Here is a 109,333-nt window from a genome sequence, read left to right as displayed (position 1 = left end):
TCGCCCCCATAGATCCAACTTTCATCGCCCAAATCTGGCGCGCCGATCTCGTAGCCCCCGCGGCCGTCATCTCCGTGGCAGGCCGCGCAGTTTTCTTCAAAAACCAATTTACCGGCTTCGGCCGCCGTCGCATCATGCTGCTGTCCAGAGAGGAACAAGACAAATTCCGTGACTTCCTCAACCTGTTGATTTTCGATCATGCCATCCGCACCAAAGGCAAGCATCTGTGCGATCCGTGTATCGTCATGCTGCGCATTGATTCCATATCGAATGGTCGCCTCTATCTCTTCCGGCGTGCCTGACCATAGCCAATGACGGTCCACCAGGTTGGGAAAGCCAGCCTGCCCTTTCAGATCATTCCGGTGACAAGCCGCACAGTTGTCGGCGTAAAGCTTGGAAATCGACCCGCCATATCGCGCCTCAAGCGTCGGATCGGCGGCCAGTTTCTCGATATCCCCGGACGCGAAAGGCGCGAATGTCATTTCTCGACTCGCATCCGCCTGTTGAAGTGCCGTCGCAACTTCTGCACGCGAGGAATAGCCAAGCATCCCCTTCGCGTAGTAACGCACACTCGGGAAAGATGGGTAAAACACCCAATACAGCGCTGCTATGATGATACTGATCCAAAGCGCCCATCGGGCAGCCCAGGGAACAGGTGTATCCAACTCTTTGATACCGTCCCATTCGTGGCCAGTCAGATCGGTGCCGGAAACGGGATCCTTTTCCTTCATCGACATGGCTGATCCTCCCGGCTGTCGAGTGGGGATTGGGCGGCATCGTCGTAAACCTTCCGGCGCGAGGGCCAATAGGTCCAAACAGCTGCAGCTAAAAAGACGGCCAGCAGGTAGATTGCGCCCCAAGTCTTGGAGAATACGAGAACCGTATCATGTGTCATCGCTGAACCTCCTCAAGGTTTAACGAATCCAGATCGGCCAATGTGCCAAGAAGCTGAAGATAGGCTACAAGGGCATCCATTTCCGTCAGCCTGCCCGGTTGCCCGTCATAATCCCGAACCTGAACGTTTTCACCGTAACTTGCCTGCAACTCTCCTTCAAAGTACTGCTCAGCATCCGCCTGCCATGCGGCGTCCTTTTCGGCGTTTTCGATCTGGGTGTCCGTATAGGGCACACCAGCCCGGCTGAGGGCTTTCAGCGAGGCAGGTAAATGTCCAGTCGCAAGACGCGTCTCGGACAAATACGCATATCCCGGCATGATTGACCCCTCGACGAGGTCTCGCGGCGCCTCCAAATGCGCCACATGCCATGCGTCAGAGTATTTGCCACCAATGCGCGCCAAGTCCGGCCCTGTACGTTTCGAGCCCCATTGAAACGGATGGTCATACATGCTTTCGGCAGCCAGACTGTAATGTCCATAGCGTTCGATGTCCGACCGCAGGGTGCGGATCATCTGGCTGTGGCAGGCATAGCAGCCCTCGCGTACATAGATATCGCGCCCGGCAAGTTCCAGCGGCGTGTAGGGCCGCATGCCTTCGACCTTTTCCACTGTGTTTTCGATCGTGAACAACGGCGCGATTTCGACAATGCCACCGATCGATGCAACCATCAGGATTGCCATTGCAAACCCAAGTGAATGGCGTTCGAGTTTTTGGTGCTGAGTGCTCATTGGGACTTACTCCGCTGGCAGCTGGACCAATGGTCCGGCTTCCCGGGTTTGGGCCTTCTTCGGCCCACTTACAGTCATGTAAATATTGTATGCACCGATGCAGGCTCCGATCAGATACAACAGCCCCCCAATCGCGCGGGCGACATAGTAAGGATGCATCGCGATCACACTGTCGAGGAAGGAATAGAGGAAAGCGCCGTCCGCATCATAGGTCTGCCACATCAGCGATTGCGTGATGCCGCTGTTCCACATCGCGCCGACGTAAATCAGCGTTCCGCTCAGGGCGAGCCAGAAGTGCCAGGCCTCCAGCCGCAAGGAATATACGCCGTCCCGCTTCCATATCCAGGGCACCAGTTTGTACAAGGCACCAAAGGTGATGAAAGCGACCCAACCCAACGCGCCGGCATGAACGTGCCCAACCGTCCAGTCGGTATAGTGGCTTAGCGAGTTTACCGGGCGGATCGCCATGAACGAACCTTCAAATGTCGACAGCCCATAGAACAGAATTGCGACCATCATGAACCGGACCGCCGGGTCCGTCCGGACTTTATCCCAAGCCCCGTTGATCGTAAGGATGCCGTTGAACACTGAGGCCCAGCTGGGAACCAGCAAAATGATCGACATGGTCATACCAAGGTACTGAACCCAATCAGGCAGGGCAGTATAATGCAGGTGATGCGATCCGGCCCAGAGGTACAGAAATGTGATCCCCCAGAACCCCACAATCGACATGCGGTAGGAATAGATCGGTCGGTTCACAGCTTTGGGCAGGAAGTAATAGAGCATCCCCAGGAACCCTGCCGTAAGCAGGAATCCAACCGCGTTATGCCCGTACCACCACTGCGTCATGGCGTCCTGCGTCCCCGAAAAAAGCGAGTAGCTTTTGGGGTAAGCGATGGAGACGGGGACCGAGAGGTTGTTCACCGTATGCAGCATCGCGATGACGACGATGAAAGCCAGATAGTACCAGTTGGCCACATAGATATGCGGCTCTGCCCGACGCGAAAGGGTCTTTAGGTAAAGCGCGAGGTACCCTACCCATACAACCAGCAACAAAAGATCCGCGTACCATTCCGGTTCCGCATATTCCTTGGATTGGGTAATCCCCAAGGGGTAGCCGGTCGCCGCAAGGACCATGAAAAGGTTATAGCCCCAAAACACCATCCAAGGCAGCGATTCACTGGCCAGTCTTGCCCGCGAGGTGCGCTGCACCACGTAGAACGAAGTTGCGATAAGGGCATTGCCGCCAAATCCGAAGATTACCGCAGACGTGTGTACCGGACGCAACCGGCCAAAGTTCGACCAGAAAATATCCCCGTTCAATGCCGGAAAGGCCAGTTGCCAAGCTAGAATGTCTCCGACGGTAAAACCAACCAAGGCCCAAAATAGAGCAGCTATGACACCGAAACGCGTGACCTTGTCATTATACTCAAGCGGGATGTCCCGGATTTCTTCACTCATTCGGGTGATCATCCAGATCAACCCCCAACCGGCGAAGATGGCGATCATCCAGCCATGCAGCACATAGGCGATAGGTACACCCCAACCAAGAATGGCCACTCCGCCGATCAGAACAATGGCAAGAGCACACAGGACCAAAACGTTTTCGACAGTATTGTTATTCAGCATCTGGCCGCTCCTGCCGGTGGAAACGCACTTCCAATGCGACCTCTCCCATGGGGTTCACAGAGTGAGTTTCCTGGGGCGCAAAGACCGCCGTATCACCCGCAGCCAACACCAAGTCATCTTTGTTGTCCCGGCGCAGCAAAAGCTGGCCAGATTGCACCGCCAATTGGCCCCAGACACCGGCTTTCGTGCTGTGATCCTTGCGCAATTTTTCTGGCAGAGTGTCGTGCGTGAATTGCGAAGTCGCATAGTGCACCACGCCTTCTGGAAGGGCTTCTGTCATTGTGCGTCTCCATGGAAAAGCTCTGCATAGGCATGCCAGGTTGAATATCCCAGCAAAGGGAAAACTACGGCCAGCCCTAGCAGGCCCGTTAAAATCCCCAACAAAGTCAGCGCGGTAATCGCACTGCCCCAATACAGGCAAAGACGAAAATTGTGAGTGGTGGCATTAAAACTCAGCCCCATGGCTGAGAAGCCATCAATCTTGCGGTCTACAAGCATCGGAAGCGAAAAGGCTGAGACAGCGAACCCCAACGATGCAAACAATCCGCCGATCAAAGATCCAGAGACTAATAAAGCCCAGCCGGACGGTGTGCTGATCATCAGCAGTAGAGTGTCAGCGAAGCCTGAGAACGGGCGCAGACCATAAACAATGGCGAACATGACTGTCGCGGCACGTATCCAAGTCAGGGCAAACACCATGAGGATCGCGCCGACCAGAGCAATCTGCCCCTTAGCGACGGCGGGTCCAGTGTCACCGCTGGCGATCGAATACAAACCAACGGTGGCAATGGGTCCAACAAGCACGCCACCAGCCAAAAGTGGCAGCAGAACCCAACCTTGACCGCTAAACACAAGACCCGCGACACATGCCCATCCCAACAGAACAAGCGCAATGCCGTAACATATCGAATACTCAAGGTTCGCTCTAAAATCGCGCCATCCCGCTCGCAACCAACGTTTCACGACTTGGATTGGCGGCTCGGTAATGACCTGCGCTTTTGAATATACCGATATGGTCATGACAACTCCGGCGGGGCACCCACCTCGCGACGAAAGTTCTCGATCCCAAAGGTCAAACCTTTACCGATCCGGTTGGTCAAATGAGTAAAAGCTTGAGCGGTATCTGGCTGCAGAACCTGATGTGCCGTTTCGCCAAACAGATCGAGCCACAAGGGAAAATGCTCGGGAAGGATGTCTGAATTCGCCAGATGAGCCTGCATTGGATTTCCGGAATACCCGGGCTCCCTGAGGATCGCGCCGCGCCAGAACGAAGCGATCTTTTCTTCGTGCGCTTTCCAATCCTGAATGGCCTCATTGAACACGGGCCCCAATACAGGATGCACCCTTATCTGCGCGTAAAACCGGCAAACCAATATCTCAATTTCCTCAGCGGAAATTTCAAACATCTGTGGTTTGGCAACCATCGCAGCTGTCATCAGAATCTACTCCATTTCGGGCTCCCGTTTTCTGCCCCCTTTAATAGGTATTGTCAATACCTATTAAGTGGAGACACTGGTACCCACAGATATTCAACCCGCCTCTCAGACGGATCGTCTTGCCGCAGATTCCGCGTAAGCTCCACTTCGCAGGGAAAAAACATCATCCAGGGGTGCCCTAACTCCTTCAGGCATCCGGGTTGGGTCGAACACCTTTTTGGTGCTTTCAGAACGATCATCAGGTAGCTCAACCTGAATTGTCCCAAGATCAACCATGGTATGTGTCCCACTCCAAGGCACAGTCGGATCAGACACATTGTCAGCGGCGTTCGCGATCACCAACTTCAACGACCAACGGGCGGGACCATCGCAGAGCTTTTCCAGGAACCTGTCATGAAGGAAATCATCCGAGAGGGTTTCCACCTCTTCCTTGCTCAATGCCAAACGCCCACCCTCCGGCTCCAGCAGAATTCGGGCAGAGATTTCCCTTCCACTCCAATCAAACCGATAAGCATGACCAGAGTGGTATTGTTCAGACGAATAACAACGGCAGGGCGCAACAGACTTCAGATATTGTTGGTGTGGCACCGTGTTGGGGTTTGCCTCATTAAAGGCTTCTACCAACTTCGGATCCGGGGCACCGGTGTCCGGATCAGGAATACGAGCGGCAAGAAAAGCCCGGAATTGTGCAGCAGAGTTGGCAAAGAAAACCGGGTTCGAAATTAACGTCAGAACCCAAGAGTCTGATCCTTTTCCGATCTCCAGCCCAATCCCGCGCACCGTAGGGCTTTTGTCACTGATGCCCGGTTTTCCACCCCCAACGGAGAAGCGCGCCGTAGCCTTGCATTCATTGTTCAACATCGGGATTTGAACTCTCGGCTCCTCCGCAGCAGGACAGAAACGCCCCTGTGCTGCAAACCCCTTTGCGTGTGACGCGCGATAGCCATTGTGACGGCCAAACGTTCCATTCAATGCGTCGATCAGTTTTACTGCCTGTGACATGACGTCCTCCTTGATCAGTTATCGAACAGGCCGGGAAACCCTCTTTGAGATGGCTTTATTGCCCATGCATTTTGCTCATTGAGAATTCGTATTTCCGGCAGCGCAGAGCATCACAGGAAATCGATTGATCCGCTGATTCAGTGAATCCGAAGTTATTCTTTTTCAGACAGCCGTTTTCCCACACCATGTGCGTAGATCAACGATCGTGCTTTCAACATGGGATCATTGGATGGCGCAAAGCCTTCGCTCAAGATCAGCGGGTCAAAGTTGATCTCGTCACACTGCCCGTCAGCCTCAGTCATCGCAGCATTCGCTGTGAAACGCGCAGCAACGATTTCTGTGTGATCGCCGGTCCACTGAACAGAGGGATCTTCGACATTGTCATCAGCGTTAGCCAGAACGATAACCATGTCCCAGGACACGCCCCCGTTGGCGATATTGGCCTGCATGTTTTCAATGAAGAAGTCGGGGTGAGTGTCAACAACGATATCCTCCTGCCCCGATGGGCGGAAATAGAATCGCATCGCAGTTTCTTGACCCCCGTCATTTACAAGGAGGAAAGAATTCACGCTGTAGTAGGTTGTACCCTCATGGGGTCGAAGCGATTTATCCAACGCGCCATGATACTCGCTGTAAGTCTTCAATGAAGGATTAGCGGCAGCAAACGCCTTGGTTGCGTCCGCTCCAGCAGCCTTGGAACGCAAAAGTTCGATGAACGCTTTGCTCGTCGGCACCGGAAAGAAGTGTTCCGTGTTCATGGCAATCACGTGCAGGTCATCATCCGGCGTCGTGATCTCCATCGATAGCCCAAGTAGCCCGTATTTGTCGTCTGCTGGATTCGCCTTACCACCCTTGTGGGACACCCGAGCAATAACCGAAGATTCACTAGTGAACAAAGTGCTGTTGGAGTACGTTTCAATCGTCTCGTCTAAGGGTGTAAGCGTGCCCTCAACGCAAAATCCTTTGGTGTGATTGCGGCGTTTACCTTCAGTCACACCAAACAAGTCTTCGAAGGCAGCGAAACCCTTCTCAAAGTCAAAGTCACCTTCTGCGACGGCAGGTGTCGCCACCACAGAAATGCCAATAGCTATAATGCTGCGTCTGATCATTACATCCTCCATTTTCATTTATTTGCTAGCAAATATTTAGCTTCCTAATTATTTGCAAGTAAAAACTTCAGATGCTAAAAGGTGCCCGAAATCAAAAATGAAAGTCGCCATCGTGCCCAAGACGAAAAAGCCTGAGACCGACGAAGATGTTCGGCTAGACAATCAGTTGTGTTTTGCGGTCTACGCGGCCTCGCACAAGATAGAGCAGCTTTACCAGATACTTCTGAAAGCCCAGGGACTAACTTACACCCAGTATTTGGTCTTGATGGCATTGTCCGAAGAGGATGGTGTCTCCATTTCCACTTTGGCAAAACGGCTTGACGTATCCGGAGCGACAATGACGCCGTTGTTGCGGCGCCTTGAGGAAAAAGATCTGTTACGGCGTGAGACGCGGGACGGGAACGAGCGCCAGAAGATTGTCACTCTAACTGAAACAGGACGCAGCATCTGGATAAAAAGCTGCGGGATATCATCTGAAGTCTTTTCCCAAATTGGCCTTACTCAACATGAGGCAGACGACATCATCCGAATTTGCAAGAAGATCGCCAGCAAGTAATCCGTTATCGAAGTGCGAAAGACATCACAGATTTTCTCTAAAATTCTCCAGGTATTTATCCAGGACTTCCAAGCAAGCATTCGCTCTTTGCCATGTTCGCCACAAGACTGATCGCTAGATCTTTAAGCTCACAGAACGATTGCGGACCTGCGATGAGCCCTTACCAGACCTTGATCACACCTCGGTCTTTCGCTCATGCAGCAGGTCGCGAACGCGTACAAAGTTGCCGTTCATTTGTCTTGACGATGTCAACCGCAGCATAGCGTGTTAGTTGTCAGCAATGAACCAACTAACCTCAGCCAAGCGGAAGGCCATACCCTATGCCCTTGCGGTCGTTGGTGTGCTTTTTGCATCCATCTGTTTTGGCCTTGTACCCTATTTTAGCCGTGGGCTCACCGATCAGGGTCTCGCTCCCTATGCGGTTGCCTTTTATCGGTACATCTTGGCAGCGGTTGTCCTTTTGCCCGCACTTGTAATGCATCACTCAAAGTGGCGAGAAATCGTCTGGGGTATGGTTGCGGGCGCAGTGATGGGTCTTGGCTGGGTCGGCTATGTTACTGCTCTTGAGACTGTTCCTGCATCGACGGTTGGCGTACTCTACATGACCTATCCGGTGTTTACGATTGCCATCGCATGGGCGCTTTTTGGTGATCAACCAACGCGGCGCAGCTTTGTTGCGGCTGGATTGATCGTCGCTGCTGCGATATTCGCAGGTTCTCCGGCATCTGTGCCACCGGACCAAATTCCAATCCTTCTCGTCTCATTAGCGGCACCTTTCGGTTTTGGCTTCGGCATATGTGTTCTCGTGCACCGCCTGTCACGTATTGCGCCTTTAGCCAGAATGGCGTCAGTCTCGCTTGGGTCGGTCATTGGCCTTGCCCCTCTCATTCTTTCATCCGAGGTCGGCGAAATTCTACCAGAAGGTGGGGACGACTGGGTTCTAGTTGTCGGGTTGGGCCTTGTGACGGCGCTAATTCCGCAACTGATTTACACGATCTGTTCGCCTATTATTGGGGCAGCGCGCACTGCTGTAGTCGGAAGTATTGAACTACCCACGATGTTTGCTGTTGGCGTTCTTGCATTCGGTGAAGTAATCACGGGTACACAGGCGCTGGCCTGCGCGCTGGTTTTGGGCGCGATAGCTCTCACTCAAAGTCGCTCAACTCGAACTGTGACGACCGTGATCAGCAAGGAGCCTGAGAGGTAGCTTTGGTCTCGTTGCCGACTTTCTCTATGGAGAGTTTGGACAAGCAGATAGAGCCCTTAGCCGCCGTTCCCGACCATTTGATAGCCGTAGCCGCACTCGGCCGGTTTGGTCGGGAAGTTGCCGGTTCCAAGGAATTGTCAGTGCAATCTGCCACGCACCAGGTAGGCTTCAATTGTGTCACCACCGAGGGCGCGAATGGCCTCTAATCGGTGCAGACCTTCGATCAACACGAACCTCTTGCTGTCGGCGCGCAATTGGATCGGGGTCTTCTGACCGTTCTTCAATATATCTTCGGCAAGCGTCAGAACTTTATTCTGATCAAGTGTTTTTGCACGTTTTACAGGTACGTAGATCAATTCCAGCGGGTATGGTCTTTTCTCTAGCATAAACTACTTGTGCAACCTTTCGAGCTTTTGGTCAGATTCGGAATCCCGTTCGACAGCGGGCGCTGGTACGTACATCAAAGTTCCGAACGAACAGCGCCGCGCAGTTCCTCATGCATGATCCAAGTTGCTGGTTCATCGTCATTTTCAATATGAGAAAACGCCAGTATCTGAGCAGCGCCATCATTCTCTTCCGATCCGGTTTCGGGAAGATCGAGATCAAGGTATTCAGCGATTAACAGCCCCACTTTTTTGAAGGACTTAAGGGATGCCCCGCGCGATTTGTGGCCTGCTGCCTGAGAGAGCTGGCCAACAGTCAGACCTTCCTTTCCTGCGATTGACAGCGCTCTGAGCATCGTAACCTGCGCCGGTGTAAACCGGACTTGGCGCAATGCTTCTGTGTATTCTCTTTCGCTGGGAACATGAGTCCCGGAGTTTCCTTCCAGACGGCGTTGACCGCTGCGTTTCCGGTCACGTTCTTCAAGAATTTCCTTTAACGCCTCGATAGCCATTGCCGGTGTTTCGCCAACTGCGTCAGCAATCATGGTTTGTGTTTTAGCCGGTGGCTTGGGGAACGCCCGTGCAACGCTGTTGCCGCTTAGAAGGCCGGCTTTTATCAGGTATTTTCCGAACTCTTCTTCAATAACTCCGGATACGTCTGCATTTCGCGACTCTCGAACACTGCGGTCCTGAAATTCTCGCTGCTCCATACCAAGAACTGACGTCCTTGCGCTCTGAAGACTGACTTGAGGGGTTCGATTGCGCATCAGAAAAACACTACAAAGACAACCGCCGCTACAAAAACTACTGACGCGATAAAAAATTTGGTGCCGTAAGTTAAGCGGCGAACCCTTTCAGCATTGAGCCTTTTGCCCAGATTTTCGTCAATCGAGTCTAGAGTCACAGTTTGATCCGTCCTACTCTGTCAGGGCGACGGTGAATTTCAACGGCCCATTGTCACGGCAAGTTTTCAGCACATGTATCATTCTGACGTTTAAAGGGTTGATTGCATTCCCACCCATCACCTCTTCGATTCAAATGAGCATTTGATGGGACGATGATTGCAATGCACGTGTTTCGACTTGCGCGGAAACCACGCTCGCATTTCCACCCAGAATAGGTGTCAGACGCAAGGTATGCGTGATCCGGAATGGCTACAGGCTCGCAACGACTCTCTACTGATCTAAATCCTCTGAGGCACACCCAGCCATCCTTGCTGTTTTTGTCGGTTAGGTGGCCGTTTCGGGGGACATCTATTGTAACACAATCCAGGCCATCTTTGCGAAATCCCCAGTTGCAATGTGTTTCCTGCACGCCAAATCGGGTTTCAACGAATCCGTTTTCCGGCGCAATCACTTCTTCACATTCCTCTCCGACACGCCGGAACAACCGATTGCATTTCCAGCGGTCTCCCGTAGAAACGAGGTAGGCATTATCAGGAACTTCTATTTCCTCACAAATGCCCCCGACGCCCCGGAAACCATGGTTGCACTCCCAGCCTTGGCCATAGGAGTTGCCTGTCGAATATGCGTTTTCAGGTACGTTTTCTTTTAGGCACGATCCGCCCCTGTTTTCGTAACCTTCGTCACAAACCGATCCGCCAGAATTTCCTGCCAATTGAGAGGTTGCAGGCGCGACCTGAGCTGAAAGCTGCGTTCCCGAAATCAACACGAAAAATGTCAAGATCAAACACGAAACATCGCGCGTACGTTTGATTGAAGTCAGGTTAAAGCGGTGCCTGGGGTCGGGCCTATCGGGCATCAGACACGCAGTTTATGAGCCAAGTATTGTTCATGTTTTGCCTTCTTTCATGTGTCGTTCGTCGTCTGAAAAACATCAGGAAACAACTGCGAACGTTTGCGAGTAACGAGTTCGTTTCGAACACCCCAGCGGAACCCGTTCCTAAGCTGGGGTACATGCTACAGCTATTTTGAAGGCCATTGGATCGTCGAAGTCGGCAGCATTGCGACGACGAGTGATTTTCACCAATGCACTCTTGTGGTTCTTACCCAGCATAAAGTCAAGGAAGTTCCCTGCGCCACAAAGCCCGCTGATGCGCACAAAGCGGACGTAGATTGATGCCTAGGCTGCAAACGCGGCGAATGGCAGCTAAGTGGCCACAATTACTTTTTGAAGTTTGACAGAAGGGTTCGATCGCAAATAGCGGTAAGCCCTCTTTCCCATCACCTTCCTTTCGTGGGCCAGCGGGATTTGGACAAGCCAAACGCCCTTGGCCGTCAGGGTGAGGGCGCGGCCCTCCCCCTCGGGCAACGCTATTAGACAGGACCGTGTCCTCGGCTATGCCTGCGGGCCGCACCACCCCTATCGAATAGCATTGCCTCGCCCCCTCCCGCGTTCGCCACGTGGCAGATCGGCAGAAACAGGCAGCTTCGCTGTCTGATCTGCAAATCAGCCCAGATTTTCCAAAAGGGAAGCCAGATCAAACGAAACCCTCTGCGGGAGAATTAAAATGGGAATTTTGGGTCAGTTTAAGACGCAGAGGCCAAAATCAATTGATGTCCAACATCGGGGGTGCCTTCCGAAGTCGAACGTTCACCCCGTTTCTGGTCCAACTGTGACGGTTGGGTCAGGTTCGTGTGACGTTCAACAGGAAATGTCAGGCGACACATAGTTTTGCCATTCGGTGACATCTAAATCTTTGATTTTTAATTTCCCTTAAAAAGCACGACGCACGAGTCTTGCCATTTGCGACTCAAAGGTTTTCCATCAAGCTGAAGCCATCGCACAGCGGCAATTGCCCTTCTGTTTAACCGATACTGGCAAAAGCCGTATGCATAGGCGGATCGCACACTCTAAATTGCTTTAGGTTGCAACGTGCGAAACATCCCTGTCTGGCGAATAGATGTCGAGGATGTTCCAATGTCCGGTCGTTGGTGTCGGGTTGTTGATCATTGGCACATCGAGCACGGTTGGCTTGCCACTGGCGATTGCCGCTTCCAGTGCGGGCAACAGTTCGTCGGCAGCGCTGAGTCTGTGCCCTTCCACGCCGTAGGCTCGCGCTATGTCGGCATAGCCCGGTCCGTTTACGGGTGCGGCGGCTGATCCGGGGAAAGTTGTTCCATAGGTCAGACCGTAATGCGCTTTTTGAAGGCCGGCGATAGTTCCGAAGGCGTTGTTGTTCATAACCAGCCAGATGATGCCCAGATCAAGTTCGACGGCCGTTGCCAGCATCGAAGGATTCTGACCGAAACCACCATCGCCAACCAGGCTGATCACCACACGATCGGGTGCCGCCAGTTTCGCGCCGATCGCACCCGGAGGGCCAAAACCCATCGTGGCAAAACCACCCGGGGTCAGGATTGAGCCAGGGGTCAGGATATCGAACTGTTGTCCGACACCGTTCTTGTTCCATCCAACGTCCGTGGTGATGATGGCATCCTCGGGCAGTGCCTTGCGGGTATCTGCCAGAATACGCTCGGGCATCATCGGAAAGGCTGGTGAGGTCGCCATTTCCACGTTGCGCGCTTTGAAATCCGTCCGGAATTCAGCGATCTTCTGTTCCAGCGCGGGGCGGTTGAAACCGTCCGGATACATCTCGCGGGCAACCCGGTTGAGGACGCGCAAAACGGCCTTGGCGTCGGCAACGACGCCGATCTCGGTGGGATAGTTGCGGCCGATCTCTTGCGGTTCAATGTCGATGTGAATGACCTTGGAACCGGGAATGTTGAACGTATAACCAGGATACCAACTGGAGCAATCGGCCTCTTTGAACCGAGTGCCCACAGCAAAGATGTAGTCCGCCTTGAGGCAGGACTGATTGACCAATTCAGTACCCCAAAACCCAGTCATTCCCAGTACCAGCGGATGGTCGTCCCGAAGCGCGCCTTTACCCATCAGGGAATGTGCGACGGGCAACCCCATATGCTCCACGAACCTGCGCAACTCTTCGCTGGCCTGTGCCAGAAGGATACCACCGCCGACATAGGCGACCGGGTTTTCGGCCTGTACCAGTGTCTCAATGATTTCACGCGCCGTTTCATCGTCTATCGACGGTTTCCTGAGCGCCCGCGTGTTGTCGCGGATACGGTCGAAACTGTCCGACGGGATCACCTCGGAGAAGATATCCATGGGTACGTTGACCAACACGGGGCCAGGCTGACCGCTTTCAGCCAGATGGAACGCCTTTTCAAGAATCTCGGCCATTAAATCTGCGCGGTCGACCCGCCAGGCGCGTTTTACGAAGGGTCGATAGATCTCCCACTGAGCGGCATCTGCATGCAGGTTCACTTCCTGATGAGGATGTTTGCCGTAGTAATGCGTAGGAATATCGCCCGCGATCACCACCATAGGGATACAATCCAGTGCGGCGTTGGCGACCCCGGTGGCGCAATTGGTCAGCCCCGGGGAGAGATGGGACAACACCACCGAGGCCTTGCCCGTCACGCGGGCATATGCGTCCGCCGCGTGGCTGGCGATTTGTTCATGACGCACCGTTACAAAATCAATTGGGCTTTCCGCCAATGCAGCTAAAACCGCGATATTGGTATGGCCGCATAGGCCGAACACATGCTTCACCTCACGGCGTTCAAGGAAGTCGACAATGTGCTCAGCTACGGTTTTTCCGTCCAGTTTCGCTCCGTCCATCACGCGACCTCCTGCCCGAAGAACTCACCGAACAGGTCCGGCTCCGAGGGGCGATCCTCGGGGATCGGACGGCTGACCCAGGTGTAGTTCATCATGTGTTTCATGGTGACGTTTTCATTGGTGATGTTGCCGCCCCAGATGCCGCAACCCAGGCTGCTGGTCATGGGCATCCCATTGGTCCAGGCACCTGCGTTGGCCTTGGATTGTGGCTGTCGCACCATCATGCGGCTGACCGGAGCCAGACGCGCCAACCGGTCAATGTGATCGTCATTGTGGCTGTAAATGCCGCAGGAATGGCCCTTGCCCCCGGTGTTGTAAATCTGGCTGACCGTTTCCAGCGCGTCATCAAATGTGTCGAAGTGATATAGAGCCATCAGTGTGGTCAGTTTTTCCCTGGAGAACTTGTGCTGCGGCCCGATTTGCCCCTGATTTTCGACCATCAGGAATTTGCGATCTTCGGCGATCGAGAAACCGGCGACCTTGGCCGTTTGCTGAGGCGGACAGGCGATAGTCGGGAAGGTACGGTTGCCCTTCTCATCCCACATGGCCGCTTCGAGCATTGCCTTCTCTTCGTCCGAACACAGGTAACCGCCTTCGGCTTGAAGTGCCTTGACCATATCGTCGTAAACCGAGCGCTGGATGATGATGTTGCCGTCCGCCGAACAGCCTGACCCAAAGTCGGAGGTCTTTGAAATACGTGTGTTTTGAGCGGCGACATCCAGATCGGCTGTCTCATCGATGACGATGGAAGAATTGCCCGCGCCGACGCCATAAGCCGGACGTCCCGAGCTGTAGGCTGCTTTGACCATGGGCTTGCCACCCGTCGCCAGCGTCAGGTCACAAATCTCCATCAGATGTTGCGTTAATGGGATCGACGGTTTGCGAATGGATTGAAACAAGTCCTCGGGGGCACCGGCAGCACGACAAGCTGCGCGCATGACCTCGACCATTTCAAAGGTGGTATGGGCGGTTCGCGGATGTGGACTGAAGATGACCGAATTCCGGGCGTTGGCGGCGGATACGCCGGTCACCGGTGGTGTCATCGCTGGGTTAGTCATGGGGATCAGTGACGCGATCACACCGGCAGGTTTGGCATATTTCACCAGTCCTTTTTCCTCATCCACTTCGACGATACCGGTCGATGGAGTGCGCAGGACGTCACGCAGTACCATGTGAATCTTGAATCTCTTCGCTGGACGCCCTTCGCGATCTCCGATGCCGCTCTCGTCCACGCCTTGCTGGGCCAGACGCGTGAAAGTTTTCTCGTTCCCAGCATACCACGCAATGGCCTGAGACAGGCGGTCCAGCCTGTCCTGATCCCAATCCTCGATCTCGGCCATGGCAGCGCGGGCGCGTGCCAGCATATCGGCCGCCATGTTGCGGTCGTTTTCAGTGAGCTCTTTGCCCATGGTGATCCTCTTGGTGTTTTAGAAATGCAGCATCAGGCGTGCGGCGCTGTGACCGCGCTTCGCCGAATGTTCGCTTGGCGTGGCTGAGACAGCGACGCGCGTGTTCTTCATATCCCAACTCGGCAACGCGGCTTTGGTTGGGCAGTTCAATAGAATAGTCGACGGGCGGCATCCGTTCGATGATGCCGTTGAAATCGATCCAACCTTCGCCTGGGTACAACCTCGCATCGCGGGCCAGTTGGATCATGCCCTCGCGCGTATCGGCGATGCCGGGCAGGCAATCAGAGATATGCAAGAAGTGAAACAACTCCGAGGGGACGTGCAGAAGCTCTCCGAGATCCACGCGGCTGAGGTGCAGATAAAGCGTATCGACCAGAATACCGCCATTCGGCTGATCAGAGGCGCGGACAATATCCAGCGCCTCATCCAGAGTGCGCAAGCGAGAGAAGCTTGGGAACTCCAGATCCACCGTCAGCCCATAGGGCACGGCCAGTTTGCAGGTCTCTGAATAGACGTCGATCAGAAAATCACGATCATCACGGGTATTGGTCCACGCGCTCATGATCATGCGCTTGGCACCCAGTTCTCCGCCGATCTCCAGAGAAGGCTCAAAGCTGCGCGGATCGACATCTTCAGTGATGCGCGCAAGCTCGACATCAAGGACCTTCAAGCCGGTGGTAGAGAGAGCAGTTTTGGTGGCCTGGACCTGCGCCTTGTCGATTGGAGATTGAGTGAATTCACCGGGCACATGCATCGGAATGAACCGAGGACTGACAGCATCGTAACCGGCCCGCGCGGCGATATAGACCAACTCGGGCGGCGTGCAGCCGATCAGCGTCAGATGCGCCAAGGAATAGAGAGAGGGGCTTGCGCCAGCCTCTTCGGGTTTCACCATGAACGACAGCTCCAAGCGTCTGCGAATCTCATTTTCATCACACGTAATAAAAAATATCTGATATTTTTTAAAATATCAACTTTTAATACTAAGCAGAAAACGAAAACGCCCGGGCAATGGCCCGGGCGTGTTTAACCTTCGTTTTGGCAAAGCTTTAGATAGTGACCCAGTCGCCTCCGGACTGGTGAGAGCGTACAGAGGCATCAATGAATCGGACACCGTCTGCGCCTTGTTCGACACTGGGATAAGCAAGCCAATCGGCCGGAACTGTAACGCCATCCCGACGCGCAGCTACGGCCATGGCAAATTCCGTATAGAGGTTGGCCCAAGCTTCGATAATCCCTTCAGGGAAGCCACGCGCGGTACGGACCAGACGTTCCGCGCCGGGGCCAATGCCGTGCCCGTGACCTCGGCTGATGATACGATCCGGCTCACCGAACCGATTGAACTTCAGCTGTTCCGAATTCTCCAAGCCCCACTCAAGACCGCCTTCGCTCCCGAACATCCGCAACCGCAACCCACCCCGATTTCCGGGGGCAAGGCGTGTTGCCATCAAGGTTCCGGGGACTTCATTTTGGTAACGGGTGAACATGAAAACTGTGTCTTCCAAAGGCTTTGGCGCACCGCAGACATGAAACTCGGCCCTCACGTCGGTCATCGGCACGCCCGAGACAAAACTGGCAAGATGCGCGGCATGCGTGCCTATATCGCCGACACAACTGGTCGGGCCTGAAATCTTGGGGTCCAGCCGCCACTTTACATGAGGCGCATCAGCAACATCATCGGGCGTCATCCAGTCTTGCATGAACTCGACGTGGATTTGGTTGATTTTACCTATGCCGCCTTCCGCCACGATTTGTTTGGCCTGACGGATCACCGGAAAACACGACATCGCATAGCCGACGGCAAAGACCTGCCCCGTGCGCGCGGCGATCTCCTCAAGCCCCTCGGCCTCGGCAACTTCGTTGGTCAGGGGCTTGTCGCACAGTACATCAATGCCTGCCTCCAGAAACGCTTTGGCCGCGTCGAAATGGACGTGGTTCGGGGTAGTGATCATGACCGCATCCACGCCATCCGGGCGCGCCGCCTCAGCCCGCGCCATTTCGTCGAAGGACGCATAACACCTGTCTGACGACAGGAACCACTGAGCCCCACGCGCTTTGCTGCGCGCGGCGTCAGAACTGAGCGCTCCTGCGGTGACCTCCCACCGGTCGGTCATCCGCGCGGCCGTTGCCTGCGTGACAGAGATACGTCCACCGCCGACGACGCCCAGCCTCAAACGGCGAGAAAAGCGGGGGAAAGGGCCGTCAAAGTTCAGGTCTTCGGGTAAAAGTCTCTCAGCCATTCTGAACCTCCATTTCCGGGGCCCGTACGCCTTCTGGCAGCATTTCCACCGCCATGAAGATGCTGGGGGTAATCGTCTCGTATTGATGCCAGGGATAGTTGCCTTCAGCGTCATACATCGGCTTGTGCGTCGTGCCGGGGGCCATGAATTCTTCGAGGTAAAGGGTTTCAACGTCCCGTTCGCGGCATTGCTGCATTTTGCCAAAGCCTACGATTTGCGTATGCACTTCGCGAAACCCCGGTACCGGGCAGAACGGATGATCCTTGTGCAATCCAACATTCAGCGGCACCGAGCCCGAGTGATACATGGTCAGTCCGACGTTACCCACGAAGACCTTTGGTGACATGTAGTGGCTGACGCCACGCAGACGCTCCTCTTGGCGAACATCAAAAGCAGATGGCCATGTATTTTTCACCCATGCAAACAACTCGTTGTCATCGGCATGGGCGTCGAAACCGTGGACAATTATTGCGCGTTCCACGTTTTGGATGGTGCTGTTCTGTACGATCACAGACGAAAGTGGCGCAACGATCTGATCCTCGACCGAGAAGTCCCTCCCCCCAAGGCTCAGAACAATGGCGCGGCCCTCGACAGATAATCGGTCTTCATTGGTGATGTGCTGGACACGAAAGAACGGCTGGGCAAAGTCGAGTGTCTCAATCGGCATGGACCAGCTCCTTCCTCTCAGTGTTCAGGAAATCGACCGGTAGAGGCGCCGGGGCCACGCAACGGCTTTCTATTGTCTGATAGGCGCCAAATTTCGGCGCCCGTTCAATCGCGTCCATGACCTCGAAAACGTGGTAGGCAAGCGCTCCACTTGCACGGGATTGGCGTCCTTCTTGTGCCGCCAGGGCCAGATCCAAAAGGCCGAGCCCGCGGCTGTCTTCATTAAACCCATGTTTGTTCTCGACCACCTGCCAGTCTTCGCGACCGGCTGGACGGGGCTGATAAGACCAGCGCGAGGTGTCTCGCGTCTTCAACCAGACATCCCCCTGAAAGACATTGGCACCATGAACCGGGTCAGGGTCAGGGATGCTGATGGTTCCGTTTTCACCATAGATTTCGAACCGTGGGGTTTCGCTGTCCCAAATGTCGAAGCTCATGGTCATCGACCCTATAGCTCCGGATGAGAACTGCAGCAGGCTCAGGGAGTGCGTGTCGACCTCGACATCCATCCATTCGCCGTTGCGCGGGCCGTTTTCGATCATACGCTCCTCAAAGGTCCGCCGTGCCATTCCAGCGACCCGGTCAATTGGTCCAAGACAGCAGATCATCGCGGTCAGGTAGTATGGGCCAAGGTCCAGCAAGGGCCCGCCACCGGCCTGGTAGTAGAAATCCGGGTTGGGATGGTGGCGCTCCGTCCCGTGGGTCCCGACATGGGCAAAAACCCCTGTCGGTTTGCCAATAGCACCCTCGTCGATCAAGCGCCGAACGGTCTGCCAGCGACCGCCCAGAAACGTGTCGGGTGCGCAGCCGACCAGTAACCCCTTTTCAGAGGCCATGTGCAGGATCGCCTTACCATCCGTTCGATTCATAACCAGTGGCTTCTCGGAATAGACGTGTTTGCCCGCCTCCAACGCGCGTAAACTGATTTCCGCATGCGCCGCCGGAATTGTCAGATTCAGAACGCAGTCGATCGTCGGATCGTCAAACACTTCATCTGGCGTGCAGGCCTTGGCGACACCGTATTGATCCGCTTTGGCGCGGCTTTCCAAAGGATCAAGGCTTGCACAAGCCACGACTTCGACGCTGGAGAATTTAGATAGTGTTTTTAAATAGATATCGCTGATACGACCACAGCCGATAAGGCCGACCCGGAAGGATTTCGGTGTCTCACGTGTCATCATTCCTGTCTTCGTAGAGGGGCAAGTAATTTGGGGGCATGGGCCCTTTGTTCCGACCACCCTGGTTCATCTGTTCCCAAGCATGGGCGAGTATTCCAACCGAGCGGGACAAGCAGAATAGCCCCCGCGACAAGGGCGCAGGAAAGCCAAGCTCGCAGAAGATCACAGCTGTCGCGCCATCAATATTCATGGCAATCGGTCGACCTCCGCGTTGACGGGCAAGTTCGGCCTGAACCTCTTCGCCAATGTCGGCAAACCGGCCTGAAACTGTGCCTTCCTTTGCCGCATTTCGAACTAGTTGCATAAGCCGGGGTGCACGTGGGTCGGTGGGCTTGTGGAACCTGTGACCAAAGCCCGAAACGATCTTGCCGTAGGTCTCACGCCAGCTGTCCAAGCCATCCCGAACAGCGTCATTCAGTGAAGCTCCCGCATCCATGCGGGCCGCGATATCATAGTACAGCTCTGCGCACTGCTCTCCTGCCCCACCATGCACGTCGCCCAGCATGTTCACCGCAGTCGCCATCGCATTATTGAGACCCACCCCGCAGGTGGCGGCCATACGCGCAGCCGCGATCGAGGGAGCCTGTGGACCGTGATCCACGCCTGCGACCAAAGCGGCCTCGAACAGGCGCGCTTGCGCGTCGCTGGGCAAACCGCCCCGTACCATCAGCCAGATCATTTGCGGGAAAGATACGTTCCCGATCAGGTCCTCTATGGCATTGCCACGAAAAGCGATCTTTCCGGGTTTCATGTCGACGATGGATGTGCGCCACCATTGGCGAACGGCGCGCTCATCCATTGTCATGTTTTCATCCAGCACGGTCATTGAGTTTGCACCTCTTTCACGGTCTGGATTTTGCTTTGCGCGGCGAGGCGAATGGGTGCGTTACGCGCGCCATAACCGGCATAGCCCATGCGGCGTTCAACAATTTCGAAGAAGAAGCCGTTAAAGATGGGGCGGCTGTATATCTGAAAATACTCGGCACCTGCTGCCCGATCGTAGAGAATGTTGCCTCGGCGCAGTTGGGCGATCAAATCGTCATCCAATCCGAAAGTCGCTTGCAGATCAGCGTAGTAGTTTTCTGGGATGGACAGGCTGGGAAAGCCGGAGTTGAGCAATTGGTCTGAAGTTTCAAATATATCGTCAGACTGGAAGGCGATGTGCTGAACACCAGCCCCAAAGCCATCTTCAAGGAACGAAGCGGCCAGAGTTCGGCGACCAACTGCCCCGTTCAGGTTCAGGCGCACTTCGCCTTCGGGGCTTTCGATGGCCTGGCTTTGCACGACGCCGGACGGGTCGGCCACATTCACGATAGGCGACTTCTCCATCTCAAAAGTCGAGATGTAATACAGTAGCCAGCTTTGCATTTCATCGTGGCTCATCGTCTGTGCCAGATGGTCGATACGGCGCAAACCGGCGGGCTGGGTCGCTTTGGTTTTTGCTACCGGCTCAAATTCGATATCCCAAACCCGATGCAGATCGGATTTCTCATCAATGAAATGGACGACATTGCCGCCGACACCACGGATGGCCGGAATATCCAGCTCTCCTGTTCCCACGGGCTGCGAGAAATTCGGAGCGCCCAACGCGGTCGCACGCTGGACCGTCTGATCCGCATCTTTGACACGCAACCCCATGTCACAAACCGAGGGGCCGTGGCCCAGGAACGCCGACTGGGCAAAACCGTCCTTTTCGGTATTCACTACGATGTTGATAGCCCCCTGCCGCCACAGCTCGACGGACTTGCTGACGTGCTTTCGCTCCATTCGAAAACACATTGCTGACAGCATGTCTGCCAATTGGGTCCCACTCGTTTCGTCGGCTGTAAACTCAACGAATTCGAAGCCTGAGGCGTAAACGCGTTCAGGCAATTTCGGGATATCAAAGTTCGTTCCGGGCTCGGTCCGCGACACCTCGTCCAAGAGGTTCACCAGCGACCTATAGCTGTCTCGGGCAAGTGTGCGGCCACCGGGTTGAGGAGCTGCTTCGTTGACGCGCGCAATAGACCAAGGCCCCTTGTACCCGGCGCGGGACAACACCCGCACGAAACCTGCAAGGTTCAGCGATCCGAGCCCTGGCAGAAGCCCAAAGTGCCGTTTGAGCCGACGTATATCCATCTCAAGCCGGGGTGCATCGGACAGTTGCACATGGAACAGCCGCTCTCCGGGAATGTCCCGAAGGCGGGCGGGTTTGGACCCGTCGGCAAGCGAGAAGAATGAGTTCAAGGCCAACCCCAAATGAGGGCTGTCGATGGCTTCAACGACGCCTAACGCCTGCTCATCCGAGTGAACAAGATCCGACCATGGCAAGCCCATATAGGCCAGACGCAACCCCATCTCTTGCGCGATCTTGGCCGCCTCGCCAAGGTCCGCGATTACCTGTTCTTCGGTTGCAGCGGCATCGACCTCGTAAGCAGACCCGATTAGCAGTAATTCTGTTCCCAACTCGCTCATCAGGTCGAGTTTGCGCTTTAGCCGAGCAAAAGCGCGCTGCCGACCGCTGCCGGATTGACCTTCGAGGTTATGGAAGGGTTGCAGCAGGCAAATCTTCAGGCCGAGGTCTGATGCAATATTCCGGATTTGCGATGGCGGCCCATCAAAAGCGGTCAAATCCGGTTCGTGTAGTTCGACACCCCCGAATCCTGCGTCAGCGATAGCACTCAGCTTTTCAGCCAGATCACCGGGGATCGACGTTGTCGAAACCGAAAGGCACATTATCCCTGATATCCAAACATACGCGGCAACCACAGGACCAGATCAGGCATCAGCATCATGATCACCAAGGCGAAGATGAGAACCGCGAGGAAGGCCCAGATTTCCGAGATGATTTCGCGCAGCGGAATATCCGTCACGGCGTTGATCACAAAGAGTAGAATGCCATAGGGCGGCGTGATCAGACCGATCATCGAGTTCACGACGACCAGCACTCCGAAATGCACCAGATCAATCCCAAGCGCTTCGCAGGTTGGAATGAACAGAGGCACGATCACAAGAATGATCGTTGTCGCGTCCAACACGCAACCCAGCGCGAGGATCAGCAGGTTAACCAGGATCAGGAAAACAATCGGACTAACATCTGAACCCTCCAGCAGTGCCGAGATCGACTGTGGAATCTGTTCCTGAATGACGATGAAGTTCAGAATGAACGCGCCACCAATGACCACCCCGACGGCGGCGGAAGAGCGCGCGCTGTCGACGAACACTTGATAAAGACCACGGAAGGTTAGTGCGCGGTAGAACAGCGCTGCCAGTAGCAGGGCGTAGAATGCAGCAACTGCGGCGGCCTCTGTCGGAGTAGTGACGCCGCCATATATGCCGTACAGCAGAATTGCGGGCATCAGCAGTGCCGGGAACGCGTTGGCGGTTTTAGCCGGCAACTCGCGCAACGGAACAGGTTCTTCCAATGCAAAGTTCCGCTTTCCAGCCAGATAGTAGTTCATCGCCATTAGAACGACACCCATGATCAGGCCCGGCAGAATGCCAGCAAGGAACAGCGACCCGATAGAGGCCTTTGAGACCAGCGCATACAGAACCATCGGGATCGAAGGCGGAATAATCGGGCCGATCGTCGCCGAAGCCGCCGTGATTGCGGCTGCATAACCTCGGCTGTAGCGGCCATCCTTGGTCATCATTTCAATGATTATCTTGCCGATCCCTGCAGCATCCGCGACGGCTGAGCCGGACATGCCGGAGAAAATCAACGACGCCACAACATTGACGTGCCCAAGACCACCCTTGAAACGCCCGACCGCCGCGACGCAAAAGTTCAGCAACCGGTCTGTGATCGATCCCGCGTTCATGATATTGGCGGCAACGATGAACAAAGGCACGGCAAGCAGGATCGTGCTTTTGTAGAAACCCTGCAGGATTTTTTCACCCGCCAGTGCAACGTCCAGACCGGCGACACCCAGATACATAAGTGACGCCAGCAGGATGGAATACCCGATAGGAGTCCCGATGCCTGCCAGAACAAAGAGTGTGAGCAGGCAGGAAAGAAGTTCGAAACTCATTTGCTTGCGTCCTCGTCGTCTTCCACATCAACACGGGGATGTTCGTCGACCACGTTGTATCCCACGACCATTTCAAGTTCGGTTTTTGGTGGGCCGTTGCGCATGATGTCAAAAAACAGCCATGCATACCGCGCCGCTACGACCAGCATGAACACGGCATAGATCGAGAACACGGTGCGCAGCGGTATCTTCTCACCCGAAAAGGGATTACGTACCGTCGCGGTTTTGCGGATTTTCATCCAGTCGATGTAGTCCCAAGTCGGTAGGAAACTATAGAGCATCCCGACCACGATTGCCGCGGCCGCCAGCATCGCAAATACCTGGCGCACCCGCATCGGTACCGAAAGGTAGATGATGTCGAACTTTACGTGATCCCGCTCGCGCACGATGAAAGCGCAGCTGAAAAAGATCACCCAGACCCAAAGGATGCCGATCAGTTCTAGCGTCCATCCGGCAGGGGTGAAGAAATAGCGCAATAGAATTTGCAGAAGGAAGATCAGGAAGATTGCCGCCAGCATCCCGCCGGCAATCGCTTCGGTCAATCGGGAGAACCCCTTTATGAAGCCTTTCATTGTGGTTCTCCCTCCCTTGTGTAGATGAACTTAGTTGCCCAGAGCGTTGATCTGCTCCAGAACGCCATCCGGCCATGATCCGGCGAACTCGCTTTCCAGATACATGGTCTGTACCTGATCGCGGAACGCCGCGAGGTCGGGTTCATAGACCTCCATGCCCTGCTCTTTCAGGAAGCTGACAAGGTCCTCTTCTTTCTGAAGCTGCTTCTGGCGCCCCGATTCAGCCGCTGCGTCTGCAGCCTCCTGAACCTTTGCTTGCTGTTCCGGTGTCAGCCCGTCCCAAACCTCTTTGCCGATGGCGATATAATTCAGGTCGACCAGATGCGATGTCAGGACGATCTGATTGGTCACTTCGTAGAACTTGGCATCAACCACAGTCGGCAATGGGTTGTCCTGACCGTCAACGGCACCGGTCGACAGCGCGGTATAAACCTCGGAGAAGGCCATTGGTGTCGGTGCGGCACCCAGCGCTTTGCCAAGGAACTGCCACGCATCGGTGCCCGGCATCCGCAGGTTCACGCCGTCCAGATCGGCCGGAGTTGTGACCGTCAACTCATCCTTGGGCTGACGCAGGTTCACCTGACGACGGCCCAGATACATGACCGACAGCAGTTTGACGCCCAGTTCTTCTTCGGCCTTTTGCTTGAAGGCATCCATCAAGGGATCGTTGAAGACAGCCACCTGATGCGCGGCGTCCTGGTGGACATAGCCTGCGGTAAAGATCGAAAACTCGGGGAAGAACTGTGCCAGCTCCTGCGCCGAGGTGATCGACATCTCCAGATTGCCGCGACTGATAGCGTCCAGCTCAGTGCCTTGCGCGAAGATCGTGCCGTTATAGCTGGGCTCATAACTTGCGAAATCGGCGACCATGGGCGCGAAAACCTCGGCCATGGCAACCGAACGCTGGTCGGTCTCCGATCCTGATGTTGCGAGGCGAAGTTGCACTTTGTCTTCCGCCAGCGCACCACTTGTTGCGCTAAACAGAACACCGGTTGCAACCAGGGCTGACACAGCAGCCCGGCGGGTAAGTTTGGTAATCACTTTGCTCCTCCCTGAGACATCATGATGCATTTTTCCGATTCTGAGTTTTGACCTATTTTGGACTTTTTGCAAGATTTTTTGCAAAATATCAGATATTTTTCATTACCTGCAATTTCTGTTGTTGCATTTCCTGAAGGTTTCTTATCTTGACAGTCTCGCCAGTTCTGCAGGAATTCTGAATGGCTTCAATGACTTGAAGTGTTCTGAAGCCTTCCCATCCGGACACAATCGGATCTGCTTCGTGTCGAGCAACGTCAACAAAGTGCCCGAGTTGATTGACCAGTGGGTCAGAGGAACCCTTCTTCAGCGCGGTTGACGAAATTGGAATCCACCAATCCCTTTCCTCACCCTGGTAGGTCCATAGTCTTAGATCGGGGACAGACAACGACCCATGAGAGCCACCGATCATGTAGCTACTCTCAGTGGTCGACGGATAGATTGGATATTCCTGAGACGTCATCTCCCAGCTCCACGGAGCAACAATGCTGTCGGATACGCTAATGGTCCCAATCGCTCCGCTTTCAAACGTCAATAGCGCTCCGGCGACATCTTCGTTGTCATAGCCGCGTTGCGAGGTAGCCGACTGCGCCTGTACGGTCACGACCTCTCCGGCCAGGTACCGCAGAAGATCGACATCATGGACAAGATTGACCGAGATGGGCCCCGCTCCGGGTTTCTTACGCCAGGGTGCGGCGTCAAAATATTCATCGGGCTTGTAAAACCAGCAATTCGCATGGACAGCGCGCACATCTCCAATCTTCCCATCGACAATGGCTTCCTTCGCTGACTTGATCAAAGGATTGTGCCGACGATGATGTCCGACCATCAGTGGCACATTGGCCTTCTCCGCTTCTTGGACAAGCTCCAGTGCAGCGGAGGCTTCCACGGCGATCGGTTTTTCGACGAGTACGGGACAACCATGCCGAACACATGTGAGCCCTTGTTCGACGTGAAGCGTCGTGGGCGTCGCGAGCACAGCTCCGTCCGGCGTCTGATTTGCAAACATATCCTCGAGGGTCTCGTAACACGCAACGCCATGCTCCGCAGCGTAGGTGCGCCCTTCGTCACTGGGATCAACAACCGCAACAAGATCGACATGACGCAACGCGCGGATCGCGTCTGCGTGGCGGCGTCCAACAAGGCCAATGCCGACAATGGCAATGCGAAAGTTCATTGACAATTTGCTTCCTTCCAGAGGGTTCGGAAACTCCGAAACCAATGTTTATGACTGAGCTGCTTTGCCCAACTTGAACTCGACCGTATTGGGGTTTTTGCGATTCCACAATAATGTATGATATTTTTATTTCTACCATACATCACATTGGATTGCTGATAACTCTGTAAAGTGGTATTTGAAGGAGGAATCTAAAAATATCGGGTGAAACGCATGGCGAAACAGCCGTCTACGATAGGTGCAAGCACCTATCAGCGCATAAAGCGGGATATTATCTTTGGAGAATTGCAGCCTGGCTCCAAACTGAAGCTGGACGCATTGAAAGAGCGCTACTCAGCAAGCCTTTCGACACTTCGTGAAACCCTGAACAGGCTTGCCAGCGACGGGTTTGTCGAAGCCCCGGAACAACGGGGGTTCCTGGTTACACCTGTTTCCCGCGAGGACCTGACCGAGATATCAGAGTTGCGTGTCCTGCTGGAATGCCACGCGTTGGAGTTGTCCATTGCGAATGGCGACACGGACTGGGAAGGCAACCTCGTTGCCGCGCACCACAAACTGCACCTGATGGAACAGCAGCTTCTCAAGGGCGACGAGTCCGAGAAAGAAACCTGGAAACGATATGATTGGGAGTTTCACCAAGCGATGATCGCGGCCTGCAACTCCAAGAACCTTCTGTCTCTGCACTCGATCATCTACGACAAGTATTTGCGGTATCAGATGCTCGTGCTGACCTATCGCGGCGAAGAGGCCGTCAAGGAGCATAAGGGCATGTTCGATGCCGCATTGGCCCGAGACGCGGGCACCGCTAAGAAGCTGTTGGTAGATCACATCCGAAACGGTCTTTCACATACGCTGGAGGCTATGTAGCTCGCTGTTGTTGCCGCCTATCTCCATCACCTGAATCAGCGGCACAGGACCTGAAAGGCAAGTTTAATTACTGTGCTTACCAGACGAATTCCGTAAGTTTATGATTCAACATCCGAACCCGCTACATCAGGCAGCCGTTTAAACAAGGATGAGAACGCTAAGCTTCCGCAACCAAGGGTTGCTTTGCACCACCATAACAAACCGCGAACATCCTTGAAGCGGTTTTATGTGAAGCGATCTCTGATTGAGTAGTGGCCATTCAGTGGAACGAGTACTAAAGGCTGCTTCGCGGACAAAGTGTAAATTCGCTGTAACTGCGCCAATATCCACCCTCAGAAGTAACATGAAAACGGTTGTTTCTGTCGAAGACAAAGAAAAAATGACCAACCAAGATACGCAGTGACACGAAACTAGGTTGCGGGCCGCACCACTATTGTCGAATAGCATTGCCTCGCCCCCATCCGCGTTCGCCACGTGGCAGATCAGCAGGAACAGGCGCCTTCGGCGTATGATCTGCAAATCAAACCTGGTTTTCCTAAAAGGAAGTCACGATCAATGAAATCAGTCGAGGTGCTGGATGAAGGAAGTGAGGCGAAAATGGCAAGGTTCTGTCGCTGGTGGCAGAACTATGTGTCGCCTGACAAGGAAATGTGGAACGTCACTGATATTTGACTCAATCGACAGCCAAAACCTCAATAAATCGGCCAATCACGTCATTCATTTCTGGCCCAATCGTCAAGCATTTCTGACCCAACACAAAAACCACCCTCTAATCGTGGCCACGGCCCTTGTCTCAGAACAGCCCAACTCCGCCACTTTGAACTTATGTTACCCACGCACGAGACATCAGATTTGCTGCCAGGTGCGCTTTTGGTGAACATCGTGACCAAATGGTGGGCACCTATGCTTGCTTCAGACCAACCAAATCGGAATAAGAACGCTCACCGCGAGTGATTTGACGTTTGAGGGTGTTCGTTGCTGCTTTTACTTTACCCTCGCCCAAAAGCGATGTGATCGCTTGATGTTCCTTGTAAGATTTCTTCGTTCGATTGGAACGCTTGGACAGATGCGTCCGCATAGTTTGGACGATATCACTGACTTTTTGATATCCATCCCGCAGGTAACTGTTTCCGCAGGACCTGAAAAACGCGTCGTGAAACTCGGCGTCAAGTTCCAAGTACTGCTCGAATTCATCCGCTTCCTGCGCTTCTGACATCTTAGAAACAATTGTAGCCAGCTCATTGATCAGAACCGACGGGTTCTTTTCAAGCGCTTGCTCCAAAGCTGCAGATTCTAGGATGAGCCGATACTGGCAAAGCTGCACCACGTCCTCTTGAGAAAGAGAGAATACAAAGGCTCCTCGATGAGGAAAGATCTGAACGAGCCCCTGAAGATTCAAAGCCGATAGCGCTTCGCGAATCGGAGTTTTGCTGATGCCCATGGCACTTGACAGCTTCACTTCCGGCAACGATTCACCCAATTGAAACGTGCCATTGATTATGCCTTTTCGGATATGCTCTTCAGCAGTTTTACTCAACGAATCCGGGCGCTTAATCTGCAAAATCTCGGTCATTTTCACTTCGTCCTATTTCGTCTCTCCAACACAATAGCACATGTAAGCTTGATTTCTATATTATATCTGATATCTCAGATAATAGATCGAAAATGACTAAATCCGTGGGAGGATACCTTGTTCAAGAAATCAACATTGGCGCTTGGCGTCGTCATGTCAGCCGGGCTTGCTTTTGCAGCATCCGCTGAAACAGTCATTAAGGTTGGGCATGGCGCAGCAGAAGCGTTTCACATGCATCGCGCGCTACTGAAATTTGAAGAACTGGTCGAAACTGGCTCGAATGGTGAGATCGACGTACAGATATTCCCTTCGTCGCAGATGGGCCCTGATCGCGAGATGATCGAAGGTGTTCAAACCGGCGTTCTGGAAATGGCCATTCCTCCTTCCTCTTTCTTCGCGGGCTGGGATCCGGCTTTTGCAGTAATTGAACTGCCCTACATGTATTCCTCCAAGGACATCGCCTTTGATGTTCTTGATGGTGATGCTGGTGATGGGATGCTTGCACGGGTCGAAAACCAGGGATTAGTTGGTCTCGGCTGGCTTGAATTGGGTGTACGCAATGTGACCAACAATGTCCGTCCGGTTGCAACCCCCGCAGATCTCGAGGGTGTCAAGCTGCGCACCATGAAGGTTCCGGCGCATGTGGCGACATTCGAAACGCTCGGGGCCAACCCGACGCCAATGAACTTTGGTGAGGTCTATTCTGCTCTCCAGCAAGGCGTGATCGACGGCCAGGAAAACCCACTGGCGATCATTACCTCACAGCGTTTCTACGAGGTGCAGAAATACCTTTCGACCACGGGCCATGTCTTTGCGGTCTATATGCCTGTCATCTCCAAACCGTTCTTTGACTCGCTGTCCGCAGAGCATCAGCAATTGGTCCGGGACTCAATGGCCACCGCACGTGACTATCAGGCGGAACTGGTCGCAAACGAAGATGCGGAACAGTTGGAACAGATCCGTGCTGCCGGTGTCGAGGTTCTGGAGCTGACTGCAGAGCAGCGACAGGCCTTTGCTGACAAAACCGAAAGCGTCCGCCTGCAGTATCGCGACGAGGTTGGCGCCGAAGCCTATGACGACTGGGTAGCAGCGGTTTCCGCAGCGAGCGGAAGCTGACCCTCGGACTACTCAGCCAATACGGGCACCCGTGCCATTAAGGTTCGGGTGCCCCTTTCGTTCAAGGGGAGGTGAACGGTGTCGGTTATCAAATGGATCGATATGAATGCCGAAAAGGTCTTAGCCAGTGCACTTTTGGCCGCGATTGTCTTGTTGATCTTTGGCAATGTGTTCATGCGCTACATTCTGAATGCCTCTCTTTCATGGGGCGAAGAGCTAACGCTTTGGCTGTTTGTATGGTTTGTCTGGCTTGGCGTCAGCTATGCATTCCACACAGGCGATCATGTGCGTATCACGGTCCTGCGTGATGTCCTAAGCGAGCGCGCAAGGCTTTACGCGGATGTTGTGATCGCGCTTCTTGTCCTTGGATTTCTGGTCGTTCTGACAATTGAATGCATCAAGCTTATCCGACAGCCTTTTGTAGCCAGCCAGACGTCGGTCGTTTTAGGACTACCGATTCCGATCCTTTATGCTTCGGCGCCGATTGGCGCTGGCCTGTCCGCGATCCGCGTCACTCAACATCTGATCCGAACCCTGCGTCTGATCGCAGGAACCAAAGCGTGAGGAACCCGGCATGCTTGCAACAACGCTCTTCCTGACGCTTTTCGCCCTTCTGCTCTTCAGCGTGCCAATTGGCATCTGTCTGGGCCTAGCCACCATGATCGTGATGGTCTTTGTGGACGGCACCCCACCCATGGTTCTTTTGGCACGGTCCGTGGTAACAGGCGCGGACTCGTTTCCTCTAATTGCCGTCCCTCTGTTCATTTTGGCAGGCGACCTGATGCAGCACGGCGGAATGTCTCGTAGACTGGTTGGGTTCGCCAATGCACTGATCGGGCATATCCGGGGTGGGCTTGCTTACGTGAACGTACTCGCCTGTGTGTTTTTTGCCGCCATATCCGGTTCGTCTCCTGCGACCGTAGCCGCTATCGGGTCGAACATGATCCCAGAGATGGAAAAGGTCGGCTATACGCGCAAATTCAGCGGCGCATTGACGGCATCCTCAGGAATGATCGGCGTTATGATACCGCCAAGTATTCCATTCATCATATATGGGGTAACTGCCGAGGTTTCGATCGGCAAACTGTTTCTTGCAGGTGTTGTTCCTGGCATCCTTTTTGCCCTCATGTTCATGTTGGTCGCTCGTGTTCTGCTGCGAAAGGACGAGGTTGTTCAGCAATCGACGACTACGTTCTCAGGCCCGGGCGTCTGGCAGAGCTTCCGCTCTTCCATCTGGGCGCTACTGGTGCCTGTAATCATCCTTGGCGGCATCTATAGCGGGATCTTCACCCCTACCGAAGCCGGAGCCGTGGCCGTTGTTTATGCCGCTTTCATCGGCATCTTCGTTTACGGAGACATCACCCTCAAGGACCTGCCAGAGGTTTTGGCGGGCAGTGCAAAAACCAGCGGGACTATTCTGATATTGGTGATCATGGCGACCGCCTTTGGCAGGTTGATCACGCTCGCAAGAATCCCGACAGAGCTCGCAACAACAATCACCAGCCTGTCCGACAATCCGATCATCATTCTGTTGCTGATCAATCTGCTGTTGCTGGTGATCGGCATGTTCATGGAGACGATTTCTTCGATCATCATCATGACGCCGATCCTGCTGCCGGTTGCAACCGCGCTGGGTGTCGATCCGATCGTTTTTGGTGTCATCTTGACGGTCAACCTGGCCATTGGGTTCTGCACACCGCCATTGGGTGTGAACCTGTTCGTGGCCAGTAGCATTTCGAAGGTTTCCATCGAAAGCCTCAGCCGGGCGATCCTGCCATTCTTTGTCGGCATGCTGATCTTGTTGATGTTCATCACCTATGTGCCCGCAATTTCCTTGGCCCTGCCATCCCTTTGGTGACCGACTGAGGAGCTTCAACCGTTAGACAACGAACAGAGGACCCGGATGGATCTGGACCTTTCCCACCCGTCGATAGAAGACCTTCGGAAAACCGCACAAAAGCGCATTCCGAAGTTTGCCTTCGAATACCTCGACAGCGCGACCGGCCGGGAGCTGGGGTTGAAGGTCAACCGTGATGCACTTGATGCCATCGGTTTTATGCCGCGTGTGCTATGTGGCCGAACAAAGGCCGAACTGCAGACTACATTGATGGGTCAAAAATACGACCTGCCTTTCGGGATAGCACCGGTAGGCATGTCCGGCCTGATGTGGGCAGGAGCAGAGCGGATGCTTGCCAAGGCAGCAGTTGCTCACAACATTCCGTTCTCGTTGTCCAGCGTGGCTGTTGCTTCGCCTGAAGATGTGGCGCCTCATATTGGCAAGAACGGATGGTTTCAGCATTACCCGGTGAACTCCGGCGATCTGCGCCGCGCGATGCTGCCGAGGATTAAGGCAGCGGGATTTCATACGCTGATTATCACGGTGGACGTTCCAGAAGAGAGCCGGCGCGAACGACAGCGCCGTGCCAATCTGACGGTGCCTCCAAAAGCTGACCTGCGCACGCTGACTGAAATGGCATCACGACCCGCCTGGTGCCTTGCACATCTGCGCGAGGGCATCATGCCACGTATGCGGTTCTTTGACGATTACGTCCCGACCCGCGGGCGAGAAAGCTTTACCCATGCAGGCGCTCTGATCCGTGGGATTCCAGATTGGGACTACCTGCGCGAACTGCGGCGGGAATGGGAGGGTCACCTGATCGTCAAGGGTGTCCTGCGGCCGGAGGACGCGCAAAAAATGGTGGCCGAAGGCGTGGATTGCATCTGGGTCTCAAACCACTCCGGGCGTCAATTCGAAGCCGGGCCCGCCGTGATTGACCAACTCCCGAACATCCGCGAGGCGGTCGGAATAGATGTGCCACTTATCTACGACTCTGGCGTTGCCTGGGGATTGGACATCATGCGTGCCCTGGCGAAAGGTGCAGATTTCGTCATGGTCGGACGCGCCTTTCAATATGCCGTTGCAGCGTTCGGAGCACGAGGGATCGACCATCTCGTTCACATCCTGAAAGCTGACATTGAGGCCAACATGAGCCAGCTTGGTAGCGAAAACCTCGGCAGTTTGGCAGAGCACCTTCTGAGAACAGGCTGATCGGCGCTTGCGGCGCGTGGCGTATCACCCAGGCGCGTTGTCATCCTCGTCAATCAGCCCCTTGACGATCAGATCCGCGGTAGAGCGCGAACATGCCATTGGCAGATTATATACCGTTGCGAGACGGGTCAGAGCCTTAACGTCGACGTCATGTGGCATGGGTGAGAGAGGGTCGACAAAGAAAATCAGTGCATCCAGTTTCTCTTCACAGATCATAGCGCCGATCTGTTGGTCGCCTCCGAGTGGTCCACTTTTCAGGCAGGTCACGTCCAGTTCTGGATAGGCTTGCTTAATGCGACTGCCGGTGGTGCCTGTCGAAAAGACTTGTACTCTGGACAGGCGGGCCAATTGCAGACCCACCCATTCAACGATTTCGTCCTTTCGCGCGTCATGAGCTACTAGCGCGAAACGCGGCGCATCACCTGATGAATTGTTCAACGTAGTCTTCTCCAAGTCCGACTTCCGCAAAGTGTTTTCGGCACAGATCAATCTTGGTAAAGACATCTTCGTAGCCAGTGACCTTGCCCCACGGATCAACATAGCACATCACGCCATTGACCTGGAAATAGGTAACCATCTCTTCGACATCGTCGGGAACGACCAAGGTATGAGTCTCACCCGGCGGCTCAAAGACATATCCCCCTTCTTCTGCAACCCAGTCATGTTCCAGATAATGCCAGCGCCCTTTCAGGACGAAGCCGTGGACGGGCTGTGGATGGCGGTGCCGCGAAAGAACACCAGCTTTGCGCACTTTGAGAAGGTTCATCCAATAACCTTGCGAGCGGTTCAGGCAGAGCGGTCGAAACCAGACGTTCTCTGCCTGCGGAACCCACAGTCTATCGTCCTCACTCATGGCATTCGGGATCACGATCTCGTCTTGCGCATCCTTGGGGAATGGCAATTGATATGGCATTCGGGCGGTGTCATCGTCATTCATAGATTTTCCTCACATAGCGAGATAGCCGCCATCGACCGGATAGATCGATCCAGTCACAAAACTGGCGTTTTCACTCAAAAGCCATTGCACAAGCGCACCGACTTCTTCGGGTTTCCCCCAGCGTTTCATTGGCGTACGCGCCATGATCCCCGCTGTTCGTTCAGGGTCTTCCCGAAGGCCCTGGGTCATCTCTGTCTCGATCCAACCCGGCGCGATGGCATTGACCCGGATGCCGTCTTCGGCCCAGCGACCTGCCAGCGCCTTCGTCAACTGTGCCACACCGCCCTTGGAAGCAGAATAGGCCGGCACCAAAGGTCCACCAAAAGTGCTGAGCATAGAAGCTGTATTGACGATAGCCCCTCCTGTTTCCGCTAAGAAAGGATGCGCGGCGAGACAGCAGCGCATAGTACCAGTCAGGTTCACATCAAGCACCTTAGCGAAAACGTCAATGTCGTATTCTTCGCCACGCAGAAGAATACCTGCGCAGTTCACCAAGGCATTGAGACCCGTGAGCTCGCCGAATACATCATCGATGGATGTCTGGTCGGTGACATCCAAGATCAGCAACTTTATCCCGTCCTGAGGCTCGAATGCATCCAATTCAGATTGGGAGGCGGATGCGGCGATTACGGACCAACCTGCGTCTGCCAACGACCGTGCAACACCCGCACCAATCCCTCGCGTACCGCCCGTAACAAGGGCCTGTTTCATCCAAGTTCCTCCAATACATTGGTGAAGGCGCGCGCGCGTCTGCCGATATCATCCAATGTATAGCTCGGTTTGAACAGAGCGGAGCCCAGCCCATATCCATCTACACCCGCGGCATGATACGACGCCATCGTATCCGGCGTTATGCCCCCTACCGCAGCGACGACTGCGTCTGCAGGCAATACGGCGCGCATGGCAGCGATGGCAGCTGGTGGCACCATTTCCGCCGGAAAGAATTTGAGGACCGAAGCTCCGATATCCAACGCCGTAAAGGCCTCGGAGGGGGTCATGACACCTGGACACCAATACAGATCATGCGCGACAGCCGCGCGCCCGACGTCCGGGTTCATATTGGGCGACACGATGATCCGCCCGCCTGCATCTGCAACCGCCGCGACCTGATCCGTAGTCAACACAGTGCCAGCGCCGACTATGGCTTGTGCGCCATGTTTCGCAACGATCTGCGTAATCGATTCCAGCGGGTCCGGTGAGTTGAGCGGCACTTCGATGATCCGAAACCCGGCATCGAAGAGTACATCAGACACCGGGCGCGCATTTTCTGGTGCTAGCCCCCGCAAAATCGCAATCAGCGGGTTCTCGGCAAGAGCTGCGGTGAGGTCAATCATCCAACCAACCCCGCAGCGCGAGCAATCAGAAAATGCCCTTTCGCAACGATATCATCTGGCGCGCGACGGCTGTCCAAACCAGCAGTTCGAAGCGCTATTTCGTATCGGTCGGACAAGTCGCTGCGTCCAACAACAGTGATCGTGCCGACGTCTTTTACTTCGCCGGTCGCGGCAGCAACCTCGGTCCCGATCAACAAGCCCGACAAGTAGTCGGCCGTGGCAACCTTTGGGATTTTGCCCATGAGAGGAAGCGTCCGAACATGAAACAGGCTGTGCAGCAGGTTCGACTCACCACTGAGGCCCGCCTTGACGCCCATCACGAATGCGTCTTCGCTGAAGGCGTCCTCCTTCATCAAGGTGCCAAGGATCGTGTGTTCTTTCAGCGCCGAAAAGATCTCACCTGTCATGTAGGTCGAGAAATCCACGATCTTCCCGTCGGCAACCTGAACCCATTTGCTGTGCGTTCCCGGCATCACGAACATACCTTCGCTCAAACCTAGCGAAGATGCCCCAATGATCTGGGTCTCCTCGCCGCGCATTACGTCCGGTCCTCCGGCATGTTCTGTCGAAGCACCAGTCACAAAATGAATACGCGCTCCGTTGGCCGCTTCGTGCGGGACCAACGCTCGCGCAAGACCGACAGCACCCAGAGGCATTTCGGCATATTGCGTTTCTACCCAGCCATTGCGGCTGGTGATCATGCCAGATGCCAGGATCGGCAGGTTAGCCTTGGCGACCCAAGGGCCGATTAGACGATCAAGGACCGCCTCAAAGGTTTGTCCCGCAACCTGCATGATACCTTCAGGCGACGAGACCCCATCGATCACGTCGCCCTCCGCACCAATTAGAAATGCACGAAACGATGAAGTGCCCCAATCTACGCCGATCAGCGCTGGTTCAGATGCGACCGAATTCATTTAGCAGATCCTCAACGGTTTTGCCTTGGGCCACCCATTTACGGGTTTCCTCCTCACGGTCAGCCTGCTCTTGAGCAAGGCGCACGGTTTCTTCGGCAATTTCCTGTGGAACCACGACGACGCCCATAAGATCAGCTACAATGAAATCTCCGGGGTTTACCACGACGCCCCCACAGGCGATTGGCACATTGATCGAAAGTTCTTCTTTACGTTCCGAGAACATCGTGTGCGTTCCGCGCGGCGTGATCGCGCGCGTCCAGATTGGCCAGTTAATGTCTTCCAACTCATCTGTGTCACGCCCAGTGCCATCTACTATCATACCCCGAATGCCACGGTTCTTGGCCAGGCCACCCATTAAACCGCCGCAGACTGACGTTTGACGATCACCACCCGCGTCCACAACGATCACGTCCCCGGGTTGTCCCATTTCAAGCGCTCGCAATGGGTCGACAAGATCACCTTTTGAAAGCTGGACCGTCACGGCCTGGCCTGTCACCTTGGCGCGGAAAGCGGGCTTGATGGCGCTGTCCATCACGCCTGTTCGGTACTGCACATCCGCAAAAATGGCAGCAGCAGAGTACGCCTCCAACACCTTGTCGAATTTTTTGAGAAGTTCCGGGTTTCTTTCAAAATCATTAAAAACCCTAAGGTCCGTGCTGACGTCTGGCATTCTTGTCTCCTGTTATGCGGTAGATACGGCCAATGCGTCGGCATTGACTGTGTAGTCGGGGTTTTGTCCTGTCAGGACCTTGGCCACTTGCGTAGCCGCGGTAACCCGCGCTGCGTGTATCGATTCCTCGGAATAGTAGGCGGCATGTGGTGTTACGAGGACGTTGGGTAGTGTGAACAACGGGTTGTCATCAGGCGTCCAGTTGGCGCGCTTTGCCGGCTCCTCTTCGGGGTCGTCGAGCCCTGCAGCGGCCAAATGGCCTTCGGTCAGCGCCCGGAACAGGGCCTTGTTGTCGACCGTTGGTCCGCGTCCAGTGTTCACGAGTATCGCACCGGGTTTCATGACCGAGAATTCGGCATCCGACAAAAAGTGATGCGTGTTCGGCGTCATCGGCGCCTGCATCAGGATATAGTCGGACCTTGCTAGCAATTCGGGCTTGCTCACCAGCTCGACCCCAATCTTCGCGGCGACTTCTCTTGGCAAATACGGGTCGTAAGCGATGACCGTAACTCCGAAAGATTGCGCCCGCGCAACGATGGCTTGCCCGATTTTACCCAGCGAAACGACACCCATCGTCCGCCCGCGCAACCGGTAGACCGGCTGCCCGCTTTGCCATTGCCAGACCCCTGCATGAGTGGCTCGATCATAGTCGGGCAACTTGCGCGCCAGGGTCAGCCAAAGGGCAATCGCGTGATCGGCGACTTCCTCGGTGCAATAGTTTTGCACATTGGTGACGAGAATGCCCTTTTCCGTCGCCGTGCCAACATCCACGATATCTACGCCTACGCCATAACGCGCGATGACCTCACAGTTCCGCATCCGCGTAATCGTTTCTTTCCCGATCCTGGCATATTGGTTCATCATCGCTGCGCAATGCGGCGCGACATCGAACAGGTCTTCCTGGCGCTTGGCCTGAAGCGCAATCACCTCGGCTCCCGCAGCTTCCAGGATTTCCGTCTCAACGACAACATCACCAAAGTCGTAATCGGTTATCACGACCTTGGGTTTGTCCGTTCTGGGGGAAAAGTCGGCGCGATCAGTCATAAGCACCCGCCGAATAGGTCAATTCGTACGAGTGGCTGTAGAGCTCGAAGATGTTGCCAAACGGGTCTTCCATATAGACCATGCGATAGGGCTTTTCACCTGGGTAATACTTGCGCACTTGGCTCATGCGCTGGCGCCCGCCCAGGTCTTCGATAATCTTGATGCGGCCTTCCAGATCCTCGTCCTGTACGCAGAAATGAAACAAGCCACGCCGCCAATATTCAAACGGTCGTTCTTCTTCGACGGTCTTCGGGAACTCAAACAATTCGATGCCAACACCGTCGCCCATCGACAAATGTGCGATGCGGAAGCTTCCCCAGCCTTTCCCAAATACATCGTCGCACATCTGACCGATGGCGCTTTCGTCATGCAGGATTTCAGTTGGTTCCATCAGCACGTAAAGGCCGAATGCCTTGGAATAGAACTCCACGGCTTTTTCCAGGTCGGGAACTGTGACGCCGATGTGAGAGAAAGTGAGAGCGGCCATGTAGGGCTCCTCCAGTTAGCAGTTAAAGAATATTGCGAACGATGCCGCCTTCGATCCGATGCGCAGAACCATTGGAGGCTGTGCTTGCAGAGATCGTGACGATCATGCGGGCGACTTCGTCTGGTTGGACAAAGCGCTGTATGAGCGATGTGGGCTCATCTGATTTGAAGTAATTGTCGACGATCGTGTCGAGCGGCTCACCCTTTTGATCGGCGAGGCCGTCAAAATAGGCTTCGACACCTTCGGTCCAGGTTGGACCAGGCAGGATCGAGTTAACCCGGACTTTTGTCCCCTTTGTCAATTCTGCCATGCCACGTGTCAGACCTAACATGGCAGTTTTAGTGACAGAATAATGCACCATCTGAGGTAGTGGTTTCACTGCCGCTTCGCTGGCCATGTTGATGATAGATCCCTTATCCCGGCCAAGCATGTCAGGCAGGAAAATCCGGCTCATCCGAACGGCGGACAGGACATTGATGTTGAAGTAATGCATCCAGTCGTCATCGGTGAGATCCTCGAACGGTTTGACCGAAAAGATGCCAACATTGTTCACCAGAACGTCCACCGCGCCGCGCGCGCGGGCAAACTCTGCCAGAGTTTCCGCATCAGTGGTTTTGGTTAAGTCGGCCGCAATGCCTTCGACCTTGCCCAGAGATGACAGGTCGTCGACGCAGTCGGACACTTCCGCCTCGGTAAGGCCATGCACGATGACCCGCGCGCCTTCTTCCAGGTAGACCCGGGCAGTGGCTTTGCCGATGCCGGAACCTGAGCCAGTCACCAGGACCAGCTTATTTTTGAGCCCTAGATCCATCTCAGGCCTCCTTCTTAACGTTAGATGACTGCTGCGATGAGGGGCGACCGAATATTCGACCCATCAAGCCCGAAATTTCCGCACGCCACATATCTATGCCAACGGCCAACAGAATGATCAGGCCCAACACGATGTTCTGAACCGATGATGGCGCAGCGTTCAGGTTCAAACCGTTCTGGACGATAACGATTGTCATCGCCCCCATCAGCGTGGCGAGGATGTTGCCGCGGCCGCCTGCAAGGCTGGCCCCGCCGACAACAGCAGCGGCAATGGCCTGCAGTTCCAGCGTCTGGCCATAGTTCGGTGAACCAGAGTTGAGGCGCGCGGACATCAGGATCGCACCAACCGCAGTCATGAAACCTGCGATGACAAATGTCGTCGTCTGAACTTTACGTACGTTGATACCTGTCAGAACGGCAGCGGCTGGGTTGCCACCCACGGCATAAATCTCACGGCCGAGTTTCGTGAAGTTCATAGTGAACGCGGCAAGGACGTAGAAGAACACGAGATAGAAGAAAGGCATCGGAACGCCGAACAGCTTGCCGTAAAAGATTGGCTCCAGCGCCGGATCCAGCGAAAAGATCGGAGACCCATTGTTGAAGGTCAGCGCAAGGCCCCTGAAGGCAATCAACGCCGCCAATGTTGTGATGAAAGACGGGATACGCCCGTAGGCTGTTATCAGCCCAATGAACAGACCAAGCAATCCGCCCATGAGAAGAATGAGTGGTAACGCCAGAACCAGTGGAATGCCAACAAATTTCAACATCTGCGCAAGGATCATGGTCAGTAAAGCCACCATAGACCCGGAACTCAGATCGATGCCCGCAGCGAAGATCACGATAGTAGACCCGATTGCGATCAAGGCCACGATGCTTACCTGTAGCGACAAGTTAGAAAGGTTGCCCGGGTTCAGGAAGCGTTCCGTCGTAAGTGCCACGATCAGTGCGACGATCACCATTGCTGCAAATGGTCCGATCAACTGGGTGTCAAAGATCCGCTTCATGCGAAAGCCTCCTTAGGCTTGGATTGAGGAGTGTCGGCGGACGCGCGCACAAGGTCGTCATGAGTAAGGTCGGATGCATCGACCGTGCGCACTATCGTTCCGTGCTGCACGACGGCAATCCGATCGCTCATCGCAAGCAACTCATCATGGTCTGAACTGATCAGAATGATCGATTTTCCCGCCCGAGTGAGCCTGTTAATCAGCTTGTAAACAGCAATCTTCGCGCCGATATCGATCCCCTGCGTCGGCTCATCAAGGATCAGGATGTCAGAGGCTGAGAACAGCCAGCGTGCAATCACGATCTTCTGCTGATTACCACCAGACAAGAAGTTGACCGTCTTTTCCTCGGCCTGGGTCGAGATTTCCAGATCGCGGATCAGGTCATGGGTGGCTTGCTCTTCCGCCTTGAGATTCAAGACACCGAACCGGCTTAACCCGCCAAGGGACGCTGCGGCGACGTTCCCGCTTGCGCGGAAATTGAAGAACAACCCGTCAAACTTACGGTTCTCCGGAACAAGGGCCAATCCAGCACGGATCGCATCGATTTCCCGGCGGAAGCGTACTGGTTTGCCATGCAGTGTTATCTGTCCGCCCGTCAGCTCGTCTGTCCCGAACAGGGCGCGAGCGATCTCTGTGCGGCCACTGCCCAATACGCCACCCAAGCCCAGAACTTCGCCCCGATGCAACGAAAACGATACATCTTTCACGCCCGAATTGGTGGCCAGACCCGCCGCCTCTAGCACAATATCCTTGGTCGCGTTCTGCTCCTTTGGATAATGCTCACCAATGTCCTCACCGACCATTGCGCTGACAATCTCAGAGACGTTGATTTTGGTTTCGCCACTTGCTCGCACAACACAGCCGTTGCGCAAGATCGTCACTTCATCAACGATCCGTTCAACCTCATCCAGCCTGTGCGACACATAGAGAATAGCGGTACCGCGCTCACGCATATTGCGCAGTAGCTGGTGCAGGCGCTCAATTTCATCTTCACCCAATGCCGCCGTCGGCTCATCCAGGATGATCATGCGAGCGTCCATCGCGACTGCCTTCGCGATCTCGACCAGTTGTTGCTCGCCTACCGATAGCGAGCCGGTTATGGTCTCGGGTGAAACATCGACATCCATTTCCGCCAAAACGCGAGCAGCTTCGTTGTGGACCTTGGCCCAATCGATCACGCCAAAGCGGGACCGAGGCATATTGCCAAGGAAGATGTTTTCGCCAACCGACAAGGTGGGCACGATCGAGAATTCCTGAAAAACTGTTGCGACGCCCAATTCACGTGCCGCCTGCGGGTCGCTGATCGTGACCGGCTTGCCATTGTGCAGGATTTGACCGCTATCGGGTTGCTGCACGCCGGACAGAGTCTTGATCATAGTCGACTTGCCACAGCCATTTTCACCCAGCAGCCCATGAATGGAACCGGGCATAAGCCGGATGCAAACCTTGTCATTCGCCAAAACCCCAGGATAGGCCTTGGTGATATCGACAAACTCCCAAAGTGGCGTTGCGGGTGTCATTGCGATTGCCTCGACAAAAGTGAAACTCGGTTGAGTTGCGACCCGGCAGCACGCGCACGCGCCACCGGGAAGCGGGGAGAAAGCTCAGTACTCTTTGGACGGCTGCGGGAAGAGCTTTTCTGGCTCTTGCAGCACGCTGATCGCACCATCTTTGTCTTCAATTGATGTGGGCGTTTCGATCCAGCCGCCGGGATAGGACCCGTTGAGCGCATCAATGGTTGCGTGCATGGCCGCTTTACCCATTAAGAATGGCGAGGTGTTGACGGTTGCCGTGATGTTGCCAGCCGCGATTTCTTCAAGGCCAGAAGTGTCACCATCATTGCCCAAAAGGACGATATCATTGCGGCCAAGTGCTTTTGCAGCAAATGATGCCCCAATGATCATGTAGTCGTTCGCCGCAAAGATCATGTCGAGATCGGGGTTCGACTGCAGGATATCCATACCAGCAGTGTTGCCGCCTTCAACGTTCCATTTACCATCAATGGATACCACAACGTCGAAGTTATCATTGCCCTCGATACCGTCGAGGAAGCCGCCCACACGTTCGGTCGAGTGATAGCCAGGCTGCCCTTCGATAATGCCGACCTTCAGCGGTTGATCACCATAAGTTTCAATGGCCCAATCAGCGATAGCATGCGTGCCGTTACGCTGAGAGTACCCGACAACGCCATGAATTGGTGTCGGGAAGTTCGGGATGTCTGAGTTGATCATCAAAACTGCCATGCCCTTGTCGACGGCCTGCTTCAGCAGTGGTGCGGCAGCAAATTCATCGTGGGTACCAAAGATGATTGCATCCACATCCTGCGTCAGCACATCCTGGATCATTCCCATTTGGCCGTTGATGTCCGCACCGGACTGGGGCGCAAGCATGAAGACTTCGACCCCGGCCTCAGCAGCAACCGCTTTGATGCCTTCACCGATGGCGATGTAATAGTTGAACTCGGTCGCCGGCGGCATATACGCGATCCGGAACGTATCGTTCTTGGGTTCTATCGCATCGATTGGCGCTTGTGCCCCGTCCTCAAGTGGAACCGGTGTTGGATAATTTTCCGCCAGAGCGACCGTTGCCAGCGTGGCGAACCCCGCGACAAGCGTAGTGGTCATAAGCGTTTTCAACATAGTTTTCTCCTCCAGAAATTCGTCGGTTATCCTTTGAATGGCGCGTCGATCACGCCACGAACGCCGGGTTTCGCAGCAAAGAGGCCGCCGGATTCCGGTTCTTTTGTTAAAGCTGCGTCGTCACTCATCAGCCTTGAGGTCGTGATGAACAGCGTGTCGAGATCAGGGCCACCGAAAGCGCAACAGGTGGGCTTCCCGACCGGCACCTCGATCACGTGATCTATCGTGCCGTCAGGTGCGACGCGAACAACGCGATGGCCTTCCCATTCGGCGTTCCAGACGCCCCCTTCGGCATCGACACAGGACCCATCAGGCAAGCCAGGCTCATCATTGAAAGAAGCGTGCCGCCGACGGTTCGAAACGGTTCCACTGCGGGTGTCGTAATCAAATGCGACGATTTCCCGATCCGGGGTATCCGCGAAGTACATCGTCTCACCGTCGGACGTAAAGCAAGTCGAATTGGCGCAAGACACTCCTTCGATAATCGCCCGTACACTCAAATCCTTATCGACGCAGATGACTGACGAATCGGCCTTACCAGAAACTTCATTCATGCCTCCAACAATCAATCGCCCCTGGCGATCGGTTCGCCCGTCGTTAAGCCGTGTCTCCGGATTGTTCGGCTCGAATCGCGTCACGAGGGTTTCCTCGCTATTGGGCGAATCGAACAAGACAACTCGATCAGCATAAGCAACTATCAGACCGCCAGACGCGCGCGGCGCGAAGCAACACACGCGCTCCGGCATCTCATGAGAAGCGGATTCTGACGTTGCAGGATCAAATGACCAAAGCGCGCAGCCCTCAATGTCGGTCCACCAGATAAGGCCATCGGCGGGATTCCAGAAAATCCCTTCCCCGTGCTGGTTCTTACAATCGACGACCAACTCTGCGCGCACTTTTTTTCTCCTAAGTACACTCTGATATCTGATATACCAGCTTGCCTAATCTGGTGTATCAGATATCTTGCATCTGGCAACACCTTTTTTTGGAGATATCCTCAGATGGCGCTTGAGAGACCCAAGTCTTTGCGTGAACTCGCACTGGAACATTTGCGGAATAGTATTATCGATGGCTCCCTGAAAATGGGTCAGGTTTTGTCGGAGCGAAAAATCTCCGAAGAGCTGGGCGTATCGAAATCGCCAGTCCGCGAAGCACTCGCTCAACTACGTGACGAAGGGTTGGTCAGTATCGAGCCTCAAAAAGGCGCACGCGTTTTTTCGCTGTCTGAGCCGGAAGTGACTCAGATCTGCGATTTCAGACAGGCTATCGAAACTGCCGCCTTTGAACTTGCGTTGTTGCGGAACCCGGAAGGTCTTGCCGACGACATGCAGCGTGTCGTGAAGGATATGGAGAAAGAACGCAGGCGAGGCAATGAAAAGGGCTACCTTTCACTGGATACCACATTTCATCAGTTGATTTTTGAACATGCCGGTAACGATTATCTGACGGCCAGCTATACACGCTACATCGGTAAGATTGCCGCATTGCGAACCCATTTGGCGAAGCTGCCACAGCATACTGAGCTCTCCTTCGATGAGCATTCGAAAATCGCTATTGCCGTTCGCGAAGGTGACATGGCCAAAATCAAATCTCTTCTCACAGCGCATATTGACCGCACCAGACAAGCCTACAAAAGCGCCGCCATCGTCCTCGAAGGAGCGACCGCATCCTAGCAAAAACGTAGCTTCGTTGTGACGGGGGCGGGCCAGAACGGCGCCGCCCCTTTCTTTTGGGCACCTCACCGTCTTTTCTTTTTCAGTTGACATCTGAGATATCAGATGCCAATCAAAAAGCGGGAGGAAGCTTATATGACGCCAGCAATGAAACCTGACTCACTGGGGCTACAGCCACTGATCCAACTGGATCGGGTTGGCAAAAGCTTCGGCACGAACATTGTTTTGGATGGCGTCAACTTTGAATTGAGACCCGGCGAAGTTCACGCGCTATGCGGGGAAAACGGCGCCGGAAAATCCACCTGTCTCGGCCTGTTTTATGGACTTCACCAACCTTCTGCTGGGCGTATCCTGTGCGACGGCAAGGAACAGCGGGTCGAAAGCCCGTCGCATGCGCAATCCCTGGGCATCGGCTGTGTTTTCCAAGAGCTCAGCCTCGCTGGCGCGCTCTCTGTTGCGGAAAACATCTACGCGGGCCGCGTGCCCACCCGGTTTGGCGTAGTTGACTGGCCTGAACTGCGCCGCCGTGCGGAGGCGTTGCTGGCGGAATTCGGTCTGGATATCGACGTCTCAACACCCGTGGAAAACTTGCCAATTAGCTCCCGCCAGATTGTTGAAATCGCCAAGGCGCTGTCGTTGAATTCCCGCGTCCTTTTGCTGGATGAACCGACATCGGCATTGGCACCCGACGAAGTAGACGCACTATTCGAAATCCTAAAGTCCCTGACAAAGAAAGGGATTGGCATCGTCTATGTCAGCCACCATATGGCCGAGATTTTCCAGATATCGGATCGCATTACCGTTTTGCGAGATGGGCGCCACATCAGCACTTTACCGGTTTCGGAAACTTCTCAGGAACAAGTCGTTGCCGAGATGATCGGCGGCGCTCACCCCGGTGATGTCACGCGGTCAGGTAAGGTTAACGGTGAAGAGGTTTTGCAGGTCCAAGACCTAACCCATCTAGGTGAATTCGAAGACATTTCTTTCTCCATTAAAGCCGGAGAGATTGTAGGGATGGCAGGGTTGATGGGCGCTCGCCGCAGCGAGATTGTTCGATCGATTGTCGGGCTGATGCATGGCGCGACCGGGGAGATCAGACTTCACGGCAAGCCTGTTAACTTTGCGTCCTTGCGGCAGGCGATGCGTGCTGGAGTTGGGTTTGTTCCCGAGGAACGCAAGACTGAAGGCCTCTTTCTGGAGCAATCACTCAGCGACAACCTGATCGCGGCTAGTCTTTCCGATCATGCGTCTGCTGGGCTCATGCGTTCGGGCTCGATCAAAGCAGCCAGCCAAGCAGCCATTGACGCCTTCAGTGTCAAAACCAGCGGGATTAACGAACTTGTTGGTGATCTCTCAGGGGGCAATCAACAAAAGATAATGTTGGCCAAGTGGCTCAAACGCGCGCCAGCTCTTCTCATTATTGAGGAGCCCACAAAAGGGGTCGATGTCGGAGCCAAATTCCAAATCCACACGGAACTGTTGCGTCGAGCTGCAGAGGGAATGGCCATCCTCGTCGTGTCATCCGATTTTCCCGAACTTGTCTCTCTCTCAACCCGCATCCTTGTCGTCCACGACGGTCGCCTCATGGGAGACATCGCAGCCGCTGAGACAACCGAAACCACGCTTCTTCAAATGGCCGCTGGAAATTCCGTTCCAATTGTGGACGCACCCCAAACCAATCAATCAGGAGTCGCGACGTGACCATGACCGCTCAAGCCAACTTGCCCATGAAGCGTCCGCTGCTGCGCCGTGTTCTACAAGCTTTTGTCGATATTCGTGAACTGACGCTGATCGTTCTGATCGCCGCCATCATCATCGTGATGTCCAACGTTAATCCCTATTTCCTCAGCTTCTCGAACTTTCGAGCCGTGGCCGTGGGCATGGCCCCCACCGCGATCATCGTGATCGGTATGGCGATCCTACTTGCATCCGGCGGATTCGATCTTTCCGTTGGATCGGTTATGGCTTTGTCTTCTACCGTCGTAGCCATGCTGCTTTTGACTGGCATGCCAATTCCGCTCGCTGTGGTATGCGGATTAGTGTTGGGTGGAATTGTCGGGGTAGTGAACGGTTTGCTCGTGACCGGCCTCGGGATCAATCCGCTTATCGCGACCCTCGGCACGATGTCGATCGCGCGAGGCATCGCTCTTGTCCTGACCGAAGGTTTTTCTGTCTCAAGCCTGCCGGCATCATTTGCCTGGATCGGCAAAGCTGACATAGGCGGCTTTCCGGTAATCGTCTTGTTCACCATTCTGCTCGTCGTTCTGTTTGACCTGGCCGTCCGTCATACGCGCTTTTTCCGTCAGGTCTATTTCATCGGCGCCAATGAAAAGGCCGCGATGTTGTCAGGCATCCATGTCACACGCGTACGTATCATTCTGTACGCACTGACCGGTATTCTGGCTGCTTTGGCGGGTGTATTGCTGGCCTCCCGCCTGATGAGCGGCACGCCCACGGCAGGAAACGGTATCGAACTTCAGGTTCTGGCAGCGGCTGTCATCGGTGGCGCATCTCTACGCGGCGGCGAAGGTACTATTCTTGGTGCTTTCCTCGGCGTCGTTTTCGTTGCGTTGATCAACAACACTATGACGATGCTGGCTGTATCGATCTACTGGCAGATGATCGTCATCGGCGGTGTACTCGTTACAGCGGTCGCCTTGGACATGCTGATCCGAAGCAAACGGGGCTAATCCCGAAGCTTTCCAAAACTCAACAACAACCAAAGATCCAAAACAGGGAGACTACGATGACTGAATTGAACGTGAATCGGCGCAGGCTGCTGACAGCGGGCACCACCGCTGGATTGGCCGCAGCGTTCGGACTGCCCATGCTGTCCAAAGAAGCCATGGCGCAAGCGGCCGGCAAGGAGTATGTGTTCCTGTCCATCGTCACGCAGGTGCCGTTCTGGGTGGACTATCGAAATGCAATGGAAGACCTTGAGGAACTGATGGGCATCAAGGCCACATTCACGGGCCCCTTGGATTTCGACACGGCCGCACAAGCACGCCAATTGGATGAACTGATCGCAAGACGTCCCGCAGGCATCCTTATCTTCCCCGGTGATCCGGCCACTCTGGCCCCCGGCGTCGAACGTGCGGTCGAAGCGGGCATTCCGGTCACATGTTGTATTGGCGATATTCCCGACAGCCCCCGGTCCACATTCCTTGGTATCAATGGCGTTCAGGCAGGACGTGTCGGCGGCGAAATGCTCGCGCAAGCGATTGGCGGGAAAGGCAAGGTTATCCTCGGCACTTTCCCTGCGCCCTCCACATTGGAGCGGGTCGAGGGGTACAAACAAATCTTTGCTGAGAAATACCCGGATATCGAAGTGGTCGACGTCGTCAACGATAAGGCCGACCCTTCCTATGCGCCGACAGCCTACCTTCAGGCAATTCAGGCGAACCCGGATATTGTTGGCATTGGCGGCACGGACGGCGACAGCGGCAAAGGCGCGGCAATTGCAATCAATGAGGCGGGACGCAAGGACATCAAGATCGTCGCGATGGACCGAAATGATGATATGCTTCCCTATATCGAAGACGGCACAATTCACGGCGCTGTGGCTCAGAAATCCTATCTTGAGATCTTTCTCGCCTTCCACATGATGCATTGGCAGAACACTGACGCGCTGAAGGTCTTGCCCGATTGGAAGGCGGCTGGCATCAATCCTCTACCCGAGCGCGTTGAAACCGGGGTTATGCCGATTACTGCCGAGAACGTCGTCCAGTTCAAGCACACCTAAGCGATTGTCCCGGTGCATTCTATCGCGCCGGGAAACCGATAGGAGGGGGTTAAATGTTGGACCGATGGAGCGTTCTTCACCTGCAGCAAAACGATCTGCGGCTGACACTCCTGCCCGGCATCGGGGGCCGCTTATGGGATATAAACTTCCAAGGTCGCTCCCTCCTATTTCAGAACGCAGATCTCGACGGTTTGGATGTCGATGACACACGGCTTACTGATCTGCCCACACGCTCTCCACAATTTGGTTTTCCACTCTGGGGCGGCGAGAAGACTTGGATCGCCCCAGATGCGTCCTGGGTAAGCGGCGCTCCGTTTCCCGTGTTGGACAGCGGCTCTTACCAGATCACTTCTAGAAGCAGCACTCGTATCGACATGACCAGCGCATTATGCCCGACCTCGCACTTGTCAGTGTCGCGCCGCATCACGCTGACCTCTGCGGAAAGCTGGGAAATAGAACACATCGTGGTCAACCATGGGACCTCGTCGCGCCTGACTGGCATTTGGTCAGTCATGATGCTTAACACCCCCACCAAAATCGGTGTCGAGTTGGAAGACCCCGCGTTTTATCCTGTTTTTGGCTCTTCCGAAGGGATGATAGCGACGCACGGCAATGGCATTGTCGTGGATTGCAACAGACAGCAGGAATTCAAAGTCGGGTTACCGAACCCCAACGGTCGTACACTGATGCGGTGCGGCCCTAACACCCCGTTGCTAATGTGCTCGGTACCAGAACCTCAACAGGGCGATCAATTTGCACACGACTATCCGTTTGAGGTCTTTAATTCAGCCGATTACGCCTATTGCGAAGCGGAGTGGCACTCCCCGGCACGCAACCTCGCACCGAATGAAACGCTGAGTTTTCGGCAAACGTTCCGCGTCTTGACGGATGAAGATGCAACCCAAATGCCATTGGGACTCGCAAACAACAAGGAGTTCCTGTCATGCATGTCTTGATTACAGGCGCAGGCGGGCATCTCGGCCGCAAACTCTTCAACGCGCTAGAAAGCGACTCCGATTACACCGTCTCTGGCATCGACATCCGTCCCGTTGATCATCCCGACATTCACACAGCAGACCTGTCCGACGACAGCAGTTGGGTCAGTTTGCTTAAGGGAGTGGACGTTATCGTGCATCTAGCTGGTGACCGAGAGCCCTCCGCCACTTGGGCCTCGGCGATCAAACACAATATGGATGCAACGCTTTCTCTCTATCACCATGCGGCAGCCATGGGCGTCAGCCGCGTGGTTCTTGCCAGCTCCAACTGGGTTCACGGCGACAAAAGGTTCACGCAAGAGGTGCTCAACAGCACGACACCACCAGGGCCAGTAAACGCCTACGGCATGTCAAAGCTATTCTGTGAACGGACAGGGGCCTATTTCGCCGAGCATCACGGACTGTCGGTCATCTGCTTGCGCATCGGCTGGACGCAATGGACTCACAGCAACCAACCCGGCACACACATGGCGATGGGCCGGTGGGGTCAGGAAATGTGGTTGAGTGATCGGGACTTTCTAAGCGGAATGCGCGCCGCAATAGATGCCAAGGGTATTTCCTTCGCAGCCCTCAACCTAATGTCAGATAACCCGGGGATGCGCTGGAATATCACCGAAACACGGCAAGCGATTGGCTACTCTCCAATGGATGGAAGCCCCGCGAAAATAACATTGGGCATTTCCTTGAGATCCATGCTGCAGCGGCTGTTTACAGTCCGGCTCCCTAGTTATTTCACGACACGTTTTCCAGATTGGTAGAGTATAAGGCCCGGACATTGTTGCGTCTCGCATTCAGTTTCCGAAACCTCGCACCGAAGTAAGCGCTGAAAAGGTCATCTTTGTCCGCTTCGCGGTAGACGGAGAGCGACATAACGAGCGCCAGATTTGGCAACCATTGATGTTTGATACTTCGATAACAAACTGCAAACGTCGCTGAACGGGTGTTATCTGAAGCGATCTCTGGTTGAGTGCGAGCCTTATCTGCGGACCGAACGAACTATCATTTCAACCCCTCAGATATCATCCTTCCCACCACTTTCCTTTCGTGGCCAGCGGGATTTGGACAAGCCAAACGTCACTGGCCGTCAGGGTGAGGGCGCGGCCCTCCCCCTCGGGCAACCCTATTAGACAGGGCCGTGTCCTCGGCTGCGCCCGCGGTCCGCACCACCCCTGTCGAATAGCACTGCCTCGCCCCCTCCCGCGTTCGCCACGTGGCAGATCAGCAGGAACAGGCGCCTTCGGCGTCTGATCTGCAAATCAGCCCTGATTTCCTGGACGGAAGTCAGATCAAACGAAACAGTCTGCGGGAATACGAAAAAGGGGGTGTTGGGTCAGTTTATGACGCAAAGGTCAAATTCGTCTGACGTACAACAGGAAACCAATGGCGGACCGAGGAGGATTCGAACCCCCGACCCCTTGATTCGTAGTCAAGTACTCTATCCAGCTGAGCTATCGGTCCGCGTTGGTGAGGCGGTATTTAGACCCACGTCAGAGGACGTGCAAGCCGATTCTTCAAAAAACTTTTAAAAAGTCACGTCGCCCTGCGGCAGCCTGATTTCAAAGGTGGTTCCCTCCGGTCCGGTCTGGGTTAGAACCAAGTCGCCACCATGTCCTCGCACCAATTCTTGCGAGATGGCAAGCCCAAGGCCCGAGCCTCCTTTGCGCACCCCGCCTTGAAACGGAGTGAACAGGTTTTCGCGCGCTCGCGGGGGCAAACCAGGGCCGTTATCCCTGATCTCAACACACCAGTCATTGTCGTGTACGCAGCCGGCAATCGTGATTCGGCCCGGCTTTCCGGACGCCACCAGCGCCTGACGCGCGTTGCGCACCAGGTTCATCATCACGCGGAAAATCTGTTCGGGATCTGCGCGCGCCACGAGGTCTTTCGGAACCTCGTTCACAATCTCGACACAGGCATCAGCAATGGCGAGCTTTTCACTTGCCACAACATCCTCGGCCACGTCGCGCAAAGGCACCATTGTCAAGGTCGGTGCCGGCTCTTCCGCCCGACCAAACGCCAGCGTGTTTTCACACAGAGACACAGCCCGCGTGATCGAGTTGACCAGCTTCGGCGCCATGCGCCGCACCAGCGGATCATCGCTGGCCTCGATCCGATCAGTGAACAGCTGCGCCGACGTCAGGATGTTACGCAGGTCATGGCTGACCTTAGCCACAGCACCACCCAGCTGCGCCAGTCGTTCGCGCTGCTTCAAAGCTTGCGTCAGTTCGGTCTGTAACTGCTGCAGCGCCTCTTCAGCTTCGCGCAACTCGGTCACTTTGGAATTGGGCGAGATGATCCCGCGGGCATCTTCGGGGGCGCTTGCATAGCGCTGCATGTACCCCACGACGCCCTTGATCGGCTTCACCAGAACAACGCGCACGGCAAGGAACAGGAAAAACGCGGTGATAATTGAAATGACAAAGGACAGGCCCAGAATACGCAGGCCATAATCGGTCATCGCCATCCGCAGAGGCTTGCTGTCTGTCGTGACCTCGATCAGAAGACCTGCATCTTTGACCGGCTCACCAATCACGCGAATGACTTCGTTTTCAGGTGTGAACAGGCGCGACATGGCGTCCCGGATTAAAATCCACGGACCGGCATCGCGCAGATCATAGGTATTGGCGATCTGTTCGGGAATGGGCGAGGACAGCATCAGCTGTCGAATTTCATCGCGCCGCAGCACCACATTATACACGCCCGCGTTGACCAGCAATTCGGCCTCAAGGTCTTCGGCCAGCATATCATCGGCCAGCAAGGCCAGCGAGGCAATCTGCGCACGCTCTAGACGGTTCAGCAGGAAATCTTCGCGAAACCGCGCAATCGAAGGGACAAAGATCAACACCTCGGCCAACATGACGAAGACCGTCGTCAGGATCAGAAATCGGCCCGACAGCGAGTTCACTATACGCTCCTTTTCCGGTCAGGGTATCCAGCGTTGGACGAACCCGACCACTCGTTTAACCATTTGATTCTCAAATAGCCTTGGCGTGAAATAGGCACCTGCCACGCGTTTGTTAAGCTCTCCGATCGTCGGATAGGGCGAAATCATCGCAGCGATCTGCCCCATCTTCAGATTATTGGCGAGCGCCAGCGACCACAAGTTGATCAATTCGCCCGCCTGATGACCCACGATTGTGGCGCCCACGGGACGACCTTTTACGACCATGACCTTAATGAAGCCTTTCGTCTTGCGTTCGGTTATGGCGCGGTCGTTATGGTGATAGTCAAAGCGCGCGATCTCGACCCTGTCGCCATGCTGGTCGCGGGCTTGCGCCTCGGTCAGGCCGACCTGCGCCAGCTCCGGGTCCGTATAGGTGGCCCAGGGGATATGTGTCGATTTTGCCTTGGATGGCAGGCCAAACAAGGCCGAGCGGATGATGATCCCGGCATGATACCCGGCCACATGGGTGAATTGCAGCCCGCCCGCCACGTCGCCGATGGCATAGACCTTGCGGTTCGTGGTGCGCAGCGAGGCGTCCACCTTAATCCCGGTACGGGTTGGTTCGATCCCGGCGGCTTCCAGATTAAGGCGGTCGGTATTGGCCGTGCGCCCGGCGGCGATCAGCAGATGCGAGCCGGTGTAGATATCGCCATTCTCGGTCACGACATCGACCAGTCCGTTATTGTCCCTGATTTGGGCAACCATCGCCTGTTCATGCAGGGCTACACCTTCGGCGCGCAAAGTGTCCAACACAACAGCCGCCGCGTCAGGGTCATCCTTGCCCAGCGCCTGCATGCCTTCGATCACGGTCACCTCGCAACCAAGACGGATATGGGCCTGTGCCATCTCAAGCCCGATAGGGCCACCACCAATGATCAGCAGATGCTCGGGTTTTTCACGCAGCTCGAATATGGTTTCGTTGGTGTAATATGGCACCTGATCCAAACCCGGGATCGGCGGCACCAAAGGCGACGAGCCGGTGGCAATCACCACCCGTCGCGCAGTGATCAAGTGATCGCCCGCCTGCACCTGCGTGGGGGATACAAAGCTGCCGAATTCGCGTATCACTTTGACTCCGAAGCCTTCAAAGCGTTCCTGGCTGTCCATCGGTTCGATCTGGGATATCACGTCACGGACGTGATCCTTGGCAGCCGCATAATCCACTTGCGGCATCACGTCTACCACACCCATGGCTGCGGCATGGGCCTGCCCATAAGCTGTCTTGCCGCTGGCGATCAGCGCCTTGGAAGGTACACAGCCAAAATTCAGGCAGTCACCGCCCATCTTGTGACCTTCCAGCAAGATGACGTCGGCCCCCATCTGACTAGCCCCGGCAGCAACGGACAAGCCACCCGACCCGGCCCCGATCACCAGGATATCCGTCTTCAGTTCTTGCATGAGTTCAGGTGTCCTTTTTGCCGCGCAGGGCTTTGATAACTATCGGCAACGCGGCCAGCGCACACAAGCCCAGGATGGGGCCGATTACGAAGGGTTCCCACAGCAACGAGACATCCGGCGTCTCACCGCGGTCGAACACGCCACCCAAACCGACACCGATCCAGGTGTACACGATGCCGCCCGGAATGATGCCCAGCGCTGTGGTGATCAAGAAGTTGCGGAATTTCACCCCCACCAGTGCCGGCACCAGATTGGCGACAAAAAACGGCACAACCGGCACAAGACGCAGCAGGAACAGCACCGAGATTTCGTTCTCGCGCAGGCCGTCCTTGAGCTTTTTCACGGTGCCTTCCGAAGCCTCCAGCCGTGCGGTCAGGGATTCACCCAGCCCCCAACGCGCGGCCAGAAAGATCGCCGATGCACCGATGGTAGCTGCAAATACGTTAAAAACGGTTCCGGCAAAAAGGCCGAACAGAAACCCTCCGGTCATGGACGCCACAGCCGCGCCGGGCAGCGAAAAGGCGACGATGACGATGTAGATCGCCACAAAAGCACCCGCCATGGACCAATAATTCGCATCCCGCCACGCCAAAAGGGCTTCGCGGTTGTCACGCAACGTCTCGAACGTCAGATAATCGCCCACCGTAAAGAACCCCACCGCAGCCACGGCGAGAATCACCAGCAAAGGTACGTGTCGCGCAAGCCCTCTGCGCGGGGTCTGGGTGGTTTCGCTCATCAAGCTGTCCGGTTTGGTGCGTTTCATTCTGCCCCCAACATGCGCCGCGCAGGACCCTTACAACAGAGACCTCACGCGGCGTTGATACAAATGGCAGGTAATGTGAGGGTTTGAGGCCATAAAACCGCTATTTTGAAACCTTTTGCGTGACGCCGTACCAGAATTGTTGCAAAAGGCGTCAAAACCCCCACCTAGGGGTTTGACTTACCCACCGCTACCCAGTAGAGGACGGGCTTCGAACACTAGGGCCAGGCGAATCCGCGCCGCACCCCACCGCATAGATTGGAGACGGAGCGATGAAACGCACCTATCAGCCTTCGAACCTGGTTCGCAAACGCCGCCACGGTTTCCGCGCGCGCATGGCCACCAAGGCCGGCCGCAAGATCCTGAACGCACGTCGCGCACGCGGCCGCAAATCGCTGAGCGCATAAACCGCTCACCGATCAGGTTATGAACATGACGCCGCCGGAGGCCCCTGAGGATGGTAAGAACCAGCCGAGGGTCAAGCCCCCGGCGGCGTCCGTTTGCGTGCCTGAAACATTGACTGTTCTCAAGAAACGATCCGATTTCCTGAAAGTCGCCCGCGCGCGCAGGCAGGGCACCTCGTCCATGATGGTGCAGGCGCGCAAACGTGCTGCGGATGAAGCTACGGGGATTCGCGTCGGATTCACTTGTTCCAAGAAGGTTGGGAATGCGGTGGCGCGTAACCACGCCAAGCGGCGCCTGCGCGAAGCTGCCCGCGCGGTTCTGCCCGCACAGGGTCAGAATGGTTGGGACTACGTGCTGATCGGCCGCGCCGAGGTCACTGCCGCGCGCCCGTATGAAGCTTTGTTGGATGATCTGCGCTATGCCCTGCGCAAAATTCACAGCGCGCGGAAATGACTCTGCTGTCTCATATCTTTGCCCTACCCGTTCGGGCCTATCGGCTGGTGTTCAGCCCCTGGGTTGGCTTCAATTGTCGCTATCAACCCACTTGCTCGGCCTATGCGCTGGAAGCATTGGAAAAGCACGGCGCCATCAAAGGCGCGTGGCTGACCGCCCGGCGGATCGGGCGCTGCCATCCTTGGGGTGGTGACGGGTATGACCCGGTTCCAGAGCAGAAACCAAAAGACTAGAGCAGACGTGTATCAAAGAATAGCGGTCTCAACTCGGCCTTAAAGCAAGGTTGCCCTGCGTCGTGTGTGTACGGGTCGGGATTTCCTCGCGGTCCAACTTGCCAGAAATGGTGTGGAACACGTCTTCAAGAAATACCGGGTCATCAAAATAAAACGTGTGTCCGGAATTGATACCGCCGTCAAAACCGCCTTGTTTAAAGCGCGCCGCGCAATACACATTGGCGGCCTTGCTATGCAGCGGCCTGTTCATACCATTCCGCCCAACCCTTGGTGCAACCCCGATCCGTTTGACCGCAGATATCGACAGTACGTCATCCATTGTATTGTAGTAATTCGTCAGTCGTACGCAGTGACGATAAAGCGATGAAGACTTGGAGCTCTCCGGATCAAGCGATTTGACAGACAGATCTCCAGCCACCAACATAACCTGGCTGACTGACCAGCTTTTGCTGGCAATTCGGGCTCGGTCATCGGCATCATCAAATGCCTCGCGCACCACATAGCTGCCCATCGAATGTGCCAGTACGTGCAAGTCGATCCGACACTCTGGTCGTTGCATCTCAGAAAACATCGCGACGCCGTCCCTCACCAGCCGGAAGGCCGATTGCTTGGCATCCATCCGGTCCTCCAAGTAATTCAAGGCCGAATCCGCACTGGGCCAGTCAAAGCTCACAACAACGCCTTTGAAGCCGTGTTCTTTTAGCCCTGCTTTGATTTTGCGGTGCCGCACAAGAACTTCCGCCTGAGAGTTATTGAACCCATGCACGTAGAACACGATGTCACCCTCGGTATAAGGGTTCGTCGTACCGCCCTGAGCGGCCAATATGACCTTGTCGCGCCATTCTCGCTTTGTGATCTTGTGCGACAGCATCATATCATCCGCGCTTTCCGGAATTTCCAGAAAATGGCTGGCTGCAGGCTCGTTAGAAAAGCCGTTTCCGCTTTTGCCGCGGGCAACAAAGGCATAGTCCATAATAATCTCCTCGATAAATGACGCCCTTTTATCACAGGTCAACAATGCCCCAAAATCTACAATCCGGCTTATCACGCTTGCTCGCTTGCCATATCGACTGTAACCACGGCGCATGTTTGACGAAACTGACGATATCCACCCGCTCTTTGCTGGCGCGCCCTCGACCACCGAGTTCAAGAAGCTGCGCAAACGCATCGTACGCCAGACCCGTGAAGCCATTGAGCATTACGGAATGGTGGACCCGTCCGCCCATGACAAGGACGGCAAACCGCCCCGTTGGCTGGTCTGCCTGTCGGGCGGCAAGGACAGCTATACCCTGCTTGCGGTTCTCTATGAACTAAAGTGGCGCGGGTTGCTGCCGGTCGATCTGTTGGCCTGTAATCTGGATCAGGGTCAGCCTGGTTTTCCCGCCACGGTCCTGCCCGAGTTTCTGGAACGCATGGGCGTGCCTCACCGCATTGAATACCAAGACACCTATTCCATCGTTGTGGACAAGGTTCCTCAGGGCCGCACATTTTGCGCCCTGTGCTCACGCCTGCGCCGAGGCAACCTGTACCGGATCGCCCGCGAAGAAGGTTGCTCAGCCGTGGTTCTGGGCCATCATCGGGACGACATTCTGGAAACGTTCTTCATGAACCTCTTCCACGGCGGGCGTCTGGCCACGATGCCACCGAAACTGGTGAACGAAGAAGGCGATCTGTTCGTGTTCCGCCCACTGGCACACGTGGCCGAGACCGATTGCGAGAAATTCGCCACCTCGATGAACTATCCGATCATCCCCTGCGATTTATGCGGCAGCCAGGACGGCTTGCAGCGTCAGCAGGTGAAACAGATTCTGGATCAGTGGGAAAGAAACAGCCCCGGTCGACGCCAAGTGATGTTTCGGGCACTGACCAACGCGCGACCGTCGCATCTGCTGGACCCAAAACTGTTCGATTTCGCCAACCTTGCGCTAAACCCCAGCAAAAAAGACGAAAATTCGGACGAAATTCCTCAACTGCGTTAACGTCTGACTCAGATTGGTTTTCTACGGTTGCCCAATACGTGCTTTGCCAAACGTAGAGGCCCAGAAAACCGATGTGGAAACATATCAAATTCGAACGCGTTCTTGATGCTCTTGCTCCTGTTCTGAATGGCCCTGCTGCGCTGGCCTTTGTGCCCGCCATCAGTTTGGCGGCGTTCTGGATCGGCGGGGAACGGGCGTTGGTGGTTGCCGCCCTCGTTTTACCCTTGATATTCGCAGGCGCGGCCACCTTTGACGCCCGCGCCAACAGGCAGCTTCAGCGGCGCAACCCGCCTGGTGGCATGATGGCGATAGACAGCTTTTACAACGAGCTGGAAGGCATGTTCAAAAACGTAGTAACCGATGGTGCGGATTCGGCTTGCCTTCTAATCGCCCTGGATGATTATTCCGACTTTCTCGATCTTCACGGCAATTCGGCGGCAAATCATCTGACTAATCAATTTGGCAGCCGCATTCTTTCTGTTATCCGAACACAGGATATCGCGACCCGCCTGGAACCTAACAAAATCGCAATCGGCCTGCATCCATCCCACCAATTGGATCTTGAGGCCTGCATTCAGATGGCGGGGCGCATTCAGGCTGTCGTTGAAGAACCTTTTACGCTCAACGGTGCTGGTGTCTATGTTTCCTGTTCCATCGGATTCAGTCTTTTAAGCAGCGTCCCAAAGGATCAATACGAGGATTGGGTCGACGCCACCAAAGCCGCCTTGGGCGAGGCGCAGCGGAACGGGCCGTCGACCATTCGTGCCTTTTCCAGCGAAACACAGCGTCGCTCGCGCATTCGCGCCAATCTTCGCAAAGAGTTTGAGGACGCGCTCGACAATGGTGAGATACGCCCTTGGTTCCAGCCACAAATCTCAACCGACACAGGTCGCGTTACGGGTTTCGAGGCTCTGGCCCGCTGGGAACACCCGCAAAAGGGTGTATTAAGCCCACAGGTATTCTTGCCGTTCGCTGAGCAGGCCGAGTTGATGGAGAAATTCGGTCAGGCGATGCGGCACCATGCTTTCGCCGCGATGCGCGATTGGGATCGCGCCGCGGTCGTGGTTCCCCGGATCGGCGTGAATTTCTCATCTGAAGAACTGCGCGATCCAGCGTTGATCGACCGCCTGAAATGGGAGTTGGACCAGAATGATTTGACACCGGACAGGTTGGCGGTGGAAGTTCTGGAAACCGTGTTCTCGCGCCGCCCCGACGATGTGATTACCCGCAACGTGACCAGCATGGCCAAGTTGGGGTGCTGCATCGATCTAGACGATTTCGGCACCGGCCACGCATCTATTGCTTCGATCAAGCGCTTTGATGTTTCGCGGATCAAAATTGACCGCTCTTTCGTCGCCAAGGCAGATCGCGACGCCAGCCAGCAACAACTGGTCAGCGCAATACTGACGATGGCCGAGCGGCTGAATGTCGAAACGCTGGCCGAAGGGGTTGAGACCCAAGGCGAGCATGCCTTGATGGCGCAATTGGGGTGCGATCATGTTCAAGGGTTCGGAATTGGCAAGCCAATGCCCTTTGAAAAGACGCTGGATTGGATCGCGGCACATCAGAACAAGGTCAACGGAATGCCGAAGATCGGGCGCAAGACAGGACCGTAATCGCTGATTTACGCCACAGAAACGCGATCCAAAAGGAAATGACGGGCGAATCCGCTTGACCTTTGGGCTTGCACTCTGTTGAACCCACCGGGTGTGTTTCACTGCTTAAGGTGGCTGTCCCCGATGGACGATCAGAACAAGAATCTCATCCTTGCAACCGTGCTCAGCTTTATCGTGATCCTTGTTTGGTTCGTGCTGTTTCCCCCGCCGGAGCAGACACTCACTCCAGACGAGGTTGAGATTGCCACCGCCGAGGGTAATGAGGTTCAGACGCCCAGCGCCGCTGGCACTGTGGGTGAGGCGACGGCGGCCGCAGAAGAAACCCTGCCCGAGGAGCAAGCCCCACGGGTTGAAATCGACACCCCCCGGCTGAAAGGCAGTCTGTCGCTGTCGGGCGGACGGATCGATGAGCTGTTCCTGAAGGACTACAAGGTCTCGATCGAAGAAGGGGCGCCGATTGTCGAATTGCTGTCTCCGGTTGGCTCGGACTCGGCTTATTATGCCCTGTATGGCTGGGCGCCGGGAACCGGTGTGGCAGGCGCGGATGTGCCCGGCCCGAACACGTTGTGGACGGTCGAAAGCGGCGAAACGCTGGACGTCGACGCTCCGGTCACACTGAAATGGGAAAACGACAAAGGTCTGACCTTCCGCCGCATGATCTCGGTGGACGAAAACTATATGTTTACGGTCACCCAGTCGGTCGAAAACAATACCCAGGCCGAGGTTGGCATGGCCCCCTATGGCATCCTGGCCCGCCACGGCATTGGCGAGGATGGCGATCTGCCCGGTCTGAAGAACTTTTTCATCCTGCATGAAGGCGTGATCGGCATGGCCGACGGCACGTTGGCCGAGATTGACTATGGCGATGTCCGCGATTTTGATATCGACCCGAACGAGCGCGCGCAAGCCGAGGTCTATCAGGTCAAAGAAGACGGTTGGATCGGATTTACCGATCACTATTGGATGACCACACTGATCCCGGAACCGGGAACACCGTTCAAGGCCGCAGCAAAATACGACGAACGCCGCAAGATATACCAAACCGAAACAGTGCTGCCGACCCTGACGGTCGCCCCCGGCGCTACCGAAGAGGTCACCACACAGCTGTTCGCAGGTGCTAAGGAATGGGAAACCATCCGCGAATATCAGTCGGAAGGCGTACAGAAATTCATCGACAGCATCGACTGGGGCTGGTTCTTCTTTCTGACCAAACCGATCTTCTGGCTGCTGCACAATATCAACGCGTTGATCGGCAATATGGGGTGGTCGATCATCGGCCTGACCCTGATCATCAAGGCGATCCTGTTCCCGTTGGCGTATAAATCCTACGTCTCGATGGCAAAGATGAAAGAGCTTCAGCCGCAGATGGAAGCCCTGAAAGAGGCAGCAGGCGATGATCGTCAGAAGATGCAGCAAGGCATGATGGAGCTGTACAAGAAGGAAAAAGTGAACCCCGCCGCAGGCTGTCTGCCGATCCTGATGCAAATCCCGATCTTCTTCTCGCTGTACAAAGTGATCTTCGTCACCATTGAACTGCGTCAAGCGCCGTGGTTTGGCCCGTTCCGGGATCTCAGCGCGCCAGACCCGACCTCGATCATGAACCTGTTTGGATTGCTGCCGTTTGCCGGTCCGCAGCCCGACACGATCATGGCACTGATCTTTATTGGTATCCTGCCGTTGTTGCTGGGTATCTCGATGTGGCTGCAGCAAAAGCTGAACCCGGCGCCAACCGATCCGACGCAGGCGATGATCTTTGCCTGGATGCCGTGGGTCTTCATGTTCATGCTGGGTAGCTTTGCGAGTGGTCTGGTTGTCTACTGGATCGCGAACAACACGATCACGTTCACCCAGCAGTACCTGATCATGCGCAGCCAAGGCTTTAAGCCGGACGTGTTCGGCAACATTAAGTCCAGCTTCAAGCGCACGCCGAAAACGGATGATAAATGACAGCTGAAGTGACCCAGCTTTGGCGGCATCCGATCAAAAGCCATGGTCGCGAAGCCGTCGAAACCGTAAATGTGACCCCCGGGCAGACCATGCCCGGGGATCGCGTTTGGGCGGTTGCGCATGAGGCATCCAAAGCGGATGGTTCAAAATGGGTCCCTTGCGCCAACTTCAGTCGCGGCGCAAAAGCACCACAGTTGATGGCGATTTCAACGCAATCAAACGGCGACACACTGACATTGTCCCACCCGGATCGCCCTGACCTGACCTTTGCCCCAGACAGTGAGCAACAGGCGTTTCTGGATTGGGTCCAGCCCCTAATGCCCGCAAACCGCGCGGCCTCGGCACGGATCATTCGGGTTCCAGGGCGCGGGATGACCGACAGTGATTTCCCTTCAATCAGCCTGTGCAACCTGGCATCGCATCGTGCGGTCGGACAAAAGCTGGGCCAAGATTTGTCGGTGCGCCGCTGGCGAGGCAACATCTGGTTCGACGGCCTGCCCTTGTGGGAAGAATTCGACTGGCTGGGTCGTGAGGTTCAGATCGGCGAGGCCGTGCTTCGCGTACGCGAGCGCATCACCCGCTGTTTGGCAACCACAGCCAACCCTGACACAGGTGTACGCGATACCGATACATTGGGCGCACTTGAAACCTGGGGTCACCAGGATTTCGGCGTCTATGCCGAAGTTCTTGAAGGCGGCGCAATCTCGGTTGGCGATAAGGTAGAATTGTTATGAGCCCCCTCCCGTTTCCTTTAGCCGAAAACCCCGATGAATTCGCGTTGGAGCGCGGACGCAAATTGTTTGCGGGCGAGTCTGAATTCGTCAAGGGCGTGGTCGCCATGGATGGCCTACCTGCGCCGGATCGGCTTGAAGTTTGCTTTGCCGGCCGTTCCAATGTGGGCAAATCCAGCCTGATCAACGCGCTGACGGGCACCAAGGGACTGGCGCGCGCGTCGAACACTCCGGGCCGCACGCAAGAGATCAACTTCTTCACTCAAGGCCCCGAACTATATCTGGTCGACCTGCCCGGTTATGGCTACGCCAATGCGCCGGTGAAAGTGGTGGAAAAGTGGCAGCGGTTGCTGAAACAGTACCTGAGCGGACGTCAGACCTTGCGCCGGGCCTTTGTCCTGATCGACGCGCGCCATGGGGTAAAGCCGGTGGATGCTGAGATCATGAAGCTGCTGGACACCAGCGCTGTGACTTTTCAATGCGTTCTGACCAAGGCAGACAAAGTCAAAGCCAAAGAACGCGAAAAGGTGCTGGAACAAGTGCGCGGCGCATTGTCGAAACATCCTGCGGCCTTTCCTGAAATCGTGCTGACCTCGTCCGAAAAAGGCGATGGCATTCCGACCTTGCGCTCGATCATCGCGCATCTGGAATGACTCTGCCGCTTCGTCTATTTGGCCTGTTGACCACACTGGCGCTGTTGCTGACCGGTGTGATTCCGCAGGGCTGGATGCCCACAATGGGCAATGACGGCAAGGTGTTGCTGGTTCTCTGCACCGGCGAAGGCACGGTCGAGCAATGGGTCGATCTGAATCCGGACGATCCCATACACGACGACACCGACGAGCGCGCGATGTGCCCCTTCGCGGGGCTGACCGCTGATGTCGCCCTGACCACCGTCGGGGACACCATGCCTTTCGAGGCAACGATCCAGCCGCGCTGGGTCCACCACGACTTTACCCATCGCAGCGCCGGGTACTATGCCCGTTATGACGCGCGGGCGCCTCCCGTCTTCTCCTGATTCACCTCAACATCTGAGAGCCCGCGCATACGCTGCGCGGGGCAATTTTCGAATCCGGAGAACACTATGGCATTTGATAGCCAAACCCTGGGGGACACCCCGGCGCAAAACACTGCTGCGCAAAAGTTCTACTTCGCCGCCTGGCGGTGGCATTTCTATGCGGGGATTTTCGTTATCCCCTTCCTGATCATTCTGGCCGTCACCGGGTTGATGATGATGCTCATCACCCAATATGACGGTCGCGATGGCGAAAAAATTTCGGTCGAAGTTCAGGGAACCGCCCTGCCAATATCGCAACAAGCCGAGGTCGCGCTAACCGAACTCCCCGGTACAGTCGTCGAATGGGTTGGCCCGAAAGCCGCCGATCTGGCCACCGTGTTTCGTATCAAAACCGAGGCAGGCCAACGCCTTGTAGCCGTCGACCCCTATGCCGGAGAGGTCCTGCAAATCTGGGATCGTCGCGCGGGCTGGTACGATCTGGCGGACAATATTCACTCGACCCTGCTGATCGGGACAACCGGGGATCGCATCATTGAAATCGCTGCCGGTCTGAGCCTGCTGATGGTCTTCACCGGTCTTTACATGTGGTGGCCACGCGGCAACGCCATGGCTGCATTTGTCCCCAACCTGCGCACGCGAGGCCGTGCTTTGTGGAAATCCCTACATGCCGTGATCGGGTTCTGGATGTCCGGGCTGCTGGTTGTCTTTCTGATCTCGGGCCTCTCCTGGGCCGGTGTCTGGGGTGGAATGATCGTACAACCCTGGAGCAGCTTCCCCGCCGAGAAATGGGACAACGTGCCCCTCTCGGACGATATCCACGCCAGCATGAACCACGGGCACCAAAACGACGTTCCCTGGGCGCTAGAGCAAACGCCGATGCCCGCCTCGGGTTCTGAGGCCGGGATTGATGGCGTACCGCAAGGCGCGCCGGTGGATATCGATGCCTTGGTGGCGTTGGGAGTGGCGCTGGACATGTCAGGACGCTTCCGCGTCGCGTATCCCAACGGCGAGGAGGGCGTCTGGACCCTGAACCGCGACAGCATGAGCAGCGACTCGACCGATCCGGCAAACGACCGCACCGTTCATGTGGATCAGTATACCGGCAAGATCTTGGCCGATGTGCGGTATCAGGATTATTCGCTGATGGGGAAGTCCATGGCTGTTGGCATTCCGTTTCACATGGGGCTGATGGGGACGTGGAACTTTATCCTGAACGTCGTGTTCTGCCTGTCGGTCATCTTTGCTTGCGTCTCGGGCGTGGTGATGTGGCTGAAACGGCGACCACAGAGTGCGGGGCGACTGGCCGCGCCGCCAATGCCTGCGGAAATGCCGCTGTGGAAAGGGGCTGTTGTGATCGGTCTGTTCACCGCGATGGCCTTCCCGCTGGTGGGTCTGACATTGCTGGCGGTGCTGGTCTTTGACCTTCTGCTGGTCAGCAATATCCCGGTGATGAAAAAAGTCCTGAGCTGACAAATCCGGGCCGCATCGCATCGGTGCGGCCCGATCTATCCCGATGTTTCCGCTGTCTGGGTTTGGCAGCGTCCGCCAATGTCCTATACGTGCTGTGCCCCATTCACCTCGATTTCCGCCCCCGAGATGTATGAGCTTTCCTGAGAACACAGGAAATAGATCGTCGCTGCGACTTCTTCAGGCTGCCCTAACCGTCCAAGCGGCAGATTTTCCACTATTTTATTGGTACCGGGGCTGAGGATTCCGGTTTCAACCTCACCAGGTGCGATTGCGTTCACCCGCACGCCCATTGGGCCGAAGTCATGTGCCATTTCCCGCGTCAGCGCTGCCAGCGCCGCCTTGGATGTAGCGTAGGCCGCGCCTGCAAACGGATGTACGCGCGCGCCTGCAATGGATGTCACGTTAACGACTGATCCACGGGCTGCGGCCAATTCCTCTTTCAAGCCGCGCGCCAGAACAACGGAAGCAAAGAAATTGACGTGGAACACCTGCCCCCAAGTCATGAGGTCGGTGTCCAGCGTATTCAATCGCTCTCCTTCTGGGCCCTTCGGCGACACCCCCGCGTTGTTGACGAGGGCGTGTAGCTTGCCTCCGACCATTTCTTGCAGGACACCAACTGAATTGATCGTTTCGGCAGGATCGCTCAGATCCAGCTGCAAATGATTTTCTTTTCCTTCCCACGGACAATCATCCGGCACAGGAGAGCGCGAGCACGTGATAACCCGCCAACCTTCGGCATGGAACCGACGAACCGTTGCGAACCCAATGCCCCGGCTAGCACCCGTCAGAATAAGAGTTTTTTGCTCCATTGGATGTGTCTCCTGTTTCAGGGCATGCAGGCACACTAACAGTGGCGACTGCACTCACAACAGCGATCTTGGCTTATGCCGCCAAAACGCCTAACACGTGAGGAAGAGGACCAAGATATGAAGACACGAGACATGAACCGGGACTGGATCGCCACCGCCGCCACTTTGAACAGCGCATTGCCGTATCTGCAACGCTATGACGGTGCAATCGTCGTCATCAAACTGGGCGGCCACGCCATGGGCAGCGACGAAGCGATGGAAAGCTTTGCCCGCGACGTCGTTCTGATGCGTCAGGTCGGGGTCAACCCGGTGGTCGTGCATGGCGGCGGGCCGATGATCAACGCGATGCTGGATCAGCTGAACATCCAGTCGGAGTTCGTGAACGGCAAACGTGTGACCGACAAAGCCACCGTCGAAGTGGTCGAGATGGTGCTGTCCGGCCTGGTAAACAAACGCATCGTGCAGGCAGTCAATGGTCAGGGCGGCAAGGCGGTGGGCCTGTCGGGCAAGGATGCCAACCTGATGATCTGCGATCAGGCCGATCCGTCACTTGGGTTTGTCGGCTCTCCGTCGCAGATGGATCCGGCGATTTTGCATAACCTGTTCGCGCATGACGTGATCCCCGTGATCGCGCCTCTGGGCGCAGGTAAGAACGGCGAGACCTTCAACATCAATGGCGACACTGCTGCTGGGGCTATTGCTTCGGCGCTCAAGGCGGACCGGCTGCTGCTGCTGACGGATGTTTCGGGCGTTAAGAACGCGGGCGGCGAGGTTGTGACCGAGCTGAAAGCCGGTCAGATCCGCGAAATGACCATGGACGGCACCATTGCGGGCGGGATGATCCCCAAGACCGAAACGGCTCTGGATGCCTTGCACAGCGGCGTACGGGCCGTGGTCATTCTGGATGGGCGTGCGCCCAATGCGGTGTTGTTGGAGCTGTTCACCGAACACGGCGCAGGCTCGCTTATCCGGCCCGACTAATTACCCAACGGAGGAGACATGACCGGACGTCCCCCGACCTCCTCGACAACCTTCTACGACCGCGTGGAACATGCGGTGCTGCAAGCGGGTCTGATCGTGATGGGCGCCCTGCACCCACACCGGGTCGACGCCAAACAATTGGATGGCGGCACGCTGATCCTGTTGGGCGCGGGAAAATCATTCTGGCCCACGCTGAAGTCCGCGCCCGAATGGCCAGGTGACCACCCGGTTGATCGGTGGTCAACGCGCGTGGTTGGGCAGTTGGCCCGCGATCTGGGGGCCGAGGCACATTTTCCCTTCGGCGGCCCGCCCTACGCACCCTTCATCGACTGGGCCCTGAAATCCGGGCGTACCTTCAGCAGTCCGGTGGGCGCACTGGTGCATGATACGGTCGGCATGATGATCTCATACCGTGGGGCGCTGCATTTTACCGAAGAGTTCATTATCCCCGAGGTTCCCGGCACCTCTCCCTGCATCAACTGCCCGGCCCCCTGTACCCAAACCTGCCCCGTCGGCGCGCTGAACAGTCAGAATTTCTACGATGTCGGGGCCTGTCACGCTCATCTGTCCACCGCGGCAGGGCAGACCTGCATGACAGGTGGGTGTCTGGCGCGGCTGTCCTGCCCCCTCAGCGAGGGTGCAGGGCGCGAAGCTGAGCAATCTGCCCATCACATGAAGGCCTTTCACCCGTCATGAGCCGCACCCTGATCCTGACTCGCCACGCGAAATCCAGTTGGAATGACTTGAATCTTTCGGATCATGATCGCCCTTTGAACAAACGCGGACGCAAATCCGCCCCGGCGATAGCCGGTTGGCTGCGCGCAAACGGCTGGCTGCCAGATGAGGTGCTAAGTTCAACATCGACCCGCACCCGTGAAACCTGGGATCGTATGGGGCTGCAGGCGGACAAGATCACGTTTCACCGCGCGCTTTATCACGCGGAGTCCGAAGACATTCTGACCGAATTGTCAGGGGCGACAGAACCCACAGTGCTGATGCTGGGCCACAACCCCGGAATCGGAGTCTTTGCCAGCCGCATTGTCCGGGAGGCACCGGACCACGCCCGGTTCCACGACTACCCGACCTGCGCCACCACTGTGATCCTGTTTGAAATTGACGACTGGGCGCATGTCCGATGGCACAGCGGCACCGTGCAGGGGTTTGTCATTCCACGGGAGCTGCTGGAATGAAAAAAGGCGGGGCAAAACCCCGCCTTTTCGTCCGTTTCTCTGGGATCAGTGGCCCAGAATCTGGCTGAGGAACAGCTTGGTCCGTTCGCTTTGTGGGTTGTTGAAGAACTCTTCCGGTTCGTTCTGTTCCACAATCTGACCGGCATCCATAAAGATCACACGGTTGGCGACCTGACGGGCAAAGCCCATCTCGTGCGTCACGCACAGCATGGTCATGCCTTCCTCGGCCAGCTCGATCATGGTGTCGAGCACCTCTTTGATCATCTCAGGGTCCAGCGCCGATGTCGGTTCATCGAACAACATGATCCGCGGCATCATGCAGAGCGAGCGGGCAATCGCCACACGCTGCTGCTGACCGCCCGAAAGCTGACCGGGGTATTTGTCGGCCTGTTCAGGGATTTTCACCTTTTCCAGGAAATGCATCGCACGCTCTTCGGCCTCTTTCTTGGGCGTCTTGCGCACCCAGATCGGGGCCAGCGTGCAGTTTTCCAGAATGGTCAGGTGCGGGAACAGGTTGAAGTGCTGAAACACCATGCCAACCTCGGACCGGATCTTGTCGATGTTCTTGAGGTCATTCGACAGCTCGGTCCCGTCCACAACGATCTTGCCCTGCTGGTGTTCCTCCAGCGCGTTCAGGCAGCGGATCAGAGTGGACTTGCCCGACCCCGATGGCCCCGCGATCACGATCCGCTCGCCTTGATTGACGGTCAGATTGATGTCTCGCAGCACGTGGAAGGCCCCGTACCACTTGTTCATGTTGGTGATTTCGATGGCGACCTCGTCGCTCACCTGCATCTTGGAGCGGTCGATTTCGCGTTCAATTGCAAGTTCAGACATGTGTTGAACTCCTTAGCGGTGGCCAGTCTGAAGCTTGCGCTCCAGATACATGGAATAACGGGACATGGAGAAGCAGACGACGAAGAACAGAACGCCGATAAAGGCGAACAGCTCCCAGTAGACGCCGTTCCAGGCGGTATCGGCGCGGATGCCGTTGGTCAGGCCAATCACGTCGAAAAGACCGATGATCGAGACCAGCGTGGTATCCTTGAAAATGCCGATAAAGGTGCTCACGATGCCCGGGATCGAGATTTTCAGCGCTTGCGGCATGATGATCAGCCGTTGGGCCTGCCAGTAGTTAAGGCCCAGACTGTCGGCCCCTTCGTACTGACCACGCGGCAAGGCTGCCAGACCACCCCGGATCACCTCGGCCATATAGGCGGCCGAGAATAGGGTCATCATGATCATCACTCGCAGGATGATGTCAAAATTGGTTCCCGGCGGCAGGAACAGGTTCAACAGCAGCGAGGCCACGAACAGCAAGGTGATCAGCGGCACGCCGCGAATGAACTCGATAAAGCCTACGCACAGGTATTTGACGATCATCAGATCGGACTGCCGACCCAGCGCCAGAACGATGCCAATTGGCAGCGAGACACCAATGGCCACAACACCCAACAAGATTGCCAGCATAAAGCCACCAAAGTCGCGGCTTTCGACCGGCGCGATACCAACGGGAATCACTGAATCGATCGCAACAGCAACCGGTCCAGAGGCAAACAACCACCAGAGTATCGGCAATCCAATCGCCAGAATCAGCGCCATCAAGGAACCTGCGGCGGGTAGCGCCAGCTTGTATACAAAGTACCCAATGGCGAACCCAGCAGCGACCATCAGCGGCCCCCAAATGCTTCCACCCCACATCAGCCAAGGCAGCAGGAACGGATAGGCCGCCGTTACGAACAACAGCTTACGCGGCACTTTGGTGAACAACACCGGCGCAATAGCAACCAGCAACAGGATGAAGGTCAGGTTCGGCCGGAAATAGGCCGGCCAGCCGCCCGATTCAGGTGGGTTAGACCACGTCGCGTCCGGATGCGCCGGATAAGGCGGATAGAACCCGTACAGCAATTGCAGCCACCGGTCCTTGATAACACCCCAGCAGGCATGGCCATGAGTATCACCCCATGTCGCCATCATGATCTCGCGACATTCCGACAGAGAATTGGCATTCCATACGGATTCGAACGTCCATGACAGGATGTTGGACAGCACATAGTAGATGAAGAACAGTGAGAAGATGGTCAGGATGGCGTTGAGCCAGCTTGAGAACAGGTTATGCCTGATCCATCCCAGCACACCGACCTCGGATGCGGGTGGTGCCTGCTCCGGCAACATTTCCGTGCGGACAAATGAAACATCACTCATATTACCGCTCCACCAGTTTGACACGGTTGTTGTACCAGTTCATCACCGCCGAAATGCTCAGCGAGATGGACAGATAGACCAGCATCAGCAGCAGAACGCATTCCAGCTCGCGGCCGGTCTGGTTCATGGTGATGCCACCCAAAGTACCCGTGATGTCCATATATCCGACCGCGATCGCCAGCGACGAGTTCTTGGTCAGGTTCAGATAGTTCGAGATCATCGGCGGGATAATCACCCGCAACGCCTGCGGCAGGATCACCAGACGCATGGTCCGGCCAGGGCGCAGACCCAGTGCGGATGCGGCCTCGGTCTGACCCTTCGAAATTGCCAGAATACCGGCGCGAACGATCTCGGCGATGAAAGCCGCAGTGTACAGCGACAGGGCCAGCCACAACGCGATCAACGAGTTCCGCATATGGGTGCCACCGGTGAAGTTAAAGCCTTTCAACTCAGGGTAGCCTAAATGAAAGCCCAGCACCGTCAGCAGAATAATCGACGGAACGAACAGCAAGCCCAGCTGGATGTGCCAGATGGTCGGACGGTCACCCGTCTTTTCCTGCGTCGCATTGGCCCAGGCCGACACTTTGCGCATTGCGAAGATGCTGCCGCCAAGAACGATCAGGAAGGCGATGAGGTCCAGCGAAACATCGAACCGCAGGCTCGACGTGCCGAACAGGTGAATATCTCCCAACCCGCGCGAAAACAGGAATTCGGGGATATAGACCCCGCGATTGGTCACAGCGACTGTGCCGAACAGATCCATAGTGGCTTCTGGGTTTTCACCCCGGAAGGCGCGCGGTGCCGGCAGGCTTTCGATCAGAATGGCCATGGCGAACACGATCCAAAGCAGCACTGGCACGTTGCGGAACATTTCGACATAAACCGTCATGATCCGCGCGATCAGCCAGTTATTCGACAGGCGCAAAACACCGACCATAACGCCAATGATCGTTGCCGTGATACAGCCCAGAACTGCGACAACCAGCGTGTTTAGCAGGCCTATGAACGCCGCACGCAGATGGGTATCGCGCGAGTCGTATTCCAGCAGACGCTGGTTGATGTCATAGCTGGCCGGTTCGGCAAAAAAATCGAACCCGACTGTTCTGCCCAGTGTTTCGAGGTTCTGAATGGTGTTGTTGATAATCCAGGCTGCCAGAAGCATGAAACCGATCATCGCTATGACCTGAATGGTCGCAGATCGGTACCGCGTATCGTAAAGGAGCATGGACAGCCGGAAGTGCTCCTTCGGCGGGTCAGTGAGTGTCGTCATGACCTATGTTTTTCCCCGTGCATCCCGGTTTATGGCAGAGTTTGCTTCTGCTCAGATCGTTCCGGGCGTGTTTCTTATGGAAGGAAAAAGGGCGCAGGTTGCCCCGCGCCCTTTTCCGTGGTTTTTAGCGGAAGGGCGGTGCGTAAAGCAGGCCGCCATCGGTCCACTGTGCGTTCAGGCCGCGTGCCAGACCGATCGGGGTTTCCTCACCGATGTTCTTGGCAAACACTTCACCATAGTTGCCGCCAACTTTGATCGCGCGCTGTGCCCAGTTCGCGTCCAGACCCAGCATCTCACCCAGCGTACCTTCGGTACCCAACAGGCGGTTTACCTCTGGGTTGTCGGTGGCACCGCTGGACATCTCGTCGATGTTCGCCGAGGTTACACCCAGCTCTTCCGCCGCGATCAGTGCGTTGAGGGTCCAGCGGACCACATCGCCCCATTCGTGATCGCCATGACGGACCAGCGGGCCCAGCGGCTCTTTCGAGATGATTTCGGGCAGGATCACGTGATCACCAGCGTTTTCAAAGGTGGCACGAGTTGCCGCCAGGCCAGATGCGTCGGTGGTATAGACGTCACAGGCACCAGCCAGATACTGCTGCTGCGCTTCGGCGTTGGTTTCGATCGGAACCGGCTCATAGCTCATGTTGTTTATGCGGAAGAAATCCGCCAGGTTGAGCTCGGTCGTAGTGCCGGTCTGGATGCAGACCGTCGCGCCGTCCAGTTCCTTGGCCGAGCTGACGCCCAGAGCCTTGGGAACCATGAAACCCTGACCATCATAATAGTTGATGCCGACGAATTCGAACTTCAGGTCGACGTCGCGGCTGAAGGTCCAAGTGGTGTTGCGGGCCAGCATGTCGATCTCGCCCGAAGCCAGCGCGGTAAAGCGTGTCTTACCGGTGGTCGGAATGAATTCTACAGCGGTCGGATCGTCCAGAACGGCGGCTGCAACGGCGCGGCACACGGCCACGTCAAAGCCCTGCCATTCGCCATTGGCGTCCGGGCTGGCAAAGCCGGGAACACCGGTCGCCACGCCACAGTTCAGTTTGCCGCGCGCCTTGACATCATCAGCAGTCCCCGCCGCAGCCGCACCAGCAGCCAGGCCGGCGATGGTTGCCACGCCCAAGATTACGGATTTTTTCATTTTTACCTCTTCCTGATTTCCCGTCCCTATCCAGAGACGGCTCTGTCCGGCACCTTTGGCACCAGAAAGGTTTCCCCAAAGGTGTCTCCCCTTTAGTGGGCACGAGTTTGGGCGTATTCATAAACAAACGTCAAGGCCCGGATCAGGGAAAACGATGAGTCAATTCAAAGATGACTCGTTCGACGTTGGAAAATCAGGCTGTAAGGGATCAAATCGAGAGGTCAAAAAATCTTTTTGCGTGCAAAAAGGCCGCCTTTTTGGTTTCCGCTACGTCAAATGCCTCATCGTCGTGGCCCCATTGCTCAATCTGCCAAATTTCATCCAGCCTGGACATTTGCCAGATTTCTTCAACATTGCGCCAGTTCAGAGCAGTCGCAAAACCAAGGACAAGCGAGCCTGACAAGCTGACAAGATCATGGAATGCGGCCAGTTGAAAATCGTTAAGCTGATGAACACGCAGCTTTAGGGTGTTCAAAGCCTTTTCCGATTGCGGCTGATGCAGCACACCAGCCACGGGCAACAGCCGCGCAGATAGCACCTCGGCCGCCCAGTCCAGGGCCGGATCCCATTGCTCGGCCTGACGTTTTTGCAACTCTTGCGGGTGTGCCGCGCGGTAACACAGCAAATCCGAATCCCCATAATCGGCCAACATGTCCGCAACCTCGGCGTGTTGATGGTGGACCTTGTCGATGGCAGCGTTGGCCGATCGTGTGAATGGCATGACTCGCGGGTCGATCTCTTTTTCTTGCGCGTCCCATTCAGCGGCAACCTGTTCGGCCATAGCGTGTGTGGGCAGGATCAAGGCTGCCTTAGCCGGAGTTTTCACCCGCCGTCCGTCCAATTCGACAGTGAATCCCCCTTCGGCATCGACCACGGCACTTTCGGTCCAAAATCGCTTGGGTTTCCAATCGCTCATGTTGTCAGGTCCAGATATCGTCCAGCGCTTGCGGCAGCTGGTCAAAGGTTTCAATTACACAGGTCGCACCGTCCAAAGCGGACCGGTCGTGATAGCCCCAACTGACACCGATGCCCGTCACCCCGGCGGCGCGGGCCATGTCCATGTCGAATCTTGTGTCGCCAATCATGACCGTGTTGGCCGCGTCCACCCCGGTTTCACTGCGCGCGGTGTCGATCATCGAAGGGTGCGGTTTCGACGGGTGGTGATCCGCAACCTGCCGGGTCACGAAATACCGCTCCAGCCCATGCGCCTCGATCAGTGCGTCCAGCCCGCGCTGGGATTTACCGGTGGCCACGCCCAACAATACTTCAGGCACTGCGTGCAGCGTCTCAATGGCATCCCGCGCGCCAGGATAGAGAGGAGAGCTTGCAGCGCCCTTTTCAAGACGGTGCGCGTGATAGGCTTGTTTATACCCCTCGACCAGGCACTGCTGATCGCTGTCCGAATGTTCTGGCGCCAGTTGTGCCATCGCGTTGGGCAGGGACAGACCAACAATGGACAGAATTGCGTTGCGGTCAGGCACCGGCAGGGACAGCGCCCGAAAACTGGTGGTCATCGCCGCGACGATGCTGCCCTGGCTATCGACAAGGGTGCCATCCACATCGAACAGCACCAAACGCAGCGGTGCGCTCATTGCAGTTCCTCGAAGGGATCATCGGCGGCCAGATCCTCGGTCCATCCAAAGGTGTCCCAGCTGTGTTTCATGTGATCCGGCAATGGCGCCGTAATGGTGATGGTCTTGCGCGTGGTGGGATGCTGGAACGAGGCCTGCCGTGCGTGCAGATGCAATTTCTTGCTGATGATACCGCCCAGTTGCGCGCCCCACCCGTCACCAAGGTTTTCCTGACCCGAGCCGCCGTATTTGCCATCGCCGATGATGGGATGCCCAATTGCGGCCATATGCGCGCGCAGCTGATGCGTGCGGCCCGTGATCGGCTCCATCGCCACCCATGCAGCGCGTCCAGCCACCCGGTAAAGCGTGGCATAGAGCGTGTGCGCCCGTTTCGCGCCCGGCGTGTCGTTGATTTCGTTCAGATGCACGGGGATCATCTTTTCACCCTCACCGTGCTTGCCGTGGCCCGCGGCTTTGACCAGCCCGGTCTTGATCTCACCCAGATAGGGCGTCGGCACCCCGGCCACCAGGGCCCAGTAAATCTTGCGCGTATCGCGGTGACGGAAGGCGGTAGTCAGCCCTTTAGCCGCCTCGCGCGTGCGCGCCATCAGCAATACGCCCGAGGTGTCTTTGTCCAGCCGGTGCACAAGGCGGGGGCTCTCGTCATATCCAAACTGCAGCGCCTCGGAAAGGCTGTCAACGTGGCGCGTCTGGCCACTGCCGCCCTGCACCGGCAGGCCTTGGGGTTTGTTCAGCGCCAGAACGTCATCATCGCGATAGATGACGCAGGACTGGATCATCTTGGCGTCGGCGTCCGAAATACGATGTTTGACCTCGGCAGGTTTGTGATCGGCATCGGGCAAAGGCGGTACACGAACGACCTGACCAGCCTCAAGCCGGGTCGAGGCTTTCACCCGCCCGCCTTCAACCCGCAGCTCGCCCTTGCGGCACATCTTTTCGATGCGCCCCTGGCTGACATGGGGAAACAGGCGGCGCAGCCACCGGTCCAACCGCTGGTCGCCGTCACCTTCTGCCACGGTGATCATCTGTACGCCGCTCATGCCGATATCCCCTGCGTCGCGCGACGTGTCCGCGCGCTAAGCCTGTCTGTACGTGTCCTAGAAAACATGCGCGTCTGTGGCCTGCTGCACCGCAAGAGTCAAGCCGACCTTACCCGTTGCGCTGGGCCCGCAGCTTGGCAAAATAATCCAGCCGCTTTTTCAACTCGCGTTCGAACCCACGTTCGACCGGCTGATACAGTTCAGGCCGGTCCATACCGTCAGGGAAATAGTTCTGACCCGAAAAGCCATCTTCGGCATCGTGGTCATAGGCATAGCCCGCGCCATAGCCCTGATCCTTCATCAACGAGGTCGGCGCATTCAGGATATGCTTGGGAGGTGGTTCGCTGCCCGATTGCTTGGCCAGCCGCATCGCCGCCTTGTAACCGACGTAAGCGCCGTTCGATTTGGGGGCCAGGGCCAGGTAGACCAGCGCCTGTGCCAAGGCCAGTTCCCCCTCGGGGCTGCCCAGCCGTTCATAGGTCTGCCATGACTGCACGCAGATCGCCTGTGCCTGCGGGTCGGCCAGACCGATATCCTCAACCGCCATCCGGGTGATCCGCCGCGCCAAGTATCGCGGGTCTTCGCCCCCCGTCAGCATCCGCGCGAACCAATAAAGGGCAGCGTCCGGATCTGACCCGCGGACCGATTTGTGCAAGGCTGAGATCAGGTTGTAATGCTCATCCCCCGATTTGTCGTATTTTGCTGCACGCCGCATCAACCGGGTCGACAGCGCATCCGGGTCCAGCGGCGCATCGACCTTCCACGCCGCGATCTGCTCGATCAGGTTCAACAGCGCACGCCCGTCACCATCGGCCATTTCCTGCAACGCCTCACGTGCAGGCCCGGTCAGCGGCAATGCGCGGTCCAGCTCTTTCTCGGCCCTTTGGGTCAACCGTTCCAGATCGGTCAGGCTGAGCCGTTCCAGCACCAGCACTTGCGCCCGGCTGAGCACAGCAGCATTTAGCTCAAAGGACGGGTTTTCGGTCGTGGCCCCAACCAGCAGGATCGTCCCATCCTCCATATGGGGCAGGAACCCGTCCTGCTGGGCTTTGTTGAAACGGTGGATCTCATCCACGAACAGCAGCGTGCCCTGCCCGTTCTGGCGGCGGATCTTGGCGGCTTCGAACACTTTCTTGAGGTCCGGCACGCCAGTGAAAATTGCGCTGATCTGAACGAAATGCAGATCGGTTTCCTGCGCCAGCAGCCGCGCGATGGTTGTTTTTCCCACCCCCGGCGGCCCCCAGAACACCAGACTGGATAAGCTGCCCGAGGCTAGCATGACCCCCAGCGGCGCATCTGGGCCCAGAACCTGTTCCTGCCCTATCACCTCAGCAAGTGTTTGCGGGCGCAACCGATCCGCCAGCGGCCGATGCGCAGGCGGTGCGGGCGCGGCGGCCCCGGTGTCGAACAGATCGCTCACGCGTTACAACCGGAACCGCAGGGAAACCGAACGGCCACCGCGCAGGATGTCAAAATTCAACCTGCGCCCCGGATCGGTCAGCGCATCGACTATGTCTTGCGGGTGGTCGATCTGCGCGCCGTTGATGCCATTAACCACATCACCCACACGCAGCCCAGACCGCCCTCCGTATCGGTCTGCGTCCACCACAACAACGCCGGTTTGCGACAGCACCAGCCCCAGCCGCGTGATGACCGCCGGATTAACGCGTGAGACCGTCAACCCAGGCATGACCGTCTGGTCATCCAGTGTGGTCTCGTCGGCTGACGGGGTCTCAGGTGCCCGGACAAGGGCTACTTCCAGATCCGAGCTTTCCTCGCCGCGCAACCGGGTCAAAACCGATGTGCCGCCGACACCCGCCACCGACATGCGGAACTTCATCTCGGCCGGAGAGTTCACTTCATCCCCGTCTACGTGGGTTACCACGTCACCTACACGCAGACCTGCATCGGCAAGCGGGCTAAGGGGGTGCAGGTCAGAGATTACCACACCCAACGGGATCACCAGACCCAGCGACTCGGCGATATCGGCGCTCATATGCTGACCTGCCATTCCCGCCCAAGGGCTGACGAAATGGTCATTACCCTCCTGCGCTTGCCGCAGGAACTCGGCCACTAAATTGGCCGGGATCGCAAATCCAATGCCGTTTGATCCGCCCGAGCGGGTCAGAATGGCCGTATTTATCCCGATCAGATCCCCGTTCACGTCAATCAGCGCCCCACCCGAGTTTCCCGGATTGATCGCCGCATCCGTCTGGATGAAATAACCGCGCGCGTTGCCGGTCGCAGCCCCGGTCCGGGCCAGCCCTGAGATGATGCCCGACGACACGGTCTGTCCCACCCCGAACGGGTTGCCGATGGCCAGCGCCAGTTCCCCCACCGCGACTTGATCGGAATCGCGCAGTTCCAGGAACGGCAGATCGTCAGCCTCTTGCAGGCGCAAAATGGCGATATCGCTTTCCTTGTCACCCAGTACCACCTGGGCCGAATACTCTCGCCGATCCGTCGTCACCACGCGAATTTCCGTGGCAGTACCAACCACATGGTAGTTCGAAACGACGTAACCATCCTGCGAAAGGATTACGCCGGACCCCAGCGAGTTCTGCACTCGCGGGCGCGGCTCGGCCGAGCCGCCGCCAAAGAAATCCCGAAAGAACGGGTCCGAGAAAAACGAGTTGGCCCGTCCCTGCCGCACGATCTTAGCATAGATGTTGACGACCGCCGGTGAGGCCTCTTTGACCACCGGGGCGAAACCCAACGATATCTCGGCTTGTGATTGCGGCACGCGGGTGTCCGCAGTGGCTACCGAGGCGCATGCGAAGGAAAGAGCGATAAGTGTCGCGCGGAACATATAGACCTCAACTTGCAGAGTTGCGTTGGATATGCGCCCGCGCGAAACGTAATGCAAGCTTCCGGTGACAGTCAGTTAAGAGGAGCGTTCAACCGCGTACCCTTGGTAATGATCCCGCCGCGATTGCCAACATCAATGGTTCCGTAGCGCTGCTTGAACACCTCAGGCAATTCGCGGTCTCCCTCGGGGGATAACCAAAGTCGGAACAGATGACGCCGCTCGTCCGGGTTCGGCCAGTCGGTGAACCCTGTCCGGTCATGCAGCTGGGAATGATTATAAACGAACTGCATGTCTCCGGGCTGCAGCCGCATGGTCAGGTACATTTCTGGATCATTTGCTAACGCATCAAACCTGTCCAAAGCCGCGACATGGTCGGGTGTCAGGCGCATGGCATCAGGAAACCTTTGCGCGCTATCGATATACTGGCGCTGGTAGAACACGGTGAGCTTGCCGTCGTGCCAGCAAAATGGAGGGATCGTCATGAATGGTTGCATGCCTTCCGGCACTTCGCCCCGGCGATCGGTCGCGATGGGGTCGAACAAACGCTGCAGCAGGTCGGGGCACTCGGCACGCATTCGATTATAGATGGTTTCGGCACTGACCAACAGTGAATCCCCGCCCTCTTTGGCGTCACGCAAACATAGCAGCCCGACGATATCGGCGCTGTCCGTGTGAAAGGTCTGCCGCTCGTGGGTCTGGTAAATCCGCGTGTTCGGGTCATTGGCATCCGCGCCAATGTCACGGACATGCCCTAGAATGTGGCCCTGAGCGTTCTGTGAGCGGGCAGACCCCAGATGTGCCCCCGCCCCGCAGAAAATAGCCGCTGCCATCTCTTGCGTGTACGATTGCACCGGAAGGCCCCGGACTACCTCAAATCCGATCCCATTGATCAATTTGTCGCGCAGATGTTGCAGATGGCCGTCAAACCGTTGTAACGGAAAATCCGCTTTTGAAATTTCCCCGATGTCGCGCCCCAAGCTCAGATAGTGACGGGCAGCTTGTTCAAGATCGGCGATGTCCTCGGGCGAAAGGTCGACAATCCATTCATGCTCGCGAGCGCTCATCTGTTGTCCGGTCCAAGCGGAAGGTCCTGTGAATTCACTGGGGATCTCGGATATTTCCGTCATCATCTGTACTCCACACATATTTTTCAGGATAACGCGGGAAAGATGGTTTTTCATTGCCGTAAATCGCCGGAAATGACGTTAGTTAGACGATAGACCTGTACTGTCCGCCTGCAAACAGGTGGCGCACGCATCATTCAATCGGCGACCAATCCTGACCGGGATCGTAGGACGTAAAATCCGCAGTTATTTCCAGTGTTTCGGGGCCAAAATCCGCCTCGAAAACAATTCCGTTTTCGCCCACAAGGAATGAATGGATACCGGTTTCACCATATTCGGCTGGAACTGCCAACAGGGCGTGCCCGGCGACAAACCTATCACCGACAAAATAGGAATAAGCGCCACCCGGTGCATTTGGACCCTGCTCTTGTAGGATAGTATAGTAATACCCTAGGAAGGGCTCGGCCTCGTAATCAACCTCGCCATCACTCCAACCCGAAGCGGCAGCGCGGGCCAGTGCTGCACCGACAAAGCTGTCTTCTTCGGGCCAGAACAACCCGTTTCTGACGCCTGGATCCGCAATAATCGTCTGAGCAAATTCCATAACGCCATCACCATTGTGATCGACCAGCCTGAACGCAGCCTGAAGATCGACGTAAGCCTCAAGCAGTTCGATCACGTCCAGTTCGTTCAAGCCAATCTCGCGCGCCGAAAGTTCCTCGATGCCGGCTTCGAGATCGAATTGCCAGCCGTCTTCGCCTCGTGAAATGGGGATCGGGAATGGCCAGCTGTCTTCGCCCAACAAAAGAACGACGCCGTCCTCGTCGGGCTGAAATCGGTAACCCTCGGCGTACATGGCAAGTACTTCCTGCCGCCTTTCCTGATCCTCGACAGGATCACCTGTCCCGATCAGGTCTTCCGCCTCGGGCCCAAAAATCTCCAGCAACTTGCCTTGGTCATCCGCCCTCAGAGCATCAACAAAGGCATCAAGGGCAGTTTGCGGCGTGTCGAACCGAACCCCATCTGAAACTGCCGCACCCGCAGTTGCGGTAAGAAAAATAATGGAAAACACCGAATTACGCATCTTACCGTCTCCGCTTGCCTTTGGCGGCATGGCCGCGATTGGACGCGCTGTGGGTTCTTTTCCCTGACGCCTTTTTCTTCATCGCCTGCCCCTTGGAGGCCTGTGGCTTGCGCTGAGCCGCTTTCTTGGCCTGAGGCTTCTTGGCAGCTTGGGGTCTTTGTTGGACAGGCTTTTTCGCAGTCTCCGGTCTTTGCTTGGTACGCTCGACGGCTTGCTGCTTGGCTGCGGCCTTATCCCGGTCGACATTGCCCCGGTTCACCTGTGGCAGGTCTTTCTTTCCACTGTCCCGGTTGGCAAGCGCACCGCCAGCGACGGCTCCTGCGCCCGCTCCGGCGGCAACCGCTGCTGCCCGCTCACGCGAAGCGCCATCCCGACTAATATCGGCAGCACCAGATTCGCGGCTCAGTTTCGCGCGCAACTCATCTGTGCGTCCTTCGGGACGGTTCACTGGCAGATCGCCACGGCCACTTTCGGGCCTTTTGTGGTTCGAGATTTTATCCTGTGCCTGTTTTTTGCGGTCAGGATCGGGTTGCCATCCGATGTCCGTCCGGTCCCCAAGATCAATGTCCCTGTCGATATTGACGTTGCGGTCGACATCAATGTCGATATCGGGGTTCCTGATGATGGGTTGACCATTCCATCCGCCACAATTCCGACAGCCCCAATAGTCGTACCAATCATCATCGTCGTCAAAAATTTCGTCAATTAGTGCGACCGTTCCAAAGGTCAGTAACGCCGCACCAACCACATCCCCTGTCGATGGACCGGTATAAACTGTTTCGGGGTTGTATTGCGGCACATATACCGTCTCGGTGTTTGTGGGCGTGATGACTACTGTTTCGTCTTCGGCCACTTCAACTGTTTGTTCAGGGCCTGAAACTAATGCGCCACTGTCGATCGCCTGGTCCCGCATCACCTGAACAGCGTCCATCACATCGTCGGACTGGGCCAGCATCGCGGTACCCATGGTTTCGGTCCAGTCAATATGAGTGGCCATCTGCCCGACAACTTCGGGAAACGCCGTTGCAAGAACACTGACCGAAGGATCCCAGCCCATGGCATCGATTTCCGGCTCCAACTCAGCGGGGTCACGGTCGGCGTTGTCCAGCAAGAAACGCTCGGCCTTTACAATTTCCAACGGCTGGGTAGCGGCGACAAATATCTGGATAAGCAACGTGTCTGGATAAAGAGCGACCGGTGCAACCAATGTTTGCAGCTCGGCATCTGTCAACAGATCAGATTGATCAGTTGACGTTTCTTCGGCCGCGGGATCATTGGATGTTTCCTGAGCATAAAGCGCGGTTGATGCGCCAATACCGAGCATAAAAATCAGATACCTAAACATATTGCGATCCTTTAATTTCTTAAAGGATCACCCAAGATTGCGATTCTGGCAACAGGAGGACCAGTTGGCCGCTTGGTCCGCGGAATCAAAAACCCCCGCGTCCGGAGACACGGGGGTCAGAATTCAGAAAGCCGGGCTTTCTTATTCTTCGTCTGCAGCCTCTTCGGCGGCAACGCGGGCCTTGTCGGCCGCGCCTTTGGCGTCGACGTCGCGATCCACGAATTCGATGATCGCCATCGGGGCCATATCGCCATAGCGGAAGCCAGCTTTCAGAATGCGGACATAACCGCCCTGACGCTCGGCATAGCGGGGGCCCAGAACTTCGAACAGCTTTGCGACGTATTGGTCTTCTTTCAGCTGCGATGCGGCCTGGCGGCGGGCGTGCAGGTCTCCGCGCTTGCCCAGGGTGATCAGTTTTTCAACGATCGGGCGCAGTTCTTTTGCCTTCGGCAGAGTCGTTTTGATCTGCTCATGCTCGATGAGCGAGCCAGCCATGTTCGCAAACAGCGCCTTACGGTGCTCATGTGTACGGTTCAGGCGGCGGTAACCACGTGCGTGACGCATTTTCTAGTTCCTTCTTTCGCGTTTTGCTTTGTCTGGCCGGCGATGCGTGTCACCGGCTCTCCTTGGGGCGGAAGTGCCCTTGTTGTCCCCGGCAACCCATTTTCGGGCCGGGCATTGGAGAAGACGCGTTTAGAACGCGTCTTCGAATTTCTTCGCCAGATCTTCGATGTTGTCGGGCGGCCAGTCCTCGACATCCATGCCGAGGTGCAGACCCATGCCGGACAGCACTTCTTTGATCTCGTTCAGCGACTTGCGGCCGAAGTTCGGGGTGCGCAGCATCTCGGCTTCGGTCTTCTGGATCAGGTCGCCGATGTAAACGATGTTGTCGTTCTTCAGGCAGTTTGCCGAACGGACAGACAGTTCCAGCTCGTCCACTTTCTTCAGCAGCAGCGGGTTGAACTCCAGACCATCGTCCTCGTCCTGGCGGCCAGCCGATTCCGGCTCGTCGAAGTTGACGAAGATCGACAGCTGGTCCTGCAGGATACGAGCGGCAAAGGCCAGCGCGTCTTCCGGTGTGATCGAGCCATCGGTTTCGATCTTCAGGGTCAGCTTGTCATAGTCCAGAACCTGACCTTCACGGGTCGGCTGAACGTCATAGGCAACCTTTTTGACCGGCGAATAGATCGCATCGATCGGGATCAGGCCGATAGGTGCGTCTTCTGGCTTGTTCTTTTCAGCCGAGACGTAGCCTTTGCCGGTGTTGACGGTCAGTTCCATGAACAGGTCAGCGCCATCGTCCAGGTGGCAGATGACGTGATCGCGGTTCAGAACCTCGATACCAGCGCTTTCGCTGATGTCGCCGGCAGTGACAACTGCGGGGCCTTTCGCATTGATCGACAGACGCTTGGGGCCTTCGACTTCCATGCGCAGGGCAACCTGCTTGAGGTTCAGGATGATGTCGGTGACGTCTTCACGAACGCCTGCGACCGAGGAGAACTCGTGCAGGACGTTGTCGATCTGGACGCTGGTGATGGCCGCGCCTTGCAGCGAGCTCATCAGAACGCGGCGCAGCGCGTTGCCCAAAGTCAGACCAAAGCCACGCTCCAGAGGCTCGGCAACCAGAGTCGCCTGACGTGCAGGATCGTTGCCCGGCTTGCCTTCCAGCTGGGTCGGCTTGATCAATTCAGCCCAATTCTTATGGATCATGTAATCCCTCCATTCCTGTCCGCGCCCCATGACCAACAAGGTGCAGACGCCCGAGGTTCAAAATGACGTGCTGGGGCCGTGCAAAAAACACAGCCCCAGCTCAATTCAAAATCGCTTAGACGCGACGACGCTTCGGCGGACGACAGCCGTTGTGAGCGATCGGAGTCACGTCACGGATCGACGTGATGTTGAAGCCCACAGCAGCCAGCGCGCGCAGAGCCGATTCACGACCCGAACCGGGGCCCTGAACTTCGACTTCCAGCGTCTTGACGCCATGTTCCTGCGCCTTCTTGCCTGCGTCTTCTGCAGCCATCTGAGCGGCGTAGGGTGTCGATTTCCGCGATCCCTTGAAGCCCATGGTACCAGCAGACGACCACGAGATGGCGTTGCCCTGTACGTCCGAGATCAGGATCTTGGTGTTGTTGAAGGTCGAATTCACATGGGCGACGCCCGATGCGATGTTCTTACGCTCTTTGCGCTTAACGCGAGTCTTATCACGTGCCATCAGTCAGACCCTCCCTTATTTCTTCTTACCAGCGATGGCCTTTGCGGGGCCTTTGCGGGTACGAGCATTGGTGTGGGTACGCTGACCGCGAACCGGCAGGTTGCGGCGGTGACGCAGACCGCGATAGCAGCCCAGGTCCATCAAGCGTTTGACGTTCATCTGAACTTCACGGCGCAGGTCACCTTCGACGGTGAAGTTGGCGTCGATGTGCTCGCGGATGGCCAGAACTTCGGCGTCGGACAGTTCGTTAACGCGACGGGTCGCGTCGATACCTACGGCTTCGCAGATCGCCTTGGCCGAAGTGTTTCCGATACCGGTGATATATGTGAGGGCGATAGGTACCCGCTTTGCAGTCGGGATGTTTACGCCGGCAATACGTGCCACGTGTCACTTTCCTTTTCGTTGCGGTTCCGTAACTCCAGAACCTTTTTTCACAACGCTTTACCGTGGCAGTGAGGCCAGAGGGTTCAGCATTATTCGAGGTGGTCGGGACAATTGGGACGAATCCCGCATGCAGTCTTGATTCCCTTTAGGGATGGGGGTCGATATGGGCTTTTGGCAACGCCGTCAAGCCCATATTGATATCAGCCAAGGATCGCCTCAATCGACGCGGTGACTTCCTTGATATCCGCCAGTCCGTTCACGGGGCGCAGATCGCCCTTGGCGTAGTAATAGCCGATAAGCGGCGAGGTCTTCTTGTAATATTCCATCAGGCGCGTACGCAGGCTGTCTTCGTTGTCATCTGCACGACGCTGGAAGTCATTTTCCTTACCGCAATTGGTGCATTTACCATCCGCAGGGATTGGTTTGGTGATGTCGTTATAAACCTCACCACACCCGCCGCAGGTCGAACGCGCCGTAATACGGCCCACCAACGCATCGTCATCGACGCGCATTTCGATCACTGTGTGCAACGACTGACCCAGCTTGGTCAGCAACGCTGCCAGTGCATCGGCCTGCGCCAGCGTACGGGGGAAGCCGTCAAAGATGAAACCGGCGCCTGTTTCGGTGGTCAGCTTCTCTTCGATCAGGCCGATCACGATCTCATCGGTGACCAGCTTGCCCGCATCCATGATCGCCGCAACCTTTTGCCCCATCTCGGTGCCCGAGGTCTTGGCCTCGCGCAGCATGTCGCCCGTGCTTAACTGAACCATGCCGCGTGTTTCAACCAGGTGGCGCGCCTGCGTCCCTTTACCGGCCCCCGGGGGCCCAAGAAGAATGATGTTCATCGACGAGAGGGTCCCTTCCTGCCGCGTTTCTTACCTTTGCCGCGCAGTTGGGACTTTTCAATCAGCCCTTCGTATTGGTGCGCAAGCAGGTGGCTCTGAACCTGTTGGATCGTGTCCATGGTCACAGAGACGATAATCAGAACCGAGGTGCCTCCGAAATAGAACGGGATGGCAAACTGGCCCCGAAGGATTTCAGGTAGCAGACAGACCGCCGCCAGATAGGCCGAACCCAGAACGAGCACGCGGTTAACCACGTATTCCAGATACTCGGCGGTTTTCTTGCCCGGACGGATACCCGGCACAAAACCGTTCTGCTTTTTCAGGTTGTCCGCCACATCGTCCGGTTTGAACGACACGTTGAACGTATAGAAATAGGCAAAGAACACGATCATCGAGGCGAAAAACAGCAGGTACAACGGCTGTCCGGGGCCAAAGTTGGCTAGCAGCCACGACATCACCGGCCCGTTGGTCGCACCCGACGAGAAGGTCGAGATCGTCACCGGCAACAGAAGCAGCGAGCTTGCAAAGATCGCCGGGATAACGCCCGCCGGGTTCACTTTGACCGGCAGGTGGCTGGAACCACCTTCATAGATCTTCATACCGGCCTGACGGCGCGGATATTGGATGTGGATCTTGCGCAAGGCCCGCTCCATGAACACCACAAAGGTGATCACGGCGATAACCATCACGATCACACCCACGATCACTGCAGGGCTGATCGCACCGCTGCGTCCGCTGGCAAAGAACTGCGCCAATGCGGCCGGAACCTCGGCAATGATACCGACGAAGATGATCAGAGAGATACCGTTACCGATGCCACGTGCGGTGATCTGCTCACCCAGCCACATCAGGAACATTGTGCCGCCAACCAGCGTAATCATGGTCGACATCCGGAAGAACATGCCCGGATCGGTCGCCAGATCACCCGATTCCAGCGATACGGCCAGACCATAGGCCTGAACGGTGGCCAGAGCCACGGTTCCGAAGCGGGTATACTGGTTGATTTTCTTGCGTCCCTGCTCGCCCTCTTTCTTGAGCTGTTCGAGCGCGGGAACCATAGATGTCAGCAGCTGCACAATGATCGAGGCTGAAATGTAGGGCATGATGCCGAGGGCAAAGATACCCATCCGTCCCAGCGCCCCGCCAGTAAACATCGAAACCATGCCGCCGATGCCCTGCCCCGCCTGCTCCATGAATTCGCGCAGGGCCTGCCCGTCGATCCCCGGCACCGGAATAAAGGTGCCCAGGCGATAAACGATCAACAAACCCAGCGTAAACAGGATGCGGTTGCGCAGATCGGTGGCTTTGCCAAGGGCAGACCAGCTTGTGTTGGCTGCCATTTGTTCTGCTGCTGATACCATAAATCGGTCTCTCTTATGAAAACACCGCCCGGAACCGTTTTCCGGCTCGGGCGGCGTCTGGGAAAACTCTGAGGACTATGTAAGCGGGTCTTTGCCCGCTCACAAGCGCTTACTCTGCCGCAGCAGCTTTTGTGACCGTCAGTGAACCGCCCGCTTTTTCGACTGCCTCAACGGCAGCTTTCGAAGCACCGGTGACTTCCAGGTTCAGCTTGGCGCTGATTTCGCCCTTGGCCAGAACGCGGATGCCGTCCAGCTTGCGACGAACCAGACCGGACGCAACCAGCGCGTCCTCGGTGATCGCAGCTTTGGCGTCCAGCTTGCCGGCGTCGACGAATTTCTGGATCAAACCCAGGTTGATAACGGCGAATTCCTTGCGGTTCGGCTTGTTGAAGCCACGCTTGGGCAGGCGCTGGTACAACGGCATCTGGCCGCCTTCATAGCCATTGATGGCCACACCCGAACGGGATTTCTGGCCTTTGATACCACGGCCACCCATTTTACCTTTGCCGGAACCGGGACCACGGCCAACGCGGGTGCGTTTCGGTGTGGCGCCAGGATTGTCGCGCAATTCGTGCAGTTTCATATCGCTTCTCCTTAGCCGGATGTGACCCCCGAAGCGTGATGGGCCAACCACGGCATTTCTTGGTTTTGATTCGTATGGCGCAAGGCCACCGCAGGCGTATAGGCCCGTTGACCTCTCTTGGCAAGCCCGCGGAAGCGTACCGCGCTAGTCCTCGGCTCCACCCGCCTTTTCAGCGGACCCTTTATGCGGCCGGATGGGGGCTGCAAGTGGGTCGATACCGTGCTTCTCGACCAGTTTGCCCACCAGACTGTTCGGATCGGGTCTGCCGCCATATTTGGTCCGCATGATCGCTCGCATCCGTCGACCGTATAGATGGATCGAAACCGTATCCTCTTTCATGTAGTGGTCGATTCTAGCATTCGGCCGGGCCAGGGCACGGCGGCGCGTGAAGTTCAGCGGATAGAAAACGTGCTCGGGCAGCGCATATTTGATCTCACCCGTCTGCTTCAGTGCCCAGGTAAACGCCCGTGGCCCCCACACCCCCCAGAACACCTCAGGGACGTTTACCGGCGCTCCGTTCTGCAGCGATTCTTCCAGCGGCTTTCGGTGCCTCGGAGGCAACCACGGCGGAATGAAATAAGGATCATTGGTTAGCTCAATCAATTTGCCCAGTGTATCACTATCCTGAGGTAGAGCGAGCACGCCTGTGGCCACCTCACCTTCGAGCCGCCCATAGTAATGGCCGTTGGGTGTCGAGAAAGGCTTCAGACAGTAAGCATCGGTATCTGCCCAGATCAAATCCGCTTCTTGCGCCAGCAGTCGATACCGGAACTTGTCCGAATGAGGTGCCGGGCTTCCGGTTCGGCCATGAGTCACAAACTCGGAATCGGGCAGTACCTCACGCGCATCGCGGTGCTCGACCCCATCGGGGATGTTTGTGACGTTGTCATAAGTATAGAGGCGCACACTTTGTCCTGCGTCCAGGTAAGACTTGATGCAGAGCTGTTCCAGGAAACTCAGGGGGCCTTCGACCCACAGCATTCCAATCTGATATTCACGCGCCATACTAAGTCTTTCCGCCAAATTGAACCGAGCATAAAAGTCGCTTTTCTGGCGTGTGCCTTATATGCGGCGTCCTCGCAATGCGCCCGGTCAAAAAACTTCAGCGCTGTGACGCGATAGACTCTCAAACAAAAAAGCGGCGCCAAACGGCGCCCCTGAATTCGTGGATCAGTTTGCTGTGTTACGAGCAGTAAACGTGATCATGCGCGATGTCTTTGATATCGCAGCGGCGCACACCGATATCGTTCAGTTCGCGGTCGGTCAGGCTTTGTAGTTCCGAATAGGTGCGATTGAATTCTGCGCGCAGGGCGTAAGCCTCTTTTACCTTTGCTGCAAAGTCAGCGATGCGAGCAAAAACGGTGATGCCGTGAGTGGTTGTTGCTGTATAAGCCATATCTGAATTCCTTTCCTGATCGGGGCGTATTCCCCGATGTTTTCTTGTGTGTTCCTTGTTTGGACAGGGATCAGATAGGAGTGTTCGGTATCGCTAACAACGAAGATTTCGGTCTAGCCGCTATGCGTGCATTGAATAGCTATGCGGGGCGCTGTGCTTAATTGGGACCTTTACTGGCTTCTCTGCTTTCGCGCACTTCTTCTGCGGGCGGTCATCGCCCGGCCATCCCGAATACTAAGCCCCATCAACGTCAGATTGGTGGCGCCAGCGATCAGTTCAACGACTTGCACAATATAAAAGCTGGTGTCGAATGATCCTGCGTTTGCTTTTGCGCTAAGGTAGATGGCGGCGGGAACAAGGATGAGAAGTCCGTTCATCGCTATGATCGGCATCCGTTTCTTCTTGGCGAGCGCCTGGACATCTTTGCGGCGACGCCCAAGAGACATGCCGGATGCACCGACAATCACCATTGCTGGCACCAGAATAAACAGTCCGCTGACGATCATGGATTTTACCGCGGCGACGGTCGCATGGGTTGCAAATAACTCGCTGTACAAGGTGGATGTCCAGAAAACGAGGATTGTAAGAAAACCTAATACTCCGGCGATGGGGTGGATGGTTCTTAACATGTTGCTACTCCGGTTATCGCATCAGGCGACGCAGTGGTTTTCAACTGCGAGCTTTCGAACAAGATGTGGCCGCGCCACAGCACTATCTGGATAGTCCGCGATCCGTCGCTGAAATTCGGGATTGGTAAATGCGTCGCGGAAACTTTGGACGTCCTGCCAGATCGCGTAGTTCACAAAGGTCGAACTGCCAGCGATGCCCTGATGGAGTTGTGTAGAAATATATCCTGGCTGAGATTTCATGAAATCTGCATCATGCGCCCAGGCCTTCAGCAGCGCCTCTTTGTCTTTGGCGTCCACTGTGAACAGGTTGATCAGCACTACCGGACCTTCTTCGGTCTGCATCTGATCTGCCAGCGTGACGATATTGTCCAACTCTTCAATACGAGCCATTTCGATTCCTCTCAATTCTTCTCCATAGCAAGCTATATATTATTGCATAGCTTGCTATGCAAGTGTAAATCTTGAACATGAACTTTGAAAAAGAAAACTCGGCCGGATACCTGGTCAATCACATGGCGCGGTTGTTTGCGAAGGAATTGCAGCAGCGCATTGCGCCCTTGGGCATCGTTGTTGGGCAATTTCCGATTTTACTGCAGCTTTGGCTCAAAGACGGCGTGACGCAAAAAGAACTGCTGGGCAAAATTGATGTCGAACAAGCGACCCTGGCGAACACGCTCAACCGAATGGAACGCGACGGCTTGATCAAAAGAACAAAGAACCCCGCTGACGCCAGAGCCCAAATGATTTGGTTAACTGAGAAGGCCACAGCAATTCGAAACAGCGCCTATGAGTCTGCTCAAAGCGTAAATGCCGAAGCCCTACAGGTGTTAAGTGAAACTGAACAGGCACGTTTCATGAACTATATGCGCCGTGTAATAGAAAAAATGCGTTCAGATTGAACTGACACCATATCGATTAAACTAAGAGACCGTCATAACCCTTAAATGATAAAACGCCCCCGAAATATCGGAGGCGTTTCTAACTTTTCGAAGATGTCGCGCTTAGCCGCGTTCTTCGATGATCTCAACCAGATGCGGGATCTTGTTGACCATGCCGCGGACCGAAGGAGTATCCTCCAGCTCACGGGTCTTGTGCATCTTGTTCAGGCCCAGACCGATCAGGGTCGCGCGCTGTTCAGCGGGGCGGCGGATCGGGGAACCGATCTGCTTGACGACGATGGTTTTTGCCATGGGTCGCTCTCCTTATGCTTCTGCTTCAGCAGCAGCCGGTGCTTCGTCCCGCTTGGGCAGGATGTCAGCAACCTTTTTGCCACGACGCTGTGCAACCGAACGCGGGCTCTGCTCTTTCTGCAGGCCGTTGATGGTGGCGCGGATCATGTTGTACGGGTTCTGCGAGCCCAGCGACTTGGACACAACGTCCTTGACGCCCAGCATTTCGAACACGGCACGCATCGGACCACCGGCGATGATACCAGTACCTTCAGGTGCGGTACGCATTACCACTTTACCGGCGCCGTGACGGCCTTCGATGTCGTGGTGCAGGGTCCGACCTTCGCGCAGTTGCACGCGGATCATCTGACGCTTGGCTTGCTCGGTCGCCTTACGGATGGCTTCAGGTACTTCTTTCGCTTTACCTTTGCCAAAGCCGACGCGGCCTTTCTGATCGCCGACAACCACCAGAGCGGCGAAGCCAAAGCGCTTACCACCTTTTACGGTTTTCGACACACGGTTGATCGCAACAAGACGATCGGCGAATTCCGGTGCTTCGTCGCGGTCACGACCACGGCCCCGGCGGTTTTCACGTTCTGCCATTTTGGCATCCCTTCTCTCACATGGCGCAATCGGCGCCGTTTGTTCAATCCAAGTGAGCCCCGACTGTTGCCGAGGCCCCCGGATCATCGGGGCAGCCGCAAAGCTGCCCGCAAGTCTTAGATCTTCAGGCCGCCTTCACGCGCAGCGTCGGCCAGAGCCTTCACTTTGCCGTGGAACAGGAAGCCGCCACGATCGAAATAGGCCTCTTCGACGCCTGCCTTCTTGGCACGCTCGGCGATGGCCGCGCCCACTTTGGTGGCCGCTTCGACGTTGTTCTTGCCAACGACACCCAGATCTTTTTCCAGGGTCGAGGCCGAGGCCAGGGTCACGCCGCGCACGTCGTCGATCAGCTGAACAGAGATGTTCTTGTTCGAACGGTGTACGGACAGACGCGGACGACCCGCGTTGACCTTGCGAAGTTTGTTCCGAACGCGCAGGCGGCGCTTCAGAAACAGGGTTCTTTTGCTGTTTGCCATAGTTTGCGTCCTTACTTCTTCTTGCCTTCTTTGCGGAAGATGAACTCGCCCTTATAGCGGATGCCCTTGCCTTTGTACGGCTCGGGACGGCGCCATTCGCGGATTTTGGCCGCGACTTCGCCCACCTGCTGCTGGTCGATACCTTCCACAACGATCTCGGTCTGCTTCGGTGCGGTGATGGTGACACCTTCCGGAGCGGTGAAATCAACGTCGTGGCTGTAGCCCAGGTTCAGCTTCAGGGTGTTGCCCTGCATCTGCGCCCGGTAACCAACACCCTGGATCTCCAGCTCTTTTTTGAAGCCCTGGGTCACACCGGTTACCAGGTTGGCAACCATGGTGCGGCTCATGCCCCACTGCTGGCGGGCACGCTTGGACATGCCACGGGGGTTGATTTGCACAACATTGTCTTCGACCGACAGCGTTACGTCATCGGTTGCGGTGAAGCTGCGGGTGCCTTTCGGACCTTTCACTTCGATGGTCTGGCCGGACACAGTGGCGGTAACGCCGCTGGGCAGCTCGACCGGTTTTTTACCAATACGAGACATTGACAGACCTCCTTAGAAGACGGTGCAGAGCACTTCGCCGCCAACATTGTTGGAGCGAGCGTTTGCGTCCGACATCACACCTTTCGGAGTGCTGACAATCGACACGCCCAGACCCTGACGGACCTGTGGGATGTCATTGACGCCCATGTATACGCGGCGACCGGGCTTCGAGACCCGCTTCAGCTCGCGAATAACAGGGGTGCCTTCGTAGTATTTCAGGCTGATTTCGATGGCCGGATGACCGTTTTCACCGGTCGTCGCTTCGTAGCCACGGATATAACCTTCGTCCGCCAGCACGTCCAGAACCCAACCGCGCAGCTTGGAAGCCGGGGTGGAAACGGTGGACTTGCCGCGCATTTGCGCGTTGCGGATACGGGTGAGCATATCGCCGATAGGATCATTCATATCTATGTCTCCCTTACCAGCTCGATTTCACCATGCCGGGGATCTGACCAGCAGAACCCAGCTCGCGCAGCGCAATACGGCTGACCTTCAGCTTACGGTAGTAAGCATGAGGACGACCGGTCAGCTGACAGCGGTTGTGCAAACGAGTAGCCGAGCTGTTGCGCGGCAGTTTCGCCAGTTTCAGACGCGCTTTGAAACGCTCTTCCATCGGCTTGCTCTCGTCATTCGCGATTTCTTTCAGCTCGGCACGCTTTGCGGCATATTTGGCCACCAGGCGTTCGCGCTTCTTTTCGCGTTCGATCATTGCTTTTTTAGCCATGTCTTAATCCTCCCGGCGCTTATGCGTTGAAGGGCATGTTGAATGCTTTCAACAGTGCCTTTGCTTCAGCGTCGGTTTTCGCTGTGGTGGCAATTACGATGTCCATGCCCCAGACTTCGTCGACTTTGTCGAAGTCGATTTCGGGGAACACGATGTGCTCTTTCATGCCCATGGCAAAGTTGCCCTGACCATCGAAAGACGGCTTAACACCGCGGAAGTCACGAACGCGCGGCATCGCGATGGTGATCAGACGATCCAGGAATTCGTACATCCGGTCACCGCGCAGGGTCACTTTCGCACCCAGCGGCATGTCTTCACGGACGCGGAAACCCGCGATCGACTTTTTCGCCTTGGTTGCAACGGCCTGCTGACCGGCAATCGCAGTCAGATCCTCGACAGCCGCTTTGGCTTTCTTGGAATCTTTGACAGCTTCTGCACCACAGCCGATGTTCAGAACGATTTTTTCCAGCTTGGGCAGCTGCATGTCGTTCTTGTAACCGAACTCTTCTTTCAGAGCGGGGCGGATGGTTTCAGCGTACTGAGCCTTCAGACGCGGAGTATAGGTTGCGTTATCAAGCATCGATCACGTCCCCTGTGGTCTTGGCGAAGCGAACCTTCTTGTCACCTTCCATGCGGAAGCCAACGCGGGTGGCTTTGCCGTTTGCGTCCAGCAGTGCCAGGTTCGACAGCTCGATCGGGTTTGCCTGGGGCAAACGGCCGCCTTGGCTGTTCTGGGTCTGGCGGGTGTGGCGGATGGCGATGTTGATGCCGTCGACAACAGCTTTACCGGCTTTCGGGTCAACCGAGGTAATCGTTCCCTCTTTGCCCTTGTCCTTGCCGGCCAGCACGACGACCTTGTCGCCTTTGCGGAGTTTAGCAGCCATGATTACAGCACCTCCGGAGCCAGCGAGATGATTTTCATGAAGTTCTTGCCACGCAGTTCGCGAACAACGGGGCCAAAGATACGGGTACCTACGGGCTCGTTGTTGTTGTTCAGGATGACGGCGGCGTTGCGATCGAAACGGATCGCGGTGCCGTCTTCGCGACGGACTTCTTTGGCGGTGCGCACGACGACGGCCTTACGGACGTCACCTTTCTTTACGCGGCCGCGTGGGATGGCTTCCTTCACCGAGACGACAATGATGTCGCCGACGGAGGCGTATTTACGCTTGGAACCACCCAGGACCTTGATGCACTGAACTCGGCGTGCGCCGGAGTTGTCAGCGACATCCAGATTGGTCTGCATCTGGATCATGTGGTTTCTCCCGACCTGTGGGGGCTGGTCTCGTTAGATCCCCCAGGGTTTCGACAAATGGAAAAATCCCGGAAGCTTACGCCTCCAGAACTTCCCAACGTTTCGTCTTCGATTTCGGCGCGCATTCGATGATGCGTACAGAGTCGCCGACCTTGAAGGCGTTCTTTTCATCGTGAGCCCGGTATTTCTTGGACTTACGGATGGTTTTCTTCAGAACCGGATGCGTAAAGCGGCGCTCGACGGAAACGGTTACGGTCTGTTCGTTGGCGTCGCTGGTTACGGTGCCGGACAGGATACGCTTGGGCATAGGATTACTCCTCCGATGCCGCGGCAGCGGCCTTTTCGTTCAGAATGGTTTTGACGCGGGCAGCATTGCGGCGGGCCGCTTTGATGCCGGCAGTGTTTTCCAGCTGACCGGTTGCCTGTTGAAAGCGCAGGTTAAAGCTTTCTTTCTTCAGGTTGGCCAGTTCCTCGCGGAGCTGGTCCGGGGTCTTGTCACGCAGTTCTTGGGCGTTCATCGCCTTTTTCCTTTGCTCAAAACACCAGAAGGCCCCGTATCAGGGTCACCTTTGACCTGGTGGATGAATGATAGACATACGAATCCCCCGACTCAGCCGGGGGAACGCAAGATGCCGCTCTATAGGGGGTTAGCGGGTAGGTAGCAAGGGAAAGTTTAGGAATCCTCTGCCTACACTAACAGGCTAGTCGCTGCTTACTTCACCAAGCCTAGATGTCGTACGATAGTGGCGCTGTCATAATAGTCTCGTCCTTCAACAACCATGCCACCTATTACCCGCATTACTGAGCAATAGCGCACTTCGTATCGCTTTCCGGTTGGTTCGAAATCACCGAGGCTTGAATGCAGAACACCAGTGTGGGTTCCGGTATTGTGGAACTCTACGATCGCCCATTCACCGCACTCGCTGACGATCACATTATCCACGATGCATTCTCCATCCGGGAATGCCTTTCGCCAACGCTCGTAATCCTCTTTATAGGCCAGCTTGCCAAGTTGCTTTTCCTCACGAGCAACATCTTCGAACTGACAATCTTCGGCAATCACCTCGGCCCCGCGATCAGGATCCCGCATCCCCCAACTTTCATGGAATTGGCGAACCACCCGTTCAGTTTCTTTCATACTGGATACCTCTGTGATCCATGGAACATACAGGATTGTATATGAGTTGGCTTCAGGTTTTCTCACATTGAGTTTGACGAATTCATCCGGAGAAGTTTCGTAACACTATCCAGAATTTTTTGTATTTTGGTTGGAAACGCAAAACGCGGCCTCGTTTGCACGAGACCGCGTCTTCAACTGTCTAAGTCTGAGTGACTTACGCCAGAGCGATGTTCACAGCTGCCTCACGACCGTCACGGCCGGGCTCGATGTCGAATGTTACTTTCTGGTCGTCGGCCAGGCCAGTCAGACCCGAGCGCTCAACAGCCGAGATGTGCACAAACACATCTTTGCCACCGGTCTCCGGTGCGATGAAGCCAAAACCTTTAGTTGCGTTGAACCATTTTACGGTGCCATTGGCCATATCCGTATTCTCCTATTAAATTGCTGTCCGCGGGATTGCGACAGCGCGGCGTGGTCGGTCTGGATCGAGAGACTGAACGCCAAAATTCAGGAGACAGTGGTCGAAAAAGAAAAACGTAAGCGTGCCTCACATGGGTCATGGCGGAGCATATTGCAAGGTTTTTCGGCAACGCGAGGTGAAACGTGATTGGCAGGAACACCGCCTGTTCGCCGCGCAATTGCTCTGCTGCTCCAATTCCCGTACGGGGAACCGGGGCTCATTCCCACTTGTAGTTAAAGCTAACACTAATCCGCTCTTCCTCGGCCATGTTCATCGGCACCTCGTGGCGCAGCCAGCTTTCCCACAGCAGGACATCGCCCACCTGCGGCTTCATATAGATGAACGGTTGTAAGTCCCGCCGTCCATCTTTTAAACGCGTAGGTGCCGCCATCATGCGGCCCGAGCGGGGGTCTTCCAGCTTCAACGCGCTGGCCCCTTCGGGCATCGCCACATAAGTGGTGCCCGAAATCACACTGTGTGGGTGCAGGTGGCTGGAGTGCATCCCGCCCTCGGGCAGGATGTTGATCCACAGATCCTCGAGCTTCAACTCACCTTCGCCCAGATCAAACTCGAGATCCTTGGCAAAAGCCGCGACGTGGATGTCCAGAGCCTTGACCAAATCGGCAAAGATCGGGAACCGCCACGGCAGATCGGTCAGCGAGGCATAGCTGGTGTAACCAGGATAGCCGTTCTCCTCACACCATTCCTGCCCGGCCTCATCATCCTCGGCAATGACAAGGCAAGAGTTTTCCAGCTCTTCTGGGTCGATCTTGGGACCAAACTCGGACAAAGCTGCGCGATAAAGACGGGTAACGAAGAGTGATTCAATCTGGGCCATAAGCTGGGCATAGCCCAAGCTCTGATCCAAGGCCAGCCCCAGCCAACCCTTAGTTTTTGATTGGCCCCGAGCCGCAGCGCGGGATCGGACGCCCGCCATCCGCGTAGGCCAGACACATAACAATCTCATCCGGTTTCGGCGCGTCGGGAATGCTCAGCGTCATGGTATCGAAATGGTCAAAGGACCACGGATTGTCCTTGTGTCCGAGGGGCAGATCAATCGCACATCCCGGTGCCCCAAGTTTGGCATTCGACGGGATGACGGCTTCACCTCCACCTGCTGATGCGCGCATTGGAGCGCCGAGTTTCGGATGGATCAATGCGCCACCTTGTTCGAGATCGCCATTCGCACCCACAATCGCTGCTTTACCGTAGGAAATCGGGGCACGGTCGAGTTGAGAAACAGCCTCGGCCGCTAGGTCTGCCCCAAGCATTCCTCCAATTTCAAACAGCTCGGACAAGTCTTCCGAGAATTTACCGGCCAGCGGGTTTTGTATGACAGCCAAAGCTGCAACTCTGCAGACTGGAGCGCATGGTTGCCCAAACTGGTCGGTGGTTATGACCTCTTTGACAAAAACCTTCTTGCGTAGCTGAAACATACAACCCTCCCATTCACTCTGGGCAGATTATGGGGGCTATGGGCAAAGGTCGACTTTTTTCACTCATCAGTGGGATGGGTCGCAAAAGACTAACACAATACCCCCTGCCGGTGTCCTGACAGGGGCAATCTTGTCACGAACGAGTGGTCCCCAGTCACTTACCAGTCTTAGGGAACCTAAACACAGGTCTTGATCGGCAGCTTTATAGTGATCCGACTTGAGCTTGCATGCCCAGCGATCGACTGAAACTCTACCCAGACGTACTTTGACCGGCTTTGCAGTGACCGGAGTATCTTGGAAGATGCGGATCCAGACACGCCCTATTTCTTCAGCAAATCGGGCCAGAACTCGTTTGCTTTTTCAATATTGGCATCAATATCGCTGGCCCAGATGCGCCGCACCTGCGGGCTGTAATTCAGATACAGTTTTTCGTCCCAGATGCGCCATGCGAACGGGTCGACATCGGCCACCGCATTCTGGCTGGCCGCATAGGCGCAATATCCGCCATATTGAGGAGCATACTTCGCCGGGTCAGACAGAAAAGCCTGGCGGTTTTCATCATTCAGAAACACCCAGGTGGCGCCATTGTGCTGAGCCATGATCTCAGGATCGCCCTTTTGCGGATCACCGCCTTGCCAATAAGTCATGACGTCATATCCGTTCATCGCAAGCTTGTTGAAATACCCTAGATTCACCTCGGGCGACGCGGCCCAAGTTTTTGCGGGGGCGACCACGGTACCAACGGCCATCAGAAACAACAGAACGAAATGGCGGAGGATAAAACTTGGCATCAGTATCCTACTCGATGGCAGAGAGGGTTCGTCCGAATTTAGCCACGCCTGTCTGCCGATTGCCAGTCACGAGTCGGTAAACCGGCATGTGGCCATTGAAAGTTTAAATCCCAAAACCTGCGTCTGACATCGAGAACGCAAAACCCCCGCCGGTATCCCGACGGGGGTCAATCTTTTAGCGAACGGGGTAGCCCCCCAATCGCTTACCAGTCTTCGCGAACCACGACGCGAGTCTTGATCGGCAGCTTCATCGCGGCCAGGCGCAGGGCCTCGCGGGCGATGTCGTCATTGACGCCGTCGATCTCGAACATCACGCGGCCAGGCTTGACTTTGCATGCCCAGCGGTCGACCGAACCTTTACCTTTACCCATACGAACTTCGATCGGCTTTGCAGTGACCGGAGTGTCGGGGAAGATGCGGATCCAGACACGACCCTGACGCTTCATGTGACGCGTCATGGCACGACGTGCAGCTTCGATCTGGCGTGCAGTTACACGCTCAGGCTCAAGAGCTTTCAGGCCGTAGGTGCCAAAGTTCAGATCAGAGCCGCCCTTGGCGAGACCCTTGATCCGGCCTTTGTGCATCTTGCGGAATTTAGTACGCTTTGGTTGAAGCATATCTTTCCCTCCTTAGCGACGACCGCCACCAGCACCACGAGGTGCAGGGCCGTCCTGGAGTTCCTGTGCTTTACGGTCACGTGCCTGCGGATCGTGCTCCATGATCTCACCTTTGAAGATCCAGACCTTGATCCCGATGATCCCGTAGGGGGTCATCGCTTCGGCATGTGCGTAATCGATGTCGGCACGCAGGGTGTGCAGAGGCACGCGGCCTTCGCGGTACCACTCGGTCCGTGCGATTTCGGCACCGCCCAGACGGCCAGCGACGTTCACCCGGATACCCAGGGCGCCCATGCGCATGGCGTTCTGAACCGACCGCTTCATCGCGCGGCGGAACGAGACGCGGCGCTCCAGCTGCTGAGCGATGGACTCGGCAACCAGCTGCGCGTCAAGCTCGGGCTTGCGCACTTCGACGATGTTCAGGTGCAGTTCGCTGTCGGTCATACGAGCAAGCTTTTTGCGCAGAACTTCGATGTCTGCACCTTTCTTGCCGATGATGACACCGGGACGTGCAGTGTGGATCGTAACGCGGCACTTCTTGTGCGGACGTTCGATGATCACACGGGCAACACCGGCCTGCTTGCACTCTTTGTTGATGAACTCACGGATCTTGAGGTCTTCCAGCAGAAGATCACCGTAGTCCTTGGTGTCGGCGTACCAGCGGCTGTCCCAGGTGCGGTTGACCTGCAGGCGCATGCCGATCGGATTTACTTTATGACCCATTAGGCTTGCTCCTCAACTTGACGCACCTTGATGGTGATCTCCGAGAACGGCTTCATGATCTTGCCGAAACGGCCACGGGCACGCGGACGACCGCGCTTCATGACCAGGTTCTTGCCAACCCATGCTTCGGCAACGATCAGCTCGTCGACGTCCAGGTTGTGGTTGTTTTCGGCATTCGCGATTGCGGACTGCAGGCACTTCTTGACGTCCTGCGCGACACGCTTGTTCGAGAAAGTCAGGTCGGTCAGAGCCTTCTCAACTTTCTTGCCGCGGATCATTTGCGCAACCAGGTTCAGTTTCTGCGGGCTGGTGCGAAGCATGCGCGTTTTCGCCATTGCTTCGTTTTCAGCCACGCGGCGGGGGTTCTTTTCCTTGCCCATGACTTACTTCCGCTTCGCTTTTTTGTCTGCGGCGTGACCGTAATAGGTACGAGTCGGCGAGTATTCACCGAACTTCTGACCGATCATGTCTTCCGAGACGTTTACCGGGATATGCTTCTGGCCGTTGTACACACCAAAGGTCAGACCCACGAACTGGGGCAGAATGGTGGAACGACGCGACCAGATTTTGATGACTTCGTTGCGGCCCGACTCGCGCGCTGCTTCGGCTTTTTTCAGCACGTAAGCATCGACGAAAGGACCCTTCCAAACAGAGCGAGACATAGATTAACGTCCCTTCTTCTTGGCGTGCCGCGAGCGGATGATCAGCTTCTGGGACGCTTTGTTCTTGTTGCGGGTACGCTTACCCTTGGTGTCCTTACCCCACGGAGTAACCGGCGTACGGCCACCCGAGGTACGACCTTCACCACCACCGTGCGGGTGATCGATCGGGTTCATTGCAACACCACGAACCGACGGACGAACGCCCTTGTGGCGCATACGACCGGCTTTACCGAGGTTCTGGTTGCTGTTGTCGGGGTTGGACACGGCACCGACGGTGGCCATGCATTCTTGACGGACCATGCGCAGCTCGCCCGAGCTCAGACGGATCTGAGCATAGCCGCCATCGCGGCCAACGAACTGAGCGTAAGTACCGGCCGCGCGTGCGATCTGACCGCCTTTGCCAGGCTTCATCTCGATGTTGTGGACGATAGTACCGATGGGCATGCCCGAGAACGGCATTGCGTTGCCCGGCTTGATGTCGGCCTTGGCGGATGCCACGACTTTGTCACCAACAGCCAGACGCTGCGGAGCCAGGATATATGCCTGCTCGCCGTCTTCGTATTTTACCAGTGCGATGAATGCGGTCCGGTTCGGGTCATATTCGATCCGTTCGACGGTTGCCGCGACATCAAATTTATTCCGTTTGAAGTCAACGATCCGGTAGAGACGCTTTGCGCCACCGCCGCGGCGGCGTGAAGTGATCCGTCCGGTGTTGTTCCGGCCGCCCGATTTGGTCAAACCCTCTGTGAGAGACTTGACCGGACGTCCTTTCCAAAGCTCCGAACGGTCGATCAGCACCAGCCCGCGCTGGCCCGGCGTCGTCGGCTTGTACGACTTAAGTGCCATGCTTTCTGTCTTCCGTTTAGCAAGTGCAGGGAATTCCCCCGCTATGTGATAGGCCCCCGTAGGTGCCAAGGGTATAGGGCCCCGAAGGTCCCCGGTTACAAATATCAGAGGCCCCGGAACGAATCCGAGGCCGCAAGATTGGGTGCATTTAGCAGTGTTGGGGGTGGGTGTCTATAGCGGGCGCTGGATTTTTGCGCCCCAGCAAAATCCGATTGCGCGGGTGAACGAAGCGTCGAATTACTCCACTATAAGTTTTGGATGACTTAGTTTCAGAAAATGCCGAGACAACTGGTTACCCAACACCAACTCAGCCCTCCTGATTGTCCTCCGCTTTCAATTCTCGCACAATGCGGAAACCGACCCATGGCCCCCAATAGTCTTCGGGATGGCCTACACGCCGAGCTGGGCGAGCCAATTCTACTGATGCTCCGTACGAGCCCCCCTTTCCAACGCGCCTACACCCAAGCGGACGATACGAGGCAGCGAGGTAGCGAGCCGAAGAGGCAAAGCCGAGATGCCCTTCGCTCCAACACGATCTTGTCGTTTCAGATACGTTTCCAGACATATGACGCAACCCCCAAGAATTTGCAGCATCCAACTCATCCACTGTAACAGGCCGTTTTTCATTCCCGGGGTCTCTTTTCCACACGCTCCTGCCACCTTCGATTTCTCGCCAATAGATAGAAAAGTTGGCTTGTTCCCGTGTCAGTGAATCACCTTGTGCAAAGATCGTTTTTGCTCCTGCCCGGGCAGCGTATTCCCATTCTACTTCAGTAGGGAGGCGATAGACCTTGGCACCCACCTTGTCATTTAGCCATGCTAAGTAGTCTTGCATTTCGGTGTAGGTGACAGCAGTGATCGGGCTGCGGGGATGGTCTTGGTAGGGGCCGTTTCTAAGTCGAAAGCGTATACGTGCGTCGGCCTCATCTGCGCACCTTCTCTCAGCGACGCAGGCGGCCCACTCCTCTCGAGTAACTTCGGTAAGACCCATTGCGATAGGAACATCAATTGTAACGTCGTGTTTTGGGGTCTCGCTGACGAATGTGTCATAGGGGTCTGGGACTTCATCGGGATCAATGTTTAGACCAATCTTGAAACGACGATGCGCTTCCCTCGCCTCTTTTTCAGTTGATCCGAACGAAAAATACCCCTTAGGCAAAACAACCATTGATGGACATGCTTCGCATTCCTGAAACGTATCAAGATCTGAAACCACTTGGCTTTTGGAGATAAAATAGCTCTCCTCAGCGAAAATCGGAGAAACATGAAAGAGCGCAATGAAACTCACCGGCAAAAACAAAATTCTGAAGAGGCTCATCCTGCTCAATCTCTATCAAGTCATTTATGAACGCACAGCTAAAGAATTTAAGCAGCTTTGAGCTTTGATCGAAGGGCCACTGCACTCGAAAAAAACGAAAATGCACGTTATCCCAAAAATAAAACCCCCAACTTTAGCGGGGACATTTATCTCTCTCCAAAGACGGGTCCGATCAGAGACCGGTGGACACGTCGATGGTGTTACCCTCTTCCAGGGTCACATTTGCTTTTTGACGTCTTTCCGACAGCCCAGCTGGCCGTGGAACTTACCGCTCACCCATACAGCGCGCGGGCCTCGGCGAAGGACAGCAGACGGCGGCTTTTCTCATCCCACAGGTGCAGGCGCGCGTTGGCGAGGCTCTCTCGGATGGTCATCTGGTTGCTGTTGGCCAGCTCATCATGATCGCGCAGCACTTCGGTCAGGCGATAGAACGGAATGCGGCTGTAGAGGTGGTGCACGTGGTGGATGCCGATATTGGCGCTGAACCACTGCAATACGGATGGCAGGATGTAATGAGAGCTTCCGTGCAGGGCAGCCTCGTGCAGCTGCCAATCCTTATCGGGATCCCATTGCGTCTCTTCGAATTGGTGCTGGACGTAGAACAGCCAGACGCCGGCCGCCGCGGCAATCAGGGTCGAGGGCAGGAAAATCAGCAACATCGGCATCATGCCGCCAAAATAGTAGATGGCCCCTAACACGATCAGAATGGCCAGATTTGTGACCATCGCGCTGACCCAGAATTTCGGAATACCCGTCAGGCCAAGCGGCAGCCGGTTCTGAAACAGGAACAGATACCCGGGACCAAAGCCAAACAGGGTAATCGGGTGCCGATACACCCGATACCAAAAACGGTTCATCGACGTCATCGCACGGTATTCGGCCACCGTCAGCGTGTGGATGTCACCCATCCCCCGCTTGTCCAGATTGCCCGAAGAATTGTGGTGCGTGGAATGCGTACGGCGCCAGACATCATAGGGCGTCAGGGTCAGCACTCCGATCACCCGCCCGACCCAGTCACTGACCGTTCGGTTCGTGAAGAAAGCCCCGTGCCCGCAATCGTGCTGAATGGCAAACAGGCGCAACAGGAATGCCGCGTTGAGGACTGAGACTGCAAAAGCAAGCCAATAGCTGACGGACAGGAACATCCACGACACTGCCCACAATGCGATGAATGGGATGATGCTGACGCCAAGCTCGAACCAACTGCGCAACTGGTTCGGTTCGCGATATTTGGCAAGCGTCGTCACCCAGTCACGCGCGGCGGTCACATCCGGCTTTGCCGAGGTCGATAGATTGGTTTCCGTCATGTGCCTGCCAAATCATTTTCTTTCAGCACACCGGATAGACGACCACACCGACATAGCAACCTGATTCTGGACCAATCGCGATGTTTGGCGTTCAATTTATGGTGCTGCCGCTCAAAAAAGGCCTCCGAAGTCACGGGGGCCTTGTTCGATTGTCCGATGTCGGGTCAGACTTAGGCAAGTGAAATCGTCAATGGCGTCATCCGTTCCACCTACATATGTGTTTTTTGACGCCAGCCCGACGACTCGGTCGACCGTAATATTAGCCGTCCGCCTTCATCTCGGTTGCAATTATGATGCTGATCGGCCCGGTCGAGAAGGGCCCCACACCGAACTCCATGTGGTCAATCTCGCCCTCTGCCGTGAAGGCCACCCAATCGCCCGCGTAATATTCGATGGCGCTGCCCAGCGGGTGCTCGCCCTGATGGGTCAGAGTCGCCTTCAAGGTCACGGGTTTGGTCACGCCGTGGATGGTCAGGTCACCGGTCACATCTGCCGTGGTGTCTCCGGTCCGCGCGATCCCGGTGCTGACAAAGGTGATCTCGGGGTAGGTTTCGACCTCAAAGAAATCCGCCGACTTCAGGTGGTCGTCCAGCGGGCCAAATCCCGACGACAGGCTGTTTGTGTCAATTGTCACGTTCAGGGTCGATGCCTCGACATCATCCGCGTTCAGGTCCAGCACGCCTTCGGCCTTGGTGAACTCGGCATGCTGGTTGGACACGCCTGCATGGCTCCAGCCAAAGCGCACCTCTGTATGCCCCTGGTCGGTTTTGTAAGTCTGCGCAAAGGCCGGGGTGACGGCGACAGCTACTGCAACGGCTGCGATCATAGATTTGAAAGTCATCGTGATGTTCCTTTCATCTGCAATGGGGCTGGTTTTTAGATGAATTTTCATCTAGTTGAATTTGCAGCCAACAGCAATAAGATTTGGAGCAAACACAAAGTTGTGAAGAAAGATCTGCCAACCCCATTGGAAACAGACATCTGGGTGGCCATGAACCGGACAACCCGGCTTATCCAGTCAGAAATCAGTGCAGCCTTGAAAGATGCGGGCCTGCCGCCTCTGAAATGGTATGACTTGCTATGGTCGCTTGAGCGGCACGGAGGAAGGCTGCGCCCTTTTGAACTTGCTCAAGACACCATTTTTGAGCAGTCGAACCTGTCTCATCTCAGCAGACGGATGGTTTCTGAGGGGCTAATCGAATTCGTATCTTATGCCGGAGACAGGCGCGGTAAAATGCTGCAGATTACAGACAAGGGCAAAGAGCTGCGTAAACGTATGTGGAAAATCTACGGACCGCTGCTGCATGAAAAGATGCGCGCACTTGGCGGTGCCGAGGGTTGGCAGGCGTTCCTTGCGTCCGCAGGACGTCAGGCGGATTGAACGAAACATCAAAGACCCAGATCGACGATCACCCCAATGACCGCCTGCGACACAGTGGTTCAGATTCAACCGCAATGCGCTGCTTTAGTTTGATATGGCCCAACACCTCGCGAAAAGCGCGGTGCCTGGGTTTCCCCTCAAGATAATCCGCCAGCTTGAGCAGGTTGATCGGATGCTTCACAATCAGCGCTTCGACCCTCTGCACTGCGTCATCCAACTCGTAATGGTCGATAAACTGACAGGCCACCTGGGTCGGCGTTAGCAGGCAAAAATCCTGCGGCCGTTTGTCGGTATAGCGGATGATATCGAAGGGCGACGCCCCAAGGGCGTGGAACTTGGGGATGTACACGCGCATATCAGCCTGCGGATGTTCTAGTACCGTGCCCGAGATCTGACAAAACCCCAGCGGCCCAAGCTTGCCGAAAACATGTCTCCGCATCGCCGGAGAAACCATGTCGACATCCGCCCTGTCATATTTCAGATCATCGAATACGGACAAAAGCCCAAGATTTTCATCAGCGATCTGAAAGTATGGCTCGGCGCTGAAAGCCCGCATCTGCACCAGTACCTGATTGCGTTTGGCTTCAGTTTGGGAGCCTGAAACCGCGTCACCGGCAGGGTCCACTGACCCCGCAAAAAGCCGCAGTAAGCGCTGGGTAACGAACCCCTGCTTGCGCGCAAAACGGTCCGAATTCACAGAGATTGATTTGTTTGCTCCACGTTTGTTCATTTGACCGTACCTATAATTTCCGAAGCATTCGGCGCATCAGTCAAAACGCTTGGGCGTACCACCCCGCTTGGGCGTACCACCCCATAGTCACCGCCCAATCAACAGAATGATCTTCAACCTTTTGCCCCGTTTACTACTGAAGATAACGCAGTCCGCTCCCCTGTCACGGGTTAGCGGCGAAAGAACGCCGGTAACAAAACGCTAACGGCTTGCCGTCAGACACCCGTTCCTGCCTTGGACATGGCAGCTTCCTGACCCAAACGTAAAAAGGCTCCGCCCACCATTCGGGGGCGAAGCCTGATCATGTTCTCACCGCTTGGTGTAACCGGATCAGAGACCGGTCGACACGTCGATGGTGTTACCCTCTTCCAGGGTTACATATGCTTTTTTGACGTCTTTCCGCTTGCCCAACTGGCCACGGAACCGCTTGACCTTGCCTTTGGTGATGGTGGTGTTCACCGCCTTCACCTTGACACCAAACAGCGATTCAACCGCTTCTTTGATCTGCGGTTTGTTGCTGTCGATCGCCACTTCAAAGACAATCGCGCCGTTCTCGGACGCCATGGTCGACTTTTCGGTGATGATCGGCTTGCGGATCACGTCGTAGTGTTCTGCCTTCGCGCTCATTTCAGACGAGCCTCCAGTGCTTCGACAGCCGCTTTGGTGAGCACCAGGGTGTCACGCTTGAGGATGTCATAAACGTTTGCACCCATCGACGGCAGGATATCCAGACCTTCGATGTTGCGCGACGCCTTCAGGAAACCTTCGTTCACGGTCGCACCGTCGATGACCAGAGCGCGTTTCCAGCCCAGGTTTGCAACCTGTTTGGCCAGAGCGGCGGTCTTGCCTTCAGCTTCGGCGTTCTCGATCACAACCAGCTCACCTGCTTTGGCTTTGGCCGACAGAGCGTGGCGCAGGCCAAGCTTGCGGAACTTCTTCGGCAGGTCGTGGCCGTGCGAACGAGGGGTCGGGCCTTTGTAGATACCACCCTTGCGGAAGATCGGCGCGTTGCGGTCACCGTGACGAGCGCCACCGGTGCCCTTCTGGCGATAGATCTTCTTGGTCGAGTAGCTGGTTTCCGAGCGGGTCTTCACCTTGTGGGTGCCGGCCTGCGCGTTGTTGCGCTGCCAACGGACCACACGGTGCAGGATGTCCGCGCGCGGCTCCAGGCCGAACAGGTCTGCATCCAGCTCGATGTTGCCGGCTTTGCCGCCGTCCAGTTTGATTACATCAAGTTTCATGCTTCACCACCTTCCGCGGGTGCTTCTTCCGCAGGTGCTTCGGTTGCAGCCGATTTCACAGCAGCCGGGAAAGGCAGTCCTTCCGGTGCTTTCTTCTTGACGGCGTCCTTGACGGTGACCCAGCCCGATTTCGGTCCGGGAACGGCGCCTTTGATGAAGACCAGACCACGGTCGGCGTCGGTTTTGACGACTTCCAGGTTCTGGGTGGTAACACGGGCAGCACCCATGTGACCGGCCATCTTCTTGCCTTTGAACACCTTGCCCGGGTCCTGACACTGACCAGTCGAACCGTGCGAACGGTGGCTGATCGAAACACCGTGCGAGGCGCGCAGACCACCGAAGTTGTGGCGCTTCATCGCACCGGCAAAGCCTTTACCGATCGAGGTACCCGAAACGTCAACCTTCTGACCTTCCAGGAAGTGTTCTGCCGAAATCTCAGCACCCACTTCAATCAGGCCATCTTCGGAGACGCGGAACTCGGCCAGCTTGCGCTTGGGCTCGACCTTTGCAGCGGCATAGTGACCGCGCATGGCCTTCGAGGTGCGTTTTGCCTTGGCCGCACCGGCGCCCAGCTGAACGGCGGTGTAGCCGTCTTTGTCAGCCGTACGCTGTGCAACGACCTGCAGGTTGTCCAGGTGAAGAACGGTTACAGGAATCTGTTTGCCGTCTTCCATGAACAGGCGGGTCATGCCAACTTTTTTTGCGATAATACCAGAGCGCATAATCTATACCCTCCGATCTTACGACTGCAGCTTGATCTCGACGTCCACACCAGCAGCGAGGTCGAGCTTCATCAGCGCGTCAACGGTCTGGGGGGTCGGATCAACGATGTCGAGCAAACGCTTGTGCGTACGGATCTCGAACTGGTCGCGGGATTTCTTGTCAACGTGAGGGCCACGGAGAACCGTGAACTTCTCGATCTTGTTCGGCAGCGGGATCGGGCCACGCACGTTCGCGCCGGTCCGCTTGGCAGTGTTGACGATCTCTTGCGTGCTGGCATCCAGAACGCGATAGTCAAATGCCTTCAGCCGAATACGGATATTTTGGCTTTGCATAATAACAGCCTTTTATCAGGCGTTGAGGTTGAGAGGAGGACAAGCGCGCATCGCCAACCCTCTTCGAACCCAAAAGGCGGGAATCACCCCGCCTTAACGTTCTTGTTGAGAACTCGCGCGAAATACAGGGGTGTAGGGGGTTTGGCAAGGGCGATTTAAAAGCTCATTGAAAAAGTAATTGAGCTAAGGCTCAGAGCTTCGCGTTTCTAAGTCCAAGATTAGGTCACTTACTTTACGGTCTCTGAATTGCTCAGGGTGCTTTCGTGATGTCGATACACATCACCAAGAATTGCTGCTGGACATTGTAGAGAAAAATCTTCCAAAACATCTCTACAATAGGCAGACGCACGCAGAAGGAAAACCAACTCGCTTTCGTCTACGAACGGCTCATCTTCCGGAATCCGTTTTCCCTCATACTTGGACCAAGTAAGATTCGAGAACACTGGCAGAACACCAAGCGATGAAGGAACAAAACGATCAATGCATGCTCTCTGATCAAGCTGCGAAACTTCGGTATCAACAACCAATACGAACCCTCGCACCTCATTCTTCTCGTTCGCGCCCCAAGCTGCAAAGCATCCAGCACCTTGAACAGACAATCCTGAAGACAGTAACCGTCGAATCTCCGGTTTTGCGTTTGAGATATCAATATCAATGTCACGGCCAATATAGACTTTGGTCGCATTTCTTGCCTTTTCGTCTTTCAATCGACCAAACAACAGCGCATAGTTTGTTTCCGGTCCGATACTGCCTTTAGGCAGAAACCAGTTGCCCGGAGATCCAGGTAACGAGATTTGTGTTTTTGCATGCTCCCCCAGAAATTTGAGCATTGATGCCGAATGGAATCCTAGCTCAGCAGGAACGTCCCCAACTGCTTCAAATGCAATTCCATCGGGCCAATGAGTCAACGTCATGAGGTCCGCGTTTTCACGGATGTATCGATTTGTCGGAACAACTAAATCCGAGGATTCTTGGCCACTCACTGATGTTGCGAGGAATACCAAGCAAACAAGGTTCCTGAGTACTGTCATTCTATGAAACCCTCGGCAGAACGCGTGCAATATTTCCGCACAATACCGTGATGTCAAACCATTCAGACCGGGCTTTAGAACCAGTGGTTCCCCGAAAACACGCAAGCGCAAACTTGGACACAGAACACCGCGCGGACGCCGCAACGAAAGCTTCACCTCTCTGACGCTGCGCCCTAGGAGGAGCCGCTAACCCTCAGGCGGTCGGATCGTCACATATCGTGGCACAATGACCTTGTCGTAAAACAAAAAAAACAACGGCGTCAGTACCATCGACAGCGCTACGACAATAATCAGCGTGTTTGCGAGATCAGCGCTCAGCACATGGGTTGCGACCGAGAAGGACAACAGCACAAACCCGAACTCTCCGGCCTGTGCCATTCCCAGCGCAAACAGCCAATTATTTGCACCGGACACGCCGAACAATCGGCCCAGAGCAAAGAGGATCACCGCCTTTATAGCCATCACCCCAAAGGTCAGCGAGACAACCAGGCCTACATTTTCGACCATCAATCTGAAGTTCACCGAGGCTCCTACGCTGACAAAAAACAACCCAAGAAACAGCCCCTTGAACGGAGTGATCTCTTTTTCCAGCGCATTGCGATATTCGCTGTTGGCCAACACCACCCCGGCGATGAACGCCCCCAGAGCCGGTGTCAGACCAACGGCCATCATCAACACGGCCACACCGACCACAAGGGTCAGGGCCATGGCTGTGAACAGCTCAGGCAATTTAGCGGATTCGACATATCGGAACACTGGCCCGGTCAGATAAGCACCGCCAACAATCACCAGAATGATCGAACCAAGTGTGACAAGCGCCCTCAGCCATCCCGGCATGCCTTGCACAAGATTCAGTGAAAGCCCGGTGCTTGTCGTGGGCCCGTGACTGACGGCCCCGCCCCCCATCGCGGCAAGCTCCGGCACCACCAGCAACGGCAGAAGCGCCAGAATTGGGATCACCACAATGTCCTGCATCAACAGAACCGAAAAGCTGGATTGCCCTCCGGTTCCCATCAGCAGCCCTTTTTCATGCAGTGTTTGCAACACGATAGCCGTGGACGACAGTGAAAATATCAACCCGATGGTCAAGGCCGACTGCCACGGCTGCCCGAGCGCCATCGCCAACCCCATTACGGCAAGAGAGGTACAAACCAGTTGCAAACCACCCAACCCCAAAAGCCTTTTACGCAAATCCCAAAGTTTCTTTGGCGCCAGTTCCAGACCAATCAGAAACAGCATCATGACAACGCCAAATTCGGCAAACCGCTCAAGACTGCCGACATCAACACTCAGCACCGACAAGACAGGGCCAAGCAGCATTCCGGCAATCAGGAAACCCAGAACCGACCCAAGGCCAAGCCATACGGCGACCGGAACAATAGCAATGCCCGTCCCGAGAAGAATGAAAGATAGAAAAAGATAGTTTTCCATATAGGTTCAAATATTGCTTGTGGAATTCTCTTACACAAGCTGCACATTTTTGCGCGCCTAGGAACTGATACATCCAAACAAAAAAAGGGCGTCCCTTGGGACGCCCTTTCTTTTGGTAATCGCGTAAGCGCCTTACTCGATGATTTTCGACACAACGCCGGCGCCGACGGTGCGGCCGCCTTCGCGGATGGCGAAACGCAGGCCGTCTTCCATCGCGATCGGGGCGATCAGCTCGACGGTGAAGCCGACGTTGTCGCCGGGCATGACCATCTCGGTGCCTTCGGCCAGGGTCACGGTGCCGGTCACGTCCGTTGTACGGAAGTAGAACTGCGGACGGTAGTTCGCGAAGAACGGAGTGTGACGACCGCCTTCTTCCTTGGTCAGGATATAGGCTTCGGCTTCGAACTTGGTGTGCGGTGTAACCGAACCCGGCTTACACAGAACCTGGCCACGCTCAACGCCGTCACGGTCGATACCGCGCAGCAGGGCGCCGATGTTGTCGCCCGCTTCACCGCGGTCCAGCAGCTTGCGGAACATTTCAACGCCGGTGCAGGTGGTTTTCTGAGTGTCGCGGATGCCGACGATTTCGATCTCGTCGCCAACATTGATCACGCCACGCTCAACACGACCGGTCACAACGGTACCGCGGCCCGAGATCGAGAACACGTCTTCGACCGGCATCAGGAACGGCTTGTCAACTTCACGCTCAGGGGTGTCGATGTAGTCATCAACAGCCGCCATCAGTTCCTTGATCTTCTCTTCGCCGATTTCCGGGTTGTTGCCTTCCATCGCGGCCAGAGCCGAACCTGCGATGA

The 109,333-nt window shown here is 55.9% G+C and carries 125 protein-coding genes, 1 tRNA gene and 2 pseudogenes (1 of these 128 cut by a window edge); 28 read left to right on the top strand and 100 right to left on the bottom strand.

Translation table 11 applies throughout. From position 1 onward, the window contains the following. From ccoP to ACR0LY_RS18580, 9 genes are all read right to left on the bottom strand, one after another. A protein-coding gene (gene ccoP / locus ACR0LY_RS18620; protein ID WP_170351574.1) for a cytochrome-c oxidase, cbb3-type subunit III crosses the window boundary here: on the bottom strand, positions 1-737 show its 5' portion. 136 nt of this gene lie to the left of the window's left edge; only the first 737 of its 873 coding nucleotides appear in the window; the start codon lies at positions 735-737; its stop codon lies beyond the left edge, outside the window. Next, positions 728-895 carry a cbb3-type cytochrome c oxidase subunit 3 gene (locus ACR0LY_RS18615; RefSeq protein WP_170351576.1) on the bottom strand — a complete coding sequence of 56 codons (168 nt, stop codon included), beginning with the start codon at positions 893-895 and terminating at the stop codon, positions 728-730. The genes ccoP and ACR0LY_RS18615 overlap by 10 nt, the downstream gene beginning before the upstream one ends. Beyond that, on the bottom strand, positions 892-1,623 hold the full coding sequence (gene ccoO / locus ACR0LY_RS18610; RefSeq protein WP_170351578.1) for a cytochrome-c oxidase, cbb3-type subunit II: 732 nt from the start codon (positions 1,621-1,623) through the stop codon (positions 892-894). Before ccoO ends, ACR0LY_RS18615 begins: the two co-directional genes overlap by 4 nt. A 6-nt stretch (positions 1,624-1,629) precedes the next feature. After that, complete coding sequence (gene ccoN / locus ACR0LY_RS18605; protein WP_170351580.1) at positions 1,630-3,252, bottom strand: cytochrome-c oxidase, cbb3-type subunit I; 1,623 nt, start codon at positions 3,250-3,252, stop codon at positions 1,630-1,632. Then, positions 3,242-3,532, bottom strand: coding sequence for a TehB family protein (locus tag ACR0LY_RS18600; RefSeq protein WP_170351582.1), 291 nt, complete (start codon positions 3,530-3,532; stop codon positions 3,242-3,244). The genes ccoN and ACR0LY_RS18600 overlap by 11 nt, the downstream gene beginning before the upstream one ends. Further along, positions 3,529-4,272: a DUF2189 domain-containing protein gene (locus tag ACR0LY_RS18595; protein ID WP_170351584.1), complete on the bottom strand. Its 744-nt coding sequence runs from the start codon at positions 4,270-4,272 to the stop codon at positions 3,529-3,531. The genes ACR0LY_RS18600 and ACR0LY_RS18595 overlap by 4 nt, the downstream gene beginning before the upstream one ends. Further along, positions 4,269-4,688, bottom strand: coding sequence for a group III truncated hemoglobin (locus tag ACR0LY_RS18590; RefSeq protein WP_170351586.1), 420 nt, complete (start codon positions 4,686-4,688; stop codon positions 4,269-4,271). The genes ACR0LY_RS18595 and ACR0LY_RS18590 overlap by 4 nt, the downstream gene beginning before the upstream one ends. 105 nt (positions 4,689-4,793) lie before the next feature. Then, the gene (locus ACR0LY_RS18585) at positions 4,794-5,690 is read right to left on the bottom strand and encodes a catalase (RefSeq protein ID WP_170351588.1); all 897 of its coding nucleotides are present in this window, start codon (positions 5,688-5,690) and stop codon (positions 4,794-4,796) included. Between the two features lie 152 nt (positions 5,691-5,842). Further along, positions 5,843-6,799, bottom strand: coding sequence for a catalase (locus ACR0LY_RS18580; protein WP_174820559.1), 957 nt, complete (start codon positions 6,797-6,799; stop codon positions 5,843-5,845). Positions 6,800-6,896: 97 nt separating this feature from the next. Here ACR0LY_RS18580 and ACR0LY_RS18575 point away from each other — a divergent pair, with 97 nt between their 5' ends. Both ACR0LY_RS18575 and ACR0LY_RS18570 read left to right on the top strand, forming a co-directional pair. After that, positions 6,897-7,355: a MarR family winged helix-turn-helix transcriptional regulator gene (locus ACR0LY_RS18575; RefSeq protein ID WP_170351589.1), complete on the top strand. Its 459-nt coding sequence runs from the start codon at positions 6,897-6,899 to the stop codon at positions 7,353-7,355. Between the two features lie 280 nt (positions 7,356-7,635). After that, positions 7,636-8,562 (top strand): DMT family transporter, encoded by a 927-nt coding sequence (locus tag ACR0LY_RS18570; RefSeq protein ID WP_170351591.1) that lies wholly within the window; start codon positions 7,636-7,638, stop codon positions 8,560-8,562. 137 nt (positions 8,563-8,699) lie between these two features. Here ACR0LY_RS18570 and ACR0LY_RS18565 read toward each other — a convergent pair whose 3' ends face one another. The 14 genes from ACR0LY_RS18565 to ACR0LY_RS18500 form a co-directional block, all read right to left on the bottom strand. After that, positions 8,700-8,948, bottom strand: coding sequence for a ParB N-terminal domain-containing protein (locus ACR0LY_RS18565; RefSeq protein ID WP_170351593.1), 249 nt, complete (start codon positions 8,946-8,948; stop codon positions 8,700-8,702). A 74-nt stretch (positions 8,949-9,022) separates the two neighbouring features. Continuing rightward, entirely contained in the window at positions 9,023-9,655 is a 633-nt protein-coding gene (locus ACR0LY_RS18560; RefSeq protein WP_170351595.1) for a hypothetical protein, read from the bottom strand. 2,113 nt (positions 9,656-11,768) lie between these two features. After that, positions 11,769-13,550, bottom strand: coding sequence for a thiamine pyrophosphate-binding protein (locus ACR0LY_RS18555; RefSeq protein ID WP_170351597.1), 1,782 nt, complete (start codon positions 13,548-13,550; stop codon positions 11,769-11,771). Continuing rightward, complete coding sequence (locus tag ACR0LY_RS18550; RefSeq protein WP_170351599.1) at positions 13,550-14,959, bottom strand: aldehyde dehydrogenase family protein; 1,410 nt, start codon at positions 14,957-14,959, stop codon at positions 13,550-13,552. Before ACR0LY_RS18550 ends, ACR0LY_RS18555 begins: the two co-directional genes overlap by 1 nt. Next, positions 14,940-15,854: a sugar phosphate isomerase/epimerase family protein gene (locus tag ACR0LY_RS18545; protein WP_170351601.1), complete on the bottom strand. Its 915-nt coding sequence runs from the start codon at positions 15,852-15,854 to the stop codon at positions 14,940-14,942. Before ACR0LY_RS18545 ends, ACR0LY_RS18550 begins: the two co-directional genes overlap by 20 nt. Before the next feature lie 154 nt (positions 15,855-16,008). Then, positions 16,009-17,199 carry a Gfo/Idh/MocA family protein gene (locus ACR0LY_RS18540; protein ID WP_170351604.1) on the bottom strand — a complete coding sequence of 397 codons (1,191 nt, stop codon included), beginning with the start codon at positions 17,197-17,199 and terminating at the stop codon, positions 16,009-16,011. Next, positions 17,192-17,866: a hypothetical protein gene (locus ACR0LY_RS18535; RefSeq protein WP_170351606.1), complete on the bottom strand. Its 675-nt coding sequence runs from the start codon at positions 17,864-17,866 to the stop codon at positions 17,192-17,194. Before ACR0LY_RS18535 ends, ACR0LY_RS18540 begins: the two co-directional genes overlap by 8 nt. After that, positions 17,856-19,043 carry a Gfo/Idh/MocA family protein gene (locus tag ACR0LY_RS18530; RefSeq protein WP_480641227.1) on the bottom strand — a complete coding sequence of 396 codons (1,188 nt, stop codon included), beginning with the start codon at positions 19,041-19,043 and terminating at the stop codon, positions 17,856-17,858. Before ACR0LY_RS18530 ends, ACR0LY_RS18535 begins: the two co-directional genes overlap by 11 nt. Further along, complete coding sequence (locus ACR0LY_RS18525; protein WP_254440267.1) at positions 19,033-19,869, bottom strand: citryl-CoA lyase; 837 nt, start codon at positions 19,867-19,869, stop codon at positions 19,033-19,035. Before ACR0LY_RS18525 ends, ACR0LY_RS18530 begins: the two co-directional genes overlap by 11 nt. After that, on the bottom strand, positions 19,866-21,758 hold the full coding sequence (locus tag ACR0LY_RS18520; protein ID WP_170351609.1) for a bifunctional sugar phosphate isomerase/epimerase/4-hydroxyphenylpyruvate dioxygenase family protein: 1,893 nt from the start codon (positions 21,756-21,758) through the stop codon (positions 19,866-19,868). The genes ACR0LY_RS18525 and ACR0LY_RS18520 overlap by 4 nt, the downstream gene beginning before the upstream one ends. Next, the gene (locus ACR0LY_RS18515; RefSeq protein WP_074736095.1) at positions 21,758-23,053 is read right to left on the bottom strand and encodes a TRAP transporter large permease; all 1,296 of its coding nucleotides are present in this window, start codon (positions 23,051-23,053) and stop codon (positions 21,758-21,760) included. Before ACR0LY_RS18515 ends, ACR0LY_RS18520 begins: the two co-directional genes overlap by 1 nt. Further along, the gene (locus tag ACR0LY_RS18510; RefSeq protein WP_170351611.1) at positions 23,050-23,625 is read right to left on the bottom strand and encodes a TRAP transporter small permease; all 576 of its coding nucleotides are present in this window, start codon (positions 23,623-23,625) and stop codon (positions 23,050-23,052) included. Before ACR0LY_RS18510 ends, ACR0LY_RS18515 begins: the two co-directional genes overlap by 4 nt. Positions 23,626-23,655: 30 nt before the next feature. Continuing rightward, on the bottom strand, positions 23,656-24,666 hold the full coding sequence (gene dctP / locus ACR0LY_RS18505; protein ID WP_170351613.1) for a TRAP transporter substrate-binding protein DctP: 1,011 nt from the start codon (positions 24,664-24,666) through the stop codon (positions 23,656-23,658). A gap of 88 nt (positions 24,667-24,754) precedes the next feature. Then, positions 24,755-25,840 carry a Gfo/Idh/MocA family protein gene (locus ACR0LY_RS18500; RefSeq protein WP_217356094.1) on the bottom strand — a complete coding sequence of 362 codons (1,086 nt, stop codon included), beginning with the start codon at positions 25,838-25,840 and terminating at the stop codon, positions 24,755-24,757. A gap of 213 nt (positions 25,841-26,053) precedes the next feature. Here ACR0LY_RS18500 and ACR0LY_RS18495 point away from each other — a divergent pair, with 213 nt between their 5' ends. Further along, entirely contained in the window at positions 26,054-26,707 is a 654-nt protein-coding gene (locus ACR0LY_RS18495) for a GntR family transcriptional regulator (RefSeq protein WP_170351617.1), read from the top strand. Positions 26,708-27,608: 901 nt separating this feature from the next. Here the strand turns inward: ACR0LY_RS18495 and ACR0LY_RS18490 are convergent. Continuing rightward, positions 27,609-28,280, bottom strand: coding sequence for a GntR family transcriptional regulator (locus tag ACR0LY_RS18490; protein ID WP_170351619.1), 672 nt, complete (start codon positions 28,278-28,280; stop codon positions 27,609-27,611). A 117-nt stretch (positions 28,281-28,397) separates the two neighbouring features. Here ACR0LY_RS18490 and ACR0LY_RS18485 point away from each other — a divergent pair, with 117 nt between their 5' ends. The 4 genes from ACR0LY_RS18485 to ACR0LY_RS18470 all read left to right on the top strand — a co-directional run bounded on the left by ACR0LY_RS18485 (position 28,398) and on the right by ACR0LY_RS18470 (position 32,445). Then, positions 28,398-29,396 carry a TRAP transporter substrate-binding protein gene (locus ACR0LY_RS18485; RefSeq protein WP_170351621.1) on the top strand — a complete coding sequence of 333 codons (999 nt, stop codon included), beginning with the start codon at positions 28,398-28,400 and terminating at the stop codon, positions 29,394-29,396. Between the two features lie 78 nt (positions 29,397-29,474). Beyond that, a complete protein-coding gene (locus ACR0LY_RS18480) occupies positions 29,475-29,960 on the top strand; it encodes a TRAP transporter small permease (RefSeq protein ID WP_170351622.1) in 486 nt (161 codons plus the stop codon). Positions 29,961-29,970: 10 nt separating this feature from the next. Continuing rightward, positions 29,971-31,254 (top strand): TRAP transporter large permease, encoded by a 1,284-nt coding sequence (locus tag ACR0LY_RS18475; protein WP_010437263.1) that lies wholly within the window; start codon positions 29,971-29,973, stop codon positions 31,252-31,254. A 45-nt stretch (positions 31,255-31,299) separates the two neighbouring features. Further along, on the top strand, positions 31,300-32,445 hold the full coding sequence (locus ACR0LY_RS18470) for an alpha-hydroxy acid oxidase (RefSeq protein WP_170351624.1): 1,146 nt from the start codon (positions 31,300-31,302) through the stop codon (positions 32,443-32,445). A 24-nt stretch (positions 32,446-32,469) separates the two neighbouring features. Here ACR0LY_RS18470 and ACR0LY_RS18465 read toward each other — a convergent pair whose 3' ends face one another. The 13 genes from ACR0LY_RS18465 to ACR0LY_RS18405 form a co-directional block, all read right to left on the bottom strand. Further along, positions 32,470-32,883 carry a methylglyoxal synthase gene (locus ACR0LY_RS18465; protein ID WP_170351626.1) on the bottom strand — a complete coding sequence of 138 codons (414 nt, stop codon included), beginning with the start codon at positions 32,881-32,883 and terminating at the stop codon, positions 32,470-32,472. Continuing rightward, the gene (locus tag ACR0LY_RS18460; RefSeq protein ID WP_170347546.1) at positions 32,864-33,382 is read right to left on the bottom strand and encodes a 2,4'-dihydroxyacetophenone dioxygenase family protein; all 519 of its coding nucleotides are present in this window, start codon (positions 33,380-33,382) and stop codon (positions 32,864-32,866) included. Before ACR0LY_RS18460 ends, ACR0LY_RS18465 begins: the two co-directional genes overlap by 20 nt. A gap of 9 nt (positions 33,383-33,391) precedes the next feature. Continuing rightward, positions 33,392-34,093 (bottom strand): SDR family NAD(P)-dependent oxidoreductase, encoded by a 702-nt coding sequence (locus ACR0LY_RS18455; protein ID WP_170351628.1) that lies wholly within the window; start codon positions 34,091-34,093, stop codon positions 33,392-33,394. After that, entirely contained in the window at positions 34,090-34,716 is a 627-nt protein-coding gene (locus ACR0LY_RS18450) for a 2-dehydro-3-deoxy-6-phosphogalactonate aldolase (protein WP_170351630.1), read from the bottom strand. Before ACR0LY_RS18450 ends, ACR0LY_RS18455 begins: the two co-directional genes overlap by 4 nt. Next, positions 34,713-35,633: a 2-dehydro-3-deoxygalactonokinase gene (locus tag ACR0LY_RS18445; protein ID WP_170351631.1), complete on the bottom strand. Its 921-nt coding sequence runs from the start codon at positions 35,631-35,633 to the stop codon at positions 34,713-34,715. The genes ACR0LY_RS18450 and ACR0LY_RS18445 overlap by 4 nt, the downstream gene beginning before the upstream one ends. Next, positions 35,614-36,303, bottom strand: coding sequence for an RraA family protein (locus ACR0LY_RS18440; protein WP_108861947.1), 690 nt, complete (start codon positions 36,301-36,303; stop codon positions 35,614-35,616). The genes ACR0LY_RS18445 and ACR0LY_RS18440 overlap by 20 nt, the downstream gene beginning before the upstream one ends. 12 nt (positions 36,304-36,315) lie before the next feature. After that, positions 36,316-37,347 (bottom strand): C-terminal binding protein, encoded by a 1,032-nt coding sequence (locus tag ACR0LY_RS18435; protein WP_170351633.1) that lies wholly within the window; start codon positions 37,345-37,347, stop codon positions 36,316-36,318. Then, positions 37,340-37,834 carry a lactoylglutathione lyase family protein gene (locus tag ACR0LY_RS18430; RefSeq protein ID WP_170351635.1) on the bottom strand — a complete coding sequence of 165 codons (495 nt, stop codon included), beginning with the start codon at positions 37,832-37,834 and terminating at the stop codon, positions 37,340-37,342. The genes ACR0LY_RS18435 and ACR0LY_RS18430 overlap by 8 nt, the downstream gene beginning before the upstream one ends. Before the next feature lie 22 nt (positions 37,835-37,856). Further along, entirely contained in the window at positions 37,857-38,645 is a 789-nt protein-coding gene (locus ACR0LY_RS18425; protein WP_050606103.1) for an SDR family NAD(P)-dependent oxidoreductase, read from the bottom strand. Between the two features lies 1 nt (position 38,646). After that, entirely contained in the window at positions 38,647-39,648 is a 1,002-nt protein-coding gene (locus ACR0LY_RS18420) for an ABC transporter permease (RefSeq protein ID WP_170351637.1), read from the bottom strand. Next, positions 39,645-41,168: a sugar ABC transporter ATP-binding protein gene (locus ACR0LY_RS18415; protein WP_170351638.1), complete on the bottom strand. Its 1,524-nt coding sequence runs from the start codon at positions 41,166-41,168 to the stop codon at positions 39,645-39,647. The genes ACR0LY_RS18420 and ACR0LY_RS18415 overlap by 4 nt, the downstream gene beginning before the upstream one ends. A gap of 84 nt (positions 41,169-41,252) precedes the next feature. Further along, positions 41,253-42,287, bottom strand: coding sequence for a sugar ABC transporter substrate-binding protein (locus tag ACR0LY_RS18410; protein WP_170351639.1), 1,035 nt, complete (start codon positions 42,285-42,287; stop codon positions 41,253-41,255). Positions 42,288-42,313: 26 nt separating this feature from the next. Beyond that, positions 42,314-43,183, bottom strand: coding sequence for an SMP-30/gluconolactonase/LRE family protein (locus ACR0LY_RS18405; protein ID WP_170351640.1), 870 nt, complete (start codon positions 43,181-43,183; stop codon positions 42,314-42,316). Between the two features lie 105 nt (positions 43,184-43,288). Between ACR0LY_RS18405 and ACR0LY_RS18400 the strand changes: the two genes are divergently transcribed. The 6 genes from ACR0LY_RS18400 to ACR0LY_RS18375 all read left to right on the top strand — a co-directional run bounded on the left by ACR0LY_RS18400 (position 43,289) and on the right by ACR0LY_RS18375 (position 49,455). Next, complete coding sequence (locus ACR0LY_RS18400) at positions 43,289-43,960, top strand: GntR family transcriptional regulator (protein WP_010437239.1); 672 nt, start codon at positions 43,289-43,291, stop codon at positions 43,958-43,960. 105 nt (positions 43,961-44,065) lie between these two features. Further along, positions 44,066-45,661 carry a sugar ABC transporter ATP-binding protein gene (locus tag ACR0LY_RS18395; RefSeq protein WP_254440268.1) on the top strand — a complete coding sequence of 532 codons (1,596 nt, stop codon included), beginning with the start codon at positions 44,066-44,068 and terminating at the stop codon, positions 45,659-45,661. Between the two features lie 2 nt (positions 45,662-45,663). Then, positions 45,664-46,650 (top strand): ABC transporter permease, encoded by a 987-nt coding sequence (locus ACR0LY_RS18390; protein ID WP_174818509.1) that lies wholly within the window; start codon positions 45,664-45,666, stop codon positions 46,648-46,650. Between the two features lie 56 nt (positions 46,651-46,706). Then, the gene (locus ACR0LY_RS18385; protein WP_170351641.1) at positions 46,707-47,702 is read left to right on the top strand and encodes a substrate-binding domain-containing protein; all 996 of its coding nucleotides are present in this window, start codon (positions 46,707-46,709) and stop codon (positions 47,700-47,702) included. Positions 47,703-47,755: 53 nt separating this feature from the next. Next, complete coding sequence (locus tag ACR0LY_RS18380) at positions 47,756-48,658, top strand: hypothetical protein (RefSeq protein ID WP_170351642.1); 903 nt, start codon at positions 47,756-47,758, stop codon at positions 48,656-48,658. Beyond that, complete coding sequence (locus ACR0LY_RS18375) at positions 48,646-49,455, top strand: NAD-dependent epimerase/dehydratase family protein (RefSeq protein ID WP_170351643.1); 810 nt, start codon at positions 48,646-48,648, stop codon at positions 49,453-49,455. Before ACR0LY_RS18380 ends, ACR0LY_RS18375 begins: the two co-directional genes overlap by 13 nt. Before the next feature lie 623 nt (positions 49,456-50,078). On the opposite strand, the gene ACR0LY_RS18370 is transcribed toward ACR0LY_RS18375, so the two are convergent. The 4 genes from ACR0LY_RS18370 to ACR0LY_RS18355 all read right to left on the bottom strand — a co-directional run bounded on the left by ACR0LY_RS18370 (position 50,079) and on the right by ACR0LY_RS18355 (position 53,775). Next, positions 50,079-50,155 (bottom strand) — tRNA-Arg (locus ACR0LY_RS18370). 64 nt (positions 50,156-50,219) lie between these two features. Next, on the bottom strand, positions 50,220-51,605 hold the full coding sequence (locus tag ACR0LY_RS18365; protein WP_170351695.1) for a sensor histidine kinase: 1,386 nt from the start codon (positions 51,603-51,605) through the stop codon (positions 50,220-50,222). Between the two features lie 15 nt (positions 51,606-51,620). After that, positions 51,621-53,039, bottom strand: coding sequence for a dihydrolipoyl dehydrogenase family protein (locus ACR0LY_RS18360; RefSeq protein WP_170351644.1), 1,419 nt, complete (start codon positions 53,037-53,039; stop codon positions 51,621-51,623). Between the two features lie 4 nt (positions 53,040-53,043). Further along, complete coding sequence (locus tag ACR0LY_RS18355) at positions 53,044-53,775, bottom strand: TVP38/TMEM64 family protein (protein WP_170351696.1); 732 nt, start codon at positions 53,773-53,775, stop codon at positions 53,044-53,046. A gap of 296 nt (positions 53,776-54,071) precedes the next feature. On the opposite strand from ACR0LY_RS18355, the gene rpmH reads away from it, so the two are divergent. The 3 genes from rpmH to yidD are packed head-to-tail and all read left to right on the top strand — an operon-like array spanning position 54,072 to position 54,890. Continuing rightward, on the top strand, positions 54,072-54,206 hold the full coding sequence (gene rpmH / locus ACR0LY_RS18350) for a 50S ribosomal protein L34 (RefSeq protein WP_005980833.1): 135 nt from the start codon (positions 54,072-54,074) through the stop codon (positions 54,204-54,206). Positions 54,207-54,231: 25 nt separating this feature from the next. Then, the gene (rnpA, locus tag ACR0LY_RS18345; protein WP_170351645.1) at positions 54,232-54,657 is read left to right on the top strand and encodes a ribonuclease P protein component; all 426 of its coding nucleotides are present in this window, start codon (positions 54,232-54,234) and stop codon (positions 54,655-54,657) included. Further along, entirely contained in the window at positions 54,654-54,890 is a 237-nt protein-coding gene (gene yidD, locus ACR0LY_RS18340) for a membrane protein insertion efficiency factor YidD (RefSeq protein WP_170351646.1), read from the top strand. The genes rnpA and yidD overlap by 4 nt, the downstream gene beginning before the upstream one ends. A gap of 28 nt (positions 54,891-54,918) precedes the next feature. Here the strand turns inward: yidD and ACR0LY_RS18335 are convergent, their stop codons facing one another. After that, a complete protein-coding gene (locus ACR0LY_RS18335; RefSeq protein WP_480641217.1) occupies positions 54,919-55,977 on the bottom strand; it encodes an alpha/beta hydrolase in 1,059 nt (352 codons plus the stop codon). On the opposite strand from ACR0LY_RS18335, the gene ttcA reads away from it, so the two are divergent. From ttcA to ACR0LY_RS18300, 7 genes are all read left to right on the top strand, one after another. Beyond that, positions 55,976-56,869 (top strand): tRNA 2-thiocytidine(32) synthetase TtcA, encoded by an 894-nt coding sequence (ttcA, locus tag ACR0LY_RS18330; RefSeq protein WP_170351648.1) that lies wholly within the window; start codon positions 55,976-55,978, stop codon positions 56,867-56,869. The genes ACR0LY_RS18335 and ttcA overlap by 2 nt on opposite strands. A 71-nt stretch (positions 56,870-56,940) precedes the next feature. Next, positions 56,941-58,485: a putative bifunctional diguanylate cyclase/phosphodiesterase gene (locus tag ACR0LY_RS18325; RefSeq protein ID WP_170351649.1), complete on the top strand. Its 1,545-nt coding sequence runs from the start codon at positions 56,941-56,943 to the stop codon at positions 58,483-58,485. 123 nt (positions 58,486-58,608) lie between these two features. Continuing rightward, complete coding sequence (yidC, locus tag ACR0LY_RS18320; protein ID WP_170351650.1) at positions 58,609-60,432, top strand: membrane protein insertase YidC; 1,824 nt, start codon at positions 58,609-58,611, stop codon at positions 60,430-60,432. Then, positions 60,429-61,166: an MOSC domain-containing protein gene (locus ACR0LY_RS18315; RefSeq protein WP_170351651.1), complete on the top strand. Its 738-nt coding sequence runs from the start codon at positions 60,429-60,431 to the stop codon at positions 61,164-61,166. The genes yidC and ACR0LY_RS18315 overlap by 4 nt, the downstream gene beginning before the upstream one ends. Continuing rightward, positions 61,163-61,816, top strand: a complete 654-nt coding sequence (gene yihA, locus ACR0LY_RS18310) for a ribosome biogenesis GTP-binding protein YihA/YsxC (protein ID WP_170351652.1) — start codon at positions 61,163-61,165, stop codon at positions 61,814-61,816. The genes ACR0LY_RS18315 and yihA overlap by 4 nt, the downstream gene beginning before the upstream one ends. Continuing rightward, the gene (locus ACR0LY_RS18305; RefSeq protein WP_170351653.1) at positions 61,813-62,181 is read left to right on the top strand and encodes a DUF2946 domain-containing protein; all 369 of its coding nucleotides are present in this window, start codon (positions 61,813-61,815) and stop codon (positions 62,179-62,181) included. Before yihA ends, ACR0LY_RS18305 begins: the two co-directional genes overlap by 4 nt. A gap of 66 nt (positions 62,182-62,247) precedes the next feature. Next, on the top strand, positions 62,248-63,651 hold the full coding sequence (locus ACR0LY_RS18300; RefSeq protein WP_170351654.1) for a PepSY-associated TM helix domain-containing protein: 1,404 nt from the start codon (positions 62,248-62,250) through the stop codon (positions 63,649-63,651). 83 nt (positions 63,652-63,734) lie between these two features. On the opposite strand, the gene ACR0LY_RS18295 is transcribed toward ACR0LY_RS18300, so the two are convergent. Further along, entirely contained in the window at positions 63,735-64,460 is a 726-nt protein-coding gene (locus ACR0LY_RS18295) for an SDR family NAD(P)-dependent oxidoreductase (RefSeq protein WP_170351655.1), read from the bottom strand. Between the two features lie 117 nt (positions 64,461-64,577). On the opposite strand from ACR0LY_RS18295, the gene argB reads away from it, so the two are divergent. From argB to ACR0LY_RS18280, 3 genes are read left to right on the top strand one after another with little or no spacing between them, the layout of a single operon-like run. Then, positions 64,578-65,441 (top strand): acetylglutamate kinase, encoded by an 864-nt coding sequence (gene argB / locus ACR0LY_RS18290; protein WP_170351656.1) that lies wholly within the window; start codon positions 64,578-64,580, stop codon positions 65,439-65,441. 18 nt (positions 65,442-65,459) lie between these two features. Beyond that, positions 65,460-66,137: a ferredoxin gene (locus ACR0LY_RS18285; RefSeq protein ID WP_170351657.1), complete on the top strand. Its 678-nt coding sequence runs from the start codon at positions 65,460-65,462 to the stop codon at positions 66,135-66,137. Then, positions 66,134-66,631 (top strand): SixA phosphatase family protein, encoded by a 498-nt coding sequence (locus ACR0LY_RS18280; RefSeq protein ID WP_170351658.1) that lies wholly within the window; start codon positions 66,134-66,136, stop codon positions 66,629-66,631. Before ACR0LY_RS18285 ends, ACR0LY_RS18280 begins: the two co-directional genes overlap by 4 nt. Before the next feature lie 45 nt (positions 66,632-66,676). Here ACR0LY_RS18280 and ACR0LY_RS18275 read toward each other — a convergent pair whose 3' ends face one another. The 23 genes from ACR0LY_RS18275 to ACR0LY_RS18165 all read right to left on the bottom strand — a co-directional run bounded on the left by ACR0LY_RS18275 (position 66,677) and on the right by ACR0LY_RS18165 (position 87,987). Then, positions 66,677-67,468: an amino acid ABC transporter ATP-binding protein gene (locus ACR0LY_RS18275; RefSeq protein WP_302477207.1), complete on the bottom strand. Its 792-nt coding sequence runs from the start codon at positions 67,466-67,468 to the stop codon at positions 66,677-66,679. A 12-nt stretch (positions 67,469-67,480) separates the two neighbouring features. After that, complete coding sequence (locus tag ACR0LY_RS18270; protein WP_170351659.1) at positions 67,481-68,836, bottom strand: amino acid ABC transporter permease; 1,356 nt, start codon at positions 68,834-68,836, stop codon at positions 67,481-67,483. Position 68,837: 1 nt separating this feature from the next. Then, the gene (locus ACR0LY_RS18265; protein ID WP_170351660.1) at positions 68,838-70,106 is read right to left on the bottom strand and encodes an amino acid ABC transporter permease; all 1,269 of its coding nucleotides are present in this window, start codon (positions 70,104-70,106) and stop codon (positions 68,838-68,840) included. Positions 70,107-70,230: 124 nt separating this feature from the next. Then, positions 70,231-71,250, bottom strand: a complete 1,020-nt coding sequence (locus tag ACR0LY_RS18260; RefSeq protein ID WP_170351661.1) for an amino acid ABC transporter substrate-binding protein — start codon at positions 71,248-71,250, stop codon at positions 70,231-70,233. A 208-nt stretch (positions 71,251-71,458) separates the two neighbouring features. Continuing rightward, positions 71,459-72,166 (bottom strand): ATP12 family chaperone protein, encoded by a 708-nt coding sequence (locus ACR0LY_RS18255; RefSeq protein WP_425081872.1) that lies wholly within the window; start codon positions 72,164-72,166, stop codon positions 71,459-71,461. 4 nt (positions 72,167-72,170) lie between these two features. Then, positions 72,171-72,842 carry an HAD-IA family hydrolase gene (locus ACR0LY_RS18250; RefSeq protein ID WP_480567428.1) on the bottom strand — a complete coding sequence of 224 codons (672 nt, stop codon included), beginning with the start codon at positions 72,840-72,842 and terminating at the stop codon, positions 72,171-72,173. Further along, a complete protein-coding gene (locus tag ACR0LY_RS18245) occupies positions 72,839-73,882 on the bottom strand; it encodes an RluA family pseudouridine synthase (RefSeq protein WP_480567426.1) in 1,044 nt (347 codons plus the stop codon). The genes ACR0LY_RS18250 and ACR0LY_RS18245 overlap by 4 nt, the downstream gene beginning before the upstream one ends. 109 nt (positions 73,883-73,991) lie before the next feature. Then, a complete protein-coding gene (locus ACR0LY_RS18240; protein WP_170351665.1) occupies positions 73,992-75,302 on the bottom strand; it encodes a replication-associated recombination protein A in 1,311 nt (436 codons plus the stop codon). A gap of 3 nt (positions 75,303-75,305) precedes the next feature. Next, positions 75,306-76,691, bottom strand: a complete 1,386-nt coding sequence (locus ACR0LY_RS18235; protein ID WP_170351666.1) for a trypsin-like peptidase domain-containing protein — start codon at positions 76,689-76,691, stop codon at positions 75,306-75,308. A gap of 71 nt (positions 76,692-76,762) precedes the next feature. Next, positions 76,763-77,755, bottom strand: a complete 993-nt coding sequence (locus tag ACR0LY_RS18230) for a TauD/TfdA family dioxygenase (protein WP_254429609.1) — start codon at positions 77,753-77,755, stop codon at positions 76,763-76,765. A 193-nt stretch (positions 77,756-77,948) separates the two neighbouring features. Further along, positions 77,949-78,839: a DUF2950 family protein gene (locus ACR0LY_RS18225; protein WP_170351667.1), complete on the bottom strand. Its 891-nt coding sequence runs from the start codon at positions 78,837-78,839 to the stop codon at positions 77,949-77,951. Position 78,840: 1 nt separating this feature from the next. After that, positions 78,841-80,184: a DUF3300 domain-containing protein gene (locus tag ACR0LY_RS18220; RefSeq protein WP_170351668.1), complete on the bottom strand. Its 1,344-nt coding sequence runs from the start codon at positions 80,182-80,184 to the stop codon at positions 78,841-78,843. 141 nt (positions 80,185-80,325) lie between these two features. Beyond that, positions 80,326-80,748, bottom strand: coding sequence for a 50S ribosomal protein L17 (gene rplQ, locus ACR0LY_RS18215; protein ID WP_170351669.1), 423 nt, complete (start codon positions 80,746-80,748; stop codon positions 80,326-80,328). A gap of 129 nt (positions 80,749-80,877) precedes the next feature. After that, positions 80,878-81,894 (bottom strand): DNA-directed RNA polymerase subunit alpha, encoded by a 1,017-nt coding sequence (locus tag ACR0LY_RS18210; protein WP_058276312.1) that lies wholly within the window; start codon positions 81,892-81,894, stop codon positions 80,878-80,880. Positions 81,895-82,009: 115 nt separating this feature from the next. After that, positions 82,010-82,399 (bottom strand): 30S ribosomal protein S11, encoded by a 390-nt coding sequence (gene rpsK, locus ACR0LY_RS18205; RefSeq protein ID WP_008757289.1) that lies wholly within the window; start codon positions 82,397-82,399, stop codon positions 82,010-82,012. 15 nt (positions 82,400-82,414) lie between these two features. Beyond that, the gene (rpsM, locus tag ACR0LY_RS18200; protein ID WP_058272383.1) at positions 82,415-82,783 is read right to left on the bottom strand and encodes a 30S ribosomal protein S13; all 369 of its coding nucleotides are present in this window, start codon (positions 82,781-82,783) and stop codon (positions 82,415-82,417) included. A gap of 200 nt (positions 82,784-82,983) precedes the next feature. Further along, the gene (locus tag ACR0LY_RS18195) at positions 82,984-83,628 is read right to left on the bottom strand and encodes an adenylate kinase (protein ID WP_170351670.1); all 645 of its coding nucleotides are present in this window, start codon (positions 83,626-83,628) and stop codon (positions 82,984-82,986) included. After that, positions 83,625-84,989 carry a preprotein translocase subunit SecY gene (secY, locus tag ACR0LY_RS18190; RefSeq protein WP_058283501.1) on the bottom strand — a complete coding sequence of 455 codons (1,365 nt, stop codon included), beginning with the start codon at positions 84,987-84,989 and terminating at the stop codon, positions 83,625-83,627. The genes ACR0LY_RS18195 and secY overlap by 4 nt, the downstream gene beginning before the upstream one ends. Positions 84,990-85,098: 109 nt before the next feature. Then, the gene (gene rplO / locus ACR0LY_RS18185) at positions 85,099-85,572 is read right to left on the bottom strand and encodes a 50S ribosomal protein L15 (protein ID WP_170351671.1); all 474 of its coding nucleotides are present in this window, start codon (positions 85,570-85,572) and stop codon (positions 85,099-85,101) included. 144 nt (positions 85,573-85,716) lie between these two features. After that, positions 85,717-86,577 carry a hypothetical protein gene (locus ACR0LY_RS18180; RefSeq protein WP_254437437.1) on the bottom strand — a complete coding sequence of 287 codons (861 nt, stop codon included), beginning with the start codon at positions 86,575-86,577 and terminating at the stop codon, positions 85,717-85,719. Positions 86,578-86,755: 178 nt separating this feature from the next. Next, positions 86,756-86,968 (bottom strand): DUF1127 domain-containing protein, encoded by a 213-nt coding sequence (locus ACR0LY_RS18175; protein ID WP_170351672.1) that lies wholly within the window; start codon positions 86,966-86,968, stop codon positions 86,756-86,758. Between the two features lie 170 nt (positions 86,969-87,138). Further along, the gene (locus ACR0LY_RS18170) at positions 87,139-87,597 is read right to left on the bottom strand and encodes a hypothetical protein (protein WP_170351673.1); all 459 of its coding nucleotides are present in this window, start codon (positions 87,595-87,597) and stop codon (positions 87,139-87,141) included. A gap of 21 nt (positions 87,598-87,618) precedes the next feature. Then, positions 87,619-87,987 carry an antibiotic biosynthesis monooxygenase family protein gene (locus tag ACR0LY_RS18165; protein WP_170351674.1) on the bottom strand — a complete coding sequence of 123 codons (369 nt, stop codon included), beginning with the start codon at positions 87,985-87,987 and terminating at the stop codon, positions 87,619-87,621. A gap of 77 nt (positions 87,988-88,064) precedes the next feature. On the opposite strand from ACR0LY_RS18165, the gene ACR0LY_RS18160 reads away from it, so the two are divergent. Then, complete coding sequence (locus ACR0LY_RS18160) at positions 88,065-88,496, top strand: MarR family winged helix-turn-helix transcriptional regulator (RefSeq protein ID WP_170351675.1); 432 nt, start codon at positions 88,065-88,067, stop codon at positions 88,494-88,496. A gap of 102 nt (positions 88,497-88,598) precedes the next feature. Here ACR0LY_RS18160 and rpmD read toward each other — a convergent pair whose 3' ends face one another. From rpmD to ACR0LY_RS18030, 26 genes and pseudogenes are all read right to left on the bottom strand, one after another. Continuing rightward, positions 88,599-88,787, bottom strand: a complete 189-nt coding sequence (gene rpmD, locus ACR0LY_RS18155; protein WP_008757946.1) for a 50S ribosomal protein L30 — start codon at positions 88,785-88,787, stop codon at positions 88,599-88,601. Positions 88,788-88,799: 12 nt separating this feature from the next. After that, positions 88,800-89,369: a 30S ribosomal protein S5 gene (gene rpsE / locus ACR0LY_RS18150; RefSeq protein WP_058283505.1), complete on the bottom strand. Its 570-nt coding sequence runs from the start codon at positions 89,367-89,369 to the stop codon at positions 88,800-88,802. A gap of 116 nt (positions 89,370-89,485) precedes the next feature. Beyond that, positions 89,486-89,845, bottom strand: a complete 360-nt coding sequence (gene rplR, locus ACR0LY_RS18145) for a 50S ribosomal protein L18 (protein ID WP_058283506.1) — start codon at positions 89,843-89,845, stop codon at positions 89,486-89,488. An 11-nt stretch (positions 89,846-89,856) separates the two neighbouring features. Beyond that, the gene (gene rplF, locus ACR0LY_RS18140) at positions 89,857-90,390 is read right to left on the bottom strand and encodes a 50S ribosomal protein L6 (RefSeq protein ID WP_170351676.1); all 534 of its coding nucleotides are present in this window, start codon (positions 90,388-90,390) and stop codon (positions 89,857-89,859) included. A gap of 12 nt (positions 90,391-90,402) precedes the next feature. Beyond that, positions 90,403-90,795 (bottom strand): 30S ribosomal protein S8, encoded by a 393-nt coding sequence (gene rpsH / locus ACR0LY_RS18135; RefSeq protein ID WP_010437099.1) that lies wholly within the window; start codon positions 90,793-90,795, stop codon positions 90,403-90,405. A gap of 13 nt (positions 90,796-90,808) precedes the next feature. Beyond that, positions 90,809-91,114 carry a 30S ribosomal protein S14 gene (gene rpsN / locus ACR0LY_RS18130; protein ID WP_010437098.1) on the bottom strand — a complete coding sequence of 102 codons (306 nt, stop codon included), beginning with the start codon at positions 91,112-91,114 and terminating at the stop codon, positions 90,809-90,811. 19 nt (positions 91,115-91,133) lie between these two features. Further along, positions 91,134-91,694: a 50S ribosomal protein L5 gene (rplE, locus tag ACR0LY_RS18125; RefSeq protein WP_170351677.1), complete on the bottom strand. Its 561-nt coding sequence runs from the start codon at positions 91,692-91,694 to the stop codon at positions 91,134-91,136. Next, positions 91,687-91,998 carry a 50S ribosomal protein L24 gene (rplX, locus tag ACR0LY_RS18120; RefSeq protein ID WP_008755589.1) on the bottom strand — a complete coding sequence of 104 codons (312 nt, stop codon included), beginning with the start codon at positions 91,996-91,998 and terminating at the stop codon, positions 91,687-91,689. The genes rplE and rplX overlap by 8 nt, the downstream gene beginning before the upstream one ends. Before the next feature lie 2 nt (positions 91,999-92,000). Then, positions 92,001-92,369, bottom strand: coding sequence for a 50S ribosomal protein L14 (rplN, locus tag ACR0LY_RS18115; protein WP_008757934.1), 369 nt, complete (start codon positions 92,367-92,369; stop codon positions 92,001-92,003). A gap of 76 nt (positions 92,370-92,445) precedes the next feature. Beyond that, positions 92,446-92,676, bottom strand: a complete 231-nt coding sequence (gene rpsQ / locus ACR0LY_RS18110) for a 30S ribosomal protein S17 (protein ID WP_170351678.1) — start codon at positions 92,674-92,676, stop codon at positions 92,446-92,448. Positions 92,677-92,680: 4 nt separating this feature from the next. Further along, on the bottom strand, positions 92,681-92,887 hold the full coding sequence (rpmC, locus tag ACR0LY_RS18105; protein ID WP_010437082.1) for a 50S ribosomal protein L29: 207 nt from the start codon (positions 92,885-92,887) through the stop codon (positions 92,681-92,683). 194 nt (positions 92,888-93,081) lie between these two features. Then, the gene (locus ACR0LY_RS18100) at positions 93,082-93,507 is read right to left on the bottom strand and encodes an ester cyclase (RefSeq protein ID WP_058283509.1); all 426 of its coding nucleotides are present in this window, start codon (positions 93,505-93,507) and stop codon (positions 93,082-93,084) included. A gap of 196 nt (positions 93,508-93,703) precedes the next feature. Next, complete coding sequence (locus tag ACR0LY_RS18095; RefSeq protein ID WP_170351679.1) at positions 93,704-93,910, bottom strand: cold-shock protein; 207 nt, start codon at positions 93,908-93,910, stop codon at positions 93,704-93,706. Positions 93,911-94,166: 256 nt separating this feature from the next. Further along, positions 94,167-94,787, bottom strand: a complete 621-nt coding sequence (locus tag ACR0LY_RS18090; RefSeq protein ID WP_170351700.1) for a 2OG-Fe(II) oxygenase family protein — start codon at positions 94,785-94,787, stop codon at positions 94,167-94,169. Positions 94,788-94,836: 49 nt separating this feature from the next. Next, positions 94,837-95,385 carry an amino acid synthesis family protein gene (locus ACR0LY_RS18085; RefSeq protein ID WP_170351680.1) on the bottom strand — a complete coding sequence of 183 codons (549 nt, stop codon included), beginning with the start codon at positions 95,383-95,385 and terminating at the stop codon, positions 94,837-94,839. Between the two features lie 216 nt (positions 95,386-95,601). Next, positions 95,602-95,709 (bottom strand): annotated as a pseudogene (gene rplP, locus ACR0LY_RS18080) (50S ribosomal protein L16); the annotation flags it as partial. After that, positions 95,706-96,050, bottom strand: coding sequence for a YHS domain-containing (seleno)protein (locus tag ACR0LY_RS18075; RefSeq protein WP_480567458.1), 345 nt, complete (start codon positions 96,048-96,050; stop codon positions 95,706-95,708). The gene ACR0LY_RS18075 and the pseudogene rplP (ACR0LY_RS18080), both read right to left, overlap by 4 nt. 329 nt (positions 96,051-96,379) lie before the next feature. Then, complete coding sequence (rplP, locus tag ACR0LY_RS18070; protein ID WP_058283513.1) at positions 96,380-96,793, bottom strand: 50S ribosomal protein L16; 414 nt, start codon at positions 96,791-96,793, stop codon at positions 96,380-96,382. Between the two features lie 12 nt (positions 96,794-96,805). Beyond that, on the bottom strand, positions 96,806-97,516 hold the full coding sequence (rpsC, locus tag ACR0LY_RS18065; RefSeq protein ID WP_008758042.1) for a 30S ribosomal protein S3: 711 nt from the start codon (positions 97,514-97,516) through the stop codon (positions 96,806-96,808). Next, positions 97,516-97,896 (bottom strand): 50S ribosomal protein L22, encoded by a 381-nt coding sequence (rplV, locus tag ACR0LY_RS18060; protein ID WP_039538267.1) that lies wholly within the window; start codon positions 97,894-97,896, stop codon positions 97,516-97,518. Before rplV ends, rpsC begins: the two co-directional genes overlap by 1 nt. Positions 97,897-97,899: 3 nt before the next feature. Further along, positions 97,900-98,178, bottom strand: a complete 279-nt coding sequence (gene rpsS, locus ACR0LY_RS18055) for a 30S ribosomal protein S19 (RefSeq protein ID WP_005980699.1) — start codon at positions 98,176-98,178, stop codon at positions 97,900-97,902. A gap of 3 nt (positions 98,179-98,181) precedes the next feature. Then, complete coding sequence (gene rplB, locus ACR0LY_RS18050; protein ID WP_008757664.1) at positions 98,182-99,024, bottom strand: 50S ribosomal protein L2; 843 nt, start codon at positions 99,022-99,024, stop codon at positions 98,182-98,184. 307 nt (positions 99,025-99,331) lie between these two features. Then, positions 99,332-100,342 (bottom strand): formylglycine-generating enzyme family protein, encoded by a 1,011-nt coding sequence (locus tag ACR0LY_RS18045; protein WP_170351682.1) that lies wholly within the window; start codon positions 100,340-100,342, stop codon positions 99,332-99,334. 172 nt (positions 100,343-100,514) lie between these two features. Continuing rightward, positions 100,515-100,609, bottom strand: a pseudogene (locus ACR0LY_RS18040) (50S ribosomal protein L23); the annotation flags it as partial. Positions 100,610-100,614: 5 nt separating this feature from the next. Beyond that, positions 100,615-101,649 carry a fatty acid desaturase gene (locus ACR0LY_RS18035; RefSeq protein ID WP_170351683.1) on the bottom strand — a complete coding sequence of 345 codons (1,035 nt, stop codon included), beginning with the start codon at positions 101,647-101,649 and terminating at the stop codon, positions 100,615-100,617. A 259-nt stretch (positions 101,650-101,908) separates the two neighbouring features. Beyond that, on the bottom strand, positions 101,909-102,490 hold the full coding sequence (locus ACR0LY_RS18030; RefSeq protein WP_170351684.1) for a YceI family protein: 582 nt from the start codon (positions 102,488-102,490) through the stop codon (positions 101,909-101,911). A gap of 150 nt (positions 102,491-102,640) precedes the next feature. Here ACR0LY_RS18030 and ACR0LY_RS18025 point away from each other — a divergent pair, with 150 nt between their 5' ends. Next, the gene (locus ACR0LY_RS18025) at positions 102,641-103,030 is read left to right on the top strand and encodes a MarR family winged helix-turn-helix transcriptional regulator (RefSeq protein WP_254437438.1); all 390 of its coding nucleotides are present in this window, start codon (positions 102,641-102,643) and stop codon (positions 103,028-103,030) included. Positions 103,031-103,058: 28 nt separating this feature from the next. Here ACR0LY_RS18025 and ACR0LY_RS18020 read toward each other — a convergent pair whose 3' ends face one another. The 8 genes from ACR0LY_RS18020 to ACR0LY_RS17985 form a co-directional block, all read right to left on the bottom strand. Beyond that, positions 103,059-103,760, bottom strand: a complete 702-nt coding sequence (locus ACR0LY_RS18020; RefSeq protein WP_217360552.1) for a hypothetical protein — start codon at positions 103,758-103,760, stop codon at positions 103,059-103,061. 330 nt (positions 103,761-104,090) lie between these two features. Beyond that, positions 104,091-104,387, bottom strand: coding sequence for a 50S ribosomal protein L23 (locus ACR0LY_RS18015; protein ID WP_058272362.1), 297 nt, complete (start codon positions 104,385-104,387; stop codon positions 104,091-104,093). Beyond that, complete coding sequence (rplD, locus tag ACR0LY_RS18010; protein WP_170334382.1) at positions 104,384-105,001, bottom strand: 50S ribosomal protein L4; 618 nt, start codon at positions 104,999-105,001, stop codon at positions 104,384-104,386. The genes ACR0LY_RS18015 and rplD overlap by 4 nt, the downstream gene beginning before the upstream one ends. Further along, a complete protein-coding gene (rplC, locus tag ACR0LY_RS18005; protein WP_170351686.1) occupies positions 104,998-105,723 on the bottom strand; it encodes a 50S ribosomal protein L3 in 726 nt (241 codons plus the stop codon). The genes rplD and rplC overlap by 4 nt, the downstream gene beginning before the upstream one ends. Before the next feature lie 18 nt (positions 105,724-105,741). Then, on the bottom strand, positions 105,742-106,056 hold the full coding sequence (rpsJ, locus tag ACR0LY_RS18000; RefSeq protein ID WP_008756422.1) for a 30S ribosomal protein S10: 315 nt from the start codon (positions 106,054-106,056) through the stop codon (positions 105,742-105,744). A gap of 227 nt (positions 106,057-106,283) precedes the next feature. Then, positions 106,284-106,970, bottom strand: coding sequence for a hypothetical protein (locus ACR0LY_RS17995; RefSeq protein WP_170351687.1), 687 nt, complete (start codon positions 106,968-106,970; stop codon positions 106,284-106,286). A 303-nt stretch (positions 106,971-107,273) separates the two neighbouring features. After that, positions 107,274-108,518 (bottom strand): cation:proton antiporter domain-containing protein, encoded by a 1,245-nt coding sequence (locus ACR0LY_RS17990; RefSeq protein ID WP_170351688.1) that lies wholly within the window; start codon positions 108,516-108,518, stop codon positions 107,274-107,276. 132 nt (positions 108,519-108,650) lie between these two features. Further along, the coding region (locus ACR0LY_RS17985; protein ID WP_480567416.1) for an EF-Tu C-terminal domain-related protein at positions 108,651-109,333 on the bottom strand (683 nt) is incomplete at its 5' end.

The organism is Ruegeria sp. BC5 (assembly GCF_056539205.1).
This window is presented reverse-complemented; position numbering and strand designations above follow the sequence as displayed.

Excerpts from the sequence above, each read along its gene's own strand:
- ACR0LY_RS18615 (WP_170351576.1), bottom strand. The coding sequence starts at position 895 with ATGACACATGATACGGTTCTCGTATTCTCCAAGACTTGGGGCGCAATC.
- ccoO (WP_170351578.1), bottom strand. The coding sequence starts at position 1,623 with ATGAGCACTCAGCACCAAAAACTCGAACGCCATTCACTTGGGTTTGCA.
- ccoN (WP_170351580.1), bottom strand. The coding sequence starts at position 3,252 with ATGCTGAATAACAATACTGTCGAAAACGTTTTGGTCCTGTGTGCTCTT.
- ACR0LY_RS18600 (WP_170351582.1), bottom strand. The coding sequence starts at position 3,532 with ATGACAGAAGCCCTTCCAGAAGGCGTGGTGCACTATGCGACTTCGCAA.
- ACR0LY_RS18595 (WP_170351584.1), bottom strand. The coding sequence starts at position 4,272 with ATGACCATATCGGTATATTCAAAAGCGCAGGTCATTACCGAGCCGCCA.
- ACR0LY_RS18590 (WP_170351586.1), bottom strand. The coding sequence starts at position 4,688 with ATGACAGCTGCGATGGTTGCCAAACCACAGATGTTTGAAATTTCCGCT.
- ACR0LY_RS18585 (WP_170351588.1), bottom strand. The coding sequence starts at position 5,690 with ATGTCACAGGCAGTAAAACTGATCGACGCATTGAATGGAACGTTTGGC.
- ACR0LY_RS18580 (WP_174820559.1), bottom strand. The coding sequence starts at position 6,799 with ATGATCAGACGCAGCATTATAGCTATTGGCATTTCTGTGGTGGCGACA.
- ACR0LY_RS18575 (WP_170351589.1), top strand. The coding sequence starts at position 6,897 with ATGAAAGTCGCCATCGTGCCCAAGACGAAAAAGCCTGAGACCGACGAA.
- ACR0LY_RS18570 (WP_170351591.1), top strand. The coding sequence starts at position 7,636 with ATGAACCAACTAACCTCAGCCAAGCGGAAGGCCATACCCTATGCCCTT.
- ACR0LY_RS18565 (WP_170351593.1), bottom strand. The coding sequence starts at position 8,948 with ATGCTAGAGAAAAGACCATACCCGCTGGAATTGATCTACGTACCTGTA.
- ACR0LY_RS18560 (WP_170351595.1), bottom strand. The coding sequence starts at position 9,655 with ATGGAGCAGCGAGAATTTCAGGACCGCAGTGTTCGAGAGTCGCGAAAT.
- ACR0LY_RS18555 (WP_170351597.1), bottom strand. The coding sequence starts at position 13,550 with ATGGACGGAGCGAAACTGGACGGAAAAACCGTAGCTGAGCACATTGTC.
- ACR0LY_RS18550 (WP_170351599.1), bottom strand. The coding sequence starts at position 14,959 with ATGGGCAAAGAGCTCACTGAAAACGACCGCAACATGGCGGCCGATATG.
- ACR0LY_RS18545 (WP_170351601.1), bottom strand. The coding sequence starts at position 15,854 with ATGGTGAAACCCGAAGAGGCTGGCGCAAGCCCCTCTCTCTATTCCTTG.
- ACR0LY_RS18540 (WP_170351604.1), bottom strand. The coding sequence starts at position 17,199 with ATGGCTGAGAGACTTTTACCCGAAGACCTGAACTTTGACGGCCCTTTC.
- ACR0LY_RS18535 (WP_170351606.1), bottom strand. The coding sequence starts at position 17,866 with ATGCCGATTGAGACACTCGACTTTGCCCAGCCGTTCTTTCGTGTCCAG.
- ACR0LY_RS18530 (WP_480641227.1), bottom strand. The coding sequence starts at position 19,043 with ATGACACGTGAGACACCGAAATCCTTCCGGGTCGGCCTTATCGGCTGT.
- ACR0LY_RS18525 (WP_254440267.1), bottom strand. The coding sequence starts at position 19,869 with ATGACCGTGCTGGATGAAAACATGACAATGGATGAGCGCGCCGTTCGC.
- ACR0LY_RS18520 (WP_170351609.1), bottom strand. The coding sequence starts at position 21,758 with ATGTGCCTTTCGGTTTCGACAACGTCGATCCCCGGTGATCTGGCTGAA.
- ACR0LY_RS18515 (WP_074736095.1), bottom strand. The coding sequence starts at position 23,053 with ATGAGTTTCGAACTTCTTTCCTGCCTGCTCACACTCTTTGTTCTGGCA.
- ACR0LY_RS18510 (WP_170351611.1), bottom strand. The coding sequence starts at position 23,625 with ATGAAAGGCTTCATAAAGGGGTTCTCCCGATTGACCGAAGCGATTGCC.
- ACR0LY_RS18500 (WP_217356094.1), bottom strand. The coding sequence starts at position 25,840 with ATGAACTTTCGCATTGCCATTGTCGGCATTGGCCTTGTTGGACGCCGC.
- ACR0LY_RS18495 (WP_170351617.1), top strand. The coding sequence starts at position 26,054 with ATGGCGAAACAGCCGTCTACGATAGGTGCAAGCACCTATCAGCGCATA.
- ACR0LY_RS18490 (WP_170351619.1), bottom strand. The coding sequence starts at position 28,280 with ATGACCGAGATTTTGCAGATTAAGCGCCCGGATTCGTTGAGTAAAACT.
- ACR0LY_RS18475 (WP_010437263.1), top strand. The coding sequence starts at position 29,971 with ATGCTTGCAACAACGCTCTTCCTGACGCTTTTCGCCCTTCTGCTCTTC.
- ACR0LY_RS18470 (WP_170351624.1), top strand. The coding sequence starts at position 31,300 with ATGGATCTGGACCTTTCCCACCCGTCGATAGAAGACCTTCGGAAAACC.
- ACR0LY_RS18460 (WP_170347546.1), bottom strand. The coding sequence starts at position 33,382 with ATGAATGACGATGACACCGCCCGAATGCCATATCAATTGCCATTCCCC.
- ACR0LY_RS18455 (WP_170351628.1), bottom strand. The coding sequence starts at position 34,093 with ATGAAACAGGCCCTTGTTACGGGCGGTACGCGAGGGATTGGTGCGGGT.
- ACR0LY_RS18450 (WP_170351630.1), bottom strand. The coding sequence starts at position 34,716 with ATGATTGACCTCACCGCAGCTCTTGCCGAGAACCCGCTGATTGCGATT.
- ACR0LY_RS18445 (WP_170351631.1), bottom strand. The coding sequence starts at position 35,633 with ATGAATTCGGTCGCATCTGAACCAGCGCTGATCGGCGTAGATTGGGGC.
- ACR0LY_RS18440 (WP_108861947.1), bottom strand. The coding sequence starts at position 36,303 with ATGCCAGACGTCAGCACGGACCTTAGGGTTTTTAATGATTTTGAAAGA.
- ACR0LY_RS18435 (WP_170351633.1), bottom strand. The coding sequence starts at position 37,347 with ATGACTGATCGCGCCGACTTTTCCCCCAGAACGGACAAACCCAAGGTC.
- ACR0LY_RS18430 (WP_170351635.1), bottom strand. The coding sequence starts at position 37,834 with ATGGCCGCTCTCACTTTCTCTCACATCGGCGTCACAGTTCCCGACCTG.
- ACR0LY_RS18425 (WP_050606103.1), bottom strand. The coding sequence starts at position 38,645 with ATGGATCTAGGGCTCAAAAATAAGCTGGTCCTGGTGACTGGCTCAGGT.
- ACR0LY_RS18420 (WP_170351637.1), bottom strand. The coding sequence starts at position 39,648 with ATGAAGCGGATCTTTGACACCCAGTTGATCGGACCATTTGCAGCAATG.
- ACR0LY_RS18415 (WP_170351638.1), bottom strand. The coding sequence starts at position 41,168 with ATGACACCCGCAACGCCACTTTGGGAGTTTGTCGATATCACCAAGGCC.
- ACR0LY_RS18410 (WP_170351639.1), bottom strand. The coding sequence starts at position 42,287 with ATGTTGAAAACGCTTATGACCACTACGCTTGTCGCGGGGTTCGCCACG.
- ACR0LY_RS18400 (WP_010437239.1), top strand. The coding sequence starts at position 43,289 with ATGGCGCTTGAGAGACCCAAGTCTTTGCGTGAACTCGCACTGGAACAT.
- ACR0LY_RS18395 (WP_254440268.1), top strand. The coding sequence starts at position 44,066 with ATGCCAATCAAAAAGCGGGAGGAAGCTTATATGACGCCAGCAATGAAA.
- ACR0LY_RS18390 (WP_174818509.1), top strand. The coding sequence starts at position 45,664 with ATGACCGCTCAAGCCAACTTGCCCATGAAGCGTCCGCTGCTGCGCCGT.
- ACR0LY_RS18385 (WP_170351641.1), top strand. The coding sequence starts at position 46,707 with ATGACTGAATTGAACGTGAATCGGCGCAGGCTGCTGACAGCGGGCACC.
- ACR0LY_RS18380 (WP_170351642.1), top strand. The coding sequence starts at position 47,756 with ATGTTGGACCGATGGAGCGTTCTTCACCTGCAGCAAAACGATCTGCGG.
- ACR0LY_RS18375 (WP_170351643.1), top strand. The coding sequence starts at position 48,646 with ATGCATGTCTTGATTACAGGCGCAGGCGGGCATCTCGGCCGCAAACTC.
- ACR0LY_RS18360 (WP_170351644.1), bottom strand. The coding sequence starts at position 53,039 with ATGCAAGAACTGAAGACGGATATCCTGGTGATCGGGGCCGGGTCGGGT.
- ACR0LY_RS18355 (WP_170351696.1), bottom strand. The coding sequence starts at position 53,775 with ATGAGCGAAACCACCCAGACCCCGCGCAGAGGGCTTGCGCGACACGTA.
- rpmH (WP_005980833.1), top strand. The coding sequence starts at position 54,072 with ATGAAACGCACCTATCAGCCTTCGAACCTGGTTCGCAAACGCCGCCAC.
- rnpA (WP_170351645.1), top strand. The coding sequence starts at position 54,232 with ATGACGCCGCCGGAGGCCCCTGAGGATGGTAAGAACCAGCCGAGGGTC.
- yidD (WP_170351646.1), top strand. The coding sequence starts at position 54,654 with ATGACTCTGCTGTCTCATATCTTTGCCCTACCCGTTCGGGCCTATCGG.
- ttcA (WP_170351648.1), top strand. The coding sequence starts at position 55,976 with ATGTTTGACGAAACTGACGATATCCACCCGCTCTTTGCTGGCGCGCCC.
- ACR0LY_RS18335 (WP_480641217.1), bottom strand. The coding sequence starts at position 55,977 with ATGCGCCGTGGTTACAGTCGATATGGCAAGCGAGCAAGCGTGATAAGC.
- ACR0LY_RS18325 (WP_170351649.1), top strand. The coding sequence starts at position 56,941 with ATGTGGAAACATATCAAATTCGAACGCGTTCTTGATGCTCTTGCTCCT.
- yidC (WP_170351650.1), top strand. The coding sequence starts at position 58,609 with ATGGACGATCAGAACAAGAATCTCATCCTTGCAACCGTGCTCAGCTTT.
- ACR0LY_RS18315 (WP_170351651.1), top strand. The coding sequence starts at position 60,429 with ATGACAGCTGAAGTGACCCAGCTTTGGCGGCATCCGATCAAAAGCCAT.
- yihA (WP_170351652.1), top strand. The coding sequence starts at position 61,163 with ATGAGCCCCCTCCCGTTTCCTTTAGCCGAAAACCCCGATGAATTCGCG.
- ACR0LY_RS18305 (WP_170351653.1), top strand. The coding sequence starts at position 61,813 with ATGACTCTGCCGCTTCGTCTATTTGGCCTGTTGACCACACTGGCGCTG.
- ACR0LY_RS18300 (WP_170351654.1), top strand. The coding sequence starts at position 62,248 with ATGGCATTTGATAGCCAAACCCTGGGGGACACCCCGGCGCAAAACACT.
- ACR0LY_RS18295 (WP_170351655.1), bottom strand. The coding sequence starts at position 64,460 with ATGGAGCAAAAAACTCTTATTCTGACGGGTGCTAGCCGGGGCATTGGG.
- argB (WP_170351656.1), top strand. The coding sequence starts at position 64,578 with ATGAAGACACGAGACATGAACCGGGACTGGATCGCCACCGCCGCCACT.
- ACR0LY_RS18285 (WP_170351657.1), top strand. The coding sequence starts at position 65,460 with ATGACCGGACGTCCCCCGACCTCCTCGACAACCTTCTACGACCGCGTG.
- ACR0LY_RS18280 (WP_170351658.1), top strand. The coding sequence starts at position 66,134 with ATGAGCCGCACCCTGATCCTGACTCGCCACGCGAAATCCAGTTGGAAT.
- ACR0LY_RS18275 (WP_302477207.1), bottom strand. The coding sequence starts at position 67,468 with ATGTCTGAACTTGCAATTGAACGCGAAATCGACCGCTCCAAGATGCAG.
- ACR0LY_RS18270 (WP_170351659.1), bottom strand. The coding sequence starts at position 68,836 with ATGAGTGATGTTTCATTTGTCCGCACGGAAATGTTGCCGGAGCAGGCA.
- ACR0LY_RS18265 (WP_170351660.1), bottom strand. The coding sequence starts at position 70,106 with ATGACGACACTCACTGACCCGCCGAAGGAGCACTTCCGGCTGTCCATG.
- ACR0LY_RS18260 (WP_170351661.1), bottom strand. The coding sequence starts at position 71,250 with ATGAAAAAATCCGTAATCTTGGGCGTGGCAACCATCGCCGGCCTGGCT.
- ACR0LY_RS18255 (WP_425081872.1), bottom strand. The coding sequence starts at position 72,166 with ATGAGCGATTGGAAACCCAAGCGATTTTGGACCGAAAGTGCCGTGGTC.
- ACR0LY_RS18250 (WP_480567428.1), bottom strand. The coding sequence starts at position 72,842 with ATGAGCGCACCGCTGCGTTTGGTGCTGTTCGATGTGGATGGCACCCTT.
- ACR0LY_RS18245 (WP_480567426.1), bottom strand. The coding sequence starts at position 73,882 with ATGAGCGGCGTACAGATGATCACCGTGGCAGAAGGTGACGGCGACCAG.
- ACR0LY_RS18235 (WP_170351666.1), bottom strand. The coding sequence starts at position 76,691 with ATGTTCCGCGCGACACTTATCGCTCTTTCCTTCGCATGCGCCTCGGTA.
- ACR0LY_RS18230 (WP_254429609.1), bottom strand. The coding sequence starts at position 77,755 with ATGAGCGCTCGCGAGCATGAATGGATTGTCGACCTTTCGCCCGAGGAC.
- ACR0LY_RS18225 (WP_170351667.1), bottom strand. The coding sequence starts at position 78,839 with ATGCGTAATTCGGTGTTTTCCATTATTTTTCTTACCGCAACTGCGGGT.
- ACR0LY_RS18220 (WP_170351668.1), bottom strand. The coding sequence starts at position 80,184 with ATGTTTAGGTATCTGATTTTTATGCTCGGTATTGGCGCATCAACCGCG.
- rplQ (WP_170351669.1), bottom strand. The coding sequence starts at position 80,748 with ATGCGTCACGCACGTGGTTACCGCCGCCTGAACCGTACACATGAGCAC.
- ACR0LY_RS18210 (WP_058276312.1), bottom strand. The coding sequence starts at position 81,894 with ATGATCCATAAGAATTGGGCTGAATTGATCAAGCCGACCCAGCTGGAA.
- rpsK (WP_008757289.1), bottom strand. The coding sequence starts at position 82,399 with ATGGCACGTGATAAGACTCGCGTTAAGCGCAAAGAGCGTAAGAACATC.
- ACR0LY_RS18195 (WP_170351670.1), bottom strand. The coding sequence starts at position 83,628 with ATGAACATCATTCTTCTTGGGCCCCCGGGGGCCGGTAAAGGGACGCAG.
- secY (WP_058283501.1), bottom strand. The coding sequence starts at position 84,989 with ATGGTATCAGCAGCAGAACAAATGGCAGCCAACACAAGCTGGTCTGCC.
- rplO (WP_170351671.1), bottom strand. The coding sequence starts at position 85,572 with ATGAAACTGCACGAATTGCGCGACAATCCTGGCGCCACACCGAAACGC.
- ACR0LY_RS18180 (WP_254437437.1), bottom strand. The coding sequence starts at position 86,577 with ATGGCGCGTGAATATCAGATTGGAATGCTGTGGGTCGAAGGCCCCCTG.
- ACR0LY_RS18175 (WP_170351672.1), bottom strand. The coding sequence starts at position 86,968 with ATGGCTTATACAGCAACAACCACTCACGGCATCACCGTTTTTGCTCGC.
- ACR0LY_RS18170 (WP_170351673.1), bottom strand. The coding sequence starts at position 87,597 with ATGTTAAGAACCATCCACCCCATCGCCGGAGTATTAGGTTTTCTTACA.
- ACR0LY_RS18165 (WP_170351674.1), bottom strand. The coding sequence starts at position 87,987 with ATGGCTCGTATTGAAGAGTTGGACAATATCGTCACGCTGGCAGATCAG.
- ACR0LY_RS18160 (WP_170351675.1), top strand. The coding sequence starts at position 88,065 with ATGAACTTTGAAAAAGAAAACTCGGCCGGATACCTGGTCAATCACATG.
- rpmD (WP_008757946.1), bottom strand. The coding sequence starts at position 88,787 with ATGGCAAAAACCATCGTCGTCAAGCAGATCGGTTCCCCGATCCGCCGC.
- rpsE (WP_058283505.1), bottom strand. The coding sequence starts at position 89,369 with ATGGCAGAACGTGAAAACCGCCGGGGCCGTGGTCGTGACCGCGACGAA.
- rplR (WP_058283506.1), bottom strand. The coding sequence starts at position 89,845 with ATGGCAAACAGCAAAAGAACCCTGTTTCTGAAGCGCCGCCTGCGCGTT.
- rplF (WP_170351676.1), bottom strand. The coding sequence starts at position 90,390 with ATGTCTCGTATTGGTAAAAAACCGGTCGAGCTGCCCAGCGGCGTTACC.
- rpsH (WP_010437099.1), bottom strand. The coding sequence starts at position 90,795 with ATGAATGATCCTATCGGCGATATGCTCACCCGTATCCGCAACGCGCAA.
- rpsN (WP_010437098.1), bottom strand. The coding sequence starts at position 91,114 with ATGGCTAAAAAAGCAATGATCGAACGCGAAAAGAAGCGCGAACGCCTG.
- rplE (WP_170351677.1), bottom strand. The coding sequence starts at position 91,694 with ATGCTTGATAACGCAACCTATACTCCGCGTCTGAAGGCTCAGTACGCT.
- rplX (WP_008755589.1), bottom strand. The coding sequence starts at position 91,998 with ATGGCTGCTAAACTCCGCAAAGGCGACAAGGTCGTCGTGCTGGCCGGC.
- rplN (WP_008757934.1), bottom strand. The coding sequence starts at position 92,369 with ATGATCCAGATGCAGACCAATCTGGATGTCGCTGACAACTCCGGCGCA.
- rpsQ (WP_170351678.1), bottom strand. The coding sequence starts at position 92,676 with ATGCCCAAGCGTATCCTGTCCGGCACCGTAACCAGCGACGCCAACGAA.
- rpmC (WP_010437082.1), bottom strand. The coding sequence starts at position 92,887 with ATGAACGCCCAAGAACTGCGTGACAAGACCCCGGACCAGCTCCGCGAG.
- ACR0LY_RS18100 (WP_058283509.1), bottom strand. The coding sequence starts at position 93,507 with ATGAAAGAAACTGAACGGGTGGTTCGCCAATTCCATGAAAGTTGGGGG.
- ACR0LY_RS18095 (WP_170351679.1), bottom strand. The coding sequence starts at position 93,910 with ATGGCCAATGGCACCGTAAAATGGTTCAACGCAACTAAAGGTTTTGGC.
- ACR0LY_RS18090 (WP_170351700.1), bottom strand. The coding sequence starts at position 94,787 with ATGGCCCAGATTGAATCACTCTTCGTTACCCGTCTTTATCGCGCAGCT.
- ACR0LY_RS18085 (WP_170351680.1), bottom strand. The coding sequence starts at position 95,385 with ATGTTTCAGCTACGCAAGAAGGTTTTTGTCAAAGAGGTCATAACCACC.
- ACR0LY_RS18075 (WP_480567458.1), bottom strand. The coding sequence starts at position 96,050 with ATGAACGGATATGACGTCATGACTTATTGGCAAGGCGGTGATCCGCAA.
- rplP (WP_058283513.1), bottom strand. The coding sequence starts at position 96,793 with ATGCTTCAACCAAAGCGTACTAAATTCCGCAAGATGCACAAAGGCCGG.
- rpsC (WP_008758042.1), bottom strand. The coding sequence starts at position 97,516 with ATGGGTCATAAAGTAAATCCGATCGGCATGCGCCTGCAGGTCAACCGC.
- rplV (WP_039538267.1), bottom strand. The coding sequence starts at position 97,896 with ATGGGCAAGGAAAAGAACCCCCGCCGCGTGGCTGAAAACGAAGCAATG.
- rpsS (WP_005980699.1), bottom strand. The coding sequence starts at position 98,178 with ATGTCTCGCTCTGTTTGGAAGGGTCCTTTCGTCGATGCTTACGTGCTG.
- rplB (WP_008757664.1), bottom strand. The coding sequence starts at position 99,024 with ATGGCACTTAAGTCGTACAAGCCGACGACGCCGGGCCAGCGCGGGCTG.
- ACR0LY_RS18045 (WP_170351682.1), bottom strand. The coding sequence starts at position 100,342 with ATGAGCCTCTTCAGAATTTTGTTTTTGCCGGTGAGTTTCATTGCGCTC.
- ACR0LY_RS18035 (WP_170351683.1), bottom strand. The coding sequence starts at position 101,649 with ATGACGGAAACCAATCTATCGACCTCGGCAAAGCCGGATGTGACCGCC.
- ACR0LY_RS18030 (WP_170351684.1), bottom strand. The coding sequence starts at position 102,490 with ATGACTTTCAAATCTATGATCGCAGCCGTTGCAGTAGCTGTCGCCGTC.
- ACR0LY_RS18025 (WP_254437438.1), top strand. The coding sequence starts at position 102,641 with ATGAACCGGACAACCCGGCTTATCCAGTCAGAAATCAGTGCAGCCTTG.
- ACR0LY_RS18020 (WP_217360552.1), bottom strand. The coding sequence starts at position 103,760 with ATGAACAAACGTGGAGCAAACAAATCAATCTCTGTGAATTCGGACCGT.
- ACR0LY_RS18015 (WP_058272362.1), bottom strand. The coding sequence starts at position 104,387 with ATGAGCGCGAAGGCAGAACACTACGACGTGATCCGCAAGCCGATCATC.
- rplD (WP_170334382.1), bottom strand. The coding sequence starts at position 105,001 with ATGAAACTTGATGTAATCAAACTGGACGGCGGCAAAGCCGGCAACATC.
- rplC (WP_170351686.1), bottom strand. The coding sequence starts at position 105,723 with ATGCGCTCTGGTATTATCGCAAAAAAAGTTGGCATGACCCGCCTGTTC.
- rpsJ (WP_008756422.1), bottom strand. The coding sequence starts at position 106,056 with ATGCAAAGCCAAAATATCCGTATTCGGCTGAAGGCATTTGACTATCGC.
- ACR0LY_RS17995 (WP_170351687.1), bottom strand. The coding sequence starts at position 106,970 with ATGACGTTGACTCATTGGCCCGATGGAATTGCATTTGAAGCAGTTGGG.
- ACR0LY_RS17990 (WP_170351688.1), bottom strand. The coding sequence starts at position 108,518 with ATGGAAAACTATCTTTTTCTATCTTTCATTCTTCTCGGGACGGGCATT.